Source organism: Leptospira wolffii serovar Khorat str. Khorat-H2 (genome assembly GCF_000306115.2).
In the GTDB taxonomy this organism is placed as follows: Bacteria; Spirochaetota; Leptospiria; order Leptospirales; family Leptospiraceae; genus Leptospira_B; species Leptospira_B wolffii.
In genome coordinates this window covers 1-115,343 of sequence record NZ_AKWX02000012.1, presented here as the reverse complement: position 1 = coordinate 115,343, position 115,343 = coordinate 1, and the positions used below count along the sequence as shown (strand labels likewise).

At 45.0% G+C, this 115,343-nt stretch carries 100 protein-coding genes and 13 pseudogenes (1 of these 113 running past the window's edge); 52 read left to right on the top strand and 61 right to left on the bottom strand.

Annotation, left to right across the window (positions count from 1 at the left end; translation table 11 throughout):
* Positions 1–664 carry the 5' portion of a DUF3089 domain-containing protein gene (locus LEP1GSC061_RS09610; RefSeq protein ID WP_040508473.1) on the bottom strand. Its footprint begins 386 nt before the window's first position, so only the first 664 of its 1,050 coding nucleotides appear in the window; it begins with the start codon at positions 662–664; its stop codon lies off the left edge, out of view.
* 353 nt (positions 665–1,017) lie between these two features.
* Here LEP1GSC061_RS09610 and LEP1GSC061_RS09605 point away from each other — a divergent pair, with 353 nt between their 5' ends.
* Together LEP1GSC061_RS09605 and LEP1GSC061_RS09600 are read left to right on the top strand one after the other, a co-directional pair.
* Positions 1,018–1,839, top strand: coding sequence for an extracellular medium-chain-length polyhydroxyalkanoate depolymerase (locus LEP1GSC061_RS09605; RefSeq protein WP_040508386.1), 822 nt, complete (start codon positions 1,018–1,020; stop codon positions 1,837–1,839).
* 59 nt (positions 1,840–1,898) lie between these two features.
* Positions 1,899–2,450 (top strand): hypothetical protein, encoded by a 552-nt coding sequence (locus LEP1GSC061_RS09600; protein ID WP_016545277.1) that lies wholly within the window; start codon positions 1,899–1,901, stop codon positions 2,448–2,450.
* A 67-nt stretch (positions 2,451–2,517) separates the two neighbouring features.
* Here the strand turns inward: LEP1GSC061_RS09600 and LEP1GSC061_RS09595 are convergent, their stop codons facing one another.
* The gene (locus LEP1GSC061_RS09595) at positions 2,518–3,600 is read right to left on the bottom strand and encodes a hypothetical protein (RefSeq protein WP_040508384.1); all 1,083 of its coding nucleotides are present in this window, start codon (positions 3,598–3,600) and stop codon (positions 2,518–2,520) included.
* A 338-nt stretch (positions 3,601–3,938) separates the two neighbouring features.
* Between LEP1GSC061_RS09595 and LEP1GSC061_RS09590 the strand changes: the two genes are divergently transcribed.
* The 4 genes from LEP1GSC061_RS09590 to LEP1GSC061_RS09575 all read left to right on the top strand — a co-directional run bounded on the left by LEP1GSC061_RS09590 (position 3,939) and on the right by LEP1GSC061_RS09575 (position 7,986).
* A complete protein-coding gene (locus tag LEP1GSC061_RS09590; RefSeq protein WP_016545342.1) occupies positions 3,939–6,215 on the top strand; it encodes a SpoIIE family protein phosphatase in 2,277 nt (758 codons plus the stop codon).
* A gap of 19 nt (positions 6,216–6,234) precedes the next feature.
* Entirely contained in the window at positions 6,235–7,131 is an 897-nt protein-coding gene (locus tag LEP1GSC061_RS09585; protein ID WP_016545410.1) for a bile acid:sodium symporter family protein, read from the top strand.
* Between the two features lie 163 nt (positions 7,132–7,294).
* On the top strand, positions 7,295–7,546 hold the full coding sequence (locus LEP1GSC061_RS09580; RefSeq protein WP_016545192.1) for a hypothetical protein: 252 nt from the start codon (positions 7,295–7,297) through the stop codon (positions 7,544–7,546).
* The gene (locus LEP1GSC061_RS09575) at positions 7,543–7,986 is read left to right on the top strand and encodes a PIN domain-containing protein (RefSeq protein ID WP_016545255.1); all 444 of its coding nucleotides are present in this window, start codon (positions 7,543–7,545) and stop codon (positions 7,984–7,986) included. Before LEP1GSC061_RS09580 ends, LEP1GSC061_RS09575 begins: the two co-directional genes overlap by 4 nt.
* Positions 7,987–8,045: 59 nt before the next feature.
* Here the strand turns inward: LEP1GSC061_RS09575 and LEP1GSC061_RS09570 are convergent, their stop codons facing one another.
* Both LEP1GSC061_RS09570 and LEP1GSC061_RS09565 read right to left on the bottom strand, forming a co-directional pair.
* Positions 8,046–9,371 carry a thiolase family protein gene (locus LEP1GSC061_RS09570; RefSeq protein ID WP_016545374.1) on the bottom strand — a complete coding sequence of 442 codons (1,326 nt, stop codon included), beginning with the start codon at positions 9,369–9,371 and terminating at the stop codon, positions 8,046–8,048.
* A gap of 51 nt (positions 9,372–9,422) precedes the next feature.
* Positions 9,423–10,298 carry a thioesterase family protein gene (locus tag LEP1GSC061_RS09565; protein WP_016545418.1) on the bottom strand — a complete coding sequence of 292 codons (876 nt, stop codon included), beginning with the start codon at positions 10,296–10,298 and terminating at the stop codon, positions 9,423–9,425.
* A 153-nt stretch (positions 10,299–10,451) separates the two neighbouring features.
* Between LEP1GSC061_RS09565 and LEP1GSC061_RS09560 the strand changes: the two genes are divergently transcribed.
* Positions 10,452–11,063, top strand: a complete 612-nt coding sequence (locus tag LEP1GSC061_RS09560) for a TetR/AcrR family transcriptional regulator (RefSeq protein WP_016545195.1) — start codon at positions 10,452–10,454, stop codon at positions 11,061–11,063.
* A 3-nt stretch (positions 11,064–11,066) separates the two neighbouring features.
* Here the strand turns inward: LEP1GSC061_RS09560 and LEP1GSC061_RS09555 are convergent, their stop codons facing one another.
* The 3 genes from LEP1GSC061_RS09555 to msrB all read right to left on the bottom strand — a co-directional run bounded on the left by LEP1GSC061_RS09555 (position 11,067) and on the right by msrB (position 13,364).
* A complete protein-coding gene (locus LEP1GSC061_RS09555; RefSeq protein WP_016545307.1) occupies positions 11,067–11,888 on the bottom strand; it encodes a hypothetical protein in 822 nt (273 codons plus the stop codon).
* A 50-nt stretch (positions 11,889–11,938) separates the two neighbouring features.
* Positions 11,939–12,820 (bottom strand): esterase/lipase family protein, encoded by an 882-nt coding sequence (locus tag LEP1GSC061_RS09550; protein WP_016545379.1) that lies wholly within the window; start codon positions 12,818–12,820, stop codon positions 11,939–11,941.
* Positions 12,821–12,968: 148 nt separating this feature from the next.
* On the bottom strand, positions 12,969–13,364 hold the full coding sequence (gene msrB, locus LEP1GSC061_RS09545) for a peptide-methionine (R)-S-oxide reductase MsrB (RefSeq protein ID WP_198014260.1): 396 nt from the start codon (positions 13,362–13,364) through the stop codon (positions 12,969–12,971).
* Positions 13,365–13,749: 385 nt separating this feature from the next.
* Here msrB and LEP1GSC061_RS09540 point away from each other — a divergent pair, with 385 nt between their 5' ends.
* Positions 13,750–15,510 carry an acyl-CoA dehydrogenase family protein gene (locus LEP1GSC061_RS09540; RefSeq protein WP_016545201.1) on the top strand — a complete coding sequence of 587 codons (1,761 nt, stop codon included), beginning with the start codon at positions 13,750–13,752 and terminating at the stop codon, positions 15,508–15,510.
* 39 nt (positions 15,511–15,549) lie between these two features.
* On the opposite strand, the gene LEP1GSC061_RS09535 is transcribed toward LEP1GSC061_RS09540, so the two are convergent.
* Together LEP1GSC061_RS09535 and LEP1GSC061_RS09530 are read right to left on the bottom strand one after the other, a co-directional pair.
* Positions 15,550–17,022, bottom strand: a complete 1,473-nt coding sequence (locus tag LEP1GSC061_RS09535; RefSeq protein WP_016545279.1) for a TolC family protein — start codon at positions 17,020–17,022, stop codon at positions 15,550–15,552.
* Positions 17,000–20,149: an efflux RND transporter permease subunit gene (locus tag LEP1GSC061_RS09530; RefSeq protein WP_052006521.1), complete on the bottom strand. Its 3,150-nt coding sequence runs from the start codon at positions 20,147–20,149 to the stop codon at positions 17,000–17,002. The genes LEP1GSC061_RS09535 and LEP1GSC061_RS09530 overlap by 23 nt, the downstream gene beginning before the upstream one ends.
* 174 nt (positions 20,150–20,323) lie before the next feature.
* Here LEP1GSC061_RS09530 and LEP1GSC061_RS09525 point away from each other — a divergent pair, with 174 nt between their 5' ends.
* The 3 genes from LEP1GSC061_RS09525 to crcB are packed head-to-tail and all read left to right on the top strand — an operon-like array spanning position 20,324 to position 22,227.
* Entirely contained in the window at positions 20,324–21,076 is a 753-nt protein-coding gene (locus LEP1GSC061_RS09525; RefSeq protein WP_016545397.1) for a biotin--[acetyl-CoA-carboxylase] ligase, read from the top strand.
* Positions 21,077–21,853 carry a type III pantothenate kinase gene (locus LEP1GSC061_RS09520; RefSeq protein ID WP_016545390.1) on the top strand — a complete coding sequence of 259 codons (777 nt, stop codon included), beginning with the start codon at positions 21,077–21,079 and terminating at the stop codon, positions 21,851–21,853.
* Positions 21,853–22,227 (top strand): fluoride efflux transporter CrcB, encoded by a 375-nt coding sequence (gene crcB, locus LEP1GSC061_RS09515; protein ID WP_016545159.1) that lies wholly within the window; start codon positions 21,853–21,855, stop codon positions 22,225–22,227. The genes LEP1GSC061_RS09520 and crcB overlap by 1 nt, the downstream gene beginning before the upstream one ends.
* A 4-nt stretch (positions 22,228–22,231) precedes the next feature.
* On the opposite strand, the gene LEP1GSC061_RS09510 is transcribed toward crcB, so the two are convergent.
* The 3 genes from LEP1GSC061_RS09510 to LEP1GSC061_RS09500 all read right to left on the bottom strand — a co-directional run bounded on the left by LEP1GSC061_RS09510 (position 22,232) and on the right by LEP1GSC061_RS09500 (position 24,280).
* Positions 22,232–22,828 (bottom strand): WG repeat-containing protein, encoded by a 597-nt coding sequence (locus LEP1GSC061_RS09510; RefSeq protein WP_016545266.1) that lies wholly within the window; start codon positions 22,826–22,828, stop codon positions 22,232–22,234.
* Positions 22,829–22,888: 60 nt separating this feature from the next.
* Positions 22,889–23,374 (bottom strand): crossover junction endodeoxyribonuclease RuvC, encoded by a 486-nt coding sequence (locus LEP1GSC061_RS09505; protein WP_016545353.1) that lies wholly within the window; start codon positions 23,372–23,374, stop codon positions 22,889–22,891.
* 159 nt (positions 23,375–23,533) lie between these two features.
* On the bottom strand, positions 23,534–24,280 hold the full coding sequence (locus LEP1GSC061_RS09500) for a YebC/PmpR family DNA-binding transcriptional regulator (protein WP_016545299.1): 747 nt from the start codon (positions 24,278–24,280) through the stop codon (positions 23,534–23,536).
* Positions 24,281–24,883: 603 nt separating this feature from the next.
* Between LEP1GSC061_RS09500 and LEP1GSC061_RS09490 the strand changes: the two genes are divergently transcribed.
* Genes LEP1GSC061_RS09490 through LEP1GSC061_RS09480 form a run of 3 tightly spaced genes read left to right on the top strand, consistent with a single transcriptional unit; the run spans position 24,884 to position 28,450 of the window.
* Complete coding sequence (locus tag LEP1GSC061_RS09490; RefSeq protein ID WP_016545141.1) at positions 24,884–25,612, top strand: LytR/AlgR family response regulator transcription factor; 729 nt, start codon at positions 24,884–24,886, stop codon at positions 25,610–25,612.
* A complete protein-coding gene (locus tag LEP1GSC061_RS09485; protein ID WP_016545394.1) occupies positions 25,609–27,012 on the top strand; it encodes a sensor histidine kinase in 1,404 nt (467 codons plus the stop codon). The genes LEP1GSC061_RS09490 and LEP1GSC061_RS09485 overlap by 4 nt, the downstream gene beginning before the upstream one ends.
* 28 nt (positions 27,013–27,040) lie before the next feature.
* The gene (locus LEP1GSC061_RS09480; protein WP_016545422.1) at positions 27,041–28,450 is read left to right on the top strand and encodes a pectin acetylesterase-family hydrolase; all 1,410 of its coding nucleotides are present in this window, start codon (positions 27,041–27,043) and stop codon (positions 28,448–28,450) included.
* An 84-nt stretch (positions 28,451–28,534) separates the two neighbouring features.
* Here the strand turns inward: LEP1GSC061_RS09480 and LEP1GSC061_RS09475 are convergent, their stop codons facing one another.
* The gene (locus LEP1GSC061_RS09475) at positions 28,535–29,416 is read right to left on the bottom strand and encodes a bile acid:sodium symporter family protein (RefSeq protein ID WP_016545329.1); all 882 of its coding nucleotides are present in this window, start codon (positions 29,414–29,416) and stop codon (positions 28,535–28,537) included.
* A 154-nt stretch (positions 29,417–29,570) separates the two neighbouring features.
* Entirely contained in the window at positions 29,571–31,400 is a 1,830-nt protein-coding gene (locus tag LEP1GSC061_RS09470; protein WP_040508471.1) for a sodium:solute symporter family protein, read from the bottom strand.
* 136 nt (positions 31,401–31,536) lie between these two features.
* Here LEP1GSC061_RS09470 and LEP1GSC061_RS09465 point away from each other — a divergent pair, with 136 nt between their 5' ends.
* The 5 genes from LEP1GSC061_RS09465 to LEP1GSC061_RS09445 all read left to right on the top strand — a co-directional run bounded on the left by LEP1GSC061_RS09465 (position 31,537) and on the right by LEP1GSC061_RS09445 (position 37,853).
* A complete protein-coding gene (locus LEP1GSC061_RS09465; protein WP_016545171.1) occupies positions 31,537–32,760 on the top strand; it encodes an aspartate kinase in 1,224 nt (407 codons plus the stop codon).
* An 87-nt stretch (positions 32,761–32,847) separates the two neighbouring features.
* On the top strand, positions 32,848–33,855 hold the full coding sequence (locus LEP1GSC061_RS09460; protein ID WP_167884035.1) for a putative peptidyl-prolyl cis-trans isomerase: 1,008 nt from the start codon (positions 32,848–32,850) through the stop codon (positions 33,853–33,855).
* Positions 33,856–33,902: 47 nt separating this feature from the next.
* Positions 33,903–35,462, top strand: coding sequence for a spiro-SPASM protein (locus LEP1GSC061_RS09455; protein WP_040508469.1), 1,560 nt, complete (start codon positions 33,903–33,905; stop codon positions 35,460–35,462).
* Positions 35,437–37,029, top strand: coding sequence for a cytidylyltransferase domain-containing protein (locus LEP1GSC061_RS09450; protein WP_016545387.1), 1,593 nt, complete (start codon positions 35,437–35,439; stop codon positions 37,027–37,029). Before LEP1GSC061_RS09455 ends, LEP1GSC061_RS09450 begins: the two co-directional genes overlap by 26 nt.
* Positions 37,030–37,205: 176 nt before the next feature.
* Positions 37,206–37,853, top strand: coding sequence for a hypothetical protein (locus LEP1GSC061_RS09445; protein ID WP_016545234.1), 648 nt, complete (start codon positions 37,206–37,208; stop codon positions 37,851–37,853).
* A gap of 309 nt (positions 37,854–38,162) precedes the next feature.
* On the opposite strand, the gene LEP1GSC061_RS09440 is transcribed toward LEP1GSC061_RS09445, so the two are convergent.
* Positions 38,163–38,435 (bottom strand): hypothetical protein, encoded by a 273-nt coding sequence (locus LEP1GSC061_RS09440; RefSeq protein ID WP_016545334.1) that lies wholly within the window; start codon positions 38,433–38,435, stop codon positions 38,163–38,165.
* A gap of 393 nt (positions 38,436–38,828) precedes the next feature.
* Here LEP1GSC061_RS09440 and LEP1GSC061_RS09430 point away from each other — a divergent pair, with 393 nt between their 5' ends.
* The 6 genes from LEP1GSC061_RS09430 (at position 38,829) to prfB (ending at position 46,759) form a co-directional block, all read left to right on the top strand.
* A complete protein-coding gene (locus LEP1GSC061_RS09430) occupies positions 38,829–39,563 on the top strand; it encodes a TetR/AcrR family transcriptional regulator (protein ID WP_016545286.1) in 735 nt (244 codons plus the stop codon).
* Between the two features lie 36 nt (positions 39,564–39,599).
* Positions 39,600–39,980 (top strand): DUF1801 domain-containing protein, encoded by a 381-nt coding sequence (locus tag LEP1GSC061_RS09425; RefSeq protein WP_016545245.1) that lies wholly within the window; start codon positions 39,600–39,602, stop codon positions 39,978–39,980.
* A 225-nt stretch (positions 39,981–40,205) separates the two neighbouring features.
* Positions 40,206–42,854, top strand: a complete 2,649-nt coding sequence (locus LEP1GSC061_RS09420) for a valine--tRNA ligase (RefSeq protein ID WP_016545290.1) — start codon at positions 40,206–40,208, stop codon at positions 42,852–42,854.
* Between the two features lie 565 nt (positions 42,855–43,419).
* On the top strand, positions 43,420–44,691 hold the full coding sequence (gene purD, locus LEP1GSC061_RS09410; protein ID WP_016545354.1) for a phosphoribosylamine--glycine ligase: 1,272 nt from the start codon (positions 43,420–43,422) through the stop codon (positions 44,689–44,691).
* A 4-nt stretch (positions 44,692–44,695) separates the two neighbouring features.
* Positions 44,696–45,541, top strand: a complete 846-nt coding sequence (locus LEP1GSC061_RS09405; RefSeq protein ID WP_016545288.1) for a hypothetical protein — start codon at positions 44,696–44,698, stop codon at positions 45,539–45,541.
* A gap of 114 nt (positions 45,542–45,655) precedes the next feature.
* A complete protein-coding gene (gene prfB, locus LEP1GSC061_RS09400; RefSeq protein ID WP_016545348.1) occupies positions 45,656–46,759 on the top strand; it encodes a peptide chain release factor 2 in 1,104 nt (367 codons plus the stop codon).
* Between the two features lie 32 nt (positions 46,760–46,791).
* On the opposite strand, the gene LEP1GSC061_RS09395 is transcribed toward prfB, so the two are convergent.
* The 7 genes from LEP1GSC061_RS09395 to LEP1GSC061_RS09365 all read right to left on the bottom strand — a co-directional run bounded on the left by LEP1GSC061_RS09395 (position 46,792) and on the right by LEP1GSC061_RS09365 (position 52,085).
* Entirely contained in the window at positions 46,792–47,325 is a 534-nt protein-coding gene (locus LEP1GSC061_RS09395) for a Panacea domain-containing protein (protein WP_016545281.1), read from the bottom strand.
* Positions 47,322–48,137 (bottom strand): hypothetical protein, encoded by an 816-nt coding sequence (locus LEP1GSC061_RS09390; RefSeq protein ID WP_040508376.1) that lies wholly within the window; start codon positions 48,135–48,137, stop codon positions 47,322–47,324. The genes LEP1GSC061_RS09395 and LEP1GSC061_RS09390 overlap by 4 nt, the downstream gene beginning before the upstream one ends.
* Before the next feature lie 104 nt (positions 48,138–48,241).
* A complete protein-coding gene (locus tag LEP1GSC061_RS09385) occupies positions 48,242–48,820 on the bottom strand; it encodes a TetR/AcrR family transcriptional regulator (protein WP_016545411.1) in 579 nt (192 codons plus the stop codon).
* Entirely contained in the window at positions 48,820–49,491 is a 672-nt protein-coding gene (locus LEP1GSC061_RS09380) for an ABC transporter ATP-binding protein (RefSeq protein WP_016545433.1), read from the bottom strand. Before LEP1GSC061_RS09380 ends, LEP1GSC061_RS09385 begins: the two co-directional genes overlap by 1 nt.
* Positions 49,491–50,738, bottom strand: a complete 1,248-nt coding sequence (locus tag LEP1GSC061_RS09375; protein ID WP_016545339.1) for an ABC transporter permease — start codon at positions 50,736–50,738, stop codon at positions 49,491–49,493. The genes LEP1GSC061_RS09380 and LEP1GSC061_RS09375 overlap by 1 nt, the downstream gene beginning before the upstream one ends.
* A gap of 1 nt (position 50,739) precedes the next feature.
* Positions 50,740–51,558 carry an efflux RND transporter periplasmic adaptor subunit gene (locus LEP1GSC061_RS09370; RefSeq protein WP_040508374.1) on the bottom strand — a complete coding sequence of 273 codons (819 nt, stop codon included), beginning with the start codon at positions 51,556–51,558 and terminating at the stop codon, positions 50,740–50,742.
* Positions 51,559–51,692: 134 nt separating this feature from the next.
* Entirely contained in the window at positions 51,693–52,085 is a 393-nt protein-coding gene (locus LEP1GSC061_RS09365; RefSeq protein WP_016545343.1) for a winged helix-turn-helix transcriptional regulator, read from the bottom strand.
* Positions 52,086–52,204: 119 nt separating this feature from the next.
* Between LEP1GSC061_RS09365 and LEP1GSC061_RS09360 the strand changes: the two genes are divergently transcribed.
* From LEP1GSC061_RS09360 to LEP1GSC061_RS09345, 4 genes are read left to right on the top strand one after another with little or no spacing between them, the layout of a single operon-like run.
* On the top strand, positions 52,205–52,579 hold the full coding sequence (locus LEP1GSC061_RS09360) for a DoxX family protein (protein WP_016545276.1): 375 nt from the start codon (positions 52,205–52,207) through the stop codon (positions 52,577–52,579).
* 55 nt (positions 52,580–52,634) lie between these two features.
* A complete protein-coding gene (locus LEP1GSC061_RS09355; protein ID WP_016545273.1) occupies positions 52,635–53,009 on the top strand; it encodes a hypothetical protein in 375 nt (124 codons plus the stop codon).
* Between the two features lie 9 nt (positions 53,010–53,018).
* Positions 53,019–53,960 carry a M28 family peptidase gene (locus tag LEP1GSC061_RS09350; RefSeq protein WP_016545142.1) on the top strand — a complete coding sequence of 314 codons (942 nt, stop codon included), beginning with the start codon at positions 53,019–53,021 and terminating at the stop codon, positions 53,958–53,960.
* A gap of 31 nt (positions 53,961–53,991) precedes the next feature.
* On the top strand, positions 53,992–54,357 hold the full coding sequence (locus LEP1GSC061_RS09345; protein WP_016545372.1) for an MmcQ/YjbR family DNA-binding protein: 366 nt from the start codon (positions 53,992–53,994) through the stop codon (positions 54,355–54,357).
* Positions 54,358–54,359: 2 nt separating this feature from the next.
* Here LEP1GSC061_RS09345 and LEP1GSC061_RS09340 read toward each other — a convergent pair whose 3' ends face one another.
* Positions 54,360–55,694 carry an adenylate/guanylate cyclase domain-containing protein gene (locus LEP1GSC061_RS09340; protein ID WP_016545306.1) on the bottom strand — a complete coding sequence of 445 codons (1,335 nt, stop codon included), beginning with the start codon at positions 55,692–55,694 and terminating at the stop codon, positions 54,360–54,362.
* 196 nt (positions 55,695–55,890) lie between these two features.
* Between LEP1GSC061_RS09340 and LEP1GSC061_RS09335 the strand changes: the two genes are divergently transcribed.
* Complete coding sequence (locus tag LEP1GSC061_RS09335; RefSeq protein ID WP_156844533.1) at positions 55,891–56,853, top strand: hypothetical protein; 963 nt, start codon at positions 55,891–55,893, stop codon at positions 56,851–56,853.
* 6 nt (positions 56,854–56,859) lie between these two features.
* On the opposite strand, the gene LEP1GSC061_RS09330 is transcribed toward LEP1GSC061_RS09335, so the two are convergent.
* Together LEP1GSC061_RS09330 and add are read right to left on the bottom strand one after the other, a co-directional pair.
* Entirely contained in the window at positions 56,860–57,405 is a 546-nt protein-coding gene (locus tag LEP1GSC061_RS09330) for a GyrI-like domain-containing protein (RefSeq protein ID WP_040508466.1), read from the bottom strand.
* Positions 57,406–57,502: 97 nt separating this feature from the next.
* Positions 57,503–58,837 carry an adenosine deaminase gene (gene add, locus LEP1GSC061_RS09325; RefSeq protein WP_016545336.1) on the bottom strand — a complete coding sequence of 445 codons (1,335 nt, stop codon included), beginning with the start codon at positions 58,835–58,837 and terminating at the stop codon, positions 57,503–57,505.
* A gap of 119 nt (positions 58,838–58,956) precedes the next feature.
* Here add and LEP1GSC061_RS09320 point away from each other — a divergent pair, with 119 nt between their 5' ends.
* Positions 58,957–60,153 (top strand): DegT/DnrJ/EryC1/StrS family aminotransferase, encoded by a 1,197-nt coding sequence (locus LEP1GSC061_RS09320; protein ID WP_016545308.1) that lies wholly within the window; start codon positions 58,957–58,959, stop codon positions 60,151–60,153.
* A gap of 13 nt (positions 60,154–60,166) precedes the next feature.
* Here the strand turns inward: LEP1GSC061_RS09320 and LEP1GSC061_RS09315 are convergent, their stop codons facing one another.
* Complete coding sequence (locus tag LEP1GSC061_RS09315) at positions 60,167–60,766, bottom strand: hypothetical protein (protein WP_016545405.1); 600 nt, start codon at positions 60,764–60,766, stop codon at positions 60,167–60,169.
* Between the two features lie 95 nt (positions 60,767–60,861).
* On the opposite strand from LEP1GSC061_RS09315, the gene LEP1GSC061_RS09310 reads away from it, so the two are divergent.
* Both LEP1GSC061_RS09310 and LEP1GSC061_RS09305 read left to right on the top strand, forming a co-directional pair.
* Positions 60,862–61,677: a carbon-nitrogen hydrolase family protein gene (locus LEP1GSC061_RS09310; protein ID WP_016545140.1), complete on the top strand. Its 816-nt coding sequence runs from the start codon at positions 60,862–60,864 to the stop codon at positions 61,675–61,677.
* Between the two features lie 73 nt (positions 61,678–61,750).
* Positions 61,751–62,743, top strand: coding sequence for an alpha/beta fold hydrolase (locus LEP1GSC061_RS09305; protein ID WP_016545211.1), 993 nt, complete (start codon positions 61,751–61,753; stop codon positions 62,741–62,743).
* Between the two features lie 72 nt (positions 62,744–62,815).
* On the opposite strand, the gene LEP1GSC061_RS09300 is transcribed toward LEP1GSC061_RS09305, so the two are convergent.
* Complete coding sequence (locus LEP1GSC061_RS09300) at positions 62,816–64,423, bottom strand: hypothetical protein (RefSeq protein WP_016545363.1); 1,608 nt, start codon at positions 64,421–64,423, stop codon at positions 62,816–62,818.
* A 357-nt stretch (positions 64,424–64,780) separates the two neighbouring features.
* On the opposite strand from LEP1GSC061_RS09300, the gene LEP1GSC061_RS09290 reads away from it, so the two are divergent.
* The gene (locus LEP1GSC061_RS09290; protein ID WP_198014259.1) at positions 64,781–65,317 is read left to right on the top strand and encodes an inorganic diphosphatase; all 537 of its coding nucleotides are present in this window, start codon (positions 64,781–64,783) and stop codon (positions 65,315–65,317) included.
* Positions 65,318–65,323: 6 nt separating this feature from the next.
* Here LEP1GSC061_RS09290 and LEP1GSC061_RS09285 read toward each other — a convergent pair whose 3' ends face one another.
* The 3 genes from LEP1GSC061_RS09285 to LEP1GSC061_RS09275 form a co-directional block, all read right to left on the bottom strand.
* Positions 65,324–67,225, bottom strand: a complete 1,902-nt coding sequence (locus tag LEP1GSC061_RS09285; RefSeq protein ID WP_040508372.1) for an adenylate/guanylate cyclase domain-containing protein — start codon at positions 67,223–67,225, stop codon at positions 65,324–65,326.
* 149 nt (positions 67,226–67,374) lie between these two features.
* Complete coding sequence (locus tag LEP1GSC061_RS09280; RefSeq protein WP_016545423.1) at positions 67,375–68,196, bottom strand: alpha/beta fold hydrolase; 822 nt, start codon at positions 68,194–68,196, stop codon at positions 67,375–67,377.
* Between the two features lie 31 nt (positions 68,197–68,227).
* Positions 68,228–69,115 carry an SDR family oxidoreductase gene (locus LEP1GSC061_RS09275; RefSeq protein ID WP_016545198.1) on the bottom strand — a complete coding sequence of 296 codons (888 nt, stop codon included), beginning with the start codon at positions 69,113–69,115 and terminating at the stop codon, positions 68,228–68,230.
* Positions 69,116–69,223: 108 nt separating this feature from the next.
* Here LEP1GSC061_RS09275 and LEP1GSC061_RS09270 point away from each other — a divergent pair, with 108 nt between their 5' ends.
* From LEP1GSC061_RS09270 to LEP1GSC061_RS09255, 5 genes and pseudogenes are all read left to right on the top strand, one after another.
* Positions 69,224–70,174, top strand: coding sequence for a helix-turn-helix transcriptional regulator (locus LEP1GSC061_RS09270; protein WP_016545165.1), 951 nt, complete (start codon positions 69,224–69,226; stop codon positions 70,172–70,174).
* A 189-nt stretch (positions 70,175–70,363) separates the two neighbouring features.
* Complete coding sequence (locus tag LEP1GSC061_RS09265; RefSeq protein WP_040508371.1) at positions 70,364–71,257, top strand: sensor domain-containing diguanylate cyclase; 894 nt, start codon at positions 70,364–70,366, stop codon at positions 71,255–71,257.
* A 314-nt stretch (positions 71,258–71,571) separates the two neighbouring features.
* Complete coding sequence (locus tag LEP1GSC061_RS21900; RefSeq protein ID WP_232218425.1) at positions 71,572–71,745, top strand: toxin-antitoxin system, toxin component; 174 nt, start codon at positions 71,572–71,574, stop codon at positions 71,743–71,745.
* Positions 71,735–72,073, top strand: a pseudogene (locus LEP1GSC061_RS22005) (HepT-like ribonuclease domain-containing protein). The gene LEP1GSC061_RS21900 and the pseudogene LEP1GSC061_RS22005 overlap by 11 nt, the downstream one beginning before the upstream one ends.
* A 107-nt stretch (positions 72,074–72,180) precedes the next feature.
* Complete coding sequence (locus LEP1GSC061_RS09255; RefSeq protein ID WP_016545425.1) at positions 72,181–72,855, top strand: class I SAM-dependent methyltransferase; 675 nt, start codon at positions 72,181–72,183, stop codon at positions 72,853–72,855.
* Here LEP1GSC061_RS09255 and LEP1GSC061_RS09250 read toward each other — a convergent pair.
* On the bottom strand, positions 72,842–73,372 hold the full coding sequence (locus LEP1GSC061_RS09250; protein ID WP_016545320.1) for a DUF4442 domain-containing protein: 531 nt from the start codon (positions 73,370–73,372) through the stop codon (positions 72,842–72,844). The genes LEP1GSC061_RS09255 and LEP1GSC061_RS09250 overlap by 14 nt on opposite strands.
* 379 nt (positions 73,373–73,751) lie before the next feature.
* Here LEP1GSC061_RS09250 and LEP1GSC061_RS09245 point away from each other — a divergent pair, with 379 nt between their 5' ends.
* The 3 genes from LEP1GSC061_RS09245 to LEP1GSC061_RS09235 all read left to right on the top strand — a co-directional run bounded on the left by LEP1GSC061_RS09245 (position 73,752) and on the right by LEP1GSC061_RS09235 (position 77,840).
* Positions 73,752–74,474, top strand: coding sequence for an MIP/aquaporin family protein (locus LEP1GSC061_RS09245; RefSeq protein ID WP_016545292.1), 723 nt, complete (start codon positions 73,752–73,754; stop codon positions 74,472–74,474).
* Between the two features lie 104 nt (positions 74,475–74,578).
* A complete protein-coding gene (locus LEP1GSC061_RS09240; protein WP_198014258.1) occupies positions 74,579–75,565 on the top strand; it encodes a glycerophosphodiester phosphodiesterase in 987 nt (328 codons plus the stop codon).
* Between the two features lie 211 nt (positions 75,566–75,776).
* Positions 75,777–77,840: a PP2C family protein-serine/threonine phosphatase gene (locus LEP1GSC061_RS09235; RefSeq protein ID WP_016545249.1), complete on the top strand. Its 2,064-nt coding sequence runs from the start codon at positions 75,777–75,779 to the stop codon at positions 77,838–77,840.
* Here LEP1GSC061_RS09235 and LEP1GSC061_RS09230 read toward each other — a convergent pair.
* A complete protein-coding gene (locus tag LEP1GSC061_RS09230; protein ID WP_016545214.1) occupies positions 77,837–78,304 on the bottom strand; it encodes a GNAT family N-acetyltransferase in 468 nt (155 codons plus the stop codon). The genes LEP1GSC061_RS09235 and LEP1GSC061_RS09230 overlap by 4 nt on opposite strands.
* A gap of 116 nt (positions 78,305–78,420) precedes the next feature.
* Positions 78,421–79,068: a hypothetical protein gene (locus LEP1GSC061_RS09225; protein WP_016545317.1), complete on the bottom strand. Its 648-nt coding sequence runs from the start codon at positions 79,066–79,068 to the stop codon at positions 78,421–78,423.
* Positions 79,069–79,209: 141 nt separating this feature from the next.
* On the opposite strand from LEP1GSC061_RS09225, the gene LEP1GSC061_RS09220 reads away from it, so the two are divergent.
* The 6 genes from LEP1GSC061_RS09220 (at position 79,210) to LEP1GSC061_RS09195 (ending at position 86,094) form a co-directional block, all read left to right on the top strand.
* A complete protein-coding gene (locus LEP1GSC061_RS09220; RefSeq protein ID WP_016545378.1) occupies positions 79,210–80,211 on the top strand; it encodes a hypothetical protein in 1,002 nt (333 codons plus the stop codon).
* A gap of 354 nt (positions 80,212–80,565) precedes the next feature.
* Entirely contained in the window at positions 80,566–81,861 is a 1,296-nt protein-coding gene (locus tag LEP1GSC061_RS09215) for an imelysin family protein (RefSeq protein ID WP_016545241.1), read from the top strand.
* Between the two features lie 59 nt (positions 81,862–81,920).
* Entirely contained in the window at positions 81,921–83,561 is a 1,641-nt protein-coding gene (locus LEP1GSC061_RS09210; protein WP_016545287.1) for a di-heme oxidoreductase family protein, read from the top strand.
* A 14-nt stretch (positions 83,562–83,575) separates the two neighbouring features.
* A complete protein-coding gene (locus tag LEP1GSC061_RS09205) occupies positions 83,576–84,841 on the top strand; it encodes an imelysin family protein (protein WP_016545355.1) in 1,266 nt (421 codons plus the stop codon).
* Between the two features lie 66 nt (positions 84,842–84,907).
* Complete coding sequence (locus LEP1GSC061_RS09200; RefSeq protein ID WP_016545407.1) at positions 84,908–85,324, top strand: MAPEG family protein; 417 nt, start codon at positions 84,908–84,910, stop codon at positions 85,322–85,324.
* A gap of 50 nt (positions 85,325–85,374) precedes the next feature.
* The gene (locus tag LEP1GSC061_RS09195) at positions 85,375–86,094 is read left to right on the top strand and encodes a phosphate signaling complex PhoU family protein (protein ID WP_016545347.1); all 720 of its coding nucleotides are present in this window, start codon (positions 85,375–85,377) and stop codon (positions 86,092–86,094) included.
* 27 nt (positions 86,095–86,121) lie between these two features.
* Here the strand turns inward: LEP1GSC061_RS09195 and LEP1GSC061_RS09190 are convergent, their stop codons facing one another.
* The 3 genes from LEP1GSC061_RS09190 to LEP1GSC061_RS09180 form a co-directional block, all read right to left on the bottom strand.
* Positions 86,122–86,979: a PH domain-containing protein gene (locus LEP1GSC061_RS09190; protein WP_016545325.1), complete on the bottom strand. Its 858-nt coding sequence runs from the start codon at positions 86,977–86,979 to the stop codon at positions 86,122–86,124.
* Positions 86,980–87,096: 117 nt separating this feature from the next.
* Positions 87,097–87,801: a hypothetical protein gene (locus LEP1GSC061_RS09185; RefSeq protein ID WP_016545156.1), complete on the bottom strand. Its 705-nt coding sequence runs from the start codon at positions 87,799–87,801 to the stop codon at positions 87,097–87,099.
* Positions 87,798–88,499 (bottom strand): alpha/beta hydrolase, encoded by a 702-nt coding sequence (locus tag LEP1GSC061_RS09180; protein ID WP_016545193.1) that lies wholly within the window; start codon positions 88,497–88,499, stop codon positions 87,798–87,800. Before LEP1GSC061_RS09180 ends, LEP1GSC061_RS09185 begins: the two co-directional genes overlap by 4 nt.
* A 253-nt stretch (positions 88,500–88,752) precedes the next feature.
* Between LEP1GSC061_RS09180 and LEP1GSC061_RS09175 the strand changes: the two genes are divergently transcribed.
* Positions 88,753–89,535, top strand: coding sequence for a LamG domain-containing protein (locus tag LEP1GSC061_RS09175; RefSeq protein ID WP_016545303.1), 783 nt, complete (start codon positions 88,753–88,755; stop codon positions 89,533–89,535).
* Between the two features lie 694 nt (positions 89,536–90,229).
* Here LEP1GSC061_RS09175 and LEP1GSC061_RS09165 read toward each other — a convergent pair.
* The 4 genes and pseudogenes from LEP1GSC061_RS09165 to LEP1GSC061_RS21890 all read right to left on the bottom strand — a co-directional run.
* Positions 90,230–90,580 carry an Imm8 family immunity protein gene (locus LEP1GSC061_RS09165; protein WP_040508362.1) on the bottom strand — a complete coding sequence of 117 codons (351 nt, stop codon included), beginning with the start codon at positions 90,578–90,580 and terminating at the stop codon, positions 90,230–90,232.
* A gap of 718 nt (positions 90,581–91,298) precedes the next feature.
* A pseudogene (locus LEP1GSC061_RS09155) lies at positions 91,299–92,012 on the bottom strand (RHS repeat-associated core domain-containing protein); the annotation flags it as partial.
* A 246-nt stretch (positions 92,013–92,258) separates the two neighbouring features.
* Positions 92,259–92,894 (bottom strand): hypothetical protein, encoded by a 636-nt coding sequence (locus LEP1GSC061_RS09150; RefSeq protein ID WP_040508358.1) that lies wholly within the window; start codon positions 92,892–92,894, stop codon positions 92,259–92,261.
* Between the two features lie 747 nt (positions 92,895–93,641).
* Positions 93,642–94,133, bottom strand: a pseudogene (locus tag LEP1GSC061_RS21890) (RHS repeat-associated core domain-containing protein); the annotation flags it as partial.
* Between the two features lie 467 nt (positions 94,134–94,600).
* Here LEP1GSC061_RS21890 and LEP1GSC061_RS21885 point away from each other — a divergent pair.
* A pseudogene (locus LEP1GSC061_RS21885) lies at positions 94,601–94,771 on the top strand (IS256 family transposase); the annotation flags it as partial.
* A 304-nt stretch (positions 94,772–95,075) separates the two neighbouring features.
* Here LEP1GSC061_RS21885 and LEP1GSC061_RS09135 read toward each other — a convergent pair.
* Positions 95,076–95,519, bottom strand: coding sequence for a hypothetical protein (locus tag LEP1GSC061_RS09135; protein WP_040508356.1), 444 nt, complete (start codon positions 95,517–95,519; stop codon positions 95,076–95,078).
* A 710-nt stretch (positions 95,520–96,229) separates the two neighbouring features.
* Positions 96,230–96,682 (bottom strand): annotated as a pseudogene (locus LEP1GSC061_RS21875) (RHS repeat-associated core domain-containing protein); the annotation flags it as partial.
* Positions 96,683–96,946: 264 nt separating this feature from the next.
* On the opposite strand from LEP1GSC061_RS21875, the pseudogene LEP1GSC061_RS21655 reads away from it, so the two are divergent.
* Positions 96,947–97,147 (top strand): annotated as a pseudogene (locus LEP1GSC061_RS21655) (transposase domain-containing protein); the annotation flags it as partial.
* Positions 97,148–97,239: 92 nt separating this feature from the next.
* Here LEP1GSC061_RS21655 and LEP1GSC061_RS09125 read toward each other — a convergent pair.
* The 16 genes and pseudogenes from LEP1GSC061_RS09125 to LEP1GSC061_RS21845 all read right to left on the bottom strand — a co-directional run.
* Entirely contained in the window at positions 97,240–97,500 is a 261-nt protein-coding gene (locus LEP1GSC061_RS09125; protein WP_040508355.1) for a hypothetical protein, read from the bottom strand.
* Entirely contained in the window at positions 97,497–98,324 is an 828-nt protein-coding gene (locus LEP1GSC061_RS21870) for an RHS repeat-associated core domain-containing protein (RefSeq protein WP_232218420.1), read from the bottom strand. The genes LEP1GSC061_RS09125 and LEP1GSC061_RS21870 overlap by 4 nt, the downstream gene beginning before the upstream one ends.
* A 552-nt stretch (positions 98,325–98,876) precedes the next feature.
* A complete protein-coding gene (locus LEP1GSC061_RS09115) occupies positions 98,877–99,512 on the bottom strand; it encodes a hypothetical protein (RefSeq protein ID WP_040508353.1) in 636 nt (211 codons plus the stop codon).
* 4 nt (positions 99,513–99,516) lie between these two features.
* A complete protein-coding gene (locus tag LEP1GSC061_RS21115) occupies positions 99,517–100,761 on the bottom strand; it encodes an RHS repeat domain-containing protein (RefSeq protein ID WP_016545197.1) in 1,245 nt (414 codons plus the stop codon).
* 534 nt (positions 100,762–101,295) lie between these two features.
* On the bottom strand, positions 101,296–101,904 hold the full coding sequence (locus tag LEP1GSC061_RS09100; protein ID WP_040508349.1) for a DUF4291 domain-containing protein: 609 nt from the start codon (positions 101,902–101,904) through the stop codon (positions 101,296–101,298).
* A gap of 106 nt (positions 101,905–102,010) precedes the next feature.
* Entirely contained in the window at positions 102,011–102,547 is a 537-nt protein-coding gene (locus tag LEP1GSC061_RS09095; RefSeq protein WP_156844530.1) for a HEAT repeat domain-containing protein, read from the bottom strand.
* A 565-nt stretch (positions 102,548–103,112) separates the two neighbouring features.
* Positions 103,113–103,289 (bottom strand): annotated as a pseudogene (locus tag LEP1GSC061_RS21110) (RHS repeat-associated core domain-containing protein); the annotation flags it as partial.
* A 556-nt stretch (positions 103,290–103,845) separates the two neighbouring features.
* Positions 103,846–104,394, bottom strand: coding sequence for a hypothetical protein (locus LEP1GSC061_RS09080; protein ID WP_156844529.1), 549 nt, complete (start codon positions 104,392–104,394; stop codon positions 103,846–103,848).
* A gap of 10 nt (positions 104,395–104,404) precedes the next feature.
* On the bottom strand, positions 104,405–104,812 hold the full coding sequence (locus tag LEP1GSC061_RS21865; RefSeq protein ID WP_016545318.1) for a hypothetical protein: 408 nt from the start codon (positions 104,810–104,812) through the stop codon (positions 104,405–104,407).
* Positions 104,813–105,130: 318 nt separating this feature from the next.
* A pseudogene (locus LEP1GSC061_RS22000) lies at positions 105,131–105,319 on the bottom strand (RHS repeat-associated core domain-containing protein); the annotation flags it as partial.
* Between the two features lie 1,599 nt (positions 105,320–106,918).
* Positions 106,919–107,368, bottom strand: a pseudogene (locus tag LEP1GSC061_RS09065) (RHS repeat-associated core domain-containing protein); the annotation flags it as partial.
* 377 nt (positions 107,369–107,745) lie between these two features.
* A pseudogene (locus LEP1GSC061_RS21855) lies at positions 107,746–107,898 on the bottom strand (transposase); the annotation flags it as partial.
* A 1,008-nt stretch (positions 107,899–108,906) separates the two neighbouring features.
* Positions 108,907–109,086: pseudogene (locus tag LEP1GSC061_RS22120) on the bottom strand (RHS repeat-associated core domain-containing protein); the annotation flags it as partial.
* Between the two features lie 1,092 nt (positions 109,087–110,178).
* Positions 110,179–110,643: a hypothetical protein gene (locus tag LEP1GSC061_RS09040; protein ID WP_040508336.1), complete on the bottom strand. Its 465-nt coding sequence runs from the start codon at positions 110,641–110,643 to the stop codon at positions 110,179–110,181.
* Positions 110,612–111,178 carry a M23 family metallopeptidase gene (locus LEP1GSC061_RS21465; RefSeq protein WP_415751832.1) on the bottom strand — a complete coding sequence of 189 codons (567 nt, stop codon included), beginning with the start codon at positions 111,176–111,178 and terminating at the stop codon, positions 110,612–110,614. The genes LEP1GSC061_RS09040 and LEP1GSC061_RS21465 overlap by 32 nt, the downstream gene beginning before the upstream one ends.
* An 87-nt stretch (positions 111,179–111,265) precedes the next feature.
* Positions 111,266–111,727: pseudogene (locus tag LEP1GSC061_RS21845) on the bottom strand (RHS repeat-associated core domain-containing protein); the annotation flags it as partial.
* Positions 111,728–112,122: 395 nt separating this feature from the next.
* Here LEP1GSC061_RS21845 and LEP1GSC061_RS09025 point away from each other — a divergent pair.
* Complete coding sequence (locus LEP1GSC061_RS09025; RefSeq protein ID WP_084680491.1) at positions 112,123–113,271, top strand: IS3 family transposase; 1,149 nt, start codon at positions 112,123–112,125, stop codon at positions 113,269–113,271.
* Positions 113,272–113,342: 71 nt separating this feature from the next.
* Here LEP1GSC061_RS09025 and LEP1GSC061_RS09020 read toward each other — a convergent pair whose 3' ends face one another.
* From LEP1GSC061_RS09020 to LEP1GSC061_RS09010, 3 genes and pseudogenes are all read right to left on the bottom strand, one after another.
* Positions 113,343–113,645 carry a hypothetical protein gene (locus LEP1GSC061_RS09020; protein ID WP_084680490.1) on the bottom strand — a complete coding sequence of 101 codons (303 nt, stop codon included), beginning with the start codon at positions 113,643–113,645 and terminating at the stop codon, positions 113,343–113,345.
* Positions 113,632–113,844 (bottom strand): DUF7336 domain-containing protein, encoded by a 213-nt coding sequence (locus LEP1GSC061_RS09015; RefSeq protein ID WP_040508328.1) that lies wholly within the window; start codon positions 113,842–113,844, stop codon positions 113,632–113,634. Before LEP1GSC061_RS09015 ends, LEP1GSC061_RS09020 begins: the two co-directional genes overlap by 14 nt.
* A 664-nt stretch (positions 113,845–114,508) precedes the next feature.
* Positions 114,509–115,343, bottom strand: a pseudogene (locus tag LEP1GSC061_RS09010) (RHS repeat-associated core domain-containing protein); the annotation flags it as partial.

Genomic DNA, 115,343 nt, shown 5'->3' with positions numbered 1-115,343 from the left:
CCTTACAAACTTTAAGTCGAACGAAATCGGAAGGGTGAATCGCCCAACCCGGAAGATAAGCGGCTACGAAATTCGGTACCTTCTTTTTATCTAAATGCTCCTTCAAAACGGAAACGAGCATCATCGAACCTTGGCTATGGCCTGCGACGAAGAAGGGTCGTCCCTGATTATAATGTTTTATATAATAATCGAAGGCGTGAAGAACGTCCTTTCTAGCGATCTCGAAAGCCTTATCCCCGTTTCCCGAATCGTCGATAAAAGAATACAACGCCGCTTGTCTATATCTAGGCGCGTAAACCCTCGCAGACCCGTTGAAAACCGAGGCTTGCATTTTTAAAGGAGAAAGGCCGTAAACGATTAAGCTATTTTTAGCGTCGGCGTTCCAAGTCTCAGCCTTTATGAACGTGGTCGGATGTACGAAGAATACGTCCGCCTTGGCTCGACTCTGTTCGTCTTGGAATTCGGGAAGATTAGGAATTTCGTCCGGTTCGTCCTTCGAATTCGGAAGGGCCGCCCAATATTCCGGCTTGGAATAATCGGGAGCGGTCGGAAGCGTTTCCTCTTGGAAATCTCCGGCGGGGCGAATCCAATACAGAAACAAGGTCGTGCATTCAGAAAACGCAAATCCGAAGAATAGTAAAAAGGAATATAAAGAAAGTCTCATGCGATTCGTATCTCCTTTTCCCGAAAAATTACGCGTTTGCGCCGGGAAAGTTCGCAATACTAAGAGCAATAACCGTGCCGTTCTCGAAATTTCAAATCGATGTAGAATCGCCTCGGAATGCCCGTAAACCGCGATTTCATGCGAATGAAATCGATTGATTTCAATCACATACCGGAATTGATCGATTGAAATCGAGCGATGCGACATCGATAAAACTCCGTTCTTCGAATCCATACCGAATTTTGCATCCTATTCATAAAACAATCGTTACATAAAATCGAAATTCTCTTCGGCACGGGATTTGCTTTAGAAACCCCATACCGATTCGAAACCATCGAATCGGGGAGGAAAAAATGTTGAAGAGAATCATAATGCTCGCGCCTCTTTTGATCGCCGGGTTCCTATTCGTGGGAGCGGGAGAAGCGGAAGCGGCTCGCTGTAAAACGACGGGACTCTTAATCAAGACGACCAGTTGCTCTTACTCGAGCAAAAAGATAGAAGCAAGAACCGGGATCTTTAGAGACGTTAGATACCAGGTACCGGAAGGAACTCCCCCGGCCGGAGGATGGCCCGTAGTGATTATGTACCAAGGGTCCTTCTTTACGGTTCAGTTCTCTAGAACCCAAGGAGAACCTTTCGGAGGATACTACGAGGTTAAGGTCATCGAGAAAATGCTGGATAATGGATTCGCGGTTATCGCTCCGGACGCGGGCCTGGATCTTTTCTGGGAAACGAATCTACCGACAATCTACGAGCTGACTGCGGATTATATCTTTCTGAATAATCTCTTTGCCGCGATACGTAACGGAGCTTTCGGCCCCATCAATCCGAATAAGAAATTCGCGACTGGAATTTCCAGCGGAGGTTACAATACGAGTCGCATGGCGGTATCCTTCCAGGGAGAATTCAAAGCTTTGGCGATACAATCCGGTTCCTATGCCACCTGCAGCGGACCTTTATGTATCGTTCCGACTCTTCCTTCCAATCACCCGCCGACGTTTTTTATGCATGGGTTTTTGGACGCCGTGGTTCCTTGGTGGACGATGGACTTATATTACGATAAGCTAAGATCCCAGGGAATTCCGACGGATCGATATACGGATTATCTTGCCGGACATGAATGGGTCTCCGCTTCGGCCGGAAAAATCTACGCCTGGTTCAACCAATACCGTTAGTTCACATTCTCTATTTCCCGACGAGCGATCGTCGGGACTTTTTACTTCGGAAGTATCACATGAACACATTTCCAAAAAGAAGTCTCTCCGTCCTTATCTCTCTCTCGATCGGCCTATTTTTAATCTGCACAATCTTGCTATTTCAAGATCCAAGAGTCGGAATGGAAAGCGGAGAAGAATCCAAATCCTTTTCGAACTTCCCGCAAATCTTCCGAGAAGAAAGTTCCGATTCGCTTCCGACTTCAAGCGCCCCGAGTGAAGGCGAATCTACTAATTTCGGCTTATTCACTTCGGCAGCAACTTTACTTTCCGACCTAAGACAGAATGTATTCTTTGCGGAAGAAGATTCCGCACTTCAAGCAAAGGCCTTTCATGAGACTATAGAATACTTGGAGGGAAAAGAAAGCCTCTTAGGCCTGGACCCCTTCGAAAGGGAAGAACTCGTCCGATTGCAGTTGCGAAAAAAAAAGGATCTCAAAGAGATCCTCAGCGGCACGTACGAAAAGTTTAAGGACGAACTTACTGTGGAACGAAGAAAGGAGTTCCTATCCGAATTGCAATCCTTAGATCATTCGATCCAAGTTCTGTCGCAAGAGTCCCAAAAAAAATAATTTCTCTTAAGCTTTTCAGGTCGACCGACGGTCGACCTTTTTACTTTTCAAATCCAAATGAACTTCTCTAGAATGTGGCGGTAAACACCGGTCCTATAGCCCAAGAACGGTTGAAGCTGAATAGGATCTCAGGCTCCGCATAGGAGTAATTCGCCATGATACCCATATTCGGATGTAGGAACACCAACAAGGTCGCGGAGACGTTCCAAGCCCCCTGGCTAAAGTTCCTACGCGCATTCACGGTCAGACTGATGAATTTCTTGTAATCCATGAAGAAGACCGCTCCGACACTCCTTGCCTGTCTGGAAACCTGGGTCATAGAATCCACGTTGCTTACGGAACCTACTCCCTGATAGTACCAAGCGTCCAGAATCCCGTTCGGATCGGCGGGGTATCCGTTCACATTATTCTGCACGGTTCCCGCAGTGGTGCGAACGTTGATATGATATTCGTTCCCCGCGTATTGGAAATAGGGAGTGACGTACCAACTCTGGATCGGAAGCTTAATACGGAGCCCCGCCTTTCCCACGTCCGAGCTATAACCGTCGTCGGCATCGATAGTCGCAAAAGATTCGTACAATCCATTCCCTACAGTAGTTCCCACAACGTTACGAGCCTTATAGTATGCACCGAAGGCCGCGTATCCGACTCCGATCATGGGCTGAACGTACTTACTGATATTCATATAGTAGTCCAGGTTAGTCGAGTAGACGTTTCCTCCCGCGTTACCTTCGGCGGTATTCACTCCGATAGGAGGATTCCTAAGGGGACCGAAATTGACATCCACTCTAGCGTAAGTGGCCTGGAAGACCAGAGAGTCGCTAAGTAACATGAACTGAAAACCTTTTTGGGGTCCGATGCCCTCCAGTCCCAAGTCCATGGATCCGTTCTGAGTGAGTCCGCTCACTCTTCCTAAGGAAGGCATCTCTTTTTGGCCGGTGTTTGGATTCGTGTAACTGAAGGGAAGTTTGGTTTGCAATTGCAGATCGAACTGACCCGCGAAGGCTCCCAACATCACTCTCCATTTATCCTTGGGTTTTCGGTCGGCGGACTGTCCATCGTCGTCCGCGTATATGGGTAGCGTCGACGCGGAAAGCACGAGTAAGATCGTTACTAATCCACTCAGATTCCTTTTCCATCCGTATCGCATTGAAATTCTCCTCGCTTTTCTTTACGAAATTTTTTCCGAGAATCGAATTCGGCTCCCGGGGTTCTTTTCCTATTAAGCAGGTTCCGTGCCAGGAGAATTTCGGATCGGAAATGCGGAAGAACCGCTTAGAAAAGGAGAAGAGGAAAGATTTCTTATCGATCGATTGAAATCAATCGACCGTTCTTCGACATACTGACTGAAACCAATCAGTTTTAGAAAGTCTTCCGACTCCTCCCTAAGAGAAAACGGCGAATCCTCGGAGATTCGGAAGGATACTCGGGCTCATTCCATAAAATTTCCTTTGGCACGTTTCCTGCTATATACCTTCGGGGAACTTTATGAGCTTGCAGCTGACTTTCTTTTCTTACGGGTCTTGGATCGTTTGTATTTTTACGGCGGTCCTATCCGCGTTTTTATTCTGGATCAAGAATCGTTCCCGTTCCAGTACCTATCTCGCCTCGGCCTTTCTATTCTTATCCTTACACGCTTTCGCATTCGTAGTCGCGTATAGCGTCGTAAGTCCATTAGCCGCTTATCATCGATGGTTGATTCTTTTCGTAGTGCCGGCTTTCACATGCATGGGGCAATTCTTCTTTTATTATCCGCAAGAAACGGAAGGAAGATTTCCTCAATTTTACTTTTTCTTCCAGATCCTTGTCTGGCTTACCTTCTCTCTTTATTACGTGGGTTCGACTCTAGGACAAAGACCGATCTTCGACTTCTCGGAACAGATCTGGACGTTTCCCGTTGCGAAAGAGAATAAAATATTAGGGGTCATCGTCGTCCTTTATTCCTCTCTTATGATTTTTTCCGGAGTGTGGAGAGCCTGGAAGGTAAGAAAAGAGAGGAATTACGTAACGGCACTCTTTGTGATCTTTTTCATTCTGCTAATTTTTCCGCCTGTCGTTGCAAATGCGATGAGCAGGGCAGGACTCATTTCCAGAGCCGCATTCCTGACCACCTACACCTTCTTTCTGATACCCGGTAGTTTCATCGTACTCGTCCTTTATATCAATACGACTCTGGATAAGACCCGGTTTCTGAATCGAATCACGGGAATCTGTCTCGGGACTTTTCTATTGATCCTTTACTGGATCGCTTTAGCGACGATAGGAAGACAGGAAGAAACTTTCGATCTGGCTAAATTACGGGAAGCCGAGAATTCGATTCGAACTCATTCGATCTCAAAAGACGTTTTATACGTCTCCGAGTTTCATAAAGAGGAAAAGAATAAGACACCTATCGGATCTAGAATACGAAACGACGGAAATAAGGAATTTCCTAGGCAAACTCTCATTAGTTCTCAAACCTTTTTTCCGGAGAACGTAGAGAGATTTTTCGTTTCTTCGGAATCGGATTCTTCCCTTGCGGTTTCCTACCGTTTCTTTCTAGGGGATAAGGAATATGAATTAGGATATCCTTATGGAGAATATAGAAAGTTTCTACACGAAGCGATTCTACCTCATTTCCTTATACTAACAATCACCGTTTTCGTGGTACTTTTGGGATTCCGTTTATTCTTCAAAGGAACGATATGGAATCCTCTTAAGAATCTTTTGGAAGGAATCGATCGGGTCAACGAAGGGGACTTAGGCACACAAATCCAGGTAAGGATCCGGGATGAGATAGGATTCCTTACGGATTCGTTCAACGGGATGGTAAGCTCAATTCGCGAGGCGAGAACCGCTCTCTCGGTATATGCTGATACCTTGGAGGACCAAGTAAAGGATCGAACCTCCCGGTTGACCAAGCTTTTGGAGCAGCAACAAGGGGATTATTTTCTTACCTCTCTTTTACTCAAACCATTCGGGATAGATCGTCTACGAAACGGAAACGTTTTCGTGGAATCCTTTATCCGTCAGAAAAAGAGATTCGTCTTTAAAGAGCAAAGCCATGAGATCGGAGGGGATATCTCGATGGCGACTAGCGTGAAAATCGGCGGAGCCGACTGCACTGTATTCATCAATGCCGATGCGATGGGTAAGTCCATTCAAGGCGCAGGAGGTGCCATCGTTTTAGGGTCCGTATTCGGTTCCATTCTGAATCGAACCAAACTATTCGAGGAAAAAGCGGGAGAAATCACTCCTCACAGATGGCTGAAAGCCGCCTTTTTGGAACTTTCGAAAGTCTTCGAGATGTTCGAAGGAAGCATGCTCATCACCGCGGTCTTAGGCGTCATCGAAGAGGCTACGGGCAAAACCTTTCTCATCAATGCGGAGCATCCGGTCCCTATACTTTATAGAAACGGAAAAGCGAGCCTCATTCCCACGAGGCATTATTTCAATCGGATAGGATTACCTTTCGATCATGTGGGAACTTTTACTATCCAATCCTTCCAACTCAAACCGGGGGATTGCCTTATCCTCGGTTCGGATGGAAAAGACGATCTCATCGTCGGCCGATGGGAAGACGGATCCAAGAAGATCAACGAGAACCAGGAAGCGTTTTTATCCAGAATAGAAGCCGCAGAAGGGGACCTTGATCGGATTTATCGCAATCTGGAGGAATATCTCACGGACGATATATCCATTCTGAAAATCGAATATTCTTCGAGAACACAAGCCGACCCGGTAAACGGAAGAAAGCCTCAGTATTCCGCAAATGAAAGGAATTAAAAACAACAAGGAGAGAAAAATGCAAAGTGGATTTCTTTTGGAGACGGTTCTCCCGATTTCACTATTTATCATCATGTTCGGAATGGGCCTGTCCCTTACCGGAAAGGATTTTGCCAGAGTGGCCCTGTTCCCTAAGGCAGTAATCGCGGGGTTGCTGGCCCAGATTCTGCTCTTACCGGTTTTAGGTTTTATAGTCGCGACTATGTTTCGGTTGGAACCTTTATTGGCAGTCGGCCTAATGGTGCTTTCCTGCTGTCCTTCGGGACCCACTTCGAACATGTATTCGTATCTGTTCAAGGGAGACGTGGCTCTCTCCGTGACTCTCACCGCTCTCATCAGCGTGATCAAACCGTTTACACTCCCCTTCCTCACCTATTACTCCATGGTATACTTCATGGGAGAAGGAAAAACGATCGAACTTCCCATTTTCAAAACCATCGTACAACTATTCGTGATCACGGTATTGCCCGTGGGAATCGGCATGCTCGTGAAACGTTATGCTTCGAATTTCGCCGAAAAATGCGAGAAACCCGTAAAACTATTTTCCATGATCATACTTTTCGCCATCATCGCGGGCCTAGTCCGCCAGAACTGGGATAAGATGTTGGGATTCTTCGCACAAAGCGGAGCGGCGGCTCTTACCATGAACTGCATTTGTATCAGCCTAGGCTTCCTACTCGGAATGCTTTTACGCTTAAGTAAGACCCAAGCCGTCACGATCGCATTCGAGCTGGGAATCCAAAACGGAACCACGGCCTTACTCGTAACCGGGACGATACTGGCGACTCCCACTATGACGGTCGTTCCGATTACTTATAGTCTGTTGATGTTTCTTACCGCGCTGATTTTCGGGCTATTCGTTCTAAAGGGTAGGAATTCACGCAGAGAACGAGCTTCGTTAGAAGGGGTGAGTTGAGTAGAATCCGCAAGCGTTAGGGATCGTAGGGGCGTCAGTCCGCAAAAGCGGACGAGCGCGCATGCGCGAGCCCCGAAGAGCCCGACCCGTCTTTGAAAAAGACGGGGAACGCCCGAGTCCCTCCTCATAAGAAACCCGAACGGAAATATATTAAGAGAATATTATGATAAGAACACAAATACAATTACCGGACGAATTATACGATAAGGCTAAGCGTTTGGCGGAAGCGAAAGAAATATCCCTAGCGGAATTGACGAGAAGAGGTTTGGAATATCTTATTCATTCCTATCCGGAAGCTACATCCGTCCATCGCGACTGGGAGATCCCCGAATCCAAACCCTTGGGCTGGAAAGGCCTGTCCCATGAGGAAATCCGGAACGAGGCTCTGAGACAGGAAGAGGCGGCAATCGTATGATTTCCTTCGATGCAAATTTACTACTTTACGCAAGCGTAAAGGACTCTCCTTGGAATCGAGCCGCTTCGGACTTTCTCAAGGACCTATCCCTTAGATCGGATGTGGTTCTTTCCGAATTGGTGCTTATGGAATTTTATTCGGGACTCAGAAATCCGGAAATCTTAAGGGAGCCTTTGTCCTCGGAAGACGCCGCGGATTTGATAGGCGCTTACAGAAAGCATCCCAGATGGAGAATCGCCGGTTTTCCCGAAAAAAGTAAGGAATTGCACGATTCGATTTGGAGAGAGGCGGGAAGACCGGGAGTTTCCGTAACGGGAGTTTTGGATGCAAGACTAGTATTCACCCTTTTACATCACGGTGTGAAAAGGTTCGCCACGGTTCATACGGACAGATTCCCTATATACGGCTTCGAAAAAGTCTGGAATCCGCTGGAAGGATAAAAAGACCCCGAAGAAGTTTTCTTCTCCGGGGTTGCCGTTTTTCGAATATTCGAAAAGGATTAACCTTCGAATCTCTCGATCAGCATCGCTCCGGCGATTCCGCCGTGAGCACAAGCGGTGATAACCACTTTCTTAGCTTTGGAGTCTTCTTGGAGATCCATGATCGCGTTCTCGACCAGGCGGATTCCGGTTGCTCCGAACGGGTGTCCGATTGCGATGGATCCTCCGTTAGGATTGATTTTTTTCTCGTCGAACTTTTGCTCCCATTTCCAGCCGGTATCTTTTTCGATTTGGACTAGCGCCGCGACTGCGGTAGCCGCGAAAGCCTCGTGAATTTCTACGTAATCCACGTCTTCGATTTTCACTCCGGTGTCGGCAAGCAATCCTTCAGTAGCGTAAGCTTGTCCGATTCCCATCAGGTTAGGATCCACACCTTTCATTTTCCATCCGGAAAGAACGGCTTCGATTTTCAAACCGAGAGCTTTCGCTTTTTCTACGGTGGTTAGAATCACACCTGCGGCTCCATCGGAACGAGGGCTCGCATTAAAGATGGAAACGGTCGGACCGTGGGATTTTTCCAGATACTTAGCGTATTTGGTTTTGAACTCGTCGAATTTCATTTGAGGGTTGTCGAACAACAAAATCGCTCTTCCCATGCGGCTTGGATTTTCGACCAGTCCTTCGCGAAGTCCTACCGCTTCATCGATGGTCAGTTCGGTTCCGTCCTCGTCTTTCATTGGAATAATAAAAGGAGCATATCTACCTTGTTTAGAAGCTTCTAATGCTCTTTTGAAGGATTCGAAAGCCAGTTTGTCGGTGATCTCGCGGGAAAGCTCGTAGTTCTGAGCTAGAATTTCCGCAGTTACCTGCATTCCGTAGGAAGTCTCTCCGTCTCCGAGTCCGTCTTCCAGAGTGTCTCTCAATTCCACTCCTTCGGGAAGATTGTCTGGAAGAAGTTTTTTCAGTTTATCCAGAGATCCCGCTTTCTTGTTCAAACGTGCGTTTTTCACGACGAAAGGCATGGAAGTTTGGGATTCTTCTCCGATCACCAGGTAAAGTTCTCCTTCTCCCAGGATGATACGACGAGCGGCTTCTGAAAGCGCTTCGATACCGGATACGCAGTTATTGGATACGGTGATCGAAGGAACTTCGTCGCGAAGTCCGATCAGGTTTGCGATTACTCTCGCGGAATTAGGTGCATTGGAGAAACCTTCTCCAACTACGATTCCGTCGATTTGGTCCTTCTTAACTCCGCTTTTTGCGAGGATATCTTCGGCAACTATACGACCTAAGTGGTGGCCGGGATAGGGTCCCAAAGCTTTCGCAATCTGAGCGAAGGGCGTTCTTCTTGGCGTACAAATCGCCAATTTTTTATCGAGTTTCATTGTCTTTCTCCAGACCTTTATTTGGTTCGTTCATCAAAATATTATAATATTTCATTTTTGCCCATCCTTGGTCGCTTTTTCCGGAAACTCCGTGACCTTGGAGAACACTTTTAACAATTCCCCTCCCGGCTTCTTGGGCCGAGCTTTTCCTACGGACACAACCAGTAGATCGTCCATGGATTCCGCGAGGATCTCACCCGATTCGGAGTCGCTGATCTCTTGTCTCATTCTACTCCAAATCTTATCGAAGCTATGGATCCAAGTCTGTATTTTGGCCTTTCTTCCGGCCACAAGAGGCTTGTGATATCTGATCTTGCCGCCCATGTAGAAGAGGGTCGTATCCATCGCGACCAGATCTTCCAGGGTCAATCCGCAGGCGGCCGTAAAATTCCAACGACCTTCTTCCAAAATTCTCCAATAATGGGAAGGATTGTACTCTCCGAACGGGTTTCTTTCGCAATAAAACAGGTCTCTCTCAGCCGAAGCACGATCGCAGGTTCCGGAGAAATCGGGAACCGTTTCGTAGGAGGAAATAAGTTCTTGGGTAGAGGCGTTAGCCGGGACTAGTTGTAAAGGATTTCCTTCTTTTTCGATCCTGGCCAGAGTGCGAATTTCTGCCGCGGTCTTTCCGCTGGGATCCACGACTTCCTGGGAAAAGGATAGGATTCCGTCCTCTCCGATCTGAAAATCGGTCCGAACAGAGAGAGGAGTATTCTCCATTTGTTGGGCTAAGAACCGGATATCGGCCCCGAGGGTGCGCAATCGAACGGACTCATCGATCATTCTTTTCCAGGAATAACCGGCCTCGTCTAGAACGCGGTATCTATCCCCTAGGCAGGCGTCCTCGTAGGTCCTACTAGTGGTATGCCTTTGCGTATCTAGATCCGAAAATCTGGTTCGTACTTGGTCTTTTTCCGTAACCGCCATTTTCAACCGTCCTGACACTAGCTTAGACCCCTGGGAAATCGGAGCAATAAAAAAATACAGAACGTTCGTTCTGGTTTTTTATACGCTAAACCCAAATTCTATTGACGAAACGGGGTTTTAAGGCTCATACTGGAAAAACGACGTAAGAAGTTCATGACCGCTCAGAGAAAAAAAAGGGACTCCGGAGCCAGCGTCCGGGAAAGAATTTTAGACACAGCCACGGAACTTTTCTATAAACAGGGCTTTTCCAATACCGGGATGAGACAGATTATCCAGGAATCCGGCTCGGTAGCGGCCAGTCTTTACGATCATTTTCCTTCCAAAAAAGAGTTAGGCATCGCCTACCTCGCCAAGCAGGAAGAAAAGACGCTTTCCGACCTGGCTTCCCTCATGGAAAGATACCCCGAAGTCCAGGAGTTCCTAAGAGCCTGGGTAATCCTGAAAGAAAGGCAAATTCGACATTTCGAATTTTTCGGAGATCCGTTTGCCGGATTTGCAAGCCAAGTTATGGATTCCGATCCGGAGTATACGGAATTTCTAAAGGGAATCGCCGACAAATGGATCAAGATGATCCGGGATTATTTGAGCAGGGCCGTAGCGTCCGGTCAACTCTCCAGGAGCATGGACATTCATTATATCGCTCGCAGGGTTTTAATGGCTTATCACGGTTCCATCACTCTTTGGAGAATGACCAAGGATCTGCGCTATATTCGGGAAATGGAAGACAGCCTCAGGGAAATCTTCGAGGAATATACGATTAAGTAGGAACTACTTACTCTTACCTGCGGCTTGGCCGAATCGGATCTTAGAAGCGGATTTGGCCTTACCTACCTGCTCCACCTCGTTTTTGAAATTCGCGGTTTCCTTTTCCGCAAACTTCAGCTCGCTATGGACCGTCACCTTGCAATCTTGATTGCGAACCGCCGAATAATTCGTGACCGCCAACATCATCTGAGTCCAAGCGGTCATCGCTTCCGGATTTCTTTTGGCGCTTTGTAATCCGGATAGAATCGGCTCCCTCATCTTCTCCAAAAGATTACAAGACGGAAAGTACGCGCCCTCGTTGCCTGCGAATCGGAATGCGGGAATAAAAAGAAAGTTTCGGATATGATTCGGTTTGCCTTTAACCGCTTCGGCGAACTTCATATATAAAATCAGATTTTTCTCCGCTCGATTCTTCGTTCCTTCTTCCCCGTAAGCTAAGAAGGACTTTTCCAATTCGTAACGGATATGTCTGGCGCAAAGGTGCTGTATGGTTTCCCAACCTCCTAAGACGACGGATTTAGGTTGGTAATAGGAGATCCTACTCGCAGAGTCCAATCGGAAATGCCTTCCTTCCTTTGCGTTTAGATCGTAAAAAAGATCTCCTATGATCACTGTATTGGAAGAATGTTCTTCGGCGGAATGTTGCAATTCCTCCAGGGCAACCGGATCGGACAGGGAAACCAAATCGTTTCTGCCTGCGAGAAAGTCCAAACAACTTCCGATGAATTCGGAATGATCGCTATGTTCCTCGTAAGTCGTGATTTGAGGAGAATTACAACGGAAACTTAAGGAAATCAGAAAAACGATTTGGAAAATACGAAACATCGAATTCCTCCCGTCCTTTCATTCTATTCCAGAAAAAATATTACGAAAACTTAACGTTTTTTCTTTGGTTTCGCCTTTTTGGGAGCGGCTTTCTTTTTAGGTGCGGGCGCCTTCTTCCCGGATGTTTTCTTAGCAGAAGGCTTGGCGCCGGAAGCAATCGTCTTGGAAGGAGCCTCCACTTTAGGACTCGCTTTCGGTTTTACAGGAAGAGGATCTTTCTTTTCTTCCGAAGTGAGCAGGGACCCCATACATTCTATCCCCAAAGCGCCCAAATACAAATTCAAATGTCCATATTCCGGGATTTCTACATCGTCGAAATTCCCGAGTCTTGCGCTTTCCCAGGGACGAACGATTCCTTCTCCTTTGGTGAATACAGCCTGAACATTATGAAATTTGGAATATGTGTCCACGACTTCCTTAACCAATTTGGAACCCGGCATCATCTGCCAAGTGCAAGGAAAAATCGGAGCTAAATAGGCCATATATGTGCCATGAATCGGCGATCCTATGGTGAATATCTTACGCACCCGATCTCTTCCCTTATAGCTGAGACCGGCGGCAATAAGACCGCCCATGGAATGACAGAGAAGATAGCAATCCTTGATATCGTTCTCTATTAGAAAATTCTCAAGTATTTTGCTCTTTTTGCGAATATTTCCGGTTTGGAATCCCAAGGGCACCACATAAACCGGATGTCCCAGGGAAATCAGATGCTTACGCATATCATACCAGGTAAGCCCTCTTCCCAAAAATCCGGAAACGCAAACTACGGGTCTCTTGTCCCCTTCGGTATGATGGGGAAGCTCTATGAAAATACCAAGGATATGAGCGAAAAAATAATAGATGTGGTGATAGATTTCGACCAAGTGCTGTAGGATAACAGGGCGGATATCGCCTTTTTCTGGAAGGTAGGTGAGATGATCTTTCTTCATTCGGATTCTGCCGAGGGCGGAAATCCCGCCCTAAGGTAGAATCCATTCGTAGCTTCGACGCGCAAACAGAATTTTATCCCTTTCCGATCTTCGGGATCGAACTAAAAAACGATGCGATCCGTATTTTCGAACGGCTTTAAGAAAAGAATCAATCCTTCTTAAATTTCAAGGATGCCGAGTTGATACAATAACGTAATCCCGTCGGAGCCGGTCCGTCAGGAAACACATGGCCCAAATGCCCCCCGCATCTTGCGCACATGATTTCCGTTCTAGTCATACCGTGGCTTGTGTCCGTCTCGGAAACGATTCCCTTTTCGTTAGTCGGTTTATAAAAAGAAGGCCAACCGCTTCCCGATTCGTATTTGGTATCGGACCCGAAAAGCTCGGCTCCGCAGGCGGCACAAAGGTATTTTCCTTTTTCCTTATTATAGTAATACTCGCCAGTAAAGGCCCTTTCCGTCCCTTTCTCTCTCAAAATCCTGTATTGGTCCGCATTTAGAATCTTTTTCCATTCTTCCTCGGTCTTTTGGATTTCGTACTTCATTTTTCCTCCTTTCCCGTCTTTGGGAGCACTCAAGTACTCCGAACAATTTCCGAATAAACCGGCCGTTAAGAACCCGATTCCGCAGAAAAGAAATACGTAATTTCTCATCTTTTTATCCTCGGGTTTAGATTCGTAACTGCAAGGCCAAAGGTTACGACCTCGCCTTCCATTTCCTCTCCGATCCGAACGGTATTCGTTTTATTTGACAAACGGTTTTCTAAAACGTTCGCTTCTTTTCCACTCCATTCCTTCGCATAGGAGACAAAATACGTACGTTCGTATGTTTGGATTACGAATCATACTAGATCGCCCGAACGACGGGGAAGACTTGACATACTCTTGATTAGGAAGTACATCTATAGGTCTAAGCGATAGGGAGAAGCCGATGATCCAAGGCAACTATTTCCAAGATAATTCAGATTTACAGACCCATTTCGAACATCTGATCGACTGGGAAGAATTGGTAAGCGCATATGAAGGAAACTTCGAGGACGCAGCCAAATACCAAAAAACGAAGGACGAAAAATACGCATACGCTCCATCTAACACCTCCGAGGCGAAAGAATACTATAGGTCTATCACCGACTCTTTGGGAGAGATCATGGGAGACTTCGTGGCTCCCCGGAGTAAGGAAATGGACCGCACTGGTCTCAAATACGAGAACGGTAAGGTGACTTTTCCCAAGGCCCAGGAAGAATGTTATAAAACTCTGAAAGACTCCGGGCTTATGCCCATCTCCATTTCCAGAAAATACGGAGGATTAGGGCTTCCCGCTACGGTCCAATCCATGATGTGCGAAATCGCCGCCAGAGCCGATGCGGCATTTTGCCTCGCCTACGGAAATATCAACATAGTGGAAATTATGGAGCGTTACGCATCCGACGAGATGTGCGAAGAATGGCTACCGCAAATCGCCGCCGGAAATTTCAGCGCAGCCATGGCCTTAACCGAACCGAATTACGGTTCCGATCTTCCTAACGTGCAGACTAGAGCGACGCAAGACGCGGACGGTACTTGGAAAATCAACGGGGCCAAACGCTTTATCACCCACGCCTGCGGTTATGTAGATTCTCCTTCCGTAATTCTCACATTAGCCCGGACGGGAAGTCCGGAAAGCGGAGCGAGAGGATTGTCCTTCTTCCTTGTACAAGGTAAGGACGTTCAAATCGCGGGAGTGGAGCATAAGATGGGATTGCATTGTTCCCCCACCTGCGAAGTGGTCTTCGAAAATTCTCCGGGACTTCTCATCGGTAAGACGGGATACGGACTCGTGAAATATTCCATGGGAATGATGAACGCCGCACGACTCACGATCGCAACCCAATCCTTGGGAATCGGAACGGCCGCATTCTTCGAAGCGAAGAAATACGCGGCGGAGAGGATCCAATTCGGTAAACCGATCGAAAAGATTCCCGCTGTAAAAAAGATCCTGGAAAGAATGGAGAGAGAAATCCTCGCCACTCGCTGTCTGGTGACCGAAACGGGAAGAGCCATCGATCTCTACCATTGGAAAAAAGAAAGAATGCTCAAGGAGGAAGGAAAGAGCGAAAGAGAAGTCAGCCAAGACGAGAATATTCGTCGCTGGGAGAAACTTGCGGACCTTCTTACTCCCATGGGCAAGTACTACGCATCGGAAGGTTGCGTGTCCATCGCTTCGGATGCATTACAAATCCATGGTGGAAGCGGATATACCGAAGATTACGACGTGGCACGAATCTACCGCGATAGTCGCATTACGACGATCTACGAAGGAACCACACAATTGCAGGTAGTAGCCGCGATTGGAGGAGTGGTTTCGGGAATGGCTCCGACGGGACACTTAAGAGCTTACGCGGAATCCGAGATGGAAAAATTTTCCGCTTCTTCCGATCTTAAGAATCTATGGGAAAAGCTGGAAAAGGCGGTCCACCTTTACAAATCCATAGGGGATGGAAATACCAAGGACGAATTGGCTTTCGAAACCGTGGAAATCGCGACTCGTTTCGTAGCGGGAATGCTCTTGGAAAAATCCCTGACTAAGGTTGGCTCCGAACAACAGGCTTCCCGAAGGGCCCATTCAGAGGCATATAATGTGGACTCTCTTGCAATCGCCGAAGGAAATCTTCTCCGACTGGAAAGAGCGAACCGACAAGCCGCTGCGGTTTAATCGTAAACGGAGGACGGCGAATCCGTCGTCCTCCCCTTCTTAGTTTTCCTTTTTTTCTTCCGGAAGTCTAGGCAATTCTCCCACGGATACGGCAAGTGCGATTCGATTCAAGGAATGCTGGTGCAACATCTTCCTGTAAATCATCTCGGCATTTAGCATACTGATTTTGGAGGTAATCGCCTCTATCCTGCTATTTCTTCCCGATCTGTATCCGGCGGCCTGGCTTTGCGAAGTCTCCTTGGCGGATTGGAAAGCTTTTTCATAAATTCCTAATATTCTCTCCGAATTTCGGAAACTCTCGAACGCATTTCGAATCTCTTGGGTGGCCGTTCTCCTAGTTTGCGAAGCGGTCAGTTTAGCCTGCTTTCTTGCGGAATCCGCGGCTTTTAGATCCGCCATTTGGGAGAACGGGGTGATCGGCATGGTGATTTGTAACTGCGCGGTTATATCCTTGGAATGTGCCTGTCCAGGATAAGGAAGAGAATAATAATTGTTTAATGCAATCGCGGGAGCAAAAGCCACTAACGCCTTGTCTTTTTGGGCCTCGGCAACCTTGATGCTTTGGTTGGCGGACAATACGTCGTATCTTCTGGCCAAAAATTCCTCAGGCTCTATGCCCTGCGGAATGTCGGGAAGACTCGAGGCGAATCCCGCCACATAAACCGGCTTATCATATCCTACCATGGTGGCGATGGTGATTCTCACTTGTTCCAACTGGAATTTGGCGTCCGCTAAAACCGCCTCCGCATTGGAAAGACTGGTCTCGGCGTTCAAAAGGTCGGAGCGCATGATTCTTCCCACGGAGTACATTCTTCTTCTTTCCTGTAATGCGTCCTTGTATAGATCGAAGGTTTCTTGGGAGAATTTCACACTTTCTTCTAGTTGCAGAAAATTGAAATAACCCTGGGCGATTTCCAAATACATTCTTCCCGCCTCGTGCTTGGCCTCCAGTCTCCTCTGCTCCGCAAGATTCTTCGCGGCTCGATAATCCTGGTAGGAAGAAAGCCCCGCCGAAATCGGAATGGTTAAGAGCAAACGGGAACCGGCACCGACCGTTGGAGGAAGACTACTGGAAGAAGAGGAAGGGAGAAGGGATAAAGCGTCTCCTCTCTGGATAGCCTGGTAAGTCTTGTAATTGTCCACAATGGACGGCTGTTGGGTATGCCCGGGCACGGAATAGAATTTGTTGAATACGTAGGACAAAGTCGGCATGAATCCCGCAAAGGCTTTATCCTTCTGAGCCAGAGCCTGCTCTGTGGACTCGTTCTTGAGAGCTATTCGTTCCGTTCTTTCCACCGCGAGTATATAAAGGTCGTCGAGAGTGAAGGACGACTTGGAAGCGGCCTTTTCCACGTCCTCCGTGGTAACTCCTGTGATTTTCTTCAAACTTTCCTCCACCACCCCATCAGCGACCTTAACGTCGGGGGTGGATGCGCAGGAGAATAGTAGGGCAAGTGCGGAAAAGAATATTATCGTCTTTGCATGTAAATTATGCGCGTTTAACTTTATCATTCGTCTCTTTTTCCATCAAATAATACGCGGCAGGCACGACCACTAAAGTAATCAAAGTGGATACGATCAATCCGCCTAGAATCGTGATCGCCATGGGAACCCTAGTCTCCGCTCCCGGGCCGAGAGCCAAAGCGGGAGGAATCGCCGCAGCAATCGAGGAGAATGTGGTCATAAGTATCGGCCTCAAACGGACCGGACAACCGATCTTTATCGCCGAAACGATATCCTTTCCTTCCTTCCGAACGTGGTTTACGAACTCTACCAGAAGAATGGAGTTCTTTTTCACCAATCCCAAAAGCAGGATCAAACCGATGAAGCTATACATATTGAAGGATTGCCCTGCTATGTATAAAGCGATCAACGCACCCGAAAAGCTGAACGGCATGGAAAGAAGAATATAGAACGGTTGCTTTAAGCTATTGAACTGACTTGCAAGAATCATAAAGGACATTATGATCCCGAGGGAAAGAGCCCAAACCAAACTGGATTGGGAGTCCGATGCGGTCTTTGCCGAACCGGTGATCTCTATATTATATCCTTCGGGAAGGAGTTCCTTTCCGATCCTCAAGGATTCGTCCGTGGCCCAATTTTGCCCTTGCTTAGGGGGATTACCGAATATCTTTATGGATCGGTCCCGATTGATACGGGTGATATTCTTAAGCGTATTAGTAGGCTGAAGGACCAAAACGTCCTTCAGTTTTACGATCTCTCCGTAAGTATTCCTGACTCCTATGTTTGGAATGATGTCCGTGTTTTCGCTCTGTTCCTTATCTATCTTAACGCGAACATCGAAGCTACGACCGTTTTCGGTGAAGCGGCTCACATAACGTCCCCCCATTAGAGGACCTATGGTATTTCCAATATTCGCCATACTGACGCCGCGAATCGCGGCAGCTTCCCGATTTGGTAGAATCCGGACCTCCGGTTGGCCTGCCACATAATCCGTATCGATGTCCAAAAGAGTATGCGTGGAATCCAGTTTTTCCCTTACCTTATCCGAAAGTTGGGCAAGTGTAGCCCAATCCGGTCCGGTCAATACGAGCTCCACAGGATATCCTCGACCGGCGCTAAATCCTCTTTGAGAAAGATCTTGTACGGAGAATTTCCCCTCGGGAACCAATTCCTTTAGATCCTTACGGATCTCTCCGAAAAGTTCGAATTGGGTGATTTCTCTTCCGGTCTTAGTGCTTTTAGGACGACTTCCCATATCCTTCATCGTGATAAAGCACATAGCTCCGTTAGACTCCGTTCCACCTAGTCCTCCAACGTTACACATATACTTCTCTACTACGGGCTTGGCGGTCAGATATTTCTCCACTTTCTTCATAGCTTCGTCCGTACGGTAAATGGAGGAACCGATCGGCATTTTAGCACGAAGCACGAATCTACCCATATCTTGGGGAGGAATAAATTCCTTCTTTAAGAAGAAGCGGAAAATACCCAAAGAAAAAATGAAAAATAGGGTCGAAGCAATTAGTATCTTCCACGGATTTCGGATCGTGAACTCCAGAATTTTTCCGTAGAGTCGTTCTGACAATTGAAGGAAGCCTTCGATGATCGGATCCATTCTCTTGAAGAACGATAAACGATCGAGAGTCTCCTTGAATCTAGTGATGATACCGTTGTCCTTTTCCAAATAGAAAGGAACCGCTTTCGGCTTTTCTTTCTTTTTACTCTGAGAAGCGACCTTCTCCCTATATCGGGAGGCCCGCATAGGAGTAAAGCTCAAGGCCTCAAAAAGGGAAAGTGCAACCGCAACAGAGACCGTTACTCCGAATTCCAAGAAATAGCGCCCTATGATTCCGGACATGAAAGCTACGGGCAAAAAGATCGCTATGATAGCAAGAGTCGCGGCTAACGCGGCAAAGCGAATTTCCGAAGCTCCGTCCAAAGCCGCCTGAAACCAAGTCTTACCAGATTCCCTATGTCGACTGATATTCTCCAAGACCATGATCGCATCGTCTACGACGATCCCAACCGCCAAGGATAATCCCAGAAGAGTGAAAGTATTCAGGGTGAATCCGGCGAAATACAGGATTAGGAAGGTCCCCATGACGGATGTAGGTATGGCGAGTAGAACGTTCCAGGTGCTACTCCAGTTTCCTAGAAAAAGCCTACATACGAATCCGGTTAATAATGCGGAAAGTATGAGAGTAAAAACCAACTCGTGGACCGAGTCTTTGATGAATACGGTATTGTCGTTCGAAATGCCTAGCTCGAAACCGGCAGGAAGTGAAGGTTTGAGTTCCTCGACTTTCTTTTTCACCAGGTCGCCGACTTCCACCGCGTTGGAGCCTTTCAGCTTTTTAATCCCCAATCCGACGGCGGAGACTCCGTTAAAACGGGAAATCCTCCGGATTTCGTCGAGTCCGTCTTCTACCTTTGCGACTTCTCTCAATCGAACCGGACGAAACATCGCGGCGCCGCTTCGAGAATTTAGATAGATATTGGAGAACTGCTCTACTGTCGGAACGTCCCCCACTGCGCGAAGGGAAACTTCCGACATTTTATTCTGCACTCTACCGGAAGGGACTTCTATATTCTGCTCCGTTAATGTATTAATGATATCCGCAACGGTCAGTTCCGAACGAAACAGACGGTTCGGATCCAGATACACGTTGATCGTGCGGTCCACATAACCGCCTAATATGATTTCCCCTACCCCGGGTATCTCCTGAAACTTATCCTTTAAATGGGTCTTAACGTAGACCATCTTTTCTTGGTCGCTTCGGTTCGGAGCGGTGAGTGCCACCCATACCACGGGTTGATCGTCCGGATTCGATTTCATAATGATCGCAGGATCCAACGTATCCGGAAGCTTATTGCTTACTTGAGCGATCTTAGTCTGTATTTCCTGGATAGCGACATCCACATCCCGCTTCAATTCCAACTCTACCGTGATCGTCGCGGACCCGTCGGTGGAAACGGATCTCACTTCCGCAACACCTTGTACGGTCATAAGAACTTCTTCGATCGGGTCGACCACATCGGTTTCCATGACCTGAGCGTTGGCTCCAGTCAGATTGAGCGTGACGTTTACTACGGGAAAGTCCACATCGGGCATCTGAGAAAGACCCATGCGGGAATAGCCGATGCCTCCGAGAAGCATGATAGCGAGCATCATCATCCATGCGAAGATCGGATTGCGAATTGAAACCTCGGATAGATTCAAGGGAACCTCTTATTTTTATAAATTATAATGCGAGGAAGAACGTTTTCGTAACGAAAATTAGGACCTAGGTTTTCCTCGCAGGTGCCGATTTTTTCTTGTAGAGGAAATCAGAAGAATTAACACTTCCCCATGTCTTTTCGACTCTTAGAACCAGATTCCGGGATACTTCTCTCCGAAACTTCTTCCACTAATTCCCTACTAAAAGGGAAAGAATTTCCTCCCGGGACCTGGATCTTGGCGGATTTCCAATCTTCCGGACGAGGCAGAAAAGGCAAGTCATGGTCCGTTTTAGGAGAAGAGCCCTTCATTTTCTCGGGAAAATTCAGGTCCTCTGAAAACCTTCCCCATCCGGGACTCTTCTCCTTATATACTGGAATCGCGGTGGCAAAGACCGTTCTCGCTGTCTATCCTTCCGCTAGCAGTAAGGATTTGAAAATCAAATGGCCGAACGATATCTATCTAAGCGGAAAAAAGGTCTGCGGAATTCTGATCGAAACGGAAAAGGAAGGCGAGTCTTGGGATTGGATCGTGGGAATCGGAATCAATCTTTACGGTAAGGAAAATCCCAAAGATTTACCGGAGGCGGGCTTCGTTACGACGGATCCGGATGAGGCGGGAAAGCGCAGCGTTTTTCTAGAGACCCTTCTTCCCAATCTGAACGACGCGGCCCTTGCGCTATCCTCGGGAGAAAATCGCACTTCGTATATCAACGATAGACTTTTATGGAAGGGGAAAGCGGTCGGATGGACGGAAAATTCTTCTCCTAAAAACGGGATTCTTTTGGGAATCGACGAACAAGGTAGGCTGCTTGTCCAAAATTCCGAGACCGGAAAAACGGTCGAATTCATTGACAGTCCCGAGGATTTCAGGTCCCTGGAGTAGATGATTCTCGTAATCGATATCGGAAATACGAACACCGTTTTCGGAATTTATAAACCGGGTTCCCAAGAACCTATCTTTCATAAACGTACCGTCACTCGTAGAGATAGAACCTCGGATGAACTAGGTCTATATCTAAAAGGATTCTTAAGAGAATTCGAAATCGATAGCGCTCAAATTATGGGAGGAATCTACGCCTCGGTGGTTCCTCAACTCAATCCGATCATAGAAAGGATGATCCATGATTGGTTTAGAATAGACCCTATTCGGGTTCATTACCAAATGAAATTGCCCTTCGGGATCAAATACCCTCGCCCCTTCGAGATAGGAGCGGACCGTTTGGTGAATGCCGCGGCCGTGGCCAAGGATCATCCCGGAAAATCCATCATTATCGATTTAGGAACCGCGACCACCTTTTGCGTGGTAGACGATGTTCCGAACTATTTGGGAGGAGTCATAGCTCCCGGATTGAAAGGGTCGATGGATGCTTTGACAAGAAATACCGCTCAGCTTCCTCCCATCGTATTCCAAGCCCCTTCCAAGATTTTAGGAGATTCCACGATCGAATCCATACAGGCCGGATTCTTTTACGGTTGGATCGGACTCTTAGAAGGAATTATCCGGGAGATCCGGAAAGAATACGGTGCGGATTACCAAGTGGTCGGAACGGGAGGACTCGTGACTACGATTCACGCGGCCAATCCGAATATTTTCGACAAGATAGAACCTCTTCTCACTTTGCGGGGTTTGCAAATTTTATACGAAGAGAATACACGCTGATGCAAATCAAGGATCTGACGAATATCTTACTCGTAGGACTCGGCGGATTCTTAGGATCGGTAGGCCGTTATTCCGTACATATGGCCTTGCAGGGATTTTCCAAATCCTTTCCCTGGGCCACGCTTGCGGTGAATATCATCGGAGCTTTTTTTATAGGAGTTGTGCACGGAGCAACTCACGGAAAAATATCGGACGAGACCAGACTTTTTCTCACCGTGGGTTTTTGCGGAGGATTCACCACATTCTCCGCTTTTGCCCTGGAGAATATGAAGTTTCTGGAATCCGAATCCTATATTCTGTTTTTTTCATATATTCTTTCGAGTTTAGGCCTCTGCGTGGCCGCAACCGCCGCAGGAGCCTTTTTAACCCGATAAGAAATTAAGGCAGAGAGAGTTCCTTCTTAGTTCCGTCTTTTTTAACCGTAACGATCTTTTTCTCCGGATCCGCGTCGTAAACGGAATCGTATTCCGGGTTTACAACGATCTTTCCCTTAGAATCGATCAGTCCGTATTTTCCTCCCTCCAATGTAGAATGCTCTCCGTCCGGTTCCCGAACGGATTTACAACCGCTGCATATAACCGAATATCCTTTTTCAAAGGGGAAGGCGAAATCGAAATCCGCAGAAATCACTTTCTTGCAAAATGGATCGAAGAATCCTATTTTTCCGTTTTCCACAAATCTGGCCTTATGCTCCGAAAAATCGTCCGGTCCGTTATCGAAGGGAAAAGGATGCAATAGTTCGCGGTTCTTGGAATCGATACAGATCCAACCTCCTTTTCCGAATGCAAATGCGATTCCAGTCTCTTGAAAATCGTATGCTACGCTATACTGAGGAGAAATCGCGACTTTTCCTTCCTTATCTTTATATCCGTATAAACCGTTTTCCTCGAAAGCAGTCGAAGGATGTTTAGCGCAATCCGTTAAGAATATGGAAAGAATCGCAATAAGGAGCAAAGGGATCGTATTCGGTTTCATAGACGCCTCGAGTTAAGATTCGGAGAATATGAAATGCGTCTCTTCGAGTGTCCAGGACTTTTATCTTTTTCCAAGTGGACCGACCATAGCCAATCCCACATATGCGGAGGCTATCGCATCCCAAGAATCGTCGTGCCCGGTCAATTCTTCCAGACTTAGCAGAAGCTTTAGTGCGGATTTTACGTTTTTCTTATCCGCGGTCCCGCTTCCTGTGGTTCCTTTTTTGATCTGGGAAGCGGTCGGCTCCAATATTTGTATATTATGTTCTCCTAATGTAAGCAGAACGACTCCCCTGGACTCGTATACCTGGGCCGCGGTCGTCCTATTTTTAGAGAAGAATAAATCCTCCACCGACGCGATTTCCGGTCTGTATTCGTCCAAAATCGCGTCCAATTGTCTACGAATCGCGATCAGATTCACGGGACTCTTGGTTCCGGGCGGGACTTCGATCGTACCGTAAGTCAGCACTTGGATCCGGGATTTTTCCTTATGGAGAACCGCGTATCCCAAACGATGGGAACCGGGATCTATTCCTAGAATTCGCATCGGATAGGGAACCTCCCAAAGATTTCGGTGAGCGGAATTTTCACAATTTGTAATGAAGAATCGGAAACGACGAGAAGCAAGTCCCGAAAGGAGAATTCCGCATGTTGGAGATCCAACATGCGGGCCGGCTTTATGCGAAAATTTAGAACTCGAATCCGGTCAGAATTCCTTTTCTAAAGCTTCGGAGAGTTCGAAATTGGAGTTCACGCTTTGGACATCGTCGTGTGCTTCCAAATTATCGATCAGCTTCATGATTTTTTCGGCGGCATCCTTGTCCGAAACCTCGGTAGTGACCAAAGGAACGAATTTGATTTCCGACTCGTCCGTCTTGATTCCTTTATCCGTCAATGCGGTCTGAACCGCTTCGTATTCGTCCGGAGCGGTAACCACTCGGAAAACATCCTCTTCGTTCTGAACGTCCTCGGCTCCCGCTCCGACGGCCAGCTCGAACAATTCCTCCTCGGAAATTTGTCCGGAAGGAATCACTATGACTCCTTTGCGTTCAAAAAGACGACTAACGCTACCGGTAGTCGCTAGGGATCCGCCCAACTTGGTCAGTATGCTTTTGATTTCGGGAGTGGTCCTGGATTTTTTATCGGTAAGCGCCTCGACCATGATTGCGATTCCGGCAGGTCCGAAGCATTCGTAGAGACATTCTTCGTAGACGACTCCCTCCAATTCTCCCGTTCCTTTTTTGATCGCCCTTTCGATATTGTCCTTAGGCATATTGGCCGCTTTGCCCTTTAGAACGGCCAATCTCAATCGAGGGTTGGCTTCAATATCGCCCCCGCCCATACGTGCCGCCACCGTGATTTCTTTCACAACTTTCGTGAAAACGGCCCCCCGCTTAGAGTCGATCGCATCCTTTTTGCGTTTAATCGTAGCCCATTTACTATGACCGGACATAGGAATTTTCCCCTTTAATTCTAACCTAGAATGTTTGCTTGGAATGAATGAAAACAAACCCGGGACGCTTGTCCCGTTTTTTCAACAAAACCCCGATTTTCCCGCTTGTCCATCCTTTTTGAGCGACCCTCTTTCTCGGCCCGGTTCGATCCCGATTCGGCATAAGGCTATTAGGGGGATCCGAACTCTCACCGATCCAAGGTCTCCACTCAAATTTTTTCCCGGACGTCCCGAACCCGGGAACGAGCCCGGAAGACGGTTTCGAAACCGCATCTCCGGACCTATCTTCCGGCCGGGGGTTTCCCCTTAGCGGCAGGTCTCCGGCTCGATCGAACTTCGAACATGGAATTACATTATTGTAATATAATATTATCGCCCTGAAATGTTTTCAGTAAAGAAACTCTCATTTTCGAAATATTGCAAATTGCACATAACGCACCAAACACGATCCGGAGAATATGATAGAAATTCTTTTTGAAAGCCCTCTTTCACGCGTTATATATAGCGATTGTTTTACATAAAATCATCCGTTCGTCCCGACTCTTCCCCGCTTTGTCCCCGAGAGAATTGACTCGTTTTCGGGATTAGGTTACACTCTCCCGCATGCGAATCCTAATCGTGGAAGACGATCCCCTCACCGCGCGTTGTTTGGAAATTTTAACTGCGGAATTTCTAGGAAAAAGAATCCTAAGAATGGATACTATTGCCGATCTGGATTCGGCGAAAAAGTTCGTACAGGAAAATCCTATCGATCTACTCTTCCTGGATATCAATCTACACGGTCGGACAGGCTTTCGTCTTCTGGAAGCCGAAGATAAGATCCGATTCCAAACCGTAGTAGTATCTTCGGAGCGGGACAATGCGGTTCGAGCGTTCGAATTCTCCGCGCTGGATTTCTTGCCTAAACCGATCACAAGAGAAAGATTCGGAACGGCAATCGACAAATTCCTAGCCTCCCCTTATCCCATCTTCTCTCCTAAAAGCATCGCACTCAGAAAGGAAGAAGGGTTCGATTTCATAGAACCTAAGAACATACTATTTGCCAGATCGGATAGGAATTACGCGCATCTATTCACTAAAGACGGAAAAGTGGAAAAGGTGAGAAGGACCCTGGATCAGCTACAAAAGGATCTGGAACTCCACGGCTTTTTCAGGGCCCACCGAAGTTACTTAGTCCGCCTGGAAGAGGTAAGGAAGATACTATTTACCGGAAATTCCGGATATAGACTTCTTTTAGAAGAAAATCATAATATTCCTGTGAGTAGGTCCCAGGGATCCAAACTCATCTCGATTTTCAAGAGTTCCAACGCAAAGATTCTGGGGTTGCCGTGAATACTTTACTCACAACCGTCAAAGCCCGTTCCAAAAGTTTCGTATTCTTTATCCGAAAACATATTCATATTCTAAAGGAGCTCAGGTCGGATCCGGAGTTCATCCGTTCCTCTTATCTGGAAGTGTATCTGATCTTACGTTATCTATTTCCCTTCCTGTTCGTCGTGTATATTCCTTTCGCCGCCTTGGATCTTTTGGATTACATGAAGGATCCGGAACATATCTCCTTACTCATATTCAACGCTGTACTCTTGCCGGGATGTCTTTTGTTTACGATCGCCTTGAATTTTCCCATCCATCGAAATCAGTTCGCTTATAAGAAATGGGCTGTGATCTGCGCGACAGTATTCCTGACTTTCTGCGGAACCAGCATGAACTTACTCATCTTCCGCTTCGGCACCGATCTTTCCTTATTTTCCTTCACCCAATTGGGTATAGCCATTCTATTACGATTTCCGGATCATAAGAAAACGTTCATATATATCTGCAATTACGCCCTATTCTTCGCGTGTATCTTTTCCCTCGGCCTGGATACGTCCTATCTGATCCAGAATCTTTCCTTTATGTTGATCATGACGATTTTGTTCGATCAGATCAGCTTTCTCACCAAGGTTCATTCCTTTCATAAAGAACAATCCATCCGGGATTTGAATCATAGATTGATCATGGAATCCATTAAGAAATCGGAAATTCTTAAAATAGCGATACATGATTTAAAAAGTCCCGTTACGGGAATCCTAAGCCTGGTCGGTCTCTATACAAGAGACACCAATCCTATCCCGTGCGGGACCAAGATCCTTTCGGATCCGCCTGAGGTATTGGACCATATAGATAGGACCGCGAGAAAAATTTTAGAATCTATAGAAGAAGTACTATATCTTTCCAATTCGGACGAGATGGAACTCTCGGGAAAATCGGAACAGGCTTTGGATCCTCAGATTCTACTCAAGTCCGTCGCGGACAATCTGGACTTCCTATTCTCTTCCAAAGGAATTCGAATCCGAAACCTTCTCTCGGAAGGGCCCTTTTTTTATCACGCTCATCCGCAGATATTGTATCGCGTATTCGACAATATTCTCAGTAACGCCGCCAAATTCTCCCCGGGAGAATCCGAGATTCTACTCTATAGTTCCGTACGGGACCAAGAAGAAGGGTCCGTCTTGGTAATCAAAATCGAGGACTCCGGCCCGGGCTTCCGTCCCGAAGATGAGAAGAATATGTTCCGCGAATTTTCAGTACTCTCCGCAAGACCGACGGCCAGCGAACCTTCCAGCGGCTTAGGACTTTCCCTTGCGAAAAGATTATTAGACCGGATGGGAATCCGGATCCGTTTGGGGAATTCTTCCCGAACGAGAGGAGCCGAGGTGCTTCTAGAATTCCCGAAATCAAAAGCGAAATAGGGATTTTTAAGAACTGGAGGCAAATAAAATGAATCAAGTGAAGAGAATCGGATTACGAGAACTGCTCATAACGTTAGTCGTAATAACATGGAACTGTTCTCAGTCGGGCAAAGCCGCGGACGGTCAGGACCTGGCATTACTTTCCGGGTTATTGGAACCTTCCCAGGCGGAAGCGGCAAATCTGCCGTCCTCTTCCTCGGGGGATGTGCAAGCTCAAAACGTTTTGGACGATCTGACAAGCGTAGTTTACGGATCTTACGACGTGATCTATATACCGGGAGCGGTCTGCGGAAACGGAACGCCTTATAAGATTTTCGTGGATAGAGCCGACGGACTTCTGGATTGGATTTTGGGAAATTCCAGTAGACTGCTCGTTTACTTGGAACCCGGAGGAGCCTGCTGGGATTACGCAAGCTGCACTGGACAAACCGGAATACGAGGTGCCGCGAACCCGAACGGAATTCCGGACAATCATATGAATTTCGGGGACTTCATAGATCCGAATAAACCGGGGGGAAGTCCGAACGCAGCGATCTCGCCTATCATCCTGAAGAATCATCCTACGGGACAGAACGTGAAGACTTCTTCCTGGAATAAGGTGTTTATCCCTTACTGCACCGGAGACGTTTATTCCGGAAACAAGGTAGCGACCTATTCGGATCCCACCGGCCAAAATCCTCCCATCACTTATCGCCATGTAGGCGCAAAGAATATGGAATTGGTGATAGATTGGCTGAAGTCCAATTTCAACAAACCCAAGGAACTCTTCGTGTCGGGTTGTAGCGCTGGAGGAACGGGATCCTTGACCAATTATCATTTCATTAGAAAAGCGTTAAGTCCTTCCAAAAGCTACCTACTGAACGATTCCGGTCCGATCTTTCCGGCACCCGGTTACGGAAACCAGTGGCCCTTGCAACAAAAAATCAGAGAGGCATGGAATACGGACTACTTCGTAAACAAGGCTCAGGCGGATTTTCCTTCCGTGGATATCCGATCGGATTACGGTAAAATCAGCGAGGCGTTGGCTCAGAAGTATCCTAACGATAAATTGGCGATCACCCTTTTTAGAAGGGACGCCAACTACTCAATGTATTCCTACGCAAGATTCTACGGCCTAGACGAGAATATTCCCGCGGACAAGGAGTATATCATCTCCACTCTATGGGCACAGGACATCGAGAATCTGAAAGCCCAGTATGATCGGTATCCGAACCTGGAGTATTTCATTCCTTACTATAGAAGTATCAATGAAAGCCATTGCACTTCCATTGTGGAGTTCACAGGTACGGAGATAGGAAATACGGGGATTACTCTGGGAACCTTTATCAACGATTACATCTTCGGCAGTTCCGGCTTCCGTAGTTTCTTCGAAGATGTGAATCCGAACGACGCGAACGTGACGGACTTCTGGTTTGCGTTAGTGAACCTCTTACTATAAACGATAAAGGGCGGTGAAAGCCGCCCTTTATTCTTCTCGAAATCTCTCCTAGCCTGACGTTCGGATCGATTTTCTGGATTTCCGTTAGGCGGCTTTTTCCTCAGGTAACGGAAACACCTTGGACCAAAGTAAAGCCATAGCCGCACCCGTAATATACATCCAAATACTGAAGACTGCGGAAGGCAAAGCCACCTTAGGCCCGAAGAATTGGACGGCAAGAGTCATTCCTAACGTAGTGTTTTGGATCGCGACCTCTATGGAAATCGTTCTGGATTGTCTTTCTCCGATCCGCAACATCTTAGGCACGAAGTATCCGGCTAGGAATCCGAAAGCATTATGTAGAACGACCGCAAGTCCCACTAAAGCCACCATATTCCAGAATTCGTCCTTGTTTCGATAGGTCACGATGATTATGACACCCACCAAAAAGACGATGGAGAATATCTTATAAGGCAACTCGATCTCTTTTGCGAACTTAGGGAATTTATGCTTCACCCACATTCCGATTCCGATCGGAATCACTATGATGACTACGACTAGCTTCAACATCTCTATAAAGGAAATGTCCATTACCTTTCCCCCGGAAGAATCCAATAAGGATCCGAAGAATGTAACTATGACCGGAGTCAATAACGGACAGAGCAAAGTAGAAAGAGACGTGATGACCACAGCCAAGGCTACATCCCCTTTGGCCAGATAATTGATCAAATTCGAAGTAGTCCCGCTCGGACAGGATCCTACAAGAATCACACCCAAAGCCAATTCGTATTCCAATCCCAAAATCAATACCACGGCATAGGCTGCGAGAGGCATGATCACGAAATGACCGATAGTTCCCACAAGGGTCTGCAATGGCGTCGTGAGGATCCTTCTAAAATCCGCCGGAGCCAATCCGAAACCCATTCCTAACATGATGATCGCCAGTAGAGCCGGCAATAGAGTCTTTTCGACTACTCCAAACTGCATTCTTCTCTCCTTAACATAACAGCCGTTTTATTATCCGAAGCAACCGACCGGATTACCGGATACGTAGCTTCTTTTTCTTTTCGAAACCGTATGTTACTGATCGAAGCGTTTCTATTGAAAAGCTTTTTTTAGAGGGGGAAAACGGTAATCCGACCTATCCCTGTAAGGAAACTCCGTCCTTTCTTATCCAAAGCCTCCATGCGACGACTCCTGTCACCGCACCGAGAAGTAGCACCATTATTCCTTTTGTATATTCTAATCTAAGAATATATCCTATTCCGAAAAGTCCCGCGTAAAGAGAGATGAGAGAAAAGATCCAAACCTTTACCCTAGCATAAAATCCGGATCGGATCTTCTCCCCTCCCCATTTCCCCCAGAAGCCGTAAGGATGCAGTCGCTTTACGAAGCTCTCTATAACAGGATCGGAAACGGGAGGAGTAAGGAATGTGACCAGAATCGAAACGAACACACTCCCCAAAGCGGTCCAGAATAGTAAGTAATCGGATCTAACGTCCGGAAATTGAGGATACAGAATCAAAGATAAAACCAAGGCCGTAGCCATTCCCGAAATTTCGGTCCAAGCGTTGGCTCTCCACCAAATCCAACGGAGTATCTGAGGGAGTCCCAAACCGGAGGCCATGGCCAAAAAGAATTTCCAAGCGGATTCTATGGATTTCATCTGGGCCGCCACGAGTACTGCAATCGCAGCCATAACCACTACCGCAATTCTACCCGCAAGGACCGTTTCCTTATTTCCGGCATTCGGTTTTACGAATCTAAGATAAAGATCGTTTACGAGATAGCTGGCTCCCCAGTTTATATGGGTGTCTGCGGTGGACATGAACGCGGCCATAAGACTCACGAATACGAGTCCCAATAATCCGGAAGGAAGAACCACTTTCATGAGAACCGGATACGCGCTCTCTCGATCCCCCTGCACCACGAAACCTTCCGGATGGAATAGATCCGCCTTATCAAGCGGAAACACTACGAGACATACGAGTCCGGTGAGAACCCAAGGCCAGGTACGTAGAATAAAATTGGCGATATTGAACCATAAAGACCCTAGCTCCGCATCCTTTGGAGTCTTTGCGGTATGCATCCTTTGGGCCAAATAGCCCGAGCCGTCGGAATGATACTGGATCCACCATTGCACTCCGATGAATATTAAAAATACTTGAATCGGTAGACCGTGATCCCCTTCTCCGAAATTAGGCCAGAAAGAAAGAATGGCATCGGCGCGATCCGGATACAAATTCCCCAATTTGGAATACAATCCTTCTAATCCTCCCACATACTGGACGGCAAGAACCGCGAAAACAATCGCCCCGGAAATTCCTAGAGCAAACTGGAATAGATCCGTTAGGATTACGCCTTGGATTCCTCCCATACTACTATAAAAAACGACCACGGAAAAAAGAACGAGAACGGTGAGAGTAGTATTCAAATCTCCTAATAGAAGAAACTCAGGCCAAGAGGAAACAAGAGAATCGAAGATACCCGCTCCGAGAAGAATACGCCAATCCAAAAAGGGTGCGGTGATTTTGGACATTGCCTTGAACACCCAACCCAAGATAATGGAATTGAAAAGAATACTTAAGAAGAATGCCTTGCTCGCCCGAAGTATCGCCGCTCCGGTTCCCGCATATCTCAACTCCACGAATTCCACATCCGTAAGAACCTCCGCTTTTCTCCAGGAGGCGGCAAAGAAGACTGTGATGATCAAATAACCGATCGCCCAACTCCACCAAAGCCAGTTTCCACTTACCCCGTCCTGGGCGACCATTCCCGTGATTACTAGAGGAGTATCCGCAGCGAATGTGGTAGCCACCATGGAAGTCCCGAGCCACCACCAAGGCAACTTACGGTCCGCGACGAAGTAGGAACTTAAGCTTTCTCCCGCTTTGGAGGAAAGCAGAATCCCGACAGAAAAGGCGAAGAGGATATAAACGATAATGAGAATCCAATCGATTGAGGAAAAAATAGCGGGCCCCCTTCTCCTTTCGGGAGAACTTTCCATAAAGATCGGCGGATCTCCCATGAAAACAAGGATTCTTTCCCTTCTATGGAATCGATTTCTCTTGATCCCCGATATAGCCCCGGAAAGATGGCCCCGAGGCATGGCAAACATAATCGTCCAAAAATTCGGTGGCACGTCGGTAGGAACTCCCGAACGGATCCAAAACGTAGCCAAAAGAATCAAACGCTATCGCGATCAAGGAAACCACGTAGTCGTAGTCGTTTCCGCTATGGGTCATACGACCGACGAGTTGGTGGATCTAGCCGAAAAGATCACCAAAAATCCTCCCAAGAGAGAGATGGACATGTTGCTTTCTACGGGAGAGCAGGTATCGATAGCACTTCTTGCCATGGCCCTATGGGAAGCGGGAGTTCCCGCCAAATCCTTTACCGGATCCCAGGTCCGAATGATCACGGACGGAAATTATTCCAACGCAAAAATCCAAACCGTGGACCGATCCAGAATCGATTCCGCTCTGAGCCAAGGAAACGTAGTGATAGTCGCCGGTTTCCAAGGGATAGACGAAGACGATAATATCACTACCCTGGGTAGAGGCGGATCCGATACTTCCGCCGTCGCGTTAGCCGCCGTGCTAGGTGCAAAAGAATGCGAGATTTATACGGATGTGGACGGGGTCTATACCGCCGACCCTCGAGTGGTTCCCAAGGCAAGCAAACATAATCAGATCACCTATGAAGAAATGTTGGAACTGGCCAGCCTAGGCGCTGGAGTTCTGCATTCCAGAAGCGTGGAATTAGGAATGACCTACGACGTAGTCATTCACGTAAGATCCAGCTTTAACGATAACCCGGGGACATTGGTTGTAAACGAGGACAAAATCATGGAAAAACTCACAGTCAGCGGAGTGACCGCTAAAAACGATCAGGCTCGTATCACCATTTCTGACGTTCCGGATAAGCCGGGACTAGCTGCCGTTCTATTCGGACAACTCAGTTCCAAAGACATCCTTGTAGATGTGATCGTGCAATCCTCTCCTTATAACGGAAGAAATACCATTTCTTTCACGATTCCCAAGAAGGACATCGCCCAGGCTCTGCCGATTCTGGAAGCGTTCTCCGCCTCCGAAGGAACGAAGAAGCCCGAGATCAACGAGGAGATTTCCATCGTTTCCGCGGTTGGAATCGGTATGAAGTCCCATGTGGGAGTTGCGGCGCAAATGTTCAAGGCTCTGGCCGATAAAGGAATCAATATAGAGATGATCTCCACTTCCGAGATCAAAATCTCCTGTGTGATCCCAAGAACTCATTCTGAAATCGCGGTAAACCAAATCCACGATACCTTCGGACTATCGAAAAACGGTTGAACTAGGCAGCTCCCGGGGGAAGTTTTCCCTGTGCCTAGGATATTCTCGTCTTCCGGTTTCTTTAGACCTACGCCCAAGCCGTATCTAATCCTTACCTTGGGTCTTTTGGGGGTTTTATTCCCTTCTCATCGGGTTCGCTCCGCCGAATCCATCAACCGTATCATCGCCACGGTGGGCAACCAATCCATCAGCGAGCTGGATTTCGACGACGCTCAGGAAAAATACCAGAAACTACAAAGATTTCTCAAAAACGAGGATACCCGTAAATCTTTGCGAACTCGGATTATAGACTTTCTTATAGATCGCGCTGTAGTGGATTCCATCTCGGAAGACGAATCCATACAAGTAAACGAGAAGAGACTCGAAAGCGAGATCGACAAACGTATGGAACTCATGGGAATCACTTCCCGCAAACAATTCGAGAAAGCGATCGAATCCACTTCGGGAATGTCTTTCGATCTTTGGTATACGGAACTTCCTTACCAGATCAAAAGGGGACAATTGTTGCAATATAAGGTCCCCAATCATCCACCTGCGGAAAAGGATATCCGAAATTGGTACAACCAAAACAGGGATAAGGTGGGATTCGAAATCCAGTTTAGACAAATCGCGATCGCTCCCAATAATGATTCCATTTCGGAAGAATCCAGAATCCATAAGGAAGCCTCCGATCTCAAAAAAACGCTGAACGCGGATCCTGCTTCCTTCGGCTTAGTGGCGGGATCCCCTAGAAACACGGATCCGGTTCTTCGAGCGAGAAAAGGACTGGTGGATTGGATCTCCTCCTTCGAATTATATAAGACCAGCCGTTCCGTGGCCACCGCAGCTTCCAGTCTTTCGGTAGGTAGCATTTCGGAAGTATTTAGGGATGAAAGAAAAAGATACTGCGTGTTGAAAGTGGAAGGCAAACGCCCTACTCCTCTGGATAGCGTAAGGCAAGGGATCGGAAACCTGCTCATGAGAGAGAAGGAAGACGAGAATTTCTCTAAATGGGTTAGAGAACAAAGAACGGTGGTCCCCATCCAAATCTTCGACGAGTCCTATAAGAAAGAAAATAAGATTCCGGACCAGCAGGAATCCCTGATTCTGGATTGAATTTCTTAGATTCTGCCGAAGATAAAAAGAGAACCTTTTTAAAATTCATGAAATTCCCTCCCCGAGCAGCGGCCTTTTATTTCAAAGAGTCTCCGAAAACGGTTTCAGAGATTCTCTCCGACTCGGAATTCTCGGATTACTTCGAAAAGACCCTGGAAAAACTCTCGCGCAATTCCAAAGGATTTCCCGTTTATTCCAATCTATGGAGAGGATCCGAGGCGGAAAGCCAAGGGATCGTAAAAAAATTAGGATATTCTGAATTTATAATATTATCCTCCGATTCGGAAGCGGATTTCGTCTCCCAAGTCGCGGAGAGGTTGCCCGCCTCCGAATCAGGCGATCCGGATTGGGACGAGACCAGCTTTTTCCTCTTCGACGGTTTAGCACCTTTATCGGATCCAAAATTGATATCGGAGCTCGCGATTCGTCACGACAAGTATCTGGCACAGTATTCCTATTCCGAAAATCTTCCTCCCGGAATCGTTCCCAGAATCCTTTCCAGAGAATTCGTAAGAAGCCTACCTCCCGGATATACGGGAGGAACCCAGGAGTTTCTGGCTAAGAATATCAATCATTACGATACGGAGATATTCTATTCTTCTCCGGATCTCAGACAATGGAGATTGGATTTTTCTCTGAAGGATACGCGATCCAAGAAACTCGTTTCTTCTTTTCTTTCCCGAAAATCGGATTGGAAGTATGAGGAGATCCAACCTTTCTTATCCGAGAATCCGGAAGTTTTCCGCTCGGCTCCCAGCTATTACGAAATAGAAGTATTCCGAGGCTGCGAATCCGAATGCGTATTTTGTCCAAGGCAGTCTCTGGATCCTTCCCAGGACGGAATCGCCTTGGAACCGGCGATATTGGATTCTATTCTAAACCAAGCGGAGGAATTCGGATACGGTTACAGCCTTTGTTTCGGAGGATTGGGAGAACCCACACTTCATCCGAAATTAGATGAACTCATACGGAGAGCCTTGCAATCTACTCATCTAAAGGAATTATTCATAGAATCCGCACTGTACGCTTCTCCGGAAAAACTCATCCAGGGCATCCTTTCCGTAGGAGAAGAAGAGAGAAAAAAAATCAGCCTGATCGTAAATCTGACTACGAGAGATAAGCAAGCCTACACCCGATTGTACGGTAAGGACAATCTCGAAAAAGTACTTCGCCATCTGGAAGAAGTCTCCCAGGTTCTTCCCAAATCCTCCGTTTATCTCCAGTTTTTGAAAATCAAGGACGTGGATCCCGAACTGGATTCCTGGTACGAGGAAACTCAAAAAGCGGGTTACGAAGTTATATTACAAAAATATAATTCTTACGCGGACAAGCTCGCGCAGAGAAGAGCCTCGGACCTGACTCCTTTGGGAAGGGATTTCTGTTGGCATCTTTCCCGAGACCTTTATGTGAACGCCGACGGAAGCGTCTCCGTATGCAAGCAGATCCCGGCCTCCTTCTCTCCCGCCTTGGGAAATCTCAAAACCGATACCTTAAAGGAAATCTGGGAAAAAGGAAATCCTCATTTTGCCGCCTCGGTAAGAGGACAGCACGATAGAATTCCCGCCCCTTGCCTCAACTGCGATGAATGGTATACCTTCAACGCCTAAAAAACAGATCCGTTCCTTATACGCCTTCATCCAGGCAAGAACCGGATCCACTCGTTTCCCGAAAAAAGTATTGGCGGAACTCCCTCCCCAATCCGGCAAAACGATTTTAGAACATATACATGCAAGAATTCGAAAGGTCCTACCGGAAGACAAAATCGTTTATCTGATACCCGAAGGAGACGCGGAACTTGTCGATTTTCTCTCGCAAAAAAAAATGCGATACTTTGTCGGTCCCTTGGAGGACGTGCGCCGAAGATACTCGAATGCTGCCGAACATTTCGGAGCGGATGCGATCCTACGGCTTACAGGGGATAATCCTTTTTACGATACATTGCATTTAGAACTATTATTACAAGCCTTCTCAAAAGAAGAATGCGACCTATCTTATTTCAAAGGACTGCCCTTGGGAACCGGAGGAGAAGTGTTTCGCACTTCGGCGCTGGACAGTCTTTCTGAGAACGGATGGGAAGAAAGGCATAAGGAACATGTAAGCCTACATATCAAGGAGGATCCGAATCGATTTCGGATCGTGCCGATTCCCGCAATCCTTACTAAAAAAGAATCCGAAAGGATTCCACATTTTAGGCTCACAGTGGATACACCGGAAGATTTCCAAACAGTCTCCGATCTATTGATAAAGAAGAATCCCGAAGTTTTCTCCGAACTTGGAGTCTACGATTTCCTGAGAATGGAAGAGGAAGATCCGGTTTTATTCCGGAAGAATCTGGATATTCCCCAAGTTCGATTCCCTCTCCCGGATCCGGAAAGAACCCCTAAAAAGGGAAAAATCGCATTCTTGGTCGCTCCCGCAAAAGAATACGGTTCCGGACATTTCGCGAGATCCTCGATTTTATTCGCCCTATTGCCTTTTCGAAACTGGGAACCGGTTTGGTTGCATGAATTTCCGAAAGACGGAGAATATGAAATTTTACTAATAGACTATAGGGATATCGAAATTCCTTTCGAGTATAAGAAGACCAAAGTCCTACTTTTGGATCATTTCGGAAAAGATAGAAAGAATTATCCCCATTGGGACGTTTTACCCCATCCGGAAAACGAATCCGATTTCGATTGGAATCGAATTCTACTCCCTCCGGCACTTTTCTCATCCGAGTCTCACACCGGTCAAGAATCCAAAAAATACGATCTGTTTTGTTATTCCGGATCCTTGGGCAAGGCGGAAACCAAAAGGTTAGATTCTTTTTTTCGAACCTATTTTTCCGGTAAGAAGGTTCTAAGGGTCGGAGGACAAACTCCCGAAAAATACGCGAACATCGAGTACGCTTCCCGTCTCTCCCGCCCGGAATATCTAAACGCGCTTGCATCCTCCCGGAACTTTTTAGGATATTTCGGACAGAGTCTCTTCGAAGCCTTATATCTAAAGATTCCTTCCGCTACGTTTTCCATTTCTCCTGTGCATGAATCTCTTTCGAAACTCTTAGAAAAACGAGGCGTCCCCTTATCCGATTTACGATCCATGCCGGAATTTTCTCTAGGAAACGGAAGTCCGGGTCCGGACGGTTACGATCTTCTGTTGGAAAAAATCGAAGATTGCTTAGACTCTTAGAGATCCGAACGATCTCTTTTTGATTTCGAATCGGAGAGAGACAAGGATCGATCGTAATTCCGGAAATAAAGATATTAGCATTGCATCGAATTTCCTTCCCGAATAGGGTGCCCGCACCGATTGTCGGGCTAGGCTCGTTAACCGAAAATTGACTCCGTCGCAAAGAGGACAAACTCGTGATCAGAATTCCTTATATACCCATTGTTATAGCGCTTTCGGTTCAATTAGGATGCACCGGAACGGTGCAGCAAAAAGCGAATGTCGAAAGTCCGGAGGACAGAGCGAGCAGGATCCTAGGTTCAGTTCTATCCGAAAGCGACCCTCCGATGCGCGGTGTCCAATTCAATCCCAAAGGTGTCGAGAACGTAAACAATATCTTATCCATTAAAATGCCGAAGCTCTTTAAGAAGGAGATTACGACGCATGTTAAAGATAAATATGCCATCTACTCCTATAGGGACGATTGCGGAGGGCAAAACCCCTGTCTTTCCGTTCTGTATCTGATCGCTTTTATTCCGGACCGTTTGTATTCGTTCGAACAACTAGTAAAGAAATCGATCCAAACCGATTTTGCGGAAAACTCCTATAAGGTATTGGAGGGCTGGGTAGACATGGATACCAGCGGAGCGGATAAAAAGATCATCCTTTACGGAGACGGCCAATTAATGGGAAATTCGATTTCGGGAATCTATCACGACCCGAAACGCAAAATGAACGTTCAAGTTAAGGCATTCTTGAGTTTCTACCAACCGTTTTCGGACGACGATTGGCGCAGAATGCTGGCCCATAATCTGATCATCTTTTCGAGCATTAAGTTTTTATAAAATAATCTAACTTAACAGCCTTAGGTTCTCAAGAAAGGGACATCGCTGTACCGATCACATAAACAAAATAATCACCCCGCCGTAAATCCACCCGAATGTAGGAGCTTTCGTTCCTACGATTGCGGCCCAAGAAACCCAAGTATCAAATCCGAAACCGATCGTAACGTCTACCGGACGGACTCGCGGTGGGGTGTGCCCCTCCAAGGCAGGGGCCAAAAATCCGGTCGTCGTAAAACAATTAAAAACCCAGATAGAAACGGAATAGATTTCTTAAGTAAGAAACGCATTATAACAAGACCCTTTTTATCCTCATTTAAAGATTTTTTCGAATACATTGATGAGATAGATAAAGACCGCAAATCCACCGTAGATCCAACCGAACGAGGGAGCTGTCGCTCCGATGATGATCGGATACGAAATCGCGGAATCGATTAGGAGACCTACAGAAATTCCCGTTAAACCTATCTGACCTCCTCCGTGAGGATAGTGCTCTAATCCGTTAGCTATGAGTGTTGCGCAACTCCAGAAAGTCCCAAGTGCGGTAAATAGTATCGATCTCGGCCAAAAGAGCTTAGATTTCATGATTATACGGTATATCGACTCGTACTTAGATTTCAGTCAAATATTCTCTCAAAACGGGCCAGGGATGGAGGCGGGGTCCGATAGGACCGAAGCCGAGAGCCCGGTCCTGAGCTTGTCGAAGGAGGCCCCCAAAACTCTCTCAAGAGTTTCGTCTAACGTGTAGACTCGAAGATAATATACACGGTACAATGAGACTTTTTTCGGAAAATTTCCCGACCGACCCTCCGTCGATTTTCCCGCCAGAAAGTCAGGAAACATTTTTTATATATATTGTTTCCTTTGTTGATTTTTTTTAGATCTCTTTTGAAATTAGTTTGACCAGAGCTCCTTAGAGCCGAGGATCAAACCGACCGTCGGTCCAGTTTGGGCCGGAGTCCAGCGAGGAGGAATCTGATGATCCCAGCCAAAATATCGACTAAAGAAAGAATCCTAAACGAATCTCGAAAATTATTCTTCGAAAAAGGTTACGAGACAACCTCAATCCAGGACATTCTATCCGCTCTGGATATCGCTAAAGGGACGTTTTACCACCACTTCCAGTCCAAAGAAGAACTCCTAGAAGAGATCGCAGTGCAATTCGCGAAAGAAGCGCATGCGGCTATGCAGGCGGAGATCGGAGACCTGGGTCAAGGTAGCGGCTTGGAGAAAATCCGCCAAGCTCTCATCGTAGCTTATAATTGGAAGAAAGGAAAATCGGAAGAAATCCGTTTCCTTCTGCAATCCCTCTTTTCCCCCAGCAATTTGCAGTTAAGAGACAAGATTCGTCGCAAATCCGTGGATTTAAGCTTCCCTCTCTTCGACTCTCTGATCGTAGAAGGACAGGCGGACGGTTCCCTCAAGAGTAGATTGAGACCGGACCATCTCACTTCCATCATCTTCGATCTTAGCGACGCTTTGGGAGAAAAGGTAGCATTTCATCTCTTGGGTAGAGGAAAAGAAACCCAGGACGAAATCTACGAGCTTATGCTTTCCTATCACAGGACCATAGAAGAACTTCTGGGATGCCCCGAAGGCGGTTTGGATTATTTCAGCAAAGAAGAATGGGGTTCTCTGACCCAGCTCTTCAAAGCGAATGCTTCCGCCCCTAGGACTCAGGAAATTCTACCTTTGGTCGCGAACGCAAGTTAACGTTAATTAAGGGCCAAGGCCTCAAGGAATAAACTTATGCTGCTTCACGCGCTTGTTCCGACCCTTCCCCGATTGGATTTGGAAATCAATTCCGATGTGGAAAATTATATAGAAAACACTCCCGTATCCCGGATGGAAAAAGTCCGGGAATTGGTGGATTATTTGAGAGACGAGTTTTCGGATCTACGAGAGAGTCTAAAATATAGGATGCCTACCTTCGAAAGAAACGGCAAATGGGTGGCTTTATCCAACCACAAGAACCATCTATCCATTTATTTTTACGAAGAATCCTTCATAAGAGCTTTTCGGGCCAAATATCCCGGAATGGAAACGGGTAAAACGTTCGTCCATATAAAAGATAAGGATCGGTTTCCAGGAACCTATCTGAAATCGATCCTGAAAAAAGCACTGCAATAACAGGCAGAGGATCCTCGGGAGTTTCCTAAGGATCCGAAGTTAGAACAACGAATTTGAAACAAATGGCTCTGGGCCACCTCGCCTCTCCGGCGGGTGGCCTTTTTTTATGTCTTCCCCTTCCTTCTTGTAGGAATTCCCACATTTCGGATAGGATAGAAGCCAGTTGCATCGGTCAGTACGACTTGACCTCTTCCCTTACGGGAAAATCCTATCCGAACAAAGGCCATGAAGAAGCAAATCAGCGATCGCTACGAACCTACGAGTGTCGAACTCAAATGGATATCCCTATGGGAGAAACATAAAAGCTTCGAACCGAATCCTAATTCGAACGAATCGTTCACGATCGTACTTCCTCCTCCCAACGTTACGGGAAGTCTTCATATAGGCCACGCTCTCAATCATACCATCCAGGACATTCTCGTCCGAATCGAAAGGAAGAAGGGGAAATCCGCCCTTTGGGTTCCCGGAACGGATCATGCGGGAATCGCAACCCAGATGGTGGTGGAGAGGGAACTTGCCAAGGAAGGAAAGAAGAGAACCGATTTTACCCGAGAAGGTTTCGAGAAGAAAGTCTGGGAGTGGAAGGAACATTCGGGGGGAATGATCCAGAACCAACAAAGATTGTTGGGAGAATCCGTAGACTGGTCCCGTTCCAGATTCACGATGGACGAGGGCCTTTCTAAGGCGGTCTTCAAAGTATTCAAGACATTATATGACGAAGGTTTAATATATAGGGGAGAAAGGATCATCAATTGGTGTCCCAAGACCCTGACCGCCATCTCCGATCTGGAAGTGGAACATAGGGAAGTCAAAGGCAAACTGTATCATCTTCGGTATCCTATCGTAGGGCAGCCGGGAAAATACGTAGTCGTAGCCACCACTCGCCCCGAGACCATGTTCGGCGACGTCGCGGTTGCGGCCCATCCGGACGATGAACGTTATACTTCATTGAAAGGTGCGAAATTAGAGCTGCCTTTGACCGGTAAAGAGATTCCCCTCGTTTTCGATAGTTTCGTGGATAAGGAATTCGGATCGGGTCTAGTCAAGATCACTCCTGCACACGACCCGAACGACTTCGAGGCGGGACAAAGATTGGGCCTGAAACCTCTGATCGTAATGCATCCGAACGCTACTCTGAACGAGAACGCTGGAAGTTATGCGGGCTTGGAAAGATTCGTGGCTCGTAAGAAAATCATACAGGATTTGGAAGCCCAGGGCCTGGTCGAAAAAATCGAAGAGCATACTCACTCCATCGGTCATAACTCCCGAGGCGGAGAGATCATAGAGCCTTATTTATCCACCCAATGGTTCTGTAAGATGAAACCTTTGGCGGAACTTGCAGTGGAAGCGGTGCAATCCGGCGAGACCGAATTCGTTCCCAAGCTTTGGGAGAAAACATTCTTCGAATGGATGAATAATATCCGGGATTGGTGTATCTCCCGCCAACTCTGGTGGGGACATAGAATTCCCGCCTACCATTGCAAGACTTGCAAGCATATAGAAGTATCTGAGACTCCTGTCTCCTCCTGTCCTAAATGCGGATCCAAAGAAGTGGAACAAGATACCGACGTTCTGGACACGTGGTTCTCTTCTCAGCTTTGGCCCTTTTCCACTTTGGGCTGGCCGGAGAATACCGCGGACTTTCAAAAATTTTATCCTACTTCCGTTCTAGTCACCGGGTTCGACATCATCTTCTTCTGGGTGGCCAGAATGATCATGATGGGCAAGAAGTTCACCGGCAAGGCTCCGTTCCGGAAAGTGATCATTCACGGTCTCGTTCGGGATAAGGAGGGTAAAAAATTCTCCAAATCCGTAGGTAACGTTATAGATCCTTTGGACATGATGGTCAAATACGGAACGGATTCTTTCCGATTCTTCTTAGCCGCTACCCTACCGGAAGCGAAAGACGTTTTATTCGATGAAAGCAGATTGGACGGCTATCGCTCCTTCTGTAATAAGATCTGGAATTCCAGTCGCTTCATTCTCATGAACCTGGAGGAAGATTTTAAACCGGAGGATCCGGAGAAGAAATTCGGCGATAAATTGGAGCCGATGGATAAATGGATCCTGCACAAATTCAACGAAACCCTGACAAATTACGAGAAAGCATATTCAAAATTTCTGTTTTTTGAAATGGCATCTCAGATCTACGACTTCGTATGGGGCGATTTCTGCGATTGGTATATCGAATTAGTCAAACCTAGAATTTACGGTAAACTCGGAGAAGAATCCCAAACGGTCGCCAAGCAGGTGCTGGTGGACATCCTACAGAAGGCGTTAGGCTTACTACATCCTTTCATGCCTTTCCTTACCGAAGAGATCTTCGAGGCTTTTAGCGAGGGAAAATTTCTGATCGATTCCCCTTTTCCTAATGCTTATTCCGTTTCTCCGGAGGACGAAGGAGTCCTCAAGACCAACGTTTTACAGGAAGCAGTCACCCAAATCCGGGTTCAGAGAGCGGAGAACGGGGTCCCTCTCGATAAGAAATGCAGAGCTATATTAAAGTCCTCTAATGCTCTTGTGTCTTCGGCCGTAAAAGATTTCGAGTTCTCTCTTTTACAATTGGCTCGACTCGAGAGTGTCCAAGTGGATCCGGAATATTCCGTTGAAAAAACGGACTCAGTAGGTGCGTTCCGATTCGGAGAAATCATTCTACCTCTGGCGGGCATGATCGATTTCGAAAAAGAGAAGGCGAGAATAGAGAAGGAACTCCAAAAAGTAAGCCAAGAAGAGGAAAAATTAGCTTCGAAATTGGGGAATGAAAACTTCTTAGCCAAAGCCAATCCGGATGTAGTGGAAAAAGAAAAGGAAAAACTAAGACTCTTACAAGAGAAGAAGGAAGTTCTTCGGAAGGGTTTGGAAAAACTTTCCTAGATCGAATCAAAAGCGCAGAATCTACAGCAATTGGAGATTTTGCGTAGCTTGAATGAGAATTCCGCGTAAATCCTGAATGAGGGTTGCGGAGAGAGAGCTTTTCTGGTAAAGTAAATCCCGACACTTTCCCGCAAGCCCGCCTCCTCCACCCGATTTTGGGCGGGGGCCGATCGATTCTACGACGGAGGAACGGAATTTCCGTTCAGAAAGAGAAACGTTTTTCATTTAGGAGGAACCTCGGACTAACTCAGATTTTATTCTTTTTCGGAGAACGAGTTCTTTCGAAGAACCTACTTTTCAAATCAGAACGCTAACAAAATTTATTTTTTCCGCAAGAGGGGACAAGGCATCTTGCATTCAATTCGGAAACTTTCATTAGAAACAAATCCGATCCGCAAGAAGAATATACAATTCCGAATAAGGAAATCGGAGTTTCTTTGTCCCTTACTCAGTGGTTTGAATTTCCCCTAAAACCATATCTTCCTTCCTTTTCTTCTTCCCAATTTCGGATCTCAAAAAAGATTATCGCCTATTCCCTTGTTTTACCGGTTTGCACTAAAAAATTATGTCTAATATTCTTCTAATCGGCTCCGGAGGTAGAGAGAGCGCACTCGCTTACAAACTCCGACAATCTCCCAAATTGCAATCTTTGCATGTATTTCCGGGTAACGGCGGGTTTCCGGATTCGGAACTACTTCCTCCGGGATCCTTCGACCTTAAGAGCAAAGCTTCCGTCCAAAACTTCATTCAAAAAAACAAATATGATTTAGTCGTCGTCGGTCCCGAAGATCCCCTCGTAGACGGAATCGGAGATTGGTTGGCCGAGATCGGAGTGCCGGTCTTCGGACCGTCCGCATTCTGCGCTCAAATAGAAGGTTCTAAAGAATTTGCCAAAGCATTGATGGTGGAAGCGGGAGTTCCTACGGCTAAGTACGCCTCATTCGTAGATTATGAATCCGCGCTTTCTTATGTTCGAAAAGAAGGAGCGCCTATCGTAATTAAGGCGGACGGACTCGCTGCCGGCAAAGGAGTAACCGTGGCCTTGGAACTTTTCCAAGCCGAGTCCGCTCTAAAGGAAATCTTTCTGGATAAGAAATTCGGATCCAGCGGCAACAAAGTAGTGATTGAAGAGTTCATGGAAGGGCAAGAAGCTTCCATCTTTGCGATCAGCGACGGAGAAATCTACTTCACTCTTCCGGCGGCCCAGGACCATAAAAGAGCGTATGACGGAGATCAGGGACCGAATACGGGAGGTATGGGTGCCTATTGCCCGGCCCCGATCGTAACCGAAAAAGTATTAGAAAAAGTGAATTCTCTCGTCTTCCAGCCCGTATTCTCCGCTTTTCGAAAGAAGGGCCATCCTTATAAAGGACTATTATACGCCGGATTAATGATCGACTCAGAAGGAAATCCCAAAGTAGTCGAGTTCAATTGTCGCTTCGGAGATCCGGAAACCCAATGCGTATTACCTATGTTAGAGGGCGACCTAGTCGAAATCTTCTTCGCATCTGCCAAAGGGGCACTAGAAGGAGTGAAAATCGGGCTTAGATCGGGAGCCTCCACGGTAGTCGTTTTGGCCGCAGAAGGTTATCCCGATTCTTATGCAAAGAATATTCCGTTGGACCTCCCACAATCTGGCGACTCGGATCTCGTAGTTTTTCATGCGGGCACGGCAAAAAAGGATGGAAACTTGATATCCACAGGGGGAAGAATTCTAGGAATCTCCTCCTACGGAAAAGACTTAAAGGACTCGGTGGATAAAGCTTACGCCTATCTACGCGGTGTTCATATTCCTAAAACTTTTTTCCGCAAGGATATCGCAAAGAAAGCCTTATAATTGTATGCCGTTCCTTGTTTCCGGAAATATAGATTTAATTGAGAGAAATAATCTCCGCAAGCTCGAGAAGTATCTAGGTATTATCCTTTCTCCGCATCAATATCCTTTGGAACAGTACAATCTGATCCGAAGTTCTCTAAAATCCAAATTGGATTCGGACACTCTGATTAGAAGAATGAGTCGTAAAGAGTTGCTCTCCTTCATATACATTCTCACTCAATTCGGAGATGTAGTACAAGGCGAGACTCCGGGAGAATATTTGGATGTGGAAAACGTTCCCGTCGTTATCGAATGGCAAGCCGGACATTTCATGATTCCTTACGAGATCCTGGATTTTCTGGCGCAATCTAGAGTATTCCGAAATCAGAATTATCTATTCGCTCTCATCCCCAGTCTACCGAGTAAGGAGAAGAAAGCCTGGTTGGAATGGATAGGCGCCGGTTATGGAAGAACCTTTCCTAGAGAGATCAACCACGAACTCTACTTTCAGTGCAGACATCTGCAAAAACCCTTCCAAGGAAAGAGTCTGGTCCAAGAGGAATCCATCCGATTGGAACAACTCTGGGCTCCGGGTAAGAACGAAGTGGCCGACTGGTTTTATAAGGGTCTTTTCCCATTCTATTCCTCCATGAAGGAACTCCAACGAGTGGAAAGGGATCCGTTTCTTCTCCATGTTTTGGACCTAATCCGCTCCGGAAAACTTGTCCTAAAACGACTACCGGAGGAATTTGGTAAAAGGGAAGAATACCAGCTTGTATCCACAGTAGAGGGAAATACCCCTCAACTTAGGGATACGGTTTTTAGCTGGGAACAAGTCCGGGAAGAAAGCGAAGATTTTCTTTTCCGATAAATTCCGTCGGTCCATTCCCCCATCCGACGGTAAATAAGGGATAGTGTCCCTAAAACCGTTCCTCCCGATATCTCGAATCTAAAAAAAGGAATTCTCTAGAATTATCCCGATCATATGGAAGTTAGAAACGCCAAGGAATTAAAACGCTTATCCAAGGAATTGCAGGAAAACTTTTTAAATCGTTGGAAACTTCTAAACCTGGATAAGGACCAGGACCAACTCAAATCCTTCAACGATCGCATCGCCGAGCCGACTTTTTGGGACAACCCGGACCAAGCAAAATCCGTCAGCCAAAGAAAGACGGAACTGGAGAGAAAGTTGGAACCCTGGATTTCCATTCGTAGAGATATACTGGACTTTCCCGATCTAGTCGAAATGACCTTCGAAGAAAAAGGAGAAGAAGGGGTCGACGAACTGAGCTCCGAGTATCTCCGCTTGAAAACAGAATTCGAAAGACTGGAACTCCTGGGAGCTTTGAACGAACCCGAAGATCTAAAGCCCGCGTTCTTGAATATCCATCCCGGGGCCGGGGGAACCGAAAGCCAGGACTGGGCCGAGATGCTATTCCGGATGTACATGAAGTACTTCGATAAGAAAGGATACCAATACAGCGTCGTCGACTTCCAAGAAGGAGACGGAGCGGGAATCAAAAACGCTACCATCCACGTAATCGGAGACTTCGCCTACGGTTTTCTCAAATGCGAGAATGGAGTGCATCGCCTGGTTCGTATCTCTCCCTTCGACGCGAATAAACGCAGACATACTTCTTTCGTTTCCGTTCACGTGAGTCCGGAATTGGACGACGATATCGATATCAAGATCGAGGACAAGGACATCAGAGTGGACGTCTATCGTTCCTCCGGAGCGGGCGGCCAGCACGTTAACACTACAGACTCGGCGGTTCGGATCACACATATTCCTACAGGAATCGTGGTCGCCTGCCAGAACGAAAGATCTCAGATCAAGAACCGAGACACCGCATTTAAGATGTTAAAGGCTCGCCTCTACGAATTGGAACAAGAGCGATTAAAGGACGATCTGGAAAAGAAATCAGGAGAGAAGAAGGACATCGCTTGGGGAAACCAAATCCGTTCCTACGTATTCCATCCTTATAATATGGTAAAGGACCATCGCACGGATCATGAAACAGGAAACGTGCAAGCGGTTATGGACGGAGATATCGAGCCGTTTATTATGGCTTACTTGAAGACTCTTTAAAAAATGTGAGGTTTCCTTTTTACGTTCAAGGCTTAAACGGTTAATAACCATTGGCCAAAATTAGCATTACCGACATTGTCTTTAAGAAAACTATCATTCATTAAAGAATCCAAACGTATACGAGCGTATAAATCAGGCTTTCTCCAAGCATCCAATTTATGGCTAAAATTGGAGAGTTGCACGGCATTATGCGGCCCAAAGTAAGATACTATCTTTTTATAAATGGTTTGAACCTCTTGATTTTGTTCATTCAGCCAATCTTCCGCCTCTTGTTTCACTTTAGAATTTGTTCCTGAATGCAAAAATACGGAAGAATCGGATACGGATGGGAATTGATCTATCCTTAAAATTCCGTCCCTTACGATTTCCTGGAGCAAAACCTTATATCCGTCTAATACCGGACCGTAAGGAAGCTTAACATAATCTAAACCTGTAATTCCTTCGTTAGATTCTTCCAGAGATGCGAACGCTCCATCCATAAAGAACATCAATTTATTCCATTTCGTCTTGGAAAGCTCCTTTACGTCCTGGGAAAATAGGAACGATAAAGATTCGATCGTTTTCATCTTCGTTTCTCCAAAAGTTTAATTTTCGCTTTAATAGATAAGTGTCTCGCACGTTCTACCAATTCTACATGATCGGGCGAAAGAATATACTCTACCTGGTCTTCGTTCGGAACCCTGTAGTAAACATGATCATCCGTTGGAAATCCTTTTAACGTTCCGGCAGGAAAGGAAAACTTACAGTATTCGTCTTGGAGCAAGCTCTCAGTGTTACCCTTCTCTAAAAGATTCTTAAAATCTTTAGAGAATATCAATTGTCCCGGGCCTGCTATGGAGGATATTCGAAAACAACGGTCTACGGTTTTTCCGACAGGGTCGAATACCCCATCGGCATCCAAAAATTCGCTCCAATTAATAATCTCACCTCCATAATCGATAGCGCAAGTCATTTCACGAAACTCAGAACTTTTGCTCTCTCCTCTCTTTCTTTTACTAAAAGGGCTATAGAATTCCCAATACGAGTCCATAACTCTTTTACAAAGTATGAAAATTTCTTCCGCCGATATAGGAACAATCTGGTGATTATTCTTAAGCTTATCCAATCGTTCCGGCCTGTTTTCATTTGCGGAAGGAATGAAGAAGAGATATGCATCCCCTAAAAACTTCCGCCAAACAAACTTTTCACGAGGAAAAGAAGTTTCAATGATTTGACTAAACTTCTCCAAATACGTCACCCAACCGGGAAACCCTTGTTGCACTTTTAAGTCCGTTGAGGATGTCATATCAAAAAGAACAACGATTCCGACTAACTCACTTTTCTTTAAATCTCTCTTAAAATCTTCGTAATTTGTTGAGCCTGAAAAAAGATCCGTCACACGCAATTTTTATCATGCACCAATCTTTCTTTCAAGTAAATTAAATTTCCCAAATGCTTGGAATACATATTCCAAGCATTTACACTTTACGGAATATTGATTTTTCAACGACCGGACGACCCCTTCTTCTCCTGTATTCCTTCTAGAAAAATCATCACGATCGCTTCGAAGGCCATGGTATTGGAGTAAGGGCTCTGAAAAAGATAAGAAGGATTCAGGATACCGTCCACTGCGGCTAATAGTATATCGATAGTCAACTCGGGAGTTATATCTTTTCGTATCAATCCCCGTTTCTGTCCTTCCCTCAGAAGATCGGCCAGGCTTAAGAGCCTTTGCCTTCTGAACTCCTTCATGGTTTCGAACAGATCCGGTCGAACCGTTTCAATATCCCTGGCGAAAGTCTTGGACATCTTGGAACCCAATTCAGAAATGAAGAAAAGTATCTCTTTAAGACGATCCAAAGGATCTCTTTTATGGTCGTTCAGGACCTCGTCGAACTTACTCTGCACTTTCTTCCGAATCAATTCGAAAACCGCATCCACGAGCCTGTCTTTGGTATCGTAATATTTATACAGGGTTCTCTTACTGATGCCTACGTGCTTTGCGATCTGATCCGTATTCGTTTTAGCGAATCCGGAGGACAGAAAAAGCAAGAACGTCCTCTCTAAAATTCTTTCGATCACTAGGATACCTTTTCCTTAGAGATCTTCCCGTCGATTAGATGGATCTGCCTCTTGGCCGACTTGGCAAAATCGGGATCGTGCGTCACCATGATCACCGTAGTCCCGTCTTGCTTATTGATATTTTTGAATATATCCATCACGATCTTAGCGTTTGCGGAATCCAAGGCCCCGGTAGGTTCGTCCGCAAAAAGATACCTTGGCCTCATAACCAATGCCCTTGCGATGGAGACCCTTTGCATCTGGCCCCCGGATAATTGGGAAGGAATATGATCGAGCTTATCCCCTAAGCCGAATCTTTCCAGAAGCTCAATTGCGTCTTTTTTCTTTTCTTCTCTGACTCCCGCCTTCATAGCGGGCATAAGCACGTTTTCCAAAGATGTGAATTCGGGCAGAAGGTAATGGAATTGGAATACGAAACCCATATGTCGATTCCGGAACATATGCAATTCTTTTGGCGGGAGAGATGCCAGATCCTTTTCGTCTATATGCACTTTCCCTTGAGTCGGATCATCCAAGCTACTGATCAAATATAGAAGCGTACTCTTACCCGATCCCGATTTTCCGGTTAAGGATACGAATTCTCCCGCTTTGATTTCCAGACTGACATCCTTAATGATGTCCGTGGGAGGCTTGCCGAAACTTTTTCGAACGTTTTCCAATCGAATGCTCATTATTCCCCCCTTATGATTTCGATCGGAGAAAGACGGCTCGCGGATCTTGCGGGAAAAATACTCGCAATCAGAGTGGCGATGAATGCGAGTAGAAAAGCCTGGAGATAAATTCCCGGCTCGAAGGAAACCGTCATCATTCCGGATTTAGTCTGCATGAGCGGATTCGAGAAGGACACATGTTCGAGTCTACGACAAATCAGGTTCCCCATAATCATTCCTATAACTCCGCCAGCGACTCCCAAAATCAGCCCTTGAATCAGAAAAATCTTAAGTATGTCTCCCGCTTCGAAGCCTATGGACCTCAGAATGGCGATCTCCCTTCTCTTTTGACTGATCACTATATTTAATATATTATAAATTCCGAATCCTGCTACGAGAAGAATGGTACCTACCAGAGCGTATCGAATCGCGTCCTGCATCTTAAAAAGCGAGATAAAAGTCGCATTAACGTCCTCCCAGCTTTGGATTTTTACGTCCCCTTCTTTGGCCCATTCTCTAGCTTTCGGGGTCGCCCGAGAAACGTCCTTCAATCGAACCGCGATATCGCTGATACGATTAGGGGTCTGATTCAAATTCTGAACGTCCGAAAGATTGGCGTATGCGGAAGAATCGTCCACCGCCTTATTTCCCATCTGAAAGGCCCCGACCACTTTGAAAGGAATCGGTTCGGTCTTCCCCGTAGATACGTATACGGTATCGTTTACCCTGGCTCCGAGCAAAAGCCGAAGCCCTTCCCCTATGATCAGCTTATTTCCGCTTTCCTTGATTTCGATAAAATCCCCCGAAATCATATTCTCTCGGATTCGCGCGACCTTCGCCTGTAGTTCCGGCTTGACTCCTAGGATCCGACCCGCTTCGGATATCTTTCCTTTTCTATAAATTACTTTTACTTGAAGTTGCGGGGAACTCGCCTCCACTTCCTCGTCCTTCGAAACTTTCTTGAGCCATCCTGCCTGATTTTCGATCTGGGCGCTATCCCTTCTCCCGGAAGGAGGTACGGACCAAAGCGGGATTTCCTTTCTATCGAATAGAATGAAATCCATATCCTTCTCTCCGATGATTTTTACTTGGGCCGAAATCTTCACATGGGCGTCGTTGTTCACGAGTTGGTCCACTAGATATTCCCGAAGTCCCAGCAAAATTCCCGAAATCACTATATAGGCCGCGGCACCCAATACGATTCCGAATAAGGTCAAGATTGTTTGCTTTTTTCGGGCCGACATTTGCCGGAGAGCGATAAAGAACATCTCAATTTCCCTCCGTAAGGAATACCTTGTCCCCTGGATCTACTTCTCCGGAAAGCAACTCGGCATATTCTCCGTTACTTAAGCCTATGGTGATTTCTTTTGTAGATACTTTACCGTTTCTTAATATTTTTACTTTCCCGGATTTGATACCTCGGATGGGTATTAGAGTCACATTTTCCTTGATAGAAGTTTCGATCGCCACATCCGCCGTCATCCCCGGCAGAATCTCCGTTGGGATATTCTTAGGCTCTATATGTACCTCGAATTGGCCGTCCATGGGATATACGGATTTTACGACTCCTTCGAAGGTCCTGTCTCCCAAAGCCTCGAATCTTATCCTAACCGCTTGTCCCTTCTTCACTTTTACGGCCCCCTTCTCTTCTAAAGAAACCGCAAGGTATCTTTTTCTAAGATCCATAACGGTAACCACGGGAGTTTGGGGAACTACGGTTTCACGATTTTCATAAGCGATATTCGTAACAATGCCTTCTAAAGGAGACCTCATGGTCCCGAAGCTGTCGAAGTCCACCAGAGGAGCTCCTACTTGAACAGTATCACCTTCTTCCACATAGATCTTACGGAGAGCGGAAGGAATCGCGACGCGCAGATGGTATACATTAGAAGAATTTACCGTGGCGAGTCCATATACCGCGTCCACAATCGAGCCTCTTACAATTTCCGAAGTAGGAACTTGTCCTCTTTGTATCTTAAATATCGCAAAAACCAAGAGGACAAGAAGGATAACGGCCACCGCAGCCGTCGATTTGGGAAAGCCTTTCGTCCTCTCCCAACCATTCCAAACCCACGCAGCTACTTTCATATTTTCCTCTTTGTACCAGTTGGACGAATTCACTCCGAATAAGTAAACTATTTTAATGCATAATAGTTTACCTTTATTGATGCCATAATGGCATATTCGGAAACGGAATTCAAATTCCGAGCGATAGAAAGAGTTTATTTTTTCTTATCGTACTTGTCTCGGGCTCGATTCACTTCGGACCAATTTTCCGACACCCAATTGATCAAGGATTGCATGGGTAAGAGTAAGCTAAGTCCGAGAGGCGTAAGCTCGTATTCTACTCTGGGAGGAATCTCCGCAAAGATCTGCCGAGTCAGCATCCCGTCCCTTTCCAAATTTCGTAGAGTGGTCGTAAGCATCCTCTGGGATATTCCGGGGATATTATTCTTCAATTCGGAGAATCTGGCCTTCTTCTGAGGAGATTTCGCAAGAGTTACGATCAGGAAGATGCTCCATTTATCGGCGATTCTAGTCAGAAGTTCCCTAACTGCGGATCCGTCATGCTGAGTACATAAGGTCAAAGGACTGACCTGTGAACTTTTTGCCATTGGTTACCTCCGAGTAAGTTACTAATCTATTTATTACCGTAATAAATTCAACTAAAATTACATTTACAACTTAGTATATTTTAGTAACTAGGTCGTCAAACATACAATAAGGAATTCTTATGAACAAAGAAAGAATCAACAAAATATTATACTGGAGTCTGACACTTCTAGTCGCTCTTCCTATGCTTTTCAGCTCTTATCTTTACTTAAGTAAGGCGGATAAGATACTGGAAGGTTTCGGAAAACTCGGATATCCGGTTTATCTAATCAATATTCTAGGAACCGCAAAATTACTAGGTGCGGCCGCCCTGCTCTTTCCTAAATTCCCGAAGTTGAAAGAATGGGCTTACGCAGGCTTTACCTTTAATTTTATAGGAGCGTTCCTATCGCATATCTTATCGGGCGACCAGGACTTTGCTGGACCTTTAGTATTCCTCTTGATCAACTCGCTCTCCTATTTCTACTGGAAAAAGTCGGAACGAGTCCCGGCGTAAAATTTTCTTTACATTCTCCGCTTTCGATCCACTCTTTCGGTCGAAGGCGAAGAGAATGCATTCTCGAATTCGATTCTTAAAACTCCTTTTTATTCCGCTGTTCTTCTCTTTGTATTGCGTTTCCGAAATCGTTCGGGATTCGCCGGACCAAGGATTTTACAGTTGTATAGGTGAGGACCCCTCCAATATACAAATCGCGGAACTCGCTCGCCGTGTAGCCTTACGCAAGGACCCGAGAATGAATACTTGGACTAAGCTTTCTTGCGAAATCAGATATCTAAGCGACGGAGAAGAATGGTTGGTTTTATTCTTTCGGCACGACGATGTTCCCGAGGACGTTTTAATTCTTCACGGAGCGGAAAGCATCAGCGTTCTGATATCCGCTAAGGACATGAGAATTAAAACGGTGAGTTCTAATGTTCGTTATTAGGAGGATCCGATGATTAGAAAATCGTTTTATTCTTTCTGTATTTTATTCCTTACGATCGGATTCGATTCATATTCTTCTCCTCAGATCGCCCCGGATGCGGCTAAGATTAAAGAATATGCCTCCGATATTTCCTCTATCCGTCCTTTTCGAAATTATCGCAATATATCTTCTTTGAACAAAGCGGCCGATTTTATCCATCAAACATTTTTAAACTTCGGATATTCTCCCAAAAGGCAGTATTTCCAAGTAGACGGATCAAAATACCAGAATCTGGAAGTTCGCATCGGACCGGTAGGATCCAAAAAGATAGTGATCGGAGCTCATTACGATGTGGCGGGAGATCAGGAAGGTGCGGACGATAATGCATCGGGAGTCTCGGCTTTATTGGAAATTGCGAGAATCGTAAAAATCCGGGAAAAGAATCTTACTTCTGAAATCATTTTAGTCGCCTATTCCTTGGAAGAACCTCCTTTTTTTCGAACCGACAAGATGGGTAGTTATGTACATGCCAAATCTTTGAAAGATAAAAATGAAAATATAGAACTTATGATCAGTCTGGAAACGATAGGATATTTTTCCGAAGCAGACGGATCCCAGGAATACCCGATCTTTCCGTTGAAATGGATCTATCCGAATCGAGGTAATTTCATAGCCGCAGTCGGAAGAAGGAAAGAATCCAAATATCTAAAGATCCTAAAGAATGTTTTTCAGAACGAGACGGACCTTCCCTGCGAGACCTTAATCGCTCCAGAAAGTTTGGAAGGTGTGGACTTTTCGGACCATCTGAATTATTGGAAGTTCGGATACAAGGCCCTGATGATCACCGATACCGCTTTCTTAAGAAATAAAAATTATCATCAAAAGTCGGACACTATGTCGACTTTGAATTTCAACAAGATCGCGGAAACGGTTCGGGCGATCCTCTCCCTTCTTTTAAGCGATAAGATTTGACTTTTCGAATCCGGCAATTCCCCATCTTGGTATGTCGAAGAATAAGGATCATCTTGCAAGCGTTCGAAAATTCTGTCTCTCATTGCCCGAAGTAGAAGAGTTCAAAGCGATGGGAACGATCAAATTTCAAATAAAAGGAAAAGGTTTTGCCATCTATGCGGAAAACCACCATGGAGATGGTCGCCTTGGATTATGGCTTAAATCGACTTTCGATCGGCAGGAAATCCTATTGGAATTCGATCCTGATCGCTTTTTTAAGCCTGCTTATGTGGGAGCGAGGGGCTGGATTGGCTTACATCTGGAAAAATTCTCGGATACCGAAATGAAAGAGCAGATAAGAGAAGCTTATAAGCTGGTAGCTCCTGACAAATTATTACGGAAGATAAATCGAATATAGATTTACCTTCTTCCGAAACGATAACCGTAATCCTCCCAAAACCTTGCGTTAGGAATGCTTGGGTCATTCTTCTCTCTATACTCTTTCCTTAGACCGGTCAGAAAGAACATGGCGGTTCTTCCCTTATTCTTAACAGGTATCCTTCCTCTGGATTTAAACTGAAAAAAGTCCTTCGTGAGATTTACGACCGCTTGAGACACATTCACTTTACCCGGTTCGCTATTCGATTCCATGCGACTGGCAAGATTTACAGTGTCCCCCCAAACGTCGTAAGAGAATTTTCTAGCTCCTATGACTCCGGCAACCAGAGGTCCCGAATGCACTCCGATTCTGGCCGTCCAACCCGGTCCCGCCTTTAACTCAGCTAATTCCTCCAATCTTTCCGTCATTTCCATTGCCGCGAGTAAGCTGTCCACTGCATGAGAAGAACGATACGTAGGAACTCCGGCTACGCACATATAAGCATCGCCTATGGTCTTTAATTTTTCCAATCTGTGCGTCTCGGTAACCGAATCGAAATGACGAAAGCAAAAGTCCAACTCCTTGACCAGTTCGTGAGGTGTTAATTTTTCCGCAATAGATGTGAATCCGTAAAAATCAGTAAAAAGCACTGTGGCTTGAGTTATAAGCCTAGGCTCGGAAGTTCCGGATCTCTTCAATTCTTCCGCAGTTTCTTTGGGAAGAATATTCAGTAAAAGTAATTCTGTTTTCTCCTTTTCCTCCTTGAGAGAAAGATCCGCATCCCATGCCGCCTGGGCCAATTCTTTTCCTATAAAGGAGAACCAAGCGATCACTAGGACGAGACTCGTAAAGTAAAAATAACTCCGATAGCCGGGATCCAATTTCAGAATCGGTTCGAAGAAATAGGGAAGAATATGAACTAAAACGAAAAGAAGCGCAAGAATCGTTTCCATTGCGTAGATGAAGATTTTCTCTTCGGGCGGAAAAATATAAAAAGGGAGAGCGAAACTCGCTATAATATACAAATCCAGCCCGGCTTCCGGCGGGAGAATACTAGAAATCATGAAAAGCTGCATGCAGCCCGCGATCGCAAGTAAGACTCTCGCGGACCTATGCCTTTGTTTAACATTGCAAAATAAAACGCAGGCGTAACCGGCTACGTTCACGATCCAAAGCAGATACAACCAAAGCGGGAAGTAGACTCCGAAAATCGTGAAAATCACATAATAGATCACCGTAAAAAGGCCGGAAATCAGAACGACCGCATTCGTGGCGACGATGTATCTTGCATCCGGGCTACCTCCGGCTCCTAAAGACAATAATCGTTTCCAGATCGTATGAGGAAACTTGCAATAATCCAACCAAGTACGGGTCATGAGGGCCAGATTCTTAGGCTATTTTCCGCCTTGGAAAGCCACATTTATCCCGCTTTCCCAAAAAAAGAGTCCGGAAAATAGATCTTATTTTAAAATATTTCGATCCCGAGAAGCACTAACATACTTAGAAAATGATAAAAATTTAATGGACTTTCCTTTACCCAGGCCCGATCTCGTATGTAGTAAGGAAAACAAATTGAAAAAAATATTGTTCACGTTAGCGTTTTTTGCGTTCAGCGCCCTTTCCGCTCAAACTCTTCCGGATAACGGAATCGATACCAAGAATTCTCCGGATAAGACGATTTCCGATCCGAAACGCAAAGATTGGAGTTTCGGATATACCTTAAAATTCCTATCCGAGCAATATGTTCCGGCTGAATTCTACCGAGCAAAACAACGTGATAGCATGGACACCGATTATTCGGATCTAAAAGACAATCGGAAAAATATATCCGCCTTATCTTTCAACTATTGGATTCCGGACAAGAATCTCAAATTCGAATTCTCAAACCAGTCCATTCTAATCGGAGACGCGTATTATAATGAGAGTATAATATATACCTCTTCCCAAGTCTACTTCGACAAGGTCTATCTTACACCTACCCAAAGGAGAGACACCAAACTAAACGCCTTTTTTTCCTTTAAAGAATCCCAGTTCCTACAAATGGAAATCGGAGGCGGGATACGAAATATCTATAAGAGAAGAACTGCAGGTAGATCCTCTTCGGTTTTCGAAGAAGAAATGCAGACATTCGGTCCTCAACTGTCTTTTAAGGCGATCCTAAATCCTTCCGGCGATTTTAGAGCGACTTTATCCATGGATCTCTTTTCCACACAGGGAGAAAGATCCTACAAAAACGATCTTCTATATTCTTCCGGAGGAAACACTTATTACCAGACGTACCTTACCAATCCGCATACTAAAGGTCGATTCCAAGGTTACGAAATCGACCTTTCTTTCGGATACAGGATTTGGAAGAATCTTGTCCTATATATAGGCGGTAATTTTATCAATAGTTGGTTCGACTACGACGGGTTCCAAGATACTGTGTTCACCTTTAGCAATTCTCCTACGGGGCCGAACGCGTTTCCAGTATACAGAGGCCGTTACCAAGAGACCTTAAAGGGATTTTACCTAGGACTCTCCGCCCAATTTTAAGACGGATCAATCCAAAGGCATCAGATATCTGCTAGTCCTTCCTTCCAAAGGATCGTAGATTTCTATGGAGTATTTTCCTTCCATATTGCAACCTTTTTGTTCGCAGGCTTCCATGAGTTTCGGATAGACCCGGACGATTCCCACAAAGATAGAAAGAAAATTCTTCAGAGGAAAATCGGCCACGAGATAACGACGGGCCTCGATGGTCCTTAGCTTCAACGGAAGGGATAAACCTTCCGGAACATTGTCCACGGGAGAAAGGAATACCGCTCCGACTTCGGATCGCAATTTTTCCTTAGGAACCTTATTCGGATTATCAAAATACATTCCGAAAAGTTTATATCCTTTGAGTCCTTTTTCGGGAAACTCTTTCTGGATCACTTCGAATGTTTCGCCTACATTACGATAATCGCCCGTTCTTTGATGGGTAAGGACGTAGAAAGGTCCGAGAGTTTCTTCTCGGACTTGGATCGGATCGAATCCACCCAGATAATAATAGAGTCCCGTCGCGAATATGACTAATGTCAACAAAGCGTAGATGGAAATTTTCAATTTCATAAAAGCCCCTATAAACGAGGAAATAGAAGATTCCTAAAATCTCGGAAAAGCAAGCGGGAATTCGGTTGTAGGAGGAAAGAAAAAGGAAGTTCTATTTCAAACTAGATTCGAGAAGACCGTATTTTTCCTTCACCTTTTTGATTTTGATATCCATCTCTTTCCAGAGACTTTCCTTTTGGGGATGGAAAGTGGCGAATACGCCTTGGCGGACTAGGTCCACGATTTCTTCCAAAGAGAAATCCAAAAATCTCCATAGCTTGAAATATTCGTAAGTCAGATTGACGTTGAAAATTTCAGGATCGTCGGTATTGATACAGAGAGGAATTCCCTGGTCGTAATAATAGCGGACCGGATGATTTTGTTCCTTACGAACGTATTTACCGGTAAACACATTAGACGTAACACATATTTCTATCGGGATCTTGTGTTCTCTCAAATAATTTACGAGTTCCGGGTCTTGGATGGCGGAGGTTCCGTGTCCTATTCTTTCCGCTTTGCATAATTCCACCGCTTCCCAAATCGCCCAAGGGCCGTCGTCTTCTCCCGAATGCGCGACCACGCGCAAGCCTGCCTCTCTGGCTTTTCGGAATACTTCGGCATAATCCCTGGCGGGTCCCATCAATTCGGCTCCGCCGAGTCCGATTCCGATCACTTCCTTGTGCTTTAATTTAAGAACGCGATTCAGGTTGTTCATCGCATTCTCCGGTCCGAAGGAACGGGAAACGTCCACCAAGAGTCTGATTTCGATTCCGTCTTTGGTCTTTTCTTCACGGATTCCGTCCACGAGTTGCTGGACCATTTCCTCGAAATCCAAACCGTTTTGGATGAACTTGGAAGGAGCAAAGAAGACTTCCGTATAAAGGATATTATTGGTCCTCATGTACTCGGCGAGACTTCCTACAAAATGATATAAGTCCGCGGGTTCTTTGACGAGACTCTGTATAAAGAAGAATACCTGAATAAAACCGTTCAGATCCTTGAAATTGAATTTTGCCTCGAATTCCTCGTCGCTGAGCTGGATCGAATTCTTAGCCATAAGCTTCTTCATGGTTTCCTTATTTACGCAGGCTTCCAAGTGAAGATGGATTTCGGTCTTAGGCAACTCTCGTATGAAATTGATTACGTCCTGATCCTGGAGTTTTTTGGAGGAAAGATCGGTAGGCTCCAGAAGAGCAGAAGCTGTGGATCTACCCGCCTCGAAAGATTCGGTGTCACCTAGAATCCAACGAGGAGGATTTTCTATCTCCAGATCCAAGAGGCGGACCCTCTCGTTCAGTAGATTATTGATCTGCTTGTCGAAAGAAATCTGTAAGGAAGAAGAATAAGGACGATCCGCGGGGAGTCGGCTCTTCAGACGATTCAATTCCGAGACGTCCCGATCCAGGATTCTGATTCTGTCTAAAATTTCCGCGAAGGTCAAACCCACGAGAGCAGCCTAAGAGAGCCCCCTCCGGATTTCAATTCGGAAAAAGATTCTCGTGGTTTTCCCCTCATCTTTTCCGGAATTCCGCCGATCTTAGAAAAAGCGCCGGAGGATTTTGTCGCATGATCACAACCAGGAAAACGTATCTACCATTCGCCCTGCCCTCGATTTCCGAAAAAGCGATCGAAGAGGTGGCTGCGGTACTACGCTCCGGCTGGATCACTTCCGGACCCAAGGTAAAGGAATTCGAAGAAGAATTCGCCAGATACGTAGGAGCCGATTTCGCTCTGGCCATGAATTCCGCTACTGCGGGTTTACATCTTGCGCTAGAGTCCATCGGACTCTGCTCCGAGGACGCGGTTCTTGTCCCTGCAGTAACGTTTACCGCGACCGCCGAGACGGTTTGCTATTTCGGGGCAGAACCCATTCTGACCGACGTGGATCCGATCCATAATATCATGACCGAGCATTCTTTTCGCCATACCATAGAAAGAGAATGTATCTTCTCCAAAGGAAACCTGATCCACAAGAAGACCGGCAAGACCGTCCGGGCAATGATGCCGGTGCATTTGGCGGGAGTTGTCTGCGATATGGACGTATTGAATTCTCTCGCAAGAGAATATCATCTTTATGTAATCGAAGATTCCGCGCACGCATTCCCGGCCAGCTATAAGGGCAAGAAAGTGGGAACTCACGGGGATTTCACCGTTTTCAGTTTTTATGCAACCAAGGGAATCACTACCGGAGAAGGCGGAATGGTCACCACCCGTCACGCTCACTTTGCCGAGAGAATGAAGCTCATGCGACTGCACGGAATCAATCGAGAGACCTACGGGCGCCCCGGCTGGTACTACGAGGTCGTGTCACCCGGATTCAAGTATAATATGAGCGATATCGCCGCCGCGATCGGTCTAGTGCAATTATCCGAAGCGGAGGATCTCTGGAAGAGAAGAACGCAAATCGCGGATATCTATCGCTCCGAATTCTCCCAACTCCCTTTCCTACACATGCCTCTACTCGCTAAGGACGGAGAACATTCCTGGCATCTATTCCGTGTGGAAGTGGATACGGTTCCCGGAAAAATCAACCGGGACATTTTTTGCGCAGAATTACACAAACGCAATATAGGCTCGAGCCTTCATTTCATTCCTTTATACGAGCATCCTTTTTACCAAAGGTTCGGTTATGAAAGAAGAAATTATCCGAACGCGGATGCGATGTACAAGAGAACCCTTTCTCTTCCTCTGTTCGCCGGAATGACGGACGCGGACGTAGAGGACGTGGTCACAGCGGTGAAAGAAATCTTTTCGGGCTTGTAAACCTATCCCGTCTTTACTTAAAGAATATATAAAACAAAAACACCTTCACGAAGAGGACTAGGAAACCGTCCTCCAAGTCGGAGGCTTCTTCCGCCTTGTCGAAGGAAGAAAGAGCGATCATCCATTCCTCCACTTCTTCGGCGATTTCAGAATCCTCGAAAGAGGCCAAGTCTATCTTCTTATACCCGGAAGAAGGAATTTCCACCCCGCATACGGAACATAGATCGGAAAGAATTTCCAAAGATTCCTCTCTGACTAAGGAGGATAAGTCGCCCATCTCCTTGGTTTCCATAAGAACCGCCTGGCCCAATTCCAGAACGTCTTCCATGACAGCCTCGGAACCTTCCTCATCTGCGAGGTCTCTCCAACCTCGAAGAGCATCCAATACGAGATCCGCTAATTCCAACACTCTTTCTCCCGCCTCTTTTTTATCGGCTTCGGAAAGATTCTCTGGTAAGCCTTGCAACCATGCGGTTTGAACGGCTTGTATGGCGCCTTCTCCGCTACTTAAAAAACGAAGCAGAAGGTATACTAGGGCCCAAGCATTCTCCTTATGTTCTTTTCGGAGATAGAAGGATTGGATGGAGTTGAATTCTTTGAGAGAAAAGGACATGTTCCTACAAAATTTCTTTCGGAAAACGGGAAGACAAGCAGAATGCGGACGCAATATTCTTTGCAATTGCATCCCTTCCTAGGAATTCTTTCCGTATGTCCCGATTTAAAGCCGCCTTAATCCAGTTGAATAGTCGGGCGGATTTGGATTTCAATCTGCAAAAATGCGAGAAGTTGGCGGAGGAAGCCGTTTCAGGCGGAGCCAAACTACTAGGGCTTCCGGAGAATTTTCCATTTCTGGGATCGGAAAAAGAAAAGCTGGAAAGAGGAGCCGAAATCGAGACGAAGACCCGCTCCTTCCTGGAAAACATATCAAAAAAGAATAAAATAACCGTTTTAGCGGGAGGTTTTCCCAGCCCGGCGCCCGGCGGGAAAGTTTATAACACCGCCGCTCTTTTCGGTCCCGATGGGAAAGAAATATTCCAATATCATAAAATTCATTTATTCGATACCGACCCTGGAGACGGAGTGGAATACAGGGAATCCCGGAGCGTAGAGGCGGGCAAAGAAATCCCTCCCGTATATCGTAACTCCGAATTGGGAAATATTTCCTCCGTCGTATGTTACGATTTGCGATTCCCCGAGTTATTCCGTAAATTGGCGGATCAGGAAAGCGATATCGTATTCGTCCCCGCGGCCTTTACCAAGCTAACCGGGGAAGCTCATTGGGAAGTCCTACTCAGAGCGAGGGCGATAGAAAACCAATGTTATATTCTCGCTCCCGCACAAACAGGAACTCATTCAGGAGGTAGAGAAACTTACGGACATTCTTTGGTTGTCGATCCCTGGGGGAGGATCCTAGCCGACGCGATGGAAGGGGAAAAAGTGATCCTTGCGGATATAGACTTAGAAGAAGTGAAAAAAGCGAGAAAGAAAATCCCGGCCCTCCGACACAGAAAGATCGGATTATAAGATTTAAAAAAACCCGGTTTTTCTATGACCGAAAAATTCTTCCAAAGGATAAAACCAAATTAGGAAACTACCTATGATCAAAAAAATATCCCGCTTCCTGGCCCTCCTATTCTCCGGTTTTATTCTTCTAATTTTCCTAATTCTTCTTTCTTTCCGGATCGCTGCCTCTCTCCGAGAAAAGGAAAATAGAATCTCATCCGCTCCGAATTCGGGGAAATTCGTAAAAGGAGAAGATGTCGAAATCTTTATCCAAGAAATCGGCCCTAAGGACGGCAAGGTCGTATTATTCGTACACGGAATGGGCGCCTGGAGCGAAATCTGGAAGGATATCCAACACTCCATCGCGAGCAAGGGATATCGTACTATTTCCATCGATCTACCTCCTTTCGGCTTCTCGGAGAGACCGGATATTTCTTCTTTCAGCACTCGGACCCAAGGAAAACGAATCCTGGGAATATTGCATAGTTTAGGAATTTCTAAAGCGATTCTGGTGGGCCATTCTTTCGGAGGAGGCCCGACTCTCCACGCCGCCCTTTTAGAGCCGAGCATCGTGGATAAACTCGTATTAGTCGACATAGCTGCTCAAATCGAACCTAGTTACTCGGCCCCGGAAATCCCCGCTTACGTTCGATTCGCACTCGATAAGGACTGGATCCGCAATCCGATCTTTTCCGCAACGGGGACAAACCCTTTTCTTACTAAGACATTATTCCGGTCCTTCGTGAATAAGAAAGAAGCGATCACCGACGAAAAAGCGGCGATGATACGAGTGCCGATGAGACTAGAGAATAGCACCGAGTATATGGGGAAATGGATGGCACAATTCGTAACGAAAAACGACCCTTCTCTCTCGGAAGATCTCCCGGTTAACGTCTCCGGAATGAAGATGCCGATCCATATTCTTTGGGGAAACCAAGATACGGTTACTCCGATAAGTCAAGGTGAGAACTTGGCAAAGGCCTTGCCGGGTTCCCGATTGAAAGTCTTAGAAGGTCTAGGACATATTCCTCAATTGGAAGATCCGAATCTTTTTCTTTCCGCGCTTTCGGAATGCTTGGAAAAATAGATCCTTACTCGGTCTACAATAGAACGCGGCAGTCTAGTCCTATAGGCAGCTTTTTTATATAAAATATGATGACTACCAATTCCTGCGATCTCTGGAATCGTCCTCGTCGCCATGAAGAATCGTCTCCAAAAGGTCCCTTACTTCCGTGATCAATTCCTGGCGTAATTGATTCTTAATTTGGCTCAGTTTCTCTTCGAATCGCATTTTTTCGTTCAACTGATGGTACTGAATCGTTCCTAGTTCGGCCAAAACGGAATTCAACAAAGAGCCTCTTATTCCCAAGGAAAATAATAATCGTCGGAACCAGGAAAAGGAATCCGAAAGACAATGATAGCCTAACTCGCAAAAATGATCCTTAGTAGAAGAATCGGAAAGTAGTCCCATTAATTTCTGCTTATGTTTAAAAAGAAGAAGTAATAGATTCAAAACGGAGGAATTTCTGAAGGAATATTTTTCATTGAGCGCCCGTAAAATTTCCCTGATTGCAGCATCCTCCGAAGGACAAACGAATAATTCCGGAGTTCCTTCGGAATAGAACGCGTAACTCAATAAGGCGGGATCCTCCTGCACGGACTTGGCAATCTTCGAATCCCAGGCGACGTCCCGTCCGATTCCTAAGGAAAGAAATTTTCCCAACGCTCCTTTTCCGTTTAGAACCGCCTTTCTCAAACCGTTTTCGACGGCCTTTTCTCTCGCTTCTCTTGTAAACGTATCCGATTCCAAAGATTTTTGAGATACTACTTTAGCTAAACGAAAGAAATCGCAGTATGCCGAATTCGATTTCATAAGATGACCTAGTTTTGCGAACTCTTCCGAGAAGATACTTTTACGCACGAATATAGGATCCGAGGAAAGAAGATTGGATTCCTCGGTTAAAACGTTTTCTCTGAGGGAAATCAGATTTTCAGCCAGCTTAGGACTATTCTCCACGAGTTTCGGAATCACTTTCTTAGCATATAAATCGGATACCAGATCGAATAAGACGTCGACCTCCTGGTCGGGAATATGCACATATCCGCAACCGATAGTGGGCGTTAATATTCCCTCCTCCTCTATAAACGAGTGGATAAGCGCCAAACTATCCTTAATCACATCCGTATGAATTATGTTTTTATAATATATTTTCCGTAATAAATCCTTCGGTATATCCCGAGCTTCCGAATCCACCCCCGGAGAAGTCCCTTCCGCCAACGAAGCCAATAGGAAAGGCAAGGATATGTCCGCCCCTCTCTGGGAGATAATCTCGTAAGTCCTTACGGCCCAGGCGGATTTTCTCATGCTTTCAAAGAATACGCTTTTGATATTTTCCGGGTTGGTCTTTTTCGAAGAAAAGGATGCTAATACGTTAAAGGCTAACTCTAGATTACCGTTGGTCTTATTGAAGAATATCCTGGGTATGAGAAGAATCAGACCTTCCTGCACCAAGGATCTAAGCTCCTCCAGAAATTTTGGATCCAACGCAGACATGGCCGGAATCGAGGGAAGTTTTCCGCCGGCTAAACCGACGAGACTGGAATTCTCCGCAGCGGTCACCAATAATCGTTCCGTCTCGGGGCTAAAGTAAGGCCGCTCTCCGTGAGGATAAGAATCCTTAGACTTGATCTTAAGATAGGCAGGCCTAAAGTTTAAATATTTCCCGGAATATTGCTCTCCCGTGGGTATGGCTTCACTTGCATTCATTTCCCATTCCCCGCATTCTCATAATATAAGATACGATTAGTTTTCATTATATTTTATTATTTTATTAATTTAATATAACGAAATGCACTAATATTTATACACCTTTCACCCGTAAGGCAAGCAGTAAGGCATCCGAAGAATTACTAAATTATTCGTATTTGCGGCAAGATTGGAATATGTCGCATATCTTTTTTGCAATCCCGTTTGCTGCTCTGTCAACTTTTCATCCCGGAATCGAAAATCGGGTCGATTTTTTCCGGAGATCGCAAGTCCGAATGATGGATTCGCATCTATAGTCAAAAAATAGACCGGAATCTCCTTGCTACCGCTGCTCGAAGAAAAAAGATAACTCGCATGATATTACATCCCTGGCACGAAGCGAGCCCCGGCCCGAACCCACCTCACGAAGTCCACGCCCTAGTGGAGATTCCGTCCGGAAGTAAGGCTAAGTTTGAAGTGGATAAGGATTCTGGCCTCATCAAGTTGGATCGTGTCCTATTCGCATCCGCACATTACCCGGCACATTACGGATTTATTCCCCAAACTCTGGGAGACGATAAGGATCCTTTAGATATCTTAGTCTTATGTTCCGAAGAAGTCCCTCCGCTCTGCCTAGTTCCGGCTAGAGTCGTAGGAGTTATGCGTATGATCGACAGAGGAGAAGGTGACGAAAAGATTTTAGCCGTCGCCTCGGGAGATAGGAGTTTCGACGGAATCGAACACGTATCCCAACTCCCAGCCTCCTTTCGGGCGGAAATCACTCACTTTTTCTCCGTTTATAAGCAATTGGAAAAAAAGGAAGTGCGTGTCGAAGAACCGGAAGGTCCGGAAATCGCGAAAGATTTAATCGTCAAAGCATTAGATTTCTATAAAGAAAAATTTCCGAAAAAGTAGAATGATCTATCCGGCGAGTTTATACACCTCGCTGGATTCCGACTTCCCTTTCACCTTGACCGTTCCCAATTTCTCCAGGGAATATTTCCATGCATTCTTCAATTTCTTGAAAGTTTCTTCGCTTAGAAGCAGATCCGTATCGAACTCCTTTGTGAGTCCTTCTATGCGGGAAGCGAGATTCACCGCATCGGAGATCACCGTCCCGTCCATTCTCTCCTCTTCTCCTATGGTTCCGAGCATCAGGGTTCCAGTATGCAAACCTATTCCGATCCGGATCGGTTCGTATTGCCTCTCGACCCTAAGTCGATTCAATTCCCGAAGCTCCTCTAACATTTCCAGGGCGGCTTCCAAAGCCTGGTCTGGAATACTCGGAAACAGAGCCATGATTCCGTCGCCTAGATATTTATCGATGAAGCCGCCGTGCTTACGGATAATAGGTCCCATTCTTCTCATATAAGAATTCAGAAAATCGAAATTATCTTTGGGAGTCATCTTCTCGGATAGCTGAGTGAAGGACCGAATATCCGAAAATAGAATCGTCATCTCTCTCTGAACCTGATCTCCCAAACCGATCTCGGTAATATTCTGTTTATTTAAGAATTTCAAGAAAGCCAAAGGCACGAACCTACTATAAGCCTTGTTCACTTCCAAAAGATTGTCCGAAAGTCTTTCGATATAAAGGAAGGCTTGGGAAAACCGGAAAGATAGTAGATAAGACTGAGCGAATATGAAGACGAAAAGTCCCAAAGGAAGATAATATCCGAAGTTGAGCAACGCTTGCGAATAGAGTATGTCGTTTATAGCGGTGATCGTAAGAGCCAAAACTCCGCTCAAAGCCATGAGAGCACCGTCGGCGCCCGTTCTTACCAAACGAATCAAAACGTAAACCATCCATACGATGTGGAGAAGCATGGATAACTGGAAAGGAATCAGGCTATGAGAGTAAATACTCGCAGGAGTGACTATGACGAGAAGCGACAAGATCCCGTGAAACCAAAGACTGAATTTCCGGATTTTATCGGAGAAGGCGTTCGGAAACAATGCATCCAAGTACAATACGAAAAAAGGAACCGCCACGTACAGGGACAAATATTCCAGTTTATTAAAGAACTCCCAAGGAAGATTCGGAAATTTATAAATGAGATACCTTTCCCCCGTCACGAAGATCCTAAGACAAATGGTAGTACAAAATATACCGAAGTAAAGACCTGTTAAATCCCTTCTTCTTAAAGAATAAAGACCGAAATGGTATAACGCCATAATGATGATACTTCCGAACAGAAACATCTCGCTGGAATTCGCATCCTCTCTATAAGTTCCCAAAGCGTTTTCCGTTCCCAATTGAAGAGAAGCCCAAAGCCCGCCTTTATAATGATGAAAATTGGATACCTCCACCTGAAGAACCGTTTCTTTATCCGGTTGTCCTACCGGAATATAAAGAGGAAGGTACTGAGGACGAGAACTGTTCGAGTCGGTTCCCACGACTCCGTTTCCGCCGATCTTCTTACCGTCCAAATAAATGGCGGAAGCGGTGCCCGAATCCTGGAAATGAAGCGTCAGACGTCCTTGCCCGGGGGCAAAAAGAATTTTTAAAGTATAAGTACCGTAACCGTACGCTCGCAACGGGCGCATGCCCGCAAGATCATGTATCTGATTCCAGTTCCCCGGAACGGTTGTGAATATTCCGTCGTTTGCAGTAGCTTCCGCATCCGGTTTGGATTGTGAAAGCTTCATCCATTGAAATTTCCATTCTCCGTCCAATTTCACGATTCCATCTTCCGCAAAATTCCAATCTCTGAGATCCAAGACTCCCTCCTGAGCCCTGGGAGAAATCTTGGAAGAAGTCCTGGTACCGCAAGACGATAGGAATATAATCGAAAGAACGAGGGGAATAAGAAGACGATTCATAGGCGATAACGATGCCGAATTCGACGAAAGAATCATCCGATTTTTCACGCCTACGAAGATAAGATCCGAGTTTTTAGCCGGATTTCGAACGTAAAAATACGGGCCCGCTAGTCGGAATTCCTACAAGCCCGATTCGGCGTTATGCCCTTCTATAATCCGTCCGAAAAGGATTTCAGGATTTCATAAATCTCTTTAGGTTTATCCAATTGGATCCAATGCCCGGTACCGGACACCACTCTAAACGGGAATCCGCCTTGGAGACTATGTAAAGAATAGGAATCGTTGTTTGAAGGAACTACTACGGCCAATTTCGCTCCTTTGAATTTTCGAAGAGCAGGATTCGGATCATAATCCAATAATTCGGAAGTGACTCCGATCACCGTATCCTTGGGGATCTTTCCTAAATCGGAAAGGACCCTGACCTTCACTACGGGATTCGAGCCTTCCAAAATCCGCTCCCAATATCCTCTCGTCGTTTCCTCATAGGCATCCGAAAGTAGAGCTTGTTTGATCCGATTGCGCATCGGCTTCGGAAGCTTCTTCGGATCTCCCGCCGCATCCAAGAGAACGAGTCCGACAACTCTTCCTGGATTAGTTCCCGCGTATTCTAATGCTGCGCTTCCGCCCATGCTATGGCCTACCAGGATGAATTTTTTCAATTCCAAGGAATCCACTACGGATCCGATATCTTTCGCTAAGGACGAAATCCTATAATCTCCATCTTTGGGAGGAGTCGATTCGCCGTGTCCTCTCAGTTCTATACGGATCACTCTCCTATCCAAAACGAATCGATCCTTTATATATTCCCAATGCGAAGAATCTCCTCCGAAGGAATGTACGAATACGATGGGAATTCCTCCGTGCCCTTCGTCCGTAAAGGCCACCTTGCCCACTGGTCCAGTCGTGGACCTAAGAAGGATTCCTCCCTTGCAAAGAAGAATGCCGAAAGTAGAGGTTGCTAATGTAATCATAATATAAAAACTCCTAATATGTATTTTCATCTCAGTCCAAAGTTTCCCCGAATTTCTCCCGATAATAATTTCCCCAATGAGGTCGATTCCCGTCCTTGTCTATAAAACCGTATTCGTCGGAAAGTTTCCAACTGCTCCAGGCTTTTCCCGTCTTTTGCATGATATTCGGATCGGAAGCGAGACCGGCGAGAGCCCTTCCTACGAAAGCCGGAGTCTCCGAAGCGATGAAGTGCGCTTCCTTGGCGACTGCATCCTTCCAATTTTCCTCACTTACTCCGAAATAATCCAACATCTCTTCGGAACGTAGAAAACCGGGAGTTAACGAAAGCGCGGCGACTCCACCTTGCTTCAATTCTTCGGAAAGACAAAGAGCAAGATTGATGACTGCGGATTTTGTAAGACTATAGGGGAGATTTCCACGATACCTATAATCTATTCCGTCCGTAACCTCCACCAATAGTCCCGAGCCGTTCTTAAGTAAAAGGGGCGCCCCGAAATAAGCGGTGATCATATGGGAACGGATGCAATTATTAAACATTTTGAATGCTTTATCCAGATCTTGCTCCCAGAATTTCTTTCCCCATTCCGAGAGATGCTCTCCCCCCCAAACGTCGTTGACTAAAATATCCAGTTTGCCGTCGGTCCGGGATGCGACTTTTTCAAAAAGTTCCCAGACTTGATTCGGATCCGTATGATCCGTTCTTATCGGGATTCCGACCCCACCGGCTTTTTCCACGAGTTCCGCGGTTTCCTCTATGGTCTCTTTTCTTCCTATCTCGGAGTAGTTCCCGGTGCTACTACGCCCTGTCACAAATACTGTGGCCCCTTCTTCTCCCAATGCGATGGAAATCCCACGGCCGGCGCCCCGGGTTCCCCCCGCGACCAAAGCCGCTTTTCCTTTCAATTTTCTCCCGTTCATGGAGCCAGCATAAACCGGGATAGATGACAATGTATGTCATATTTAAAAAGACGGTAGAATAAAAAACATGACACTCTCCGTCATATTAAGGCGCTATACTTTCTAAGCATGAGAGCCGATCGCCTCCTCAATATTCTACTTCACCTACAGGCAAAGGGAAAGACAACGGCCAAAGAACTTTCCAAAAAACTGGAGATTTCGGAAAGAACCGTACATAGGGACATGGAAGCATTATCCGCCGCAGGAGTACCCATTTTCGCCGAACGAGGAATAGGCGGTGGATGGAGCCTAAGCGACGGATACAGAACGAATCTGACAGGATTCAAGAAAGAGGAAGTACTCTCGCTTTTCCTACTACAATCTTCGCGGGTGTTGGAAGATCTGGGAAAGAAGAAGGATTTCGATTCCGCTTTTATTAAATTATTGGCGGCCCTTCCTCCCGCTTATAAGAAAGATGCGGAGACCGCAAGACAAAGAATCCATATCGATGGAGCCGGCTGGAATCGCGCCATCCGAGACCTTCCTCTTCTTCCCGTACTACAAGACGCAGTGTGGGAGGAAAGAAAACTCAAGATCGTATATGAAAAAGACGGCAAGCAGGAATCCAGACTATTGGAACCATTAGGACTGGTCGCAAAAGATACGATCTGGTATCTCGTGGCAAGAAGAAGTAGAGAGATGAGAGTATATCGGATCTCCAGAATCATAGAGGCAAAGATAACGGAAGAACGCTTCGAGAGACCGAAAAAATTCGATTTAGCCAAATATTGGGAAGAATGGCTCGTGGAGTTTCGTTCCAGACTCCCTCAGTATCTCGCAAAGATAAGAATCAAAGAAGAAGATGCCGTAAAGATCAAAAATCTACCCTACGCCAAAATCAAAAACGTATCTCCGCCTAGGAAAGGTTTCGTAATATATGAATTGGATCTGGAAGCCAAGGAATGGGCGTTAGGAATGATGCTCTATCTAGGAGAAGCGGGAGTGGTCTTGGAACCCCAGGAATTAAAAGATGCGGTGCTGAAAAAAACCAGGGCGATTCTGCAAGCCTACGAGGAATAATCAAAAGGATATAGTCGGAGGATTTCTCGGAACCCATTCGGATATTTTTTACATATTTTCGCCCTAATGATGTAAACTAATGCCGAGACGCGACGGAATGATTTTGCAAAATCCGAAAGCTTCACGCATTGATTTTTTTCTAAAAGGAAAAGGTTGGTTTTCGATAGCTCACTCCTTCTAATATAAAAAATGATATCGACTAATCAAAAGAACTATTGGATTCGGAGTTCAAACTTCTTAGAGAGCGTGGATGAAGCGGTATTAATCGTGGATTCCAAGGGAAAATTGATCGATTCGAATCCTTCCGCTCATGATTTAGGTCTGGTTCCTCATAAGAACAATGTTAGGGATAATATTTGGTATCATGTCCTTTCCCAAAGAGACCCTAAAGAGCATATCCCTCTGACTCTAAGAACGGAAACGGGAAAGCATAGATTCATTTGCAGATGCATACCTGTTCTAATGGAAGAAAAAGAGCCCGCCAAAGCGTTCCTTTTCCGAGATATCACTCAGCAAAAAAACGCGGAGTCCAGGGCCAAACGATACGAGACTCTTTACAGGAGAAGGGAAGCCAAGGTAAGAGAATTAGAAATACGTGATAAACTTACCGGATTATTCAATAGAGATTACACAATCGAGGCCTTCCGAACGGAAGTTTATCGAGCGGAAAGAACCGAATCCGGCATCGGAGTCGTATACTTCGATATCGATCGATTAAAAGGGATCAACGAATTTTATGGAACGAGTAAGGGAGATATATTCATCCAAGCATTAGCCGCCATTCTTTCCGAAAATACCAGAAGAAGCGATATTGCATGCAGGATCGGAGGAGAAGAGTTCCTACTCCTTCTCCCCGGAGCGAGTCGCGCAATCGTTTTAGAAAGAGCGGAAAAAGTCAGACGCTTGTTCTCCGAATTCCAAAGCGCGGAAATACCGGAAGATGTCAGATGTTCCGTATCCGTGGGAGTTGCCATGTACCCCCAAGACGGAGTCAACACGGACGATCTTCTCCACGAAGTCCAAGCGGCGGTTTACATTGCAAAGCGTTCGGGAAGAAACAGAGTCGTTTCCACAGGAACGTAAAAGGAGTAAACGGTTTCCTCTTGTATGTAAAAATCAACTTCGACTCGACAAAAACATCCTCTCCTATGCGAGGTCACAATCTATAAAACAGAATAAAAACTGTGATGAAAATCCATTTCATAAGCCTTTTTATTGGCCTTGACATAAGTTTGCATAGTCGAGTAAAATTAAAAGCGGCCCTGGTTTCTATGATAACCTATTCAGAAATTCAACAAACTCTTTCCGCTCATAAAGATGAGTTAGAAGCATTAGGAGTGCAAAAACTTTTTCTTTTCGGTTCTACGGCCAGATAACAAAATAACGACAATAGTGATATAGATCTACTCGTTCAATTTCGTTCCGGTCAAAAGAGTTTCGATAACTTTATGGATCTATCTTTCAAGTTGGAAGATATCCTAAAAGCGCGCGTAGATCTATTAACGAAAGATTCGCTTTCGGGAAACATAAAGGATTCCATATTAGCTGAGGCTTTGGATATTGAAATCTGATATGGGTTACATCAGACATATCAGGGATGAGATTCTCTTTTTAAAGTTAAAATATGCAAATTAAGTTCATAGCCAATTCCTCACCGACGAAGTCGCAAAAAGAGCATTTGTACGCAACATCGAAATAATCGGCGAGGCATCGAACAAACTTTCGGATCTTTTTAAAGAAAGGCATTCTGAAATCGATTGGAAAAAATTATCCGCGACTCGAAATCGTCTGGTTCACGGGTATTTCGTCGTAGATTATGATATAGTATGGGACTTAGTAACGAACAAGATTCCTATCTTAGAGATGCAAATTGATTCGATTTTAGAAAAAGAAAGATAATAGCATCACAGAACAACAAAATAGTTCTCTGCAAATTCCTCTTCCAAGAATTGGGAGATCAAAAATCTTAATCGGCATTTATTAAAAAAATCCAAGGAATACTATTCATGCAATTCGTAGAAAAATTCGAAGGAGAAAGAGCGAGAGAATACGAGAATCGAATCGGGAAAATGATCCCTATGTACAACGGAATCTTGGAACTAGTCCCCACTCTCCTTCTGGAACTCACGCCAGAAAACGGAAACATCTTAGGAGTAGGTTGCGGGACAGGCGGAGATTTCAAGAATCTGATTCGAATCGCTCCGGAACGGTTTCGGATCACCGGGATAGACCCTTCTCCCGAAATGATAGAACAGGCCAAAGCCAAATTTCCGGGTATCCGATTCTTTGCGGATACGGTCGACAAACTTCCATCAAACGAGCTCTATCATTCTATCACTCTTTTATTCGTTCTGCATTTTTTGCCCGATGACGGAAGTAAACTTACTTTATTAAAGGATATCTATTCTCGCCTGAAAGAAGGAGGAAATTTGATCCTCTTCGATCTATATAATTCTTATAAGGATGAAAAAATCCAATTTGCACATGCGGCTTCCTATCTGCGAAATTTCCAGGGATGGAAAGAGGATAACCTACGTATATACTTGGAAAGGGTTTCCCAATTGCATAGAATTTCCGGAAATCGATATTTGGAACTCCTACAGGAAGCGGGCTTTATAGAGAATCGACAAATTTTCCAATGCCTGCATGTAGGAGGATGGCTCGCAACTAAGCGGGTTTAAACGAAGAAGTCAGATTCTTTGCGGCTAGCTTTTTCTCATAATGCGTTCTGGAAGCCGCGTAGATGGTCTTTTCGAACGTAGCGTAGACGATGCCGCCATCATCCTCGTATTTTAAAGGGAGATCGAAAACCGTTTCTCCTTTTTCTAATATTTCCTTTTTCGTTTTCTCGATCAACTCTTCCGTGATCAGAAATTTCGCCTTCACCTTTTTTAGAATAGGTCTCACAAACTTGACCCTTGCCGCCTTATCCCAGACCACGTAGTCCTCTCCTAAGATCCACATCATCATGAGCATGAAATAAGGATCGACGGAGCTATATATGCTTCCTCCGTAAACGGTTCCTACCCTATTTAGGGTTCTGATGTTCTTCCTTAAACCTACATGCAATTCTCGAAAATCGGAGGAAAGAAATTCTATTTTTCCGCCCGTGCACCAGACGCAGGGCCAGTAATTCAGCCGAGTGCGGAGCCACCAGGAATTTGCGGATTCTTTCTTATCGGTCGGATATAATTTCATACTGTATTCGGACTCCTCGTATTAGACCCGAACTAGCGTTCGTTCAAAAGACGATCCGAAAAGGAAAGTCTCGAGCCTACTTAACTCAAGAAAAGATTTCGTTCGTAGTTTGAAAATCCTCTTTTTGATTTCCGTTTGTGATGCGATTTTTTTAGGAAGAAACGTATATTTTTCCACCTGAATCTCCCTAAAATGTATATATATATATAATATACGAATGGAGTTCCCTGATTTTGCCAGTATCACCAGACTCGATTGGGATTCGGGAACCTTAAAAAAAAAGTGAATCCCCCGCTAAATTAATCCCGGCTTTTTCGCTTGCTCGAAAAACGAATCCGCTAAATCCTTCCGTCCGAAAGAAAGAGGTAACGAACCCCATATGATATCCCCGGCATTCGGCGAATTTTTAGGCACATTCACGTTGATTCTCCTAGGCGATGGAGTAGTTGCCGGAGTTCTATTAGAAAGATCTAAAGCGAAAGATTCCGGCTGGATGGTCATAACTTCCGCATGGGCCTTCGCGGTCATGTTGGGGATCTTCGTTGCCAAAGCTTTCGGTAGCGCGGATGCACATTTAAATCCGGCCGTCACCCTTGCCTTTGCGATCCAATCCGGCGATTATTCCAAACTTTTAACCTATATTCCCGCCCAACTTTTCGGTGCGTTTTTAGGAGCCTTCGCCGTCTATCTACATTATCTGCCCCATTGGAAAGAAACGGGGGATCGAGGAAAAATTCTCTCCGTATTCTCCACAGAACCGGCAATCAAGCACGGAACTTCCAATTTTATCAGCGAGTTTTTAGGAACCTTCCTGCTTATTTTAGGAGTATATTCCATCTTCTCCCCTCAAATTTCGGGTTTAAGCGTTCCTTTCGGAATCTTCTTCGTAGGAATTCTAGTCTGGGCCATAGGCTTATCCATGGGGGGAACCACCGGCTATGCGATCAATCCAGCCAGGGATCTCGGCCCGCGATTGGCTCATTTCATATTACCGATTCCGAATAAAGGACCTTCGGGTTGGGAATATGCTTGGTTGCCCGTAGTCGCTCCATTGGCGGGCGCAACCGCCGCAGGCTTTCTTTTAAAAGTATTCTTATCTTAATTTCCGAACCGTAAAATAAGAACGAATGTAAAAATGAAGCCCGGAAAAATCCTTTCCCAAATTTGTAAATCGACCGAGAGTCTACCAACCCAAAAGGAATTTCTATCATGATGCAATTTTCCCAAGCCTTCGGAGTCGTTATCGCAATCGGCTTCGCCCTTTCCTGCAGCGGGGCCCAAATCCAAAATTCTCCCCTCGACGGATCCTTAGATCTCCAAGGTCATAGAGGAGCGAGAGGCCTCAAACCGGAAAATACCTGGCCGGCATTTGAAGAGGCGCTCCAACAAGGAATGACCACCCTGGAGCTGGATACAGTCCTCACAAAAGATCATAAAATCGTAATACATCACGACTCGGATACGAATCCTACGATTTGTTCCGGTCCCAACGGTTCCGAAATCGTTTCCAGGTCCTTGTATGATCTTACTCTCGCCGAACTCAAGGAACTGGATTGCGGAGCGAAGCAAAATCCGAAGTTCCCGGAGCAAAAAACTGTCCCGGGCACGAAACTTCTTACCATAGAGGAATTTTTCGAAAAGGTAAAAACCTGGGAAAAAACCGGCAAAAGAAAAGTGATCCCTAAATTCAATATCGAGACCAAATTTCCTGGAGATGAGAATTCCCAAGTGGACCCCACGATCGTAGAAGCCCACGTTTCCCTTCTCGTAAAATCGATCGAGAAGGCGGGCTTAACGGAAAGAAGTACTATTCAATCCTTTTATCTGCCCGCACTACCCTTGGTGAAAAAGAAGAATCCTAAGCTCAAAACTTCCGCGTTATTCTCGCTTACCTATCCGCAGGGATTTACCATGAAAATCGGATTCGGAGATTCTCGCAGAAGATTCGCTTTGGAAAAGACCAAAGAGTTGGGAGCGGATATCGTTTCTCCTTATTTTCTTTATGTAACCGAAGAATTCGTTACCGAAGCTCATAAAATAGGAATACGAGTCATTCCTTGGACCGTAAACGAGATTCCCGAAATGAAGAGATTACTGAAGGTGGGAGCCGACGGAATCATTACCGACTATCCGGATAGGCTGAACCAAGCCATCTCGGATTCGGGCACTCATGTTCCGCTTAACGTAAAATAGGCGATAAAGATCCGGGGCATTGCATTCTTCCTTTACCCGGGCATCTCTTTCAGACCCTATCGCCTTTGCACCCGCTTATACGTTTGACCGGAACAAATTCGGAAACGTTAGCTCCCAAGCCCGTTCGAAAAAAACGGGCTCATTTGATCGAATACGAATATCTTAAAAAACCGACGAATAAAAAATATTAGACGTACATTCCGTATTTTCTATGCTTCCTGGAGTGAATCGTCTTCTTACCGTCTTCGTTTTTATTGCGGCAATCTGCCTGCAAACTTCGGTATCCGCTTCCCCTATTCGGGAAGGAAGACTTTCCATTTCGGAGAACCTTCTGTCCGAACATTCCGGGATCCTCCCTCTTTCGGGGGATTGGCAGTTCGCATACGGGACATTTTTGGATCCGAAGGAGACGAGCGATTTTTCCGGCTGGCATTCTCTTTCCGTTCCCGATTCCTGGCAAGGCAAGATTTACGATAACGTAGAACTTCCTAGAGAAGGTGCCGCGACCTTAAGACTGCTGCTTCGTTTTCCCAAGGAGGACCTGGATAAAGATTTCGTATTCTTTCTCCCTGACTTTGCGTCGGCGTATAAATTATACCATGACGGAGTTCTAATCTATTCTTCCGGAACTCCTAGTCTTAACCCTCAGGGGGAAGTCCAAAGAATCAAGTCGGTCTATCTCACTCTCCGTATTAAAAAGGAGGAAACCGAAATCCTGATCCAAGGCTCGAATTGGGTGAATAACTTCGGAGGTTTTTGGCAGGTGCCAAAATTCGGAACCGTCGCCGCGATGAACCGAGACAAACTGATCTCCCAAGTGAGAGAAGCTTTTTTATTCGGCGGGTTACTCCTGATCGGACTCTATCACCTAGGGCTGTTTCTATTTCGCAGAAAAGAAAAGTCCGTATTCTACTTTGCTCTCTTCGTCTTCCTTCTTGCCTTACGGGTTTCCTTGGTGGGGAACCGTCTCGTCCTAGAACTGTTTCCGGAATTTCCTTGGGACTCCCTGTTTCGTTTGGAATTCTTCTCTTTCTATACCGCGGTTCCAGTCTTTCTTCTCTTCCATAGATCCTTATTTCCGAGAGAAACTCACACCTTCGTTCTTTACGCGTATTGGGCACTGGCAATCGTATACGATATTACGCTTTTATTAAGCGTGGGATTTTTCACCGCTATAGTGACTTACTTCCAGATAGCGACCGGCGTAGCGATCATATACATACTTTATACGGTATGCATAGGAGTCTGGAAAAAACGGGAGGATTCCTTTCTATTTTTAGGAGGCTTCTTCGCTTTCGCAGCGACAGTGGGAGTGGATTTACTATGGGATCGTTTAAACATCCGAGGAGTGAATATTTCCCCTTACGGACTCCTAATCTTTGCGCTCTCCCAATCCTTGGTCCTCTCCAGAAGAATCGCCAGAGCATTCCGCAAATCGGAAGTACTCGCTGAAAATCTCAGAATAGCGAATAGCGCCTTGAATATTCTCAAGGACAATCTGGAGATCATGGTCCGGGAAAAGACTTCGGAGCTGAACCATTCTTTGGAAAGAATCCGAAAAGATCTAATGGTCGCCCAAAGAATCCAGATGAAACTCTTTCCGGAAAATTCGGAAACGTATACAGAATTAAAATACGCAGTTAAATATCTTCCTAGGGACGAAGTAGGCGGAGATTTTTACGATATCTTCGAGGTCTCTCCCGGAGTTTTCCGCATTTTCCTGGCCGACGCTACAGGCCACGGAGTCCAGGCAGCGTTAGTTACCATGGCCATCAAGGCTGAATACGAAGGAATCAAATACGGAGCCAAGGATCCGGGGTTTTGTTTGGACATCTTGGACGACAAGTTCCAGAGAAAATTCTCCTCCTTGGGAACCATATTCTCATCGATAATAGTGGATATTTATGCGAGAGAAAATCGATTGGTCTACGCCTCCGCCGGACATCCGGATCAAGTGCTGTTCACATCTTCCGAAATGTTCCCTTTACGTAGGACCGGAGCCATCATAGGATTAAGAAATAAAAAGAATTACGAAAACGTGGAGAAGAAATTCTCCAACGGAGACAGGATGTTTCTTTTCTCCGACGGAGTATTCGAACAATTCAACTCTAAAAGGGAAGCCTGGGGAGAAGGCAGACTCGTGAATCGACTCAGAGAATTGCTTTCGGAACCGATCGAAAAGATTCCAGATATAGTGATTCACGATATCGAATCCTGGCTGGGAAATATCCAACCTCAGGACGACATCAGCCTGATCGCCATCGAAAGAGTTTAATCCAAGATTTTCTTTTCGTAGCACCAGGCGGTATCGTCGGAAGCCCATCGACCGAAGGACTCTATTCTTATATATCCTTGCTTCTCATAAAAACGTAATGCTTCAGGTTGGGGAGCCCCCGCTCTGAGACGAATGAAAGAGAATCCTTCTTTTTTAGCGAAGGATTCCAAGGCTTCTACCAGAAGAGAGGCGATTCCGGATCTCCTGAACCTAGGATCCACGTACATCACATCCAATTCGGCGACGCTTTGCGACCAAGGAACCAAAGCCACGCTTCCTGCGGTTTCCTGTCCGGACTTGGCTATCCAAAATCCGTATCTAGGACCGATGAAATGTTCCGGCTTCATCGGATTGGGAGCTTGGAATCCATATCTTGTTTGGATTTCTATCCAAAGCGCTTCCATCATTTCTATCGCCTCGGAAGAATAGGGATCGATAAGGCCGATATTAGGTTTTTGATCCATGAAATCTTTTCCGCTTTCGAATCGAAAATGTAAACATACGAATTTGGCGTTGGTGTGTTTGGGGATCTCGGTGCCCGCCTTTAGGAACGAGGAGAATAGGACCGCAAGTTAAGAATCTATTCTTCGTCCTCTTCGAGGCTGAGGTAGAAAATCGCCCAAAGGGTATCGAATAGAATCTGCATGAGTAGCGCGAATCTTTCCTCCCGATCCTCTATGGTTTGGAAATCCTCCGCCAAGAACGTTACGAACGGTTCCAGGATCCTTCTCTCTTCGGGATCGGGAATGGAATTCAAAGTGGATAGAGAAAACTCCTTGTCCGCTGGAATATTATGATAATTTAATCTTAGGTTCAGCACGCGGACTGCGATCTCGATGAGCTCGTTATCGAGCATTGTCTTGACTCCCGCATCGTTCAGGCCGGAAAGAAGTCCCGAAATCGCCTCGTCCGTGATTTCCTCGCTCCTTTCCTCGTCCTCGTCGCTATAGGCTTCGGAAATGGCGATCAGTACGGCGGTAGCCTGATCCAAAAAAGAGGAAAGAACGTCGTCGAATCTTTGCTCTTCCTCTTCTGTTAGCTCTCTTTTGAAACCAGAATCCAAATCGTCATAGAACGGTTCGGGATCGTCCCCCTCGCAGGCCGCGGAAGCGAAGGAGCGGACGGTCAACCAAAAAGGCGACCTTTCATGACCGACGCGGAGAATCTCGGCAGCATACTCTGAAACTGCGGCTCGCCAAGAGGCGGGAGAATAAGAAGGGATTTCCATATCCGAAGAATGAGACTCTTTACGAGGAAGTCGACCTTATAAATCCTTTATACGATATTTTCCGTAAGGAAAACCGGGTGTAGGAACTCCGAGAATCGGATTCTAATTGCTCTTCCTTCCGGAATTTCCGAGAATCCCCCCATGAGTATTTCCGAAGACTATGATTTTCCCAGATTCCTGCCGGATTCCAAGGCGGGTCATTACGAAAGTTGGTTCGTACGAGGAAACCACCCCCTTCTCCCCCAGGCGATTTGGATTCGATACACCATATTCTCCCCGAAGGGAAACCCGCAAGAAGCCATAGGGGAACTCTGGGCGATATTTTTCGACGGGGAGAATGGAAAGCACAGCGTTTCCAAATCCGAATTTCCTATCCGTGAATGCGACTTTCAAGGAGAGCCGTTCAAGGTGCGCATCTCGGACTCCGTTCAGACCCATTCCGAAATCCGGGGAAGAGCGGGAAATAAACCCGGAACTAAAAAAATAGAATGGGACCTGAAACTCTCCGGAGGAGACAGACCTCTTTTCCTATTTCCCGAGAATCTTTACCAAGGAGGTTTCCCGAAGGCGAAAGTGCTCGTAGGAAGACCCGGTATAATTTTGAACGGAAATATTACATTAGAAAATAATAAAATAGAATTGAAAGACTGGATCGGAAGCCAGAATCACAACTGGGGTCCGAAACACACGGATCGCTACGCTTGGGGACAGGTAGCGGGCTTCGACGGAGAAAAGGATTCTTTCTTGGAATTGGCCACGGCAAGAATCAAGCTCGGTCCCTTTTGGACTCCTTCCATCACTCCGATCGTTTTCCGTCTCCAAGGAGAGGAATATTCTCTAAACGGATTATTCTCCTCTTTTCGCAGGGCAGAATACGGATACTTCGATTGGAATTTCCATGCGGAATCTCCGGAGATTCGGATCCAAGGAAGAATCCATGCCAATCGGAAGGACTTTGCCTGTCTTCGTTATTCGAATCCTCCCGGCGGTTGGAAATATTGCCTGAATTCCAAAATCGCCAGAGCGGAAATCCTAGTCCAAAGAAAGGGTGAAACTTCTCCCCTCCGTCTCATTTCCTCCCGAAAAGCGGCCTTCGAAATCCTGACGGACGATTCTTCTCACGGACTTGTCCCGGAAGCATAAATCAAGTTACTCGGAAACCTTTTTAGATTGACCCATACGCAGGTTAACAAACTTTGAGAGTCAGCCTCATTTTCGTTTACGGGTCTCCGGAATAGGTATTCCAAGATCCAGAAACAGTGAAAATTCTCGTTAAATCGTGCGATTTTGCCGGTTTTCGGGCCAGATGAACTAGGGAAGTAGAAGGAAAATAAAAACGGTTTGACTTTTAATGAGACTTATTCTCAAGTGCAAAATCAAGCCGGATCCTTTCCCAGGAACCGGAGGGAGTCATCCCCACAGTTCATCTCTGGCCCCGGCCGGGCCATTCGTCCTAAGCCGGGGATTTTTCTCGAGCTATTGATTAGGAGTTATCCAATGCGGAACATCCAAACTAAAATTGCCAGCTACCTCCTAGCGGCCCCTCTTTCTATTTTACTTTTTGCCTGCGGCGGAGGCTCAGGCGGTTCTGACGGACTGGGTCTCGCTTTAGCGGCCTTGAGCCAATCATCCGATCCTGTATTGGTCCGATACGCCGATATCGCCTATCAATCGTACAACCAAGCGGTCATAGATGCCAACTCCCTAAAGACAGCTGTTCAGACTTTCGTTTCTAATCCGACCAGTGCTAACCTAACCGCAGCGAGAAACGCTTGGGTCGTTGCGAGAGCAAGTTATCTCGTATCGGAGCCTTTCCGATTCAGCGGCGGGCCGATCGATGCAGACCCGGGATATTGCGGTGGAACTGCCCCTTCTTATTCAGGAACGGATGCTTGCGAAGGTGCGATCAATGCTTGGCCCCTGGATGAAATCGTCATCGACAATTATATAGCAACCAAGGCAAGCGATGGTTCCGATCTTACCTTTGAGGATCTCTATTCCAAAAACGAAGATCCGACTCTCGCTGCCGGCGGAGAAGTGGGGGATACCGATCAAGTCGTCATGACCGGTTACCATGCCATTGAATATCTTTTATGGGGAAAGGATGAAAGCGGTTCTCCGGCTGGAGTAAACTTATTCCCAGGACAAAGAACGGAAACCTATTTTACCGATGCGACCTCCGGAGTTCGTAGAAAAAAATACCTGACGGAAGCAATCAACGGACTCATCGGGCATTTAACCCAAGTGAGAGACCAATGGGCCGGTAGTTATCGTTCCGCATTTATAGCGGGAGGAAGAAATTCCAAAGTAGCCGTGTTTAACGGTTTAGGACAATTCATCGCCTCCGAATGGGGCGGAGATCGTTTGCAAGGCATTACCAGTGGCGTCCAAGAAGACGAGCACTCTTGCTTCAGTGATACGACTAAAGCGGACTTCTATTATGACGCACAAGGGTTTCTGAATATTTGGACTGGGAATTACAGTATAGTCAAGGGAGTGAACATTAGCACCGGTCCGGGGCTCTCAACTTTAGTACAATCTTCTACGAGCAATTTCATTATTGCGGACGCGACCCAAGCCCGCGATTATTTCTGCATCAATCTAAGTAACGAAACTTCGGATCCGAATTACACGGCTAGCTGCGCCTCCGGAACGATTTCGGAACGTTATGACCAGATTATCATGAAGAGCGCCAATAGTACAGTCGCTCAACAAAACCTGTTAGATGACTTGCAGTCTCTATTATCCGGTACTTTGGTTTCGGACTTCGCAAATGCTATGAGTCAATACTAACCGGATTGCTTATGGTTTAATCTGAATTAAAAATCTTTATCCCAAACAAATAAACAAATATGAACTGTGAAAAAAATGAAAACCAATTGGGAAAAAAGAAAAGCGAACAATGGAAAGGACTTCTCCGGAAGACTCCTTTCCTGGTTTGCTTACTCTATTTTCTAGGAAACTGCGGTAACAGCCAAGGTTCAGGCCAAGGAGTTTTGGCCTTGGCAGCCGCGTTAGGGCAATTTACCTCGGAAGGTTCCGATACCTGCATTCCCCCGATTGCCGAAGATCCCTTGGCCGATCCGGGAGAAAGATACTCCGGTGGCTACGGAACGAATTGTATTTCGAATCAATCTTCTTTCGATGTACACGCATTCAATATGCAGTCCTCTAATGGAGTCTTATTCAATAATGGAAATAGTTTCTTCAACCAAACTTGGACGGCAGAAGGTAGTAGTGCGGCATTCGGACTAGGACCCACTTTCAACGCTAGATCTTGTCAAGGCTGTCATTCTCATGACGGTAGAGGTGCTCCTCCTGCATCAGGAAATTTGAATAATGCGATTGGGATTCTTATCCGTCTTTCGAAAGATGGAACGGATCCTACGACTGGAGGACCAATCGGTCTAACCAACTACGGATTGCAATTGAACCCTAGAGGCTTAGGCTGCGATCCTAGCATTTATGATTCAAACTTGGATTGCTCGCCCACTTCGATTCAAGGAACTAATTTTACTCCGCCCGAAGGAGCCGCTTTCGTTTCTTATTCCAATTTTCCTGCTCCAAACTATCCGAGTGGAAGTACGACCTATCCAGATGGGACCAATGTAATCCTGAAAAAGCCTACGTATTCCTTTACTTGGAATTCCTTGTTCGGAGATCCGACAACAGGACCCGAAGGATTCCATTTCTCACCCAGAACCGCTCCCATGATTCCCGGTCTCGGTCTATTAGAAGCTATTCCAGAATCTACTATCCTTGGCTGGGCGGACCCGAGCGATGCGAACTCGGATGGAATTTCAGGTAAAGCCAATCAGGTCTGGGATGCGGCCACGTCGACGAAAGTTTTAGGACGTTTCGGCTGGAAAGCCAACGAGCCCAATCTGGCTCAACAAAACCAAGGAGCTTTCTTAGGCGATATCGGGATAACAAGCCCTCTCTTCTCCACGGACAATTGTCCTAGTGCGCAAACCGCTTGTCTAACCAACGCTTCCTCCAGTGCGGATCCTGAAATTACCGTATCTTTGGCGAATAGCATTACCTTCTATACGAAGATGGTCGGCGTTCCCGCGAGAAGAAACGTATCGGATCCGAATGTGATCGCAGGCAAAGCACTTTTCACTACACTTGGATGTGTTGCATGCCATAAACCGTATGTACAAACCGGAACCGTCTCGGGCTTTCCGGAACTTTCCAATCAACATATCAAACCTTACACAGACCTGTTATTGCACGATATGGGTGCGGATTTAGCGGATGGACGCCAGGACTTTGACGCAAACGGTCAAGAATGGAGAACGACTCCTCTTTGGGGGCTCGGTTTGATCAAAACTGTAAATGGACATTTCAAACTCCTACATGATGGAAGAGCCAACGGGGTAGAAGAAGCCATCCTTTGGCACGGAGGAGAAGCGACCCAGGCCCGCCAAAACTTCCAGGTCCGTAGTGCTAGTGAAAGGGCTCAGTTAATCAAATTCCTGGAATCCTTATAAGGGGTGAACCTAAGATGAAAGAATATTATAAAAAGCAAATCTATAAAGCGACCCTCGCAGGTTTATTCTCCCTTATAGGATGTGGGGGAGGAGGAGGGACCAATCTACTCCCTCTGGCTTTCGGTTCCCTCTTAACGCCTACAGTGGATTATACCGAGATCTTAGAATATTCTGCAAATAATATTATCATACCCAGCTTGGACGATTTGGAGGCCAAGACCTTGGTCTTGAAAAATGCAGCCGACACTTATAGTTCCTCCAAAAGTTCTGGAGACCTCACCGCTCTGCAAACCGCATGGAAAAACGCTAGGGTCTCCCTAAAAAAAGTGGAAGTCTTTTATTTTGGGCCTGCGGATCTACCTAATAGCAAATCGTATTATACCAAGATGGACGGATTTGAAAAATCAGGTGCCCGCCCTCTTTGGAGTACGGTTAGCCAAATTATTAGTACGCCGGCTTTGGCGGCTTGTCCGACAACGACTATTACCAGCACTGCATTACAACCTTGCCTCTATAAATATAAGGGATTCGAAGCATTGGAGATGCTTATCTTTACTGCGGACGGGGGCCAACCGGATACGACTTACGATAATACAGCGATTCATAATGCCAACGTAGCTACTCCCCGCAGATTCGATTATATCCAGGCGCTTGCAGAATTAATCCACCAAGATGCACTTACATTGCAAACGGAATGGTCCGCCTCCGGCGGTAACTTTGCGTATAATTTCATAAATGGAACCGGCACATATTTCAGAAACCAAGGGGAAGCTTTTGATAAATATGTCCAATCCATCGGTAATGTTTCCTATCAGATGGAAGACGTAAAAATCGCAGCACCCGCATGCTTAAATAAATCCTGCATAACCGGAGTAAACACTTCGAATCCGGTACTATCCGAAGCGATTTATGCAAGAAATGCATATATTGATTTGTATAATAACCTTCTATCTTTGGAATTCGCATATCTTGGAAATATTTCCGATCCGGATAATAGGTCTCTCTCCTTAATGGTTACCGCTCAGAATCCTAGCATGGACACGAATATCAAATCTGCGATTACCGATCTAAAAAACTCTCTGAACTCCAAGATAGGTTCCAATAAAGATTTGTATGCGGAGATTGCACTGGACTCAGGAACCGTCGGTTCGGGAAGCAACGTGGAATCTCAGGTCAAACCGCTTTGGCAAAAGGCCTTAACTCTGAAGACATACCTAACAATCGATGCCTTCTCCGTTCTAGGAGTTCCGAATTTACCTTCTCCTAACGACGGGGATTGATTCTTTCAATTTGCGCTTTCGAAAACTTCTTGCCAAAAGAACGAAAGAGACGCTTCTTACGGGACTATGTTTAGTTCTATAACCGCGCTTCTTTCGTTCACGGGCTGGTCCCTTCTTCTTTTATTCGGAGTCGTAACGTTCCGAGTCGCTCAAGTACTCGCGGGTACGAAAAAATCCAACGAATTCCCGGCTTGGATCCAGCACGGAAGCGATTTCTATTGGAGATTGCATAGGGCTCACCAAAATTGTATGGAAAGCCTTCCCGTCTTTGCGGTGATCGTTCTGACCGCTTTCTATCTCGGATTCCAAGATCCCATTTTCGAGATCTTAGCCAGAGTGGTAGTAGGAGCTAGGATCCTTCAATCCGTCGCTCATCTAAGCGGAGGAGGAGAATGGAATGTGAACGTAAGATTCACAGGGTTTCTCATCCAATTCGCGAGCTTTGTAGCGATGCTTGGGATTCTACTTCGCTCCCTTTTATAAAAACATCTTGACCCTCTACTGTACCGACGTTAAGTTTCGGAAAGATTTCCATGGCCGCTAAGTTCGATTATCTCAGAAAAAACCTTTATGCAATGGCGGAGCTATGTCTGGAGCAAATCCTGATTTTGGACGACGCCATCGAACAGGAAAATCCGGACCTAGCAAAGCAGGTGATAGAAAGGGACGATCTAATCGATAGCCTGGAAAAGCAAAACGATAACCTCTCTCAAAATGCGATATTGGAAGCGATAGCCAACCGGAATCTTCTAGGTATGGATCAAATCGACGGAGAAGTGGTACTCAAAAAGGACCCATTGCGTTTCGCGCTCTCCGCGATCCGGATCAATCGAAGCCTGGAAAGAATGGGAGACCAAATCGTAAATTGCGCCACCTGTTATAGAAGAGGTCTATTGCCCAAGGGTTTCTTCCGTCAAGAAGAGATCTTGGACAAGATGCTCTCCCGAGTCGTAACTTTAGTGGGAATGGCGGTTGAATCCTTAGTTGAGGAAAAGAATCGCTTTTACGGATCCGTTCATACGGTAGAAGAAGAATTGAACAATCTATGTAACGGTGCCTTTTTGAAATTCGTAATGGATCCGAGACTGGATAAGAATCAATTTGCGGACCTATATCGTATAATTTTAGGAATCGAAAGAGCGGGAGACTATGCGGTCAATATCGCCGAAGAATTGGTTCGATTGAATACCGGTATGGACATTCGCCATCTTTCGGATCCGGTCCAGGCTACCGAAAAAACAAAAACCGCTTAAAGAGATATAGCCGGAGCCTAATATCCGTTATCTCTTCTTCCATTCTTTCTCGAGACCGTCGTAGAATTTTCTAGCTTCGTCCTCCGAGGAGGGCACGGGAAAATACACTTCCGATTCTTCGTTTTTTAGATATACAAACACACGAGAAGAATCCAAATCCAATTCCATATCTTCGATTTTAGAATAAGGAACCACGATTGCGGGATTCTCCGCGAGTTCCGCTTGATAAATCACCAGTTTTTTATCCGTAAAGAAGGAGAAGCTTTCCTTAAAATCGATGAATGCGTCGGAATACCAATAGATGATCTTCTCATTCTTACCGATCAGATTCTTTTCCTTTACGAAATCCAAATATTTGGATTTCAGCATATTTCCGGAAACTACTTCTATTTCGGGCCCCACTACTCCGACCCAGACCAAGAAAAGAAAGCCCAATATAAACAAGGAACCGAATACGGAGAGAATATAGAATCCTACACTCTTTCTTTCTTCCGGAATTCCAGCCTCCGCTCTCTTCTCCCGATTGTATCGATGCAGATTATAAGCGGCGATCGCTCCGACGAGGTAAAGGGCGATAAATACGAATCCGCCTATGACGACGCCTATCGATCTAGTTCCTTCAATCAGTAAAATGATTCTAGTCAGGAGCGCCAGAGCTACTTGTCCGAAAGCCGCCAAATAGTTCTTGCGAAGAGTCCCGTAACTTACCGCAGCCATAAGAGCCGCGTCGACAAGAGACCAAGGGTCCATCCCTATGGATCGGAGAGATTCTACGAAAATACTAACGATGCTGGCCACGGCCGTCAGTGCCGCCGAGCCGAATCCCACCCACGCGGAAGCTTTGATCCTATCTTCCCATCTTTTGATCTGTTCTGAGTCTTCCATCAATCCAAAACTCCGATATTCCCGTTCGCGTCAGAATATTATAAGACCTTAATCCGGACAATCCGGATTGTCGTTAAAAGGTTCTCATTCCGTGTATATATCTTCCGAGACCGCGGGTCAGTCACCGTAATGGGCGGAAATGGGAGAAGAAGGGGACTCCCCTTCTCCTTGATCCAAATAGCTTTCCAACTCTTCCTTCAGTCCGGGGGGAAGTTGCAAGCCGGAGCTTTCTATTCTTTCATTGTATTTATTGAACGAGAATCTATGACGGGAAGTTCCGAGATACACGCTCAAGGCCTCGGAGCCCCATTCCAAAATGTCCTTGATATAATCCTCATTTTCCTCCAGGCGCTCCGTGTAAGGAATGAATAGAGGACGATTGACCGGACGCCCGATGGTTCTATAGAATAACAATCTACGGAGAACCTCGTGCTCCTTCCAATTATCGGATTCGAGAGCGCGTTCCACCATTCTGAGATTGATGCAATCCAGGAACTCAATTTTCAGATTTTCGTTCTTTAATCTTCTTCTTAGATTAGTCTTAATCTCCTCGGCCTCATAGAGAAAGTTAGGACAGTATTCAGGACATTCCTGGTCCTTATGCAAATCGCAAAAATGTAGGAGGATGCAATCTATATCCGAAGAAGGCTCCACGATGCCGAAGTTGATCGAGCCTAGAATCTCCACACCCGTACGGAAGCCCTTGTCCTCCAGTTCCTTTAAGGCGATGCGGCAGGCCTGCATTCTTCTCAAGGCCTCTTTGGTATCGTAGTTCCTGTATTTGTTTTTGAGGGCTACGTATTTCTCGATCAGGTAGGTCATTCGAACAGTTCTCTGAGATAGCGATTCATACCGAGTAATACTACTTCGGGGATTTCATGTCCACCCGGAAATGCGAGTAATTCCCCTACCCATCCAGCATCCAAAAGCAATGTTTCCAACTTCTTGGCGGCGGGATAACCGAGAACAGGATCCATTCTACCATGACTTTGGAAAAAGCGATAGCCGGGAGTCTTAGCAGCCAATTGGGACCAGGACTTTTCGTCGATGAGACTTCCGGAAAGAATGACAAGCCCCTTAGGCTTTTGTTCCGCCCGAAGAGCCAAATCGGTTGCGAGCATGGATCCTTGGGAAAAACCTCCTAGAACGATCCTGTCCATGGGAACACCCAAGGATGCGATCATCTCCTCCACCTTCTCCCTCGCCTCTCCAAGTCCGTTCGGATAGCGATCGGAAAAGTCCCGGTAACCTCCGGCCACCATGGCTCTTTGCAAGGCTTCCATATCTATGGGAAACCAGGCCCTTCCGTTATAACCGGGCATGATGGGAACTTCCAGGACCCCTTGGGGAAATAGAAAATTGGTCCCTTCCGGAACATCCATATAAGAATACAGGGGAAGAAGATCGTAAGCATTCGCACCATAACCGTGTAGGAAGATTACATAAGGCCCGTTCGGATCTCCTTTGATCCAAGCAGTTTGGACCGGACCGACCTGGACCAAGGGAATTTCGTAAGACATGAGTTCCTTTTAAAGGAGGCCGATCCGTTTGGCAATAGTATAATTTCCGCCCCGTCGCTTATAAAACCTTTAATCGAATTACGAAACGGGACAGGATTCCTCCTACAATTCCCGGGGAGCGATTTCTCAAAAAAAGTAGAAACGGTTTATGAAAATATTGTATCTTAAAGAATGCGAAAATCCCAAACGAGCGGATATTTATTGCATTTTAGCTCTCTTTCTTCGACCCTTGTTCTAATTTAAAATTTTGCTTATGTTCCTCCGTCGCATCTATCTGATCGCTCTCTTTTTAGGATTCTATAATTGCGGCGCCTATCTACTTACCGATCGCCTGTTATTTTCCGAAGAAAGCAAACAACCCCAAGGTATCGCAAAGATTCTTTTAGCAACCATGAACGTGGGTCTGATCCATTACTGGCCTTTGGACGGGGATGCGAACGATAGAGTGGGATCTTTGCATCTTTCACCTTCGGGCACGACAGGTCCCACGATCACATCGGATCATAACGGACTTCCCGGAGGAGCTTTCCATTACGACGGAATAAACGCGGGCCATGATTCGGGAGCGGCAGGAGAGCCCATATTGACCGGGACCGCCTCCTTTACGTTAAGCGCCTGGGTACGGGGAAAATTCCCACAGACAGGAAGCGGAAGCACCGGGATTTTTTTAGGACAAGGAGACGGATTGGGACTCCAATTTTACGCTCTCACTTCCGTTTGTACCAATCGGATTCGAGCCTATTCCACGACCGGAGGTTCAGGTTCGATTGATGTGTCTAGTCCCTGCTTTATGTACTTCGACGATGTTTGGTACCATGTGACACTCACCTGGGATCTTCCTACAAACACCGCAAGTCTCTATGTGAATAACGATCTAGTCGTCAGCACTGTGTTCAATCCGAACCAAGTCCCCTGGAGTTCCGGTTCCCCGTTTACCTTAGGGTATGGCACTATTGCCGGATACTTTCACAACGGAGACATTGACGAAGTCCGGGTGTATGATAGAGTCGTTCCTCCTTTCTTCTTTTACTTTTGATTCCTCGCGCCAAAAAGCCGGAGTCGGAGAGTTATGTTATAATATTATTATATACTAGATGAGAAAATTAGAGCCCCAAAGGCAAGCTCAATGAAGCTGATTAAAATTTGTGGGACAATTTACGACATTGCGTGAAATCCTCCATACTAAATGAACCGCGGAGGCGAGTTTTACGAAGCTGCGCAATATCCTCATTTATTCTTTGCTCGGAAAGAATGTGAAGTGGTTTCACGAAGTTGCGTGAAGGCGCGCGAGGCTTGGTCGTTTGTGAAAAAATGGGGGATTTTACGAAGTTACATAAAACTGCGCACACATAATTGAATTCGTAGGGGGAGGTCTCCCCCTCGCTACATCCGCCGCTGGCGGATTTCGCTACCCCCTCTCCGGGAACTTACTAGCTCCGAAGCCCGGACCCAATGGAAGGGCTATACGCATATGCGTCAAATTGTCCTCCGCAACAACAAACCGCAAATCAACGGAGAGCTTTGTAAGAATTCCTACAAACGCAGAAAGTGAGAATTTCCGGTTGGAAAATTTCGGATTTGTGATAGGGATTTTTCCATGGGCGGGATGGAAAAACTCCATTTCAAGTCTTTATCCAAGGCATTAAGACAGAAGAAGTGAAGGGCGACCAAGCAGAAAATTAGAACAAGCGTTCGGAAGAAGTGTAAACCGAATACTATCTCTGTACAATTTATTCTTGATAATCTTCAAATTCTGACCTACCAACGAATTCTAACTTTCGCTCTATCTCTTCCCATGAGTCACCCCAACACTTTGAACAAAACCGATCAATATAGGATCTTAATTTATCTTCATTAAATGCGTTCATAATCAAGTAACCTCGACCATTCACAACGGATTCTTGCTCCAACCTCTTAGCAAAATATTCAGGAGTACAAACGGTTAAGGAAAATATTTGAGACGCATCCTCTCCCGAAGTACCAATGTATGCATCGACCTCTAGCACATTGTCCTCATTTAATTCAATAGAAGATTCAATATCTCTATCCCGAAAGTGAAGATGTTTCAAATCGGCTCTCATATAATCCTCCTCTCAATTAATCAACGATATCCAGATGACCATTACTATGGAACTTTCCATCTTTCAAGGACCTTTGCTCAAAATTTGCTTGCACTCCTCTTTTTTTCTGCGAAGGCGGCCTATATTGCCGAAGTTTATTTTCGCTGATAAGTGCTTTTCCATCCGAACTCCAAGTGGCCCCCTTACCTACCCATTCTTTACCAAGCATATCTGCCTCGCGACGAGTAGCAATTCCAAGACCATAGTTCCCTTTTCGGCTTGCCGCTTCTCTTAGCAATCCGCTCTATCGAGCCAGTTGCTTGTCACTAGCTAACAACGAGCGACTCGACTGAGTAGTTACGCCAGAGTATTTTGATCTACCTAATGATAAGTAACTTAAAGTAAACTCGGTCCCAGCTAAACCTAAGCCCGTTCCATGATTTAAACCTTTTACAAATTTTTCAAGATCTGTCCCTTCCGGCAGAGACTTGCTAAAAAGCCCTTCGTCAAACCTTTTAACGTGCTCAGTACTTGGTGCAACGTACGATCGACCCTGTAAATCGTATGACTCAAGTCGATCCGTCACTCCAAATATATAGCCTATATCTGACGCCTTATCTTTCAGGGCCGCCATACTTCTTGAAGCTAACCCGATAGTGAAACCTCTAACATATGACAGAGAGTTATTAAGACTGCTGGCACTCTGCTTTTGTTCTGGTGACAGATATGGCTCAACTGAGTCATGCCCCGTCGGATCCTTGTACCGGATCGGATTCCCTGCAACGTAGGAGAACCGATTCCAACCCTGCGTGCTGCGGGCACCGTCGATGACTGTATCCGCACTCGTAAATCTCGCAATCTGCGGATCGTAATACCTAGCATTATAAAAATAGAAATTGGTTTCTCGGTCGAGCTCCTGGGAATTGTATTTGGGAACAAGGTCCTGGTTTCCCCTCTGGACGAGGGTTTCTCCGTAAGGTTCGTATTGAGTTCGTGAAAGAGTATGGGCCTCTTCATCCAGGACATGGGCCACGGAATCCACTTGGTCCGTGAGGAAGTAGGCGGTGGTTCCCTCTTCGTTCAAGGCGGCTATCCGGACACCGTTCAGATAGATATTATTAATAGAACGTAATACGTTTTCTTCTTCTAAGTATTCTAGACCGTAGAATTTGCTCGGGTAGAGGACTTCTTGGTTTCTGGAACCGGCTCCGGAAGGAACGACCGCGAGTTTGCGGACCCGGAAGCCTCCTTCGTCGTACCAATATCTTCCTACAGTCGCACCGAGTGCATCCTGAACCTGGAAGATTCTATTTTCGGAATCGATCGTGATCTGTTTTGTCAGATCCTTGGAATTGTCTCTCTGCCTGGTCATATTTCCGGAGGCGTCGTAATTCATAACGAGCCTGTCGTTCCCACTCTGGGTGGAATCGATATGGGTGACCTGGTGGTTTGTTCAATGGACAGATGAAGGGGGAAGTCTCCCCCTCGCTTCATACCGAGCGAATTATTTGTATTTTCTTAATGCTATTTAAGTTGTACTCGGTATTGCGCTACCCCCTCTCCGGGAAATACAATCGCTTCGAACAAGTGTCTCTATTGCACGAAGGTAATATGATAATAATCAGTAATAACGATACTTTCATCATTGAACTAATCTCAGCTCTGCAAATACAGAAAAAATTCCGAATTTCGCATCCTGTTAACTATCCCTACGATAAAGAAAGTGAGAATAAGCTTCATTGTACCTTTCTAAAATTTTAGCCTTAAGACCGATCGCTTTTTTGACAACTCCAGGATCAACTAATTCATTGTTTTCATATATCACAACTTCCGGATGCACCCAGAGAAAGAATGCAAAATTGTCTATCACTGTTCTGCTATCAAAATTATTAATGTTGTCTACAAAATCCCTAAGAGCATGGCGCCATTTCCGGGTAGAAATCAAGCTTCTATTTGCCATCATATATATTGCCCATTCTTTTTTTAACTTAGCCTTCTTCATAATAGTTTCAACAAACTCAATCGCCCAGGCTTCATCCATTGATTTGCAGATACCAAGAAGCTGCATTAACAAATGTGCATCAGAATCATACTTATACTTTCCTAAATATTCTCTAATTTCTTTCTTATATTGACTGGACATATTCAAAGAACTTAAAATGGCAAAGGAAAGACTCCTCTCTATTGCTGTACCAAATTTAATAATTTTCCATATTGTCTGCATGAATTCCTGCTGATCGTCTGAAGTATTCAGTGATTTAAAAAGAAATTCTAACCTTTCAACCGGACCAGTATTGCCTTTGGCATTCATTATTTCTTTAATTTGCTTTTCCAATTCTCAGAGCCCTCCGATTCGCTTAATATTTAAAGCAGGGACGATATCTTCGAATAGATATTGGGGAACACCATTCGTCCAATTCGTTCTTGGGCTGTAAAATTTAGGATTAGCATCTATTTCTAAAAACACTGCCCCACTGTCAAATTTCCCAGCTTTTTCATGCCATAGGTCTTTACGATACAGCTTTGTATTGAACTCACTTGGATCAAGAACATCTTTGATATACTTCCATTTCGTTACATATCCCGATATGCGAGGATCCAGCCCAGATGACATTATTTTCGATGCACCTGATGGAGTAGTTACATGTATGAATGCATCATCTGAAATATTTGCTAATGATGAAGAATTTGATTTTCTAAATTTTTTAGAGAAATTCTTCCGTCCCCCTAACAGTCCTCCCGAACCAGCTCCTCCCTCAGCAGCGCCTACTGTCAAATGACCCAGAGTTTCGCCAGGATTCTTTACTGCATGATCTAACGCCTTAAAGCCGGCTGCTTTTGTAGAATTCCAAGCATTGTTCGCTTTATTGTTTAAAAATTCCCCTACTTTATTGCTTTTGTAAGCCGAATAGAATTGCTTCCCAAATCCTGCTGCTTTATTAGCAAGCCCTGGTAACGATCTAGCAAAATCAATATTAGATTTAACAATACCCGGAAAAGTCGAGGCTGCTAAATCTTGTCCGTATCTAGTTGCAGCTCCCTTAAAGAATCCCTTTACAGAATCTCCAAAAGTTTTCTCCTCATGCCCCGTCGGATCCTTGTACCGGATCGGATTCCCCGCTACGTAAGAAAAGCGGTTCCAACTTTGGCTGACTAATCCCGTTTCGGGAACGACTGTATCCGCACTCGTGAACCTTGCAATCTGCGGATCGTAATACCTAGCATTATAAAAATAGAAATTGGTCTCTCGGTCCAACTCCTGGGAATTGTATTTGGGAGCAAAGTCCAGATTGCCCCTTTGGACCAGCGTTTCTCAGTACGGTTCGTACTGGGTCCGTGAAAGAGTATGCACCTCGTCGTCCAAGACATGCGCCACAGAGTCCACTTGGTCCGTCAGGAAATATGCGATCGCTCCGTCTTCGTTCAGGGCTGCGATCCGCACTTCGTTCAGATAAACGTTGTTGATCGAGCTGAGAATATTTGTTTCGTCGTTGTATTCTAACTTGAGGGCGGATGAAGGGGGAGGTCTCCCCCTCGCTTCATACCGAGCTAAACATTTGCATTTTCTTAATATTTTCTTTAAGTTGTACTCGGTATTACGCTACCCAATCGAGCGCCCCTTAAGAAGCGAGATTCCCGAAGGGTGACTGAGCAAAGCGAAGACAAAAAGCTCTAATCGCGAGATGTATTCAAATCGCCAAACTCAACAACCTCGGGCACGAATCGCCGGGAGATTTTCCGCTCCGAAGCCCGGACCCGAGAGAGAGTGGCTGCCTGAAAATGCGTTAAACAAACCCTAACGAATAAATCAGTCGCCTAATAAGAATTAGGTGTCTTCGGTTCGAATCTGGAACGCTGCGTTCTAAATCGGGAACGAAAATTAGAACATGAATACTCGGGGCCACCTACTCGATAGGACTAGCCTACTCTCGCAATTTTCCACCAGTTATACGCACGTGCGTCAAACTGCGATTAGGGGCGCTGGCACTTTAACGGCGAGCTTTGTAGGAGGTCCGACAAGCGATAACGTCCTAAATCATTCGAGAAATTAAGAGGAGAACAAAAGTTGTGGGAGCTTTCCCGGATGGAAAGTCCACCCTCATGTTAGCAACTGCTCGTCTCAGGCACGTTGCCTCCACAAAATGGGGAACTAAAAAGTATCTTGACATGGAGAAGCTAAAAGAACTAAAAATTTCAAAGCTCACGGCTTGACGGTATCCAGAGCCTTACCTGAAATTTAAATTGTGCGAAACTTAACGGACACTATCGCATTAAGACAGAAGAATCGGAGGTCCACCAAGCAGAAAATTAGAACAGGCGTTCAGAAGAAGTGTCAGGTGAATACTAGCATTGTACAAATTATAAAAATATAATAATTCTGATTAAGAATATAATTATTCCAGATAATAAACCCTCTTCACTGAGGGGAGAAAATTTCATCTCAACCAATTCATCATTTCACTGTTGATCCGATTGTGCTGAGTAGATTCGAATGAACATATTAACGGGATTGCACTTAATGGTCATCAATAGTTATAAATAGTTCTTCAGTATCCTCTTCGAAAATAGCTCTCGCACGGACAGAAACAATTCCATCTATTGATAGTTTAGAATTCCAGCATTGCACAAGAGATTTCGATACATCTATTGCTTGCCCCAACGGTAAATCGTCAAACAAACCTGTTAACTCAAGTAAATTCATCCAAAACTGTATATCATCATCATTCTCCCCCGCTCCTATTAATTCGTCATAATATTTTTGATCGAATAGTTCCTGCAAAAAAACTTTCCCATCAATAATCTTAAAATCTGGCCAAAATAATTTAGAAAACCAAAAGATGAAATCGGTATGTAAAGAATTGGATTTATATACAATCTGCAAATAATCAAATCCAGAAACATAATGACTTGAGTTTGCCGAAACAAAAGAGGCAAAATCAAATGAATCTTTTTTCTCCATAATCATTTACCGGGATACTCATCATTACGCGGGATGCGAACGCGCCCTTTATCGATAAATTCGCGACCATCCGGCGTTCGATTTCTTCCCGCCTCCTTTATATTGGGTCTTTTAATTTGTCCATGTTCCTTTCCTGAACCACGATATTGCTTCCAGGTTCCGTCACCATTGTGTGTAGTGTATTGGCCCGACCTCCCATACCTCTCGATTATTGAATGCGCTCTGCCTTGAGCTTTCGGATCAGGAGGAGGAGGTTTATTTCGACTTTTCTTTGTGCCCTTACTCTCGACATTTGTCGATATATTTTTTTCAAGTTGATTAGCCGGAGTTCTTCCCTTTAAACCACTAGTAGCATTTTTTGCCACTCGCCCGGCAACGCCGGCAACACCTTGAGCGGTCTTTCCAGTCGCATAGCCTATTGCTGCTTCCGCGCCCGTCTCTCCAGCAACTCTGAACGTTTCATCCAAAGGAGAGTCTGCTTTCGCGATTCGATTAACAGTATCATAACTATGTAGGGCTTGGGAACCTCCAGGTACGGCGGAAATAATCTCACGCCCAGGATTCGCCTTGAGTGAGTTCATTTTCTGACTCGCCGCGTTCTTTATTGTCTCAACCGGACTTGTTGCCGCATCGTAGATTGCTTCTCCCGTGTTTAGGAGTATTTCTCCCACACCTTCTCCAAAATTTTGAGCTAAAGATCCTGCACTCCAGTGCCCCGTCGGATCCTTGTACCGGATCGGATTCCCTGCCACATACGAGAATCGATTCCAACCCTGAGTACTCCTCGCTCCATCAATAACACTATCCGCACTCGTAAATCTAGCAATCTGCGGATCGTAATACCTAGCATTATAAAAATAGAAATTGGTTTCCCGGTCCAGCTCCTGCGAATTGTATTTGGGAGCGAAGTCTAGGTTTCCTCTCTGAACGAGCGTCTCCCCATACGGCTCGTATTGCATACGACTGAGAGTGTGACCGTTCTCGTCCAGGACATGGGCCACGGAATCCACTTGGTCCGTGAGGAAGTAGGCGGTGGTTCCCTCTTCGTTCAAGGCTGCGATCCGGACACCGTTCAGATAGATATTATTAATAGAACGTAATACGTTTTCTTCTTCTAAGTATTCTAGACCGTTGAATTTGCTCGGGTAGAGGACTTCTTGGTTTCTGTTGTATTGTGTGAGGAGGGGGAAGTCCCCCCTCGCTCCATAACGAGCATACCTTCTTTATAATTTATAGAATCTTAATTTTCTAATCGATCGTTATTCCGCTAACCCCTCTCCGGGAATTTACTAGCTCCGAACCCCGGACCGGATTTATTGATATTTCGGAATTTTTAAAAGCTGCGATTCTCACGCAAAGGCACGGAGACGCAGAGGATCACGCGCTCGCATGGGCGAAGGCGCGCAAAGCCGCCAAACCTCCTCAAACGCCCATTTGTAGTCGGACGAAAGAACTGGCTTTTCTCAGGCTTTCCTAAGGGAACTACTGCAAGTGCGAGATTTTATTCTTTAATCCAAAATGCCAAGGTCTCGGGAATCGATCCTTATGTGTATTTACGTGATCTATTTAAGTCTTGGGAAACAGAGCAGAGGGAGCTTTCTTATCGGGAGTTACCGCCATACAGGTAACTCTGTGCTTGATTAGACCTAACGTTTATTAGATGCTTACGAAATGTAAGGCTAACATCATCACTGTAAAAAACGGTCGGATTGATTTGGTCTTACGTTTTTTCAACTGAAGCAAACAAATCATCAGATAATTTGTCGATCTTTGAACCATAAACATTGCAATCAGTCAATACTCTACAAAAATTAAAAACATCAGTTGATTCAAATTTAGGCGAAATTTTATCGAGCAATTTCTGCAAAAAAAGAAGCTGCTCTTTATTTAACTCTATATCTTGCTGAATTTGATACTCCTTATTCTGCAATTTATTAAGCTCATCATGGATTTGCCCCAGTATTTTCTTTGCTTTATTCAATTTTTAAGCCCCTTAGTTTTTACTGCCCAAGACTCTTTGACTTTTGGTATGTAAACTTGGTTACCCCCTCCACTATACACTTGCCCATTTTTAGCCTGTTGTGAAGCCGCTTTACCTATATAGACTTTTGTTCCTTTAGGCACTCGCATAATAGTAACTTTTGACATTTTGTTTCCCCATTCAGGAATAACAGCCAATGAGTTTATTGCGCGACCCCTATTTATAAACCTAGTAAAACTCAAAAAAGGTCCAGCAATTCCCGATACTCCGCCATGATATCTATATAGAAGGGCATCCTTTGTTAATATAGTACTCGTGTATTCACCATTCACGAAGGTTTTTGTAATTTTTGAAGGGAGTTCCCCTCCTTTAGGAATTTTCCTTGTCAAGGCTACAGTTGTAATAGTATTAACTACATCCCCACTGACCCTTCCTATCGCATCATCTCTCGTGAATTCATTTTCGCTGAATAAATTTTGATAGTTTACCGTAGCTTTTGAGAATTTTGATTTCGCTGCATCCCAACCATCTTGGTGCATATCATAAGCACCTTTAGCAGCTGAAGCAGTTTGTATACCCGACCATACCAAAACTCCGGAGGGTCCGAACATAGCTGCAGTAGCAGGTCCTTTTAACGATTCGGCTGTATTTTTCAAGAACTGACCTTCTTGGTCAATGAAAGCATTCCAAGCGTCTTCAGCCTTATGCCCCGTCGGATCCTTATACCTCACCGGATTCCCCGCTACGTAAGAAAAGCGGTTCCAACTTTGGCTGACTAATCCCGTTTCGGGAACGACCGTATCCGCGCTCGTAAATCTCGCAATCTGCGGATCGTAATACCTAGCATTATAAAAATAGAAATTGGTTTCTCGGTCAGAGGACTGAAGTCTGAGGACGGAGGACAGTAGGGGGAGGTCTCCCCCTCGCTACATCCGCCGCTGGCGGATTTCGCTACCCCCTCTCCGGGAACTTACTAGCTCCGAAGCCCGGACCCAATGGAAGGGCTATACGCATATGCGTCAAATTGTCCTCCGCAACAACAAACCGCAAATCAACGGAGAGCTTTGTAAGAATTCCTACAAACGCAGAAAGTGAGAATTTCTGCTTGGAAAATTTCGGATTTGTGACAGGTTTTTTTTTCGTGGAACCGGTTTTTACCCGCCATCGCCCAACGTTAGCAGGACCTTTTACGATGGGTGGAAGAACTCTTTTTCAAGTCTTTATCCAAGGCATTAAGACAGAAGAATCGGAGGTCCACCAAGCAAAAAATTAGAACAAGCGCTCAGAAGAAGTGTCAGGTGAATACTAGTATTGTATAGATAATTAATGCTTTTAAATTTCTTTAGAGCAAAATCGATAGAAGCAAATATGAATCTTCAATTTTCAGGTTGATAAGAGAAGTGCGCATAAATTTCCTCATACCTTTTTCTAATTTCATCATTCAAGAGAAATATCTTTTTTCCCACTTTAGGATTGAATTCTGAAGTTAATCGATTGATTAACTCACTGGGATGTACCCAATGAATATACGCAAAAAGATCTACAACGACCTCATCATCAAGGGAGCTTATATTTTCACAGAGATCTTGAATTGCATGTCTCCATTCAGAAGTTGCGACTGAAATTCGAATCGCAAGGATGTAAATTTCCCAGTCGTTCTTTGTCTTTGACTTCATCATAATTAACTTAATAAACTCTATTGCCCACGAATCGTCTAACGATCCGCATAAATCCAATAATTCAATTAATGCGAGCCTATCCGAGCCATATTTATATTCATCTAAACATTCCTTAATTTTTTCTTTATACTCTGAAGCTAGGTGTAAATGACCAACAAGTGCAAGTGATAATCTTTTTTCCTTCGAACCCCCGTGCTTTGCCATTTCCCAAATCACATTCATGAACGCCTTCTGCCTCTCAAGCAAATGAAATGATTTATAGAGAGTCTCTAGTCGTCCTATCGGATCTGTATTTCCTTTAGCATTCATTATCTCTCTAATTTGCCTTTCCATTTACTCAAAGTCCTCCAACTAATTTAATTTTTGTAGCGGGTACCAAATCTTCATTTATATATTGCGGAACTCCGTCTATCCAATTTGTTCTCGGACTAAAGAATTTCGGCTTTGAGTCAATTTGTAGAAACGTCGCCCCATCATCGAACTTTCCGGCTTTCCCTGGCCAAAGATCTTTTCGATATAACTTTGTATTAAACTCGCTTGGGCTTTGGACATCTTTAATATATTTCCATTTTGTTACATAACCTGATCTATTAGGATCTAATCCTAATTTCAATATTTTCAACGCATCCTTAGGAGTGGTGATATGTATAAATGCTTCATTGGAGATATCTGCGATAGTAGATGAATTTGGCTTTCCGAACAATTTAGCAAAATTCTTCCAGTTCCCTCCTGCTTTAGCAATCCCAGCTCCTCCCTCAGCAGCGCCTACTGTCAAATGACCCAGAGTTTCGCCAGGATTCTTTACTACATGATCTAACGCCTTAAAGCCGGCTGCTTTTGTAGAATTCCAAGCATTGTTCGCTTTATTGTTTAAAAATTCTCCTACTTTATTGCTTTTGTAAGCCGAATAGAATTGCTTCCCAAATCCTGCTGCTTTATTAGCAAGCCCTGGTAACGATCTAGCAAAATCAATATTAGATTTAACAATACCCGGAAAAGTCGAGGCTGCTAAATCTTGGCCGTATCTAGTTGCGGCTCCCTTAAAGAATCCCTTTACAGAATCTCCAAAAGTTTTCTCCTCATGCCCCGTCGGATCCTTGTACCGGATCGGATTCCCCGCTACGTAAGAAAAGCGGTTCCAACTTTGGCTGACTAATCCCGTTTCGGGAACGACCGTATCCGCACTCGTAAATCTCGCAATCTGCGGATCGTAATACCTAGCATTATAAAAATAGAAATTGGTTTCCCGGTCCAGCTCCTGCGAATTGTATTTGGGAGCGAAGTTTAGGTTTCCTCTCTGAACGAGGGTCTCCCCATACGGCTCGTATTGCATACGACTGAGAGTGTGACCGTTCTCGTCCAGGACATGGGCCACGGAATCCACTTGGTCCGTGAGGAAGTAGGCGGTGGTTCCCTCTTCGTTCAAGGCGGCTATCCGGACACCGTTCAGATAGATATTATTAATAGAACGTAATACGTTTTCTTCTTCTAAGTATTCTAGACCGTAGAATTTGCTCGGATAGAGGACTTCTTGGTTTCTGTTGTATTGTGTGAGGAGGGGGAGGTCTCCCCCTCGCTTCATAAAGAGCATACCTTCTTTATAATTTATAGAATCTGAATTTTCTAATCGCTCGTTATTCCGCTACCCCCTCTCCGGGAATCTTCCGCTTCGAAGCCCGGACCCAATGCAAGGGCAATACGCATATGCGTCAAATTGTCCTCCGCAACAACAAACCACAAATCAACGGAAAGCTTTGTAAAAATTCCTACAAACGCAGGAGGTGAGAATTTCCGGTTGAAAAATTTCGGATTTGTAATAGGGATTTTTTCATGGGCGGAATGGAAAAACTCCATTTCAAGTCTTCATTGAGGGTATTAAGACAGAAGAATCGGAGGTCCACCAAGAGGAAAATTAGAACAGGCGTTCAGAACAAGTGTCAGGTGAATACTATCATCGCACAAAACGTCTCTCAGCATTTAGATTTTCTAAAGTGTTCGGATTTCCGGAAAATTCTTTTTACCTTTAGTGTAGATTTCCTTCATAGCAAGGAAGAGGAATCTCTTTATTAATTTACCAGCACACGAAGTATTTGATAATAAATTTCACCATTCTACATTAGTAATAAATTTGTCTTGAAATAGTCTCATCGCTTAATTCATAAACACGTTCATAAGGGCATATTAATTTATTTAAATTCTTATTAAAAACGTGTTCTCGGTTTTCGATTACAATCTCGGTAATATCCTCTATTTCGAGAATCCACTCTTTCGCGTAAGTCTGCAGCGTTGCTCCTCTTAACCCAAGCTGAATTGCTCTACGACTTAAGGGTCTACCAAAGGGGTCATGGTCGGGATCCCATTGAATCCTAACATCCGAATTAACTCCAGCTTTATGCCATTCCACTTCCGAATTAAATAAACTGGAAGTAAAGACAGACGGTATCGAACGAGAAAGAATTGTCTCAAAAGCGGCTCTTTGAAGTCGAATTGCTAAAACTCTCTCCTGCCCCGCTTTAGACGCCCACCCGCAACGATACATCATCCAGAGGAAGTTCGGCTTAATCCAGCTCATTCGATTCAGCGAAAATGGACCTCCAAATTTCTGATGAGAGACTGCAAATTTTGCAATCTCAGGATGGAAGGCTTGATATATAATAATTGTATCATCACTGTATTGCGCGAGAATGTGCCTACCGGAATTTGGCCAATTTTCAATTTGCTCCATATAAGGTTTCCAAATTAACAATGATTTTTTTCCTATGCTATAGTAGAAAAATAAAAAGGAATTTTTAATATTATTTGTTATGGAAAGTCTGTGGTAAATAATACTACTATGCTTCTCCGATTTCTCTCAATCGTTCCTCGGCACTCTTTCTTATTCGTTTATTCTTCGATTTTGCGATTTCTTTCAAGTACTGAACCGAGCGTTCATCAGCCAATGCACTCAATGCGTAAATTGCCTTTTCTGACACGACTTCCTGATCAAGCTTATACTTGAATGAGGGTGGGTGCAATGCTACCCAATATATGTCCTCAGCTCCCCTAATATAAGTGGAATCCTTAATTAGATCAATTATATCCTCATGTTGATTGTGCCATTTTTTTCGTAAAAGCGGAGACAATTTTTTAACAATATTTCTTGGCAAATGAAATGTATGAAAAAGTATCATTGCACAACTCAGCGCATCATCATCGCTATTCTTAATTGACAGTTTGAACATTTCATCTATATATCCCTCAAGGTCCTCTATTTCAATTCCTGCTTTTTGCAGAAATTCACTTTTTTCTATCCGATTAGGTGAAAAAGATAAAAGGCGATATATAAGTTTTTCTAATTCATCTTTTTCCACTTGTAGACCGATAGCCAATCTTCTGATACTTCAGCATATTCGCATTAAAAATTATAATGCCTGGACCAGTTCCGAGTTGCGTAGTAATTTGTTTACCCTCGTATTTAAATCGAGTATCATCCTTATACCATCCAGGTCTTCCAATTGGCATTAATGAATATGGAAAAGAATTAGCTAACTCTTTTTGATTATCACGTGTCTCAATAGCGTGAAGCTTTGCTGTTGTCCCGGGCTTCATTTCAAATCGAACAAAGTGTCCAGTGTGGGTAGAATTATATCGAGGAGTTTGTGATATCGAAGTCTCTTTATTTTCCAAGGGAGGCAAAAATCCAGTACGTCTCAGAATACTATAATCCTTGTCCGACATAGCACGATAGTAAATTTCCGGCGGTAATTTTCTCTGCTTATCATCCGGAATTGAATCAGCGACTGGAATTGCACGTGGCTGAGTATCATCCCTTGGCATAGTTCGCACAGAAGGACGATTATCGTAAACAACTTTAGCTATAGTCGCGACCATAGCAGTTCCAAAGAAGACGTCAGCAGCGGTAATAGTTAGGATCCCCGCACAAGCAAGTTCACAATGCCCCGCCGGATCCTTATACTTAATCGGATTCCCAGCCACATACGAGAACCGATTCCAACCCTGCGTGCTACGTGCTCCATCAATAACTGTATCCGCACTCGTAAATCTCGCAATCTGGGGATCGTAATACCTAGCATTATAAAAATAGAAATTGGTCTCTCTGTCAGAGGACTGAAGTCTGAGGACGGACGACAGTAGGGGGAAGTCTCCCCCTCGCTACATCCGCCGCTGGCGGATTTCGCTACCCCTTCTCCGGGAAATACAATCGCTTCGGAGCCCGGACCCAAGGAAGGGCTATACGCATATGCGTCAAATTGTCTTCCGCAACAACAAACCGCAAATCAACGGAGAGCTTTGTAAGAATTCCTACAAACGCAGAAAGTGAGAATTTCTACTTGGAAAATTTCGGATTTGTGACAGGTTTTTTTTTCGTGGAACCGGTTTTTACCCGCCATCGCCCAACGTTAGCAGGACCTTTTACGATGGGTGGAAGAACTCTTTTTCAAGTCTTCATCGAGGGCATTAAGACAGAAAAATTGGAGATCGACCAAGCAGAAAATTAGAACAAGCGTTCAGAAGAAGTGTCAGGTGAATACTAGTTCTGTACAGAAATCCAGTTGCGCAAAAATCTTCATAATACAAAATTATGTTTCGGCTTGTCTTTATATTACTCTTTAGTAAATATTATGAATAATGGAGCAGTCAATAGGGCGCTATTATGAGCGTGAGATTATTTAAACCATGAATATTCCCGCTTAACTTTAGAAGTATATTGTTCCTGGACTGGCAAAAAGAACGCCGTATCTCCACAAAGCAAATCGTTGGCATAAACGGCAAGATTCGAAATATAGAATTTTACTATTTCTTCTAAGCGATCTTTAAGTATTGACTGCCTTTTTAAAAGGGTACTCTTTATCGAATTTGCAAAAGGCCCGGGATTTGGAAGTGGGTCGTCAAATTTTTTATTAAGCTTATATTCAATTAAAGCACTTAAGGTTATTGCCGGAAAGTAGTTCTTCTTCTTCATGAAAGAATATTTTTCAGGAAGCTCACCATTACTTAGCTGAACGATGGCGACACCAATCGTTGAATCAAACAAATAATATGTAAATATCACACCTACGAGCCCAATATATTTTAGTTCATAATGTGAGTCGTTGCCCATTTTAAAAAAAGATTCACTTTTTAGATGCAAATTAAACTTACTCAAATATTGTCGAGTTTCATTTTTTACAGCATTCGCAAAGCGTCGAGTAGCGACTTCTTCAATATCGTCCATAAAAGTAAATTCAAAATCCCGGATCATGTTGAAGAACATTTTTGTATTCCCAATTCTTATATACACTTCTATTTTCAAGCGAATAAAATGGGCTCCTAACAGATCGTCCTGAATCTATTCCAATGTCTACAACGGTTGCATTCTTCTTTGATGTCCAGTATTTTAACCATGATCGATTTGCCTCAATGTCTAAGAGGTCAATATTTCCTGGGCTTGATCTCTTTTTTATTGGATCATAGGTCTGCACTTTGTACCCTTGAGAAGCTAATTCATCAGCAACTTTTTCAACGCGCCCCATCGTTTCGCCGATAATTACTACTGGGTTCTTCTTTGAAATTCCACTAAACCAGGAAGTATTCCTTTTTCCCGCAAGGGCCTTCCATCCGCCAGCTCCTCCCTCAGCAGCGCCTACTGTCAAATGACCCAGAGTTTCGCCAGGATTCTTTACTGCATGATCTAACGCCTTAAAGCCGGCTGCTTTTGTAGAATTCCAAGCATTGTTCGCTTTATTGTTTAAAAATTCCCCTACTTTATTGCTTTTGTAAGCCGAATAGAATTGCTTCCCAAATCCTGCTGCTTTATTAGCAAGCCCTGGTAACGATCTAGCAAAATCAATATTAGATTTAACAATACCCGGAAAAGTCGAGGCTGCTAAATCTTGTCCGTATCTAGTTGCGGCTCCCTTAAAGAATCCCTTTACAGAATCTCCAAAAGTTTTCTCCTCATGCCCCGTCGGATCCTTGTACCGGACCGGATTCCCCGCTACGTAAGAAAAGCGGTTCCAACTTTGGCTGACTAATCCCGTTTCGGGAACAACCGTATCCGCACTCGTAAATCTCGCAATCTGCGGATCGTAATACCTAGCATTATAAAAATAGAAATTGGTCTCTCTGTCAGAGGACTGAAGCCTGAGGACGGAGGACAGTAGGGGGAGGTCTCCCCCTCGCTACCTCCGCCGCTGGCGGATTTCGCTACCCCCTCTCCGGGAACTTACTAGCTCCGAACCCCGGACCCGATGTATTGTATGTGAGAGAAATCTTCGATACTGGTTCAAAGACTTTTTATGTAAGGGCGCTTTTGCGAAGGTTCGTTAAATCGCCATCGGAACAACCGTGGATGAAAGTTCCAATCGTGCGTGTTGGAGTTCCTACTGAGTAAAGAGATCCAATTTTCCAATTGCAAAATTTTGAATTTGTGATAAGAAGATTTTTTGGTAGGTATTTTTCTGATCGGGTACAGAATTACTGTTTCCGGCTGAAGACTTTGAGTTATTTTTCATAATTAGGAAACGATTTGGAGTTTCCTAATTATGAACTTCTCGTGTGCTTGCTTGGGATATTACACAAGCGAAAAGCTGATGCATAAGGATTTATCTGAGGTTGGCTGAGTTAGCTTAAGGTATTGCCAAGAACTAGCGTTCTTTCGAATTATTTATGCAAGAGAAAGGAGCCAAACTTCAGCAGTTTAGTCAATTTATTTTATAAAAAACATCAGGTGCATGGCCTCTACTATGTGCATCGCACTGCGAATGCATTTCATGGAAAAATCATTTCGATTCCAGCTACTTTAATTAAAAATAGAACGACAATTGCAATTTCAATAAGATAAATTCTGTAGATTCTTTGCAATATTTTATAATTATCAAAGTTGCCTTTTGAAAGAATCACTATCTCATGTATTTTCCTCACACTCATAAGACTTAAATTCCGAAAACCTCGTTCTACTAAAGCTCGTTTTGCTTTCAATAAGTAATAGAGTAGAAAAGCCCAAGTCAGAAAAATTACTAATAGTGAACTAAGAAAGATCACAATTTTCAAAACAGTGCAATCTATCATTTTTAGACCCTTTATTTTCCTATGGCAGGTTTGTTCCCGAGAATACTCATCTTTCTGCTTAGAAGAAAATTATTATTTACTCCATTACGCTGAGAAGAAGTAGTCTTTCCATTATTCGAAAGAGTGTTAGAACTCGCGGTTGTTCGATTTGCGTTTGAGTTAATCATTTTTTTGTTTTGCTTGCCTCCAAAAATGCTCTTAATTTTCTGATCGAGTTTACTCGCTTTAGCAGAAATCTTCTTTGTAAAATCATTTTTGACTTGCATTGCCCGACCCTTAATGCTTTCGAACTTATCCTTAAATTCTTTTTGAGTAAACTTTCCAATTAATTCATAATTTGATTCCCCTCGCGGCAATCCAACACTTCCGCCCAGGCCTACGCCCAAACTGTAGTTAAAGCCACCTTCATTATATTCATTATTTTTTTCGCCAGCAATAACGCCTGCGCCAACAAGCCCTGCATCTCCAGAAGCCGAATACCAATGAGTATTGTTCCAATCTTCATATGTATCGGAAGAATAATTATTTACGTCTAATCCAGCATCTGCTCTGAGGCCTACTGTGTAAGTGTATCCTTTTCCTAAATAAAATTCAGTATCACCATTTTTTTCATTATGAACCCACAACAAACTATAATTTAGTGCCATACCAAGGAATATAGGTGTCCATTCGGCTTTTAAACCGATTTGAAGAACCTCATGCCCCGTCGGATCCTTGTACCGGATCGGATTCCCTGCTACGTACGAGAACCGATTCCAGCCCTGTGTGCTTCTTGCCCCATCGATTACAGTATCCGCACTCGTAAATCTAGCAATCTGTGGATCGTAATAGCGAGCATTGTAAAAATAGAAATTGGTTTCTCGGTCCAGCTCCTGCGAATTGTATTTGGGAGCGAAGTCTAGGTTTCCCCTCTGAACCAGAGTCTCTCCGTAAGGTTCGTATTGGGTTCGTGAAAGAGTATGGGCCCCTTCATCCAGGACATGGGCCACGGAATCCACTTGGTCCGTGAGGAAGTAGGCGGTGGTTCCCTCTTCGTTCAGGGCGGCTATCCGGACACCGTTCAGATAGATATTATTAATAGAACGTAATACGTTTTCTTCTTCTAAGTATTCTAGACCGTAGAATTTGCTCGGGTAGAGCGATGCAGGGGGAGGTCTCCCCCACGCTACAGCCGCGTTACTCGCGTCTTTCGCTACCCCCTCGCCGGGAATTTACTAGCTCCGAAGCCCGGACCCAATGCAAGGGCTATACGCATATGCGTCAAATTGTCCTCCGCAACAACAAACCACAAATCAACGGAAAGCTTTGTAAAAATTCCTACAAACGCAGGAGGTGAGAATTTCCGGTTGAAAAATTTCGGATTTGTAATAGGGATTTTTTCATGGGCGGAATGGAAAAACTCCATTTCAAGTCTTCATTGAGGGCATTAAGACAGAAGAATCGGAGGTCCGCCAAAAGGAAATTTAGAACAAGCGTTCAGGAGAAGTGTAAGGTGAATACTAACATTGTACATCAAATCGTTGAGTTCCATTCCTCCATATTTGGAACGCCATCTGTAAAATGTATTCGCACTGATTCCGTATTTCCGGCATACGTCGGGAGTTGATACTCCTGACTCCGATTCCTTGAGAATCTTATGGATTTGGTCTTCGTTAAATCGCTTCTTCATATTTTCCTCCAAGTTTATTCTCACTTTCGAGGATTTCCACCATTCTTAATGGACCTAAATTCGGGGGCTAGGTCAACGTATCCATTCATGGGAGAATTCCCAAAAGGTTACTTACAATAATTTTTTCATCTTATTTTTTAGTAGTAAAAAAATAAAGCTTCCGTATACCCCAAAGACATAACGTAGTAAAAGAACAAAAGAATAAACCATTAATATAAATCCACCCAACCCCTATGTAGTTGAGACCTTCTGCTGCCGAAATATATTCTCCTTGAGGATTATGGTCGAGTGCCACATAGACCAAAGTTAAAGGAAGGAGTATATTGATTAAAAAAACAATTATTCTGAAGACCATGTTTTCTCCCTATAAATTCGACCGACTTGTGCTCCATATTCAGATACTTCATCAGCTGACATGTTGTTATATAAAGTTGCTGCTTTTTCCACGGTCGGTTCCTGAAGTCTTTGTTGAATAGATTTCAGCAATCCTGCTCCAAATTCAATATTTTTCTCAGCGATCTCCATGTCAGATCTATTCTTGCCCCAGTATTTATAGTGAATATTCATTGGCCTAATCGATTTATTAGTTGGATCAAGTCGATCATAATAACCATGGGTAGTTTCCATATACATTATCGCGTTAATGAGATCTTTGTCGATACCTTTCTTTGATGCAATGCTTGCAATTGTATTAGCATTGCCCTTAACTTCTGAGAAGAAACCCAATTCGTATGCAGGTGATTTTCCACTTACTCGATTATTTCCAGCAATATTGAATATAGAAGCAGAATCGTTTAAAATTGAACTTCTACGATCAACTCCTTTATTCAATATAGGTATATTAATCCTTTGTCCGACTTTAATTAGATTCGGGTTTTTGATACCGTTAGCACGAGCAACTTGATATACATTGAAATTTGTTTTTAAACTTGTATTTAATTTATTCGTAATATTTTTCAACTGATTCCCTGGGCGAACAACATAGCTAAAAGCATTTTTTATCTCTCCCTCATGCCCTGTTGGATCCTTCGCCCCAATCGGATTCCCAGCCACATACGAGAACCGGTTCCAACCCTGAGTGCTCCTCGCCCCATCAATCACCGTATCCGCACTCGTGAACCTAGCAATCTGCGGATCGTAATACCTAGCATTATAAAAATAGAAATTGGTCTCTCTGTCAGAGGACTGAAGTCTGAGGACGGAGGACAGTAGGGGGACGTCTCCCCCTCGCTACATCCGCCGCTGGCGGATTTCGCTACCCCCTCGCCGGGAAATACAATCGCTTCGAAGCCCGGACCCGATACGCTCTTGTAAATTCAACGCAGGCGAATGATATTGATGGTTGTCGTTTGGGAAGGGCCAGTTTGACGCACGCGCGTAGAATTGCCTCGGGTTGCAACGCGGGGGGTAAATGAATTAAGTGAAGAAGCGGTCTTACAGATTTGGAATGTTGCGTTTTAAATCGAGTCAGGCCGCATAAAGCGGTCAGTTTGAAGAATATGCGTTAAACACGCGCGCTGTATTTATGAGTTTGTTGGAGCTCCTACGCGATACTCTAACTTGTATATCCACTCAGGATAAGGCCTATGAGGGTAGGATTCCATCTCGGTTCGATGGAAGTTGTATCTTGTTAAAATACCCTAAAAAATCAGATTTGTTGGGTGTAGGGAAAGATTCTGCGTTAAGAGAGGGGCAGGACGAAAGATTGCGCGCCAACATTATGCACTATTGTATACCGACGGCGGGGACTTCTGAGCTGCCTCCTGCGACAGAAAGGCTCATTTTATACAAAGAGAATTGAGGAGAGATCATCTCTTAAGTATATATAATGAATATTTAACATAATAAAATAGATTAATAGGAATAAAAAATATTAAGAAAGGAAATACAAAGTATCCTAAGAATAACAAAAAAAAATAGTAAAGAATTCCACTAAGAATATAAAGGGCGATTATTGTCGATAAGTTTAAAGAACCTTTGTGGAATCTTTGGATTAACATACATCCAGTCATACTAAACAACTGAGTTAAAGGAAGAACAAGGATTAGCTCATTATCGAGTAGCGCTATTCCGGCACTTTCTTCCGGGAAAAGAAATCCAATAGCTAAAAGCATGAACGCGATACTTGTACAAAAAAACAAAACCAGTAAAATATCTTAAATCTTTTTGCTAAATCCATTGGTTACGATTCGTTAACTTGCGCCTGACAGATACAAATTATCCTTTCATTCATGAAATAAAGTCACTTAATTTTTTGAAATATACCATTTACTCCTCTATCTAGTATTTTCGATAATTTTGCAACTTATCGTCCCACTGAAATCGGTCAAAAAAATCATCCGAGCCAGATGGGCCATATGCTATCCCATCCTTTAGGATTGCTATTGCCACATTTTTATAAGACTTGAATGCGGTATGTTTCAAAATGTAAACAGTGACTTTTTCAGCGGACATGGAATCAAGAACAACAAAACGCCAAGAATTTCCGTATTGCATTTTTTCGGCGACTAATAGAAGGATTACCTTTGTGTCCGTTAATAGAAAAATTAAATCTCTTTGTCCATCCCTATTTATATCTATGCTGTTACTATCCAGCATTTCCCAACCATCCAACATTTCAAGCAACATCCGCTCATCTCTATCGCGATGCTGATTCTTTGCACTGATTGAGCAAGAAAATATTATTAAGCTAAAATATATAGCAACATTTGTCTTAATACTTTTGGTCATCTTTAATAAGGTCATTTAAATTCATCAACGCCCCATCTTTCTTATACTCAGCATGTAAATGAACGCCGGTAACACCACCAGTTTTTCCTTGCCCACCAATAAGTTGATTTTGATTAACAAATCCGCCGACTTGCAGGTTTGAACTTATCCCATCAAAATGCATACTTACAACTTGTCGCCCATCGCCGTAATCGATCGCAACCGCATTTCCTCTAACAGCATTATTTTGCTCAATACGAACCACCATACCTGCCCCCATTGCCTTAACGGCGGCACCGGCACTAATATTATTTCCCTTATCATCTAATTCAAGAATGTCAATACCTTCATGAAATTGAATGATCTTCTTTATCGGGTGCATACGATTACCGTAATTGCTGGAAACCATAGGATTCGAACCTGTGGATGGCCTATCTAATTTTTTGGCGGGATTTGTCCAACCAACCACGTTATAGCTCTTATTATTCATTTCTCCATTCTTAAAGATAGCCTTAGATTTCCCTAAACCATTTGTTTTTAAATCTTTTGCCGGATTATTAGTAAATTTCACAAGCGTTTGCTGCTTTTCGCCATCTTCGTAGGCAACTTTGAGAAACTTTCCTGAATCTTTTTCTTTTTCGCTAATATCGCTAAACCATTCATGCCCCGTAGGATCCTTGTACCGGATCGGATTCCCTGCCACATACGAGAATCGATTCCAACCCTGAGTACTCCTCGCCCCATCAATCACCGTATCCGCACTCGTAAATCTCGCAATCTGCGGATCGTAATATCTAGCATTATAAAAATAGAAATTGGTTTCTCGATCCAGCTCCTGCGAATTGTATTTGGGAGCAAAGTCCAGATTGCCCCTTTGGACCAGCGTTTCTCAGTACGGTTCGTACTGGGTCCGTGAAAGAGTATGCGCCTCGTCGTCCAAGACATGCGCCACAGAGTCCACTTGGTCCGTCAGGAAGTAGGCGGTAGTTCCCTCTTCGTTCAAGGCTGCGATCCGGACACCGTTTAAGTAAACGTTATTGATCGAGCTAAGGAGATTCGTTTCGTCGTTGTATTCTAAGCCGTAGAATTTGCTCGGATACAGGATCTCTTGGTTCTTATAGCCTATTAAGGAGGGGGAAGTTTCCCCCTCGCTGCAGACGCTCAATCGCGTCTTACGCTACCCCCTCGCCGGGAGATTTACCGACTTCGATGCCCGGACCCAAGGGAGCAGCTATACGCACGTGCATCAAATTGCCCTGTATCAGCAAACTGCAAATTAACGAAAAGCTCTGTAGGAGCTCCTACAAACGAAGGCGAGAGAATTTCTGGTTAGAATATTTGGGATTTGTGATAGGGATTTTTTTTGTGGAACTGGTTTTCCTCCACCTAATACGGGAGGGAATTTTTACGATGGGTGGAATGGAAGTTCTGTTCCCGGGGAGGGGAAGTGAAGAAGTGTAGCCTAGTCACATAAAATCGGACACCTTTTTTGCTCAAAATGAGGTAAAGGTGAATATGAGTAGGACAGGAAAATACTCTCCAGAGTTTAAAGAACAAGCAGTAAAACGGACATTGTCCGGTTCTTTTACGATAAAAGAAGTAGCAGAGTCGTTAGGAATCAGCTACTTTGTATTGCGTCAATGGAAGGCTGAATACGTGAAGAAGTCAGAAGAACAAAATCCCCCGACAGACAAGCAACTGAAAGAGAACGAAGAATTGAAGAAACTTCGTAAAGAAGTTCACCGCCTCAGGGAGGAGAATGCGATCTTAAAAAAAGTATTCAGCCATGCTTTCGAAGGAACAAAATCTCGATTAGAGTTCATGGAGAACAACAGGAGATTGTTCTCTGTTAAAAGCATGGCCAGCTTATTCAATGTATCTCGATCTGGATTTTATGAATTTGTAAAACGAAGAAAGACCGCAATCGAGAAGTATGATCCTAAGTTTTTGAAATTCATCTATGATACTTGGAAAGATAACGATCAGAATTACGGATTTCTTAGATTATTTCGGGAAGTGAAGAAAGTATATCCTAACTATGGAGCCCGTTCAGTTCGAAAAGTAATGAAACTTTGCGGAATAAAGGGAAAGCAAGAGAAAAGATTTAGACCGTTCACGACAGATTCCAGGCACTCTAAAGGTATTGCCCCTGATTTAGTTGTTAGAAACTTTAAGAGAGCTTCAATGAATGAGGTCTGGGTATCGGACGTAACCTATCTTCGTTCTTCTCTGGGTTGGCTTTATCTTTGTGTTGTTTTAGATCTATATTCTCGAAGAGTGGTCGGCTGGTCTTTAGGTCTTCGTAACGACTCGGATTTAGTTAAGTCCGCTCTCTTGAGGGGGATTGAACTTAGAAATCCACCGAAAGGCCTCATCTTTCATTCGGATCGAGGATCAAACTATTGTTCTAAAGAAACCCGACAACTTCTAATGTCGAACAGAATTAGAAGGAGCAATAGTCGAAAAGGAAATTGCTGGGACAATGCAGTCTCAGAATCTTTCTTTAGCACTCTTAAGAGAGAGATGAAGTATAACTATTTCTATAGATTAGAAGAAGCCCAAGCAACAGTTTTTGATTATATAGAAGTTTATTATAATAGACGAAGATTACATTCTTTTTTAGGATACGTGAGTCCCGTTGAATTTGAAGAAAAAGCGGCTTAAAAGGTGTCCACTAAAACGTAACTAGGCTAGTGTCAGGTGAATACTATCATTGAGCAGACATTATACTATACTTAAATAAATCCTTTTGTCCACTCGAGGTGATCCATTTTCACTTCATTAATCCGAAATCCGTCGCGATGATCACGAAATCCTGGCAAATCTAAATAAAATTGTATCGCATCTTTCGCTTTTTGCTCGGTAGAAAAAAAACCTAAACATTTTTGCTCTTCTTTACCGTCCGGTTCATAAATATGGAGTAATTCAAAAACGACCATACTTATCCTGTCCTTCAATTCAAACTCAAAATAGCATTGATAAATTCCATTAGCATAAATATCGTTCCTATTCTTAATAAATACTTTATACTCTAACAAACCCAGATGTCCATTCCAAATTATCTATTTCTATTCTATTTATATGAAAACCATTCTGATGATCACGAAAACCAGGCAGGTTTAAATAATGATTCATCGCATCTTCCACTTTTTCTTCAGTAGAAAACACCCCCAACCGCTTCCAATCCTCTTCATTGTCATCTCGCTCATAGTAGTGTAGTAACTCAAAAACGACCATATATCTCCAATTCCCCTACCTAAACAAAGATAACAGAAAGATTTCAAAAGTACAAATCTTATTTTTATGTATACTATTCATACCCTCTATCACCATGCTTTTTTATCTTATTAAACTCAGTCCCTGCGCCTTTCTTATATTCTGCATCTTCTCCATACTGTTCCCTCAACAGACGATCTGCATATGCCTCGCCACTTTCTCCTTTATAAGGTCTTTTTCCCTTGGCCCATCCGGGAACATCGCTAGCACGCTCTTTTCCTGATCCTTTTTTAGGCGTCTTATATTCTTTCGGTTCAGAAGTATCCGGTATATCAAATCCAATCTTTCCTTTAGAGCCAAGAGGAACTCCATCTGGATATTGCATTACCAGCGTATCTATACGAGGATTACTATCAGAATTTTGTGGCCCAAAAAAGTGCTCTGCCAATGCAAAGAGCCCAAACGTAACTAAAGTTCCCGCAAGCCCTCCGCCTCCTTTTGGACTGCCCCATTTAGGTGCTACCTTTGGAACCGTCGGCGGCCTCTTTGGTATATTCGGACTAAGTCTTTTCGGAACAGCCTTTGAAGGCGAAGATACTTCCGGCTTATCAATAACCGAAGTTTTTGTCGTAGAAGGCTCAGATTTTGTAGATGGTGGAATATACGTTTTTGTTCCAGGTGAATTTATAAGATGCCCCGTCGGATCCTTGTACCGGATCGGATTCCCCGCTACGTAAGAAAAGCGGTTCCAACTTTGGCTGACTAATCCCGTTTCGGGAACAACCGTATCCGCACTCGTGAATCTCGCAATTTGCGGATCATAATATCTTGCATTATAAAAATAGAAATTGGTCTCTCGGTCCAACTCCTGGGAATTGTACTTGGGAACAAAGTCCAGATTTCCTCTCTGAACGAGCGTCTCCCCATACGGCTCGTATTGCATACGACTGAGAGTGTGACCGTTCTCGTCCAGGACATGGGCCACGGAATCCACTTGGTCCGTGAGGAAGTAGGCGGTGGTTCCCTCTTCGTTCAGGGCGGCTATCCGGACACCGTTCAGATAGATATTATTAATAGAACGTAATACGTTTTCTTCTTCTAAGTATTCTAGACCGTAGAATTTGCTCGGGTAGAGGACTTCTTGGTTTCTGGAACCGGCTCAGGAAGGAACGACCGCGAGTTTGCGGACCCGGAAGCCTCCTTCGTCGTACCAATATCTTCCTACAGTCGCACCGAGTGCATCCTGGACCTGGAAGATTCTATTTTCGGAATCGATCGTGATCTGTTTTGTCAGATCCTTGGAATTGTCTCTCTGGCGAGTCATATTTCCGGAGGCGTCGTAATTCATGACGAGCCTGTCGTTCCCACTCTGGGTGGAATCGATATGGGTGACCTGGTGGTTTACATATTGGTAATTCCACTCATCCGTGACCGTGTTGTCGTTAAAGTTATGATTTCGTTTAGCAAGTAAGTTCCCATTCTTGGCATAAGAGAAACTTTGGCGGAAGGTTTTGGTAAAA

Bases quoted from the DNA above. Each gene is read 5' to 3' on its own strand.
- LEP1GSC061_RS09605 (WP_040508386.1), top strand. From the start codon at position 1,018: ATGTTGAAGAGAATCATAATGCTCGCGCCTCTTTTGATCGCCGGGTTC.
- LEP1GSC061_RS09600 (WP_016545277.1), top strand. From the start codon at position 1,899: ATGAACACATTTCCAAAAAGAAGTCTCTCCGTCCTTATCTCTCTCTCG.
- LEP1GSC061_RS09595 (WP_040508384.1), bottom strand. From the start codon at position 3,600: ATGCGATACGGATGGAAAAGGAATCTGAGTGGATTAGTAACGATCTTA.
- LEP1GSC061_RS09590 (WP_016545342.1), top strand. From the start codon at position 3,939: ATGAGCTTGCAGCTGACTTTCTTTTCTTACGGGTCTTGGATCGTTTGT.
- LEP1GSC061_RS09585 (WP_016545410.1), top strand. From the start codon at position 6,235: ATGCAAAGTGGATTTCTTTTGGAGACGGTTCTCCCGATTTCACTATTT.
- LEP1GSC061_RS09580 (WP_016545192.1), top strand. From the start codon at position 7,295: ATGATAAGAACACAAATACAATTACCGGACGAATTATACGATAAGGCT.
- LEP1GSC061_RS09575 (WP_016545255.1), top strand. From the start codon at position 7,543: ATGATTTCCTTCGATGCAAATTTACTACTTTACGCAAGCGTAAAGGAC.
- LEP1GSC061_RS09570 (WP_016545374.1), bottom strand. From the start codon at position 9,371: ATGAAACTCGATAAAAAATTGGCGATTTGTACGCCAAGAAGAACGCCC.
- LEP1GSC061_RS09565 (WP_016545418.1), bottom strand. From the start codon at position 10,298: ATGGCGGTTACGGAAAAAGACCAAGTACGAACCAGATTTTCGGATCTA.
- LEP1GSC061_RS09560 (WP_016545195.1), top strand. From the start codon at position 10,452: ATGACCGCTCAGAGAAAAAAAAGGGACTCCGGAGCCAGCGTCCGGGAA.
- LEP1GSC061_RS09555 (WP_016545307.1), bottom strand. From the start codon at position 11,888: ATGTTTCGTATTTTCCAAATCGTTTTTCTGATTTCCTTAAGTTTCCGT.
- LEP1GSC061_RS09550 (WP_016545379.1), bottom strand. From the start codon at position 12,820: ATGAAGAAAGATCATCTCACCTACCTTCCAGAAAAAGGCGATATCCGC.
- msrB (WP_198014260.1), bottom strand. From the start codon at position 13,364: ATGAAGTACGAAATCCAAAAGACCGAGGAAGAATGGAAAAAGATTCTA.
- LEP1GSC061_RS09540 (WP_016545201.1), top strand. From the start codon at position 13,750: ATGATCCAAGGCAACTATTTCCAAGATAATTCAGATTTACAGACCCAT.
- LEP1GSC061_RS09535 (WP_016545279.1), bottom strand. From the start codon at position 17,022: ATGATAAAGTTAAACGCGCATAATTTACATGCAAAGACGATAATATTC.
- LEP1GSC061_RS09530 (WP_052006521.1), bottom strand. From the start codon at position 20,149: ATGATGATGCTCGCTATCATGCTTCTCGGAGGCATCGGCTATTCCCGC.
- LEP1GSC061_RS09525 (WP_016545397.1), top strand. From the start codon at position 20,324: ATGTCTTTTCGACTCTTAGAACCAGATTCCGGGATACTTCTCTCCGAA.
- LEP1GSC061_RS09520 (WP_016545390.1), top strand. From the start codon at position 21,077: ATGATTCTCGTAATCGATATCGGAAATACGAACACCGTTTTCGGAATT.
- crcB (WP_016545159.1), top strand. From the start codon at position 21,853: ATGCAAATCAAGGATCTGACGAATATCTTACTCGTAGGACTCGGCGGA.
- LEP1GSC061_RS09510 (WP_016545266.1), bottom strand. From the start codon at position 22,828: ATGAAACCGAATACGATCCCTTTGCTCCTTATTGCGATTCTTTCCATA.
- LEP1GSC061_RS09505 (WP_016545353.1), bottom strand. From the start codon at position 23,374: ATGCGAATTCTAGGAATAGATCCCGGTTCCCATCGTTTGGGATACGCG.
- LEP1GSC061_RS09500 (WP_016545299.1), bottom strand. From the start codon at position 24,280: ATGTCCGGTCATAGTAAATGGGCTACGATTAAACGCAAAAAGGATGCG.
- LEP1GSC061_RS09490 (WP_016545141.1), top strand. From the start codon at position 24,884: ATGCGAATCCTAATCGTGGAAGACGATCCCCTCACCGCGCGTTGTTTG.
- LEP1GSC061_RS09480 (WP_016545422.1), top strand. From the start codon at position 27,041: ATGAATCAAGTGAAGAGAATCGGATTACGAGAACTGCTCATAACGTTA.
- LEP1GSC061_RS09475 (WP_016545329.1), bottom strand. From the start codon at position 29,416: ATGCAGTTTGGAGTAGTCGAAAAGACTCTATTGCCGGCTCTACTGGCG.
- LEP1GSC061_RS09465 (WP_016545171.1), top strand. From the start codon at position 31,537: ATGGCAAACATAATCGTCCAAAAATTCGGTGGCACGTCGGTAGGAACT.
- LEP1GSC061_RS09455 (WP_040508469.1), top strand. From the start codon at position 33,903: ATGAAATTCCCTCCCCGAGCAGCGGCCTTTTATTTCAAAGAGTCTCCG.
- LEP1GSC061_RS09450 (WP_016545387.1), top strand. From the start codon at position 35,437: ATGAATGGTATACCTTCAACGCCTAAAAAACAGATCCGTTCCTTATAC.
- LEP1GSC061_RS09440 (WP_016545334.1), bottom strand. From the start codon at position 38,435: ATGAAATCTAAGCTCTTTTGGCCGAGATCGATACTATTTACCGCACTT.
- LEP1GSC061_RS09430 (WP_016545286.1), top strand. From the start codon at position 38,829: ATGATCCCAGCCAAAATATCGACTAAAGAAAGAATCCTAAACGAATCT.
- LEP1GSC061_RS09425 (WP_016545245.1), top strand. From the start codon at position 39,600: ATGCTGCTTCACGCGCTTGTTCCGACCCTTCCCCGATTGGATTTGGAA.
- LEP1GSC061_RS09420 (WP_016545290.1), top strand. From the start codon at position 40,206: ATGAAGAAGCAAATCAGCGATCGCTACGAACCTACGAGTGTCGAACTC.
- purD (WP_016545354.1), top strand. From the start codon at position 43,420: ATGTCTAATATTCTTCTAATCGGCTCCGGAGGTAGAGAGAGCGCACTC.
- LEP1GSC061_RS09405 (WP_016545288.1), top strand. From the start codon at position 44,696: ATGCCGTTCCTTGTTTCCGGAAATATAGATTTAATTGAGAGAAATAAT.
- prfB (WP_016545348.1), top strand. From the start codon at position 45,656: ATGGAAGTTAGAAACGCCAAGGAATTAAAACGCTTATCCAAGGAATTG.
- LEP1GSC061_RS09395 (WP_016545281.1), bottom strand. From the start codon at position 47,325: ATGAAAACGATCGAATCTTTATCGTTCCTATTTTCCCAGGACGTAAAG.
- LEP1GSC061_RS09380 (WP_016545433.1), bottom strand. From the start codon at position 49,491: ATGAGCATTCGATTGGAAAACGTTCGAAAAAGTTTCGGCAAGCCTCCC.
- LEP1GSC061_RS09375 (WP_016545339.1), bottom strand. From the start codon at position 50,738: ATGTTCTTTATCGCTCTCCGGCAAATGTCGGCCCGAAAAAAGCAAACA.
- LEP1GSC061_RS09370 (WP_040508374.1), bottom strand. From the start codon at position 51,558: ATGAAAGTAGCTGCGTGGGTTTGGAATGGTTGGGAGAGGACGAAAGGC.
- LEP1GSC061_RS09365 (WP_016545343.1), bottom strand. From the start codon at position 52,085: ATGGCAAAAAGTTCACAGGTCAGTCCTTTGACCTTATGTACTCAGCAT.
- LEP1GSC061_RS09360 (WP_016545276.1), top strand. From the start codon at position 52,205: ATGAACAAAGAAAGAATCAACAAAATATTATACTGGAGTCTGACACTT.
- LEP1GSC061_RS09355 (WP_016545273.1), top strand. From the start codon at position 52,635: ATGCATTCTCGAATTCGATTCTTAAAACTCCTTTTTATTCCGCTGTTC.
- LEP1GSC061_RS09350 (WP_016545142.1), top strand. From the start codon at position 53,019: ATGATTAGAAAATCGTTTTATTCTTTCTGTATTTTATTCCTTACGATC.
- LEP1GSC061_RS09345 (WP_016545372.1), top strand. From the start codon at position 53,992: ATGTCGAAGAATAAGGATCATCTTGCAAGCGTTCGAAAATTCTGTCTC.
- LEP1GSC061_RS09340 (WP_016545306.1), bottom strand. From the start codon at position 55,694: ATGACCCGTACTTGGTTGGATTATTGCAAGTTTCCTCATACGATCTGG.
- LEP1GSC061_RS09320 (WP_016545308.1), top strand. From the start codon at position 58,957: ATGATCACAACCAGGAAAACGTATCTACCATTCGCCCTGCCCTCGATT.
- LEP1GSC061_RS09315 (WP_016545405.1), bottom strand. From the start codon at position 60,766: ATGTCCTTTTCTCTCAAAGAATTCAACTCCATCCAATCCTTCTATCTC.
- LEP1GSC061_RS09310 (WP_016545140.1), top strand. From the start codon at position 60,862: ATGTCCCGATTTAAAGCCGCCTTAATCCAGTTGAATAGTCGGGCGGAT.
- LEP1GSC061_RS09305 (WP_016545211.1), top strand. From the start codon at position 61,751: ATGATCAAAAAAATATCCCGCTTCCTGGCCCTCCTATTCTCCGGTTTT.
- LEP1GSC061_RS09300 (WP_016545363.1), bottom strand. From the start codon at position 64,423: ATGAATGCAAGTGAAGCCATACCCACGGGAGAGCAATATTCCGGGAAA.
- LEP1GSC061_RS09285 (WP_040508372.1), bottom strand. From the start codon at position 67,225: ATGAATCGTCTTCTTATTCCCCTCGTTCTTTCGATTATATTCCTATCG.
- LEP1GSC061_RS09280 (WP_016545423.1), bottom strand. From the start codon at position 68,196: ATGATTACATTAGCAACCTCTACTTTCGGCATTCTTCTTTGCAAGGGA.
- LEP1GSC061_RS09275 (WP_016545198.1), bottom strand. From the start codon at position 69,115: ATGAACGGGAGAAAATTGAAAGGAAAAGCGGCTTTGGTCGCGGGGGGA.
- LEP1GSC061_RS09270 (WP_016545165.1), top strand. From the start codon at position 69,224: ATGAGAGCCGATCGCCTCCTCAATATTCTACTTCACCTACAGGCAAAG.
- LEP1GSC061_RS09265 (WP_040508371.1), top strand. From the start codon at position 70,364: ATGATATCGACTAATCAAAAGAACTATTGGATTCGGAGTTCAAACTTC.
- LEP1GSC061_RS09255 (WP_016545425.1), top strand. From the start codon at position 72,181: ATGCAATTCGTAGAAAAATTCGAAGGAGAAAGAGCGAGAGAATACGAG.
- LEP1GSC061_RS09250 (WP_016545320.1), bottom strand. From the start codon at position 73,372: ATGAAATTATATCCGACCGATAAGAAAGAATCCGCAAATTCCTGGTGG.
- LEP1GSC061_RS09245 (WP_016545292.1), top strand. From the start codon at position 73,752: ATGATATCCCCGGCATTCGGCGAATTTTTAGGCACATTCACGTTGATT.
- LEP1GSC061_RS09235 (WP_016545249.1), top strand. From the start codon at position 75,777: ATGCTTCCTGGAGTGAATCGTCTTCTTACCGTCTTCGTTTTTATTGCG.
- LEP1GSC061_RS09230 (WP_016545214.1), bottom strand. From the start codon at position 78,304: ATGGATCAAAAACCTAATATCGGCCTTATCGATCCCTATTCTTCCGAG.
- LEP1GSC061_RS09225 (WP_016545317.1), bottom strand. From the start codon at position 79,068: ATGGAAATCCCTTCTTATTCTCCCGCCTCTTGGCGAGCCGCAGTTTCA.
- LEP1GSC061_RS09220 (WP_016545378.1), top strand. From the start codon at position 79,210: ATGAGTATTTCCGAAGACTATGATTTTCCCAGATTCCTGCCGGATTCC.
- LEP1GSC061_RS09215 (WP_016545241.1), top strand. From the start codon at position 80,566: ATGCGGAACATCCAAACTAAAATTGCCAGCTACCTCCTAGCGGCCCCT.
- LEP1GSC061_RS09210 (WP_016545287.1), top strand. From the start codon at position 81,921: ATGAACTGTGAAAAAAATGAAAACCAATTGGGAAAAAAGAAAAGCGAA.
- LEP1GSC061_RS09205 (WP_016545355.1), top strand. From the start codon at position 83,576: ATGAAAGAATATTATAAAAAGCAAATCTATAAAGCGACCCTCGCAGGT.
- LEP1GSC061_RS09200 (WP_016545407.1), top strand. From the start codon at position 84,908: ATGTTTAGTTCTATAACCGCGCTTCTTTCGTTCACGGGCTGGTCCCTT.
- LEP1GSC061_RS09195 (WP_016545347.1), top strand. From the start codon at position 85,375: ATGGCCGCTAAGTTCGATTATCTCAGAAAAAACCTTTATGCAATGGCG.
- LEP1GSC061_RS09190 (WP_016545325.1), bottom strand. From the start codon at position 86,979: ATGGAAGACTCAGAACAGATCAAAAGATGGGAAGATAGGATCAAAGCT.
- LEP1GSC061_RS09185 (WP_016545156.1), bottom strand. From the start codon at position 87,801: ATGACCTACCTGATCGAGAAATACGTAGCCCTCAAAAACAAATACAGG.
- LEP1GSC061_RS09180 (WP_016545193.1), bottom strand. From the start codon at position 88,499: ATGTCTTACGAAATTCCCTTGGTCCAGGTCGGTCCGGTCCAAACTGCT.
- LEP1GSC061_RS09175 (WP_016545303.1), top strand. From the start codon at position 88,753: ATGTTCCTCCGTCGCATCTATCTGATCGCTCTCTTTTTAGGATTCTAT.
- LEP1GSC061_RS09165 (WP_040508362.1), bottom strand. From the start codon at position 90,580: ATGAGAGCCGATTTGAAACATCTTCACTTTCGGGATAGAGATATTGAA.
- LEP1GSC061_RS09135 (WP_040508356.1), bottom strand. From the start codon at position 95,519: ATGGAGAAAAAAGATTCATTTGATTTTGCCTCTTTTGTTTCGGCAAAC.
- LEP1GSC061_RS09115 (WP_040508353.1), bottom strand. From the start codon at position 99,512: ATGGAAAGGCAAATTAGAGAGATAATGAATGCTAAAGGAAATACAGAT.
- LEP1GSC061_RS21115 (WP_016545197.1), bottom strand. From the start codon at position 100,761: ATGAAGCGAGGGGGAGACCTCCCCCTCCTCACACAATACAACAGAAAC.
- LEP1GSC061_RS09100 (WP_040508349.1), bottom strand. From the start codon at position 101,904: ATGGAGCAAATTGAAAATTGGCCAAATTCCGGTAGGCACATTCTCGCG.
- LEP1GSC061_RS09080 (WP_156844529.1), bottom strand. From the start codon at position 104,394: ATGGACGATATTGAAGAAGTCGCTACTCGACGCTTTGCGAATGCTGTA.
- LEP1GSC061_RS09040 (WP_040508336.1), bottom strand. From the start codon at position 110,643: ATGACCTTATTAAAGATGACCAAAAGTATTAAGACAAATGTTGCTATA.
- LEP1GSC061_RS09025 (WP_084680491.1), top strand. From the start codon at position 112,123: ATGAGTAGGACAGGAAAATACTCTCCAGAGTTTAAAGAACAAGCAGTA.
- LEP1GSC061_RS09015 (WP_040508328.1), bottom strand. From the start codon at position 113,844: ATGGTCGTTTTTGAGTTACTACACTACTATGAGCGAGATGACAATGAA.